Source organism: Candidatus Poriferisocius sp., assembly GCF_965204145.1.
Taxonomy (GTDB): Bacteria; Actinomycetota; Acidimicrobiia; order Acidimicrobiales; family Bin134; genus Poriferisocius.
Window position 1 is genome coordinate 3,079,534 of sequence record NZ_OZ241977.1, and the last position, 115,343, is coordinate 3,194,876.

Consider the following 115,343-nt stretch of genomic DNA (forward strand, 5'->3'; position numbering starts at 1 on the left):
CAGGTATTGGGCGACGGCCAGCCCGTCGGTCATCTGGCTGGCCCCGCCAACGCAGGAGTTCTCGATGCAGTGGAAGAACTGGAAACCCGGTGGCGTCTCCAGCGACGGGAAGTCGGTGTGGGGACCGAGGCCAATGCTCATGTAGGCGGTGGAGGTGGGATCGGGGACCGCCTCGATGTCCCACACCGGGCCGAAGTTGGAGTCGCGCAGGACCCCCACTCGCCGGGCCACTTCCTCCACCTGGTTGGGATCGACAGACAGCGACCTCAGCCGGGTCAGGCCGTAGGCCACCAGGTCGTTGAGCCAAAGCCGGAACGTCTCGGGGTCGGCCAGCACTGTCGGCCCGTGGTAGGTGGCCGGTTCGGGCAGCACAGACGAGTCCCATGGTATGGGGGTCGGGAGGAAGCTCTCGGGGCGGAACTGGCCGTCGACCACGTGGCGGAGCCAGCCGGGGTGATAACGGGAGACCTCCTCGTCGTGGGTCCAGCGCACCGCCAGCGCCCCATCGGATTCGACCCAGGCATCGGCCACCTGCCAGTGGTCCCCCAGATCGCAAGGCTCAAGCAGGCCTTCCCGGGAGGAGAGCTCGAAATCGCGCTGCTCCGCCAGCCACCACCGGTAGCAGCACAACTCGGCGCCGTCGGCCCATTCGGCAATCACGAACTCGCCGTCGAGGCGAACGCGGCTCAGCGGATGCCACTCGTAACGATAGAAGTCAGGCGTGAGCGGTCCCGCCATCGCCATCAGCGTATACCAGCAATATGATTATTGGTATGCCTTCTCGCCAGCTCGATTTTCCCGTTTTCGACGCCGACAACCACATGTACGAGACCACCGAGGCGCTCACCAAGCACCTGCCCGACTCCCACCGAGGGCTCATCGACTACATCGACCACCATGGCCGCACCAAGATCATGGTGAGGGGCAAGATCAGCGAGTACATCCCCAACCCCACCTTCCAGCGAGTGGGGTCGCCCGGCGCCCAAGAGGAGTACTTCAAGCACGGCAACCCGGAGGGCAAGTCGCGCCGGGAGATCATGAAGCCGATCGACGCCCTGCCGGCGTTCTTCGACCCCCAGCCCCGGCTGGAGCTGATGGACGAGCTGGGGCTGGACTACGCCATGATGTACCCCACGTTGGCGTCGCTGGTGGAAGAGCGATTCCGGGACGCCCCCGACGAGTGCCACATCGTGATCCACGCCCTCAACCAGTGGATGTTGGAGCACTGGACGTTCAACTACGAGGAGCGCATCTTCCCCACGCCCATCGTGACGCTGCCCATCGTGGACAAGGCCATCGAGGAGCTGGAGTGGTGCGCGGAGCGGGGCGCCCGGGCGGTGCTGATCCGCCCCGCGGCGCCTCCCGGCTTGCGGGGGCCGCGGTCGTTCGCCCTGCCCGAGTTCGACCCGTTCTGGGAGCGGGTGGTGGAGTTGGACGTGCTGGTGGCCATGCACGCCTCCGACAGCGGCTACACCCGGTTCACCGACGAGTGGGAAGGCGTCCGTGGGGAGATGACGGCGTTTAAGCAGTCGCTGTTCCAGATGGCGATCTCGCATAACCGGCCCATTCAGGATGCGGTGACCTCCTGGGTGGCCCACGGGGCGCTCACCCGGCATCCCGAGCTGAAGGTGGCCATCGTGGAGAACGGCAGCTCTTGGGTGCGGCCCCTGCTGGCCCATCTGGAGAGCGTCTACGAGCGCTTCCCCCACGCCTGGGAAGAGCATCCCGTGGAGGCCATCAAGCGCAATCTGTGGATCCACCCCTTCCACGAGGACGACCCGGTGGGGCTCATCGACTTGGTGGGCGTGGACAACGTGATTTTCGGCTCAGACTATCCCCACGTGGAGGGCATGGCCGACCCGATCTCGTTCGTAGACCAGCTCGAAGGCCTGCCCGACGACCAGACCCGCAAGGTGATGGGCGGCAACATGTCCGCCCTGATGAAGGTGGCCTAGCGCCTAGCTCCCCGCGGGGACGGACACCGGTTCGATGTTGAGGAATCGGGCGAGGTTGTCGCACATGATGGTTTTGATGTCGGCGTCGCTCATGTCTTTGAGCTGGGTGGTGGCGTAGAGGGCGGGGAAGGGAAGTCCCTCGCTGTGGGGGAAGTCGGAGCCGAACACAATGGGCTCGATGCCCACCGCCTCGACCACCCGGGCCACGTTCTCCTCGGGGAAGGGCGCCACGATGAAGTGCTCTCTGAAGATGTCGCTGGGGCGGCGGTCGAGCTTCGGGCCCCACCGGGCCCCCCGGCCCATGAGGAAGGCGTGGTCCATCTTGCGGAGGATGTAGGGCAGCCACACGGTGCCCTGCTCCGACAGGCACACCTTGATGTTGGGGAAGCGGCCGAACAGGTTGTGCAGCACCATGGCGGCCACCGTCTCCATGGCGGGGCGGTCGCCCCAGTAGAGCACCCATTGGAGGGCGTCGAACTCGCCCAGTCCGTCTTCGGGGTCCTCGCTCCAGTCGGCCCCGTTCTTCTGGTAGTCGGTGGCCCCCAGGTGGGTTACCACCCGGGCCTCGGCCTCGTTGATGCGGGCCCAGAACCCGTCGTACACCGGGTCGGCCATGGAGCGCCCGCCCCGCGGGTTGTGGCGGCCGCCGTGGGCGTGGCCGCTGATGATCTGGACGACGGTGGCGCCTTGGTTGAGCACCAACTCCACCTCGGCGGCGGCCTCGTCGGGGTCGGCCAGTGACACATAGGCGGGCAGGAACAGGCGGTTCAGGTAGCCCCAGCCGATCTCCTCGTTGATCCAGCGGTTGTACGCCCGGGTGTTGGCGTAGATGCCGTCGACATCGTCGGCGAACTCGTACTCCAGCGATAGCACCTGGTTGGGGAACATGAGGGCGGCCCCGATGCCCTGTGAGTCCATGAGGGCCAAGCGCAGATCGCGGTTGCCCCACGACTCCTCCTGATCGCGGAAGTAGGCGATCAGTTCGATGCGCTCGTCCATGGAGAGGTCGCGGTAGGGGTTGAGGCGGGACAGCGTCATCCCCGGGGAGTGGATGTTGGACTGGCCGGCCTTCATCTGGTTCTCGTCGCCAGCGGTGGGCACCGCCCGAGCAGCCACCTCAGCGGCGGCATCGTCGTCAGCAGCCACTAGGGCCACCGCCTGGTTGAGACGGGATGGCTGCCCCCCGAACACCCCCACCCAGCGGCCCTCCTCATCGGCCTCAAAGGTGACCGCCTTGTGCCGCCACTTGAGATCGACGTAGTTCACATACAGGTCGCGGGGCTCCACAAAATGGTTGTCGGCATCGTTGATGAGAAACGGCAAGTCAACATGCGGCTGCATCTGGGCCAAAGCCATGCCCGCCATGGTACGGGACGGTTGGAAGACGAGTAAGCGGAAGCTAGAGGCCGATTGTGTCGCGGAGGGCGGGGCGGGGGTTTAGGTGGGCTAGGGCGGCTTCGGAGCGGGCTAGGAAGGCGGCGGCGAAGGCTTGGCGGCCGGGGGATGCGTCTTCGGGGAAGGTGACTACTTGGCAGCTTGCGGGGACGGTGTAGGCGGCGTGGATGCGATGGGCGAGCCAGGCATCATCGAAGGAGATGGGCTGGGCGCCGTGGGCAGTGCGGGCGTCGAGGTAGCGCTGGATGAGGGCCTGGTCGTGGGCCAGGCGGTCTTCGGGGTCCATGGACATGTTGAGGAAGTAGCTCACGTCGCGCATCGGGGCACCCACGTTGATGAGGCCCCAGTCCAAAAAGCCCGGACCGCCGGTCTCGGTCACGAACAGGTTGCCGATGTGGCCGTCGCCTTGGAGCACCGTGGCCGGTCCGCCGATGGGACCTGCGGCCCACGCCTTGTGAAGCTCGGCGGTGTGGTCGATGTAGAGCTCGGCGATCTCGGCGAAGGCGTCGGTGAGCTTGTCGCGGTGGTTGTCGAGCCCGTAGCGCAGCAGCCGGGCGCCGTAGTCGCTCCCCATGGTGGCCTGCGGGACCCAGTCGGCCTCGGCGGCCCGGCGGTCGGGATCCTCGTAGCGGGCGTGCAGTTCGGCGAAGTGGTCCATGGCCTCGGCGGCGTAGGCCACCGGGACCCCACTTCTGTAGTCGGGCAGGGACTTGGTTGAGTTGTCCAGGTCTTCCAGCAGCAGCACGAACGCCCCGGTGTCGGGGTCGAAGGCGGCCACAAAGGGGGTGAGGGTGTGCATGGGCACCCGATGGGCCAGTTGTTGGTAGAACAGCGCTTCGCGGCGGCCCATGCCGGTCTGGTTGATCTGGGCTCGACGGTCGGGGTCGAGTGGGGGGATCTTGGCGAACATGGTGTCGGGCAGGTCGGGGTCGCCCTCGTAGGTGACGGCCAGGCGGGCGTTGGCGTTGGTGCCGGCGTGGATGGCCAGCACCTCCACGCTGGTGACCACCGTACCGGGGTAGCGCTCAGCCAGGTTCTCCGTCAGCCAGTCGGGGGTGATGGCCTCGGGGTGGTCGGGCAGGCTCACCGGGCCTGATCGACCGGCACCCAGCCGCCGGGCTCCAGGCCCAGGTAGCGCTCCAGGTTGCGGTGCATGTTGATGATGCGGCACTCCTCGCCCGACAGCCACACATGGGCGAAGCCGGGCTGGTGGAGGCCCTTTTGCATCGTGCGGATGACGCTGAAGTCTTGGTTGAGCACAAACCCGAAGTCGGCCTGGTCCATGGGCACGGTGACGTGGACCGGCGACGACGCCGGAGCGTCGGCCGATGGCATCCGGCTGAGGTGGATGGTGGCCAGCTCGCCCTCGTCGGGATTGGGACCCGGCCGGGCGGTGAGCACGGTGAAGATGTCGGCGCTGATCAGCACGGTGGTGTTGGGGAAGAGGTTGTATTGGCTGAGGTGGGTTATCTGGGCGGTGTCGTAGCCCGACAGGTCGACGCCCACGGTGGCCTGATGATCTCTGATCTTCTGGGCGATCACGTCTTGGAGGGTCTGGCCGTCGGGCACCTCGGGGACGGGACTGCCGGGCTCGGCGTGCTCGGGCCCCATGCGGCCGCCCTGGGTGACCACGAACGATTCCCACACCGTCTGGTCGTCCACGTCGCGGCCCAGGCGGGGGCTGGGCACGCCGTAGGGCTGGTAGGACACGCCGTGGCGGTCCCAAATGCGCTGGGGGGAGTTGACGTCGTTGATGCTGCCCAGCATCTCCCGGTGCAGGCCCTGCACGTGGTAGGTCTCGGAAAAGCCCTCGTTGACCACCTTCCAGTTGCAGTTCACCGGGGTGGCGGTGGAGTAGGTGCCCCGGAACTCGTCGAGGTTGGCCCAGGCAATGTCGTCGGGGACGCCCTCCAGCCAGTGGGCCAGCGGCTCGGCGTCGAGATCGAGGTTCACGAACACCAGGCGGGCCCAGGTGTCCACCTGCACCGGCACCAGGGGCAGGTCGTCGTTGCTGATGGGGCCGAAACCCCGGCGGGAGGGGATCTCCCGGAGGCGGCCGGTGAGGTCCCAGGCCCAGCGGTGGTAGGGGCAGCGCAGCTCGGTGATGCCGGTGCCCGAGCCCTGGCAGATGGAGTTGCCCCGGTGGCGGCAGACGTTCTGGAAGCCCCGAAGCACCCCGTCTTCGCCCCGAACCAGGATGATCGAAAATTTGCCGAGGCGGTGCTCGAACCAGTCGCCGGGGTTGGCAATGTGGTCGACGGTGCAGGCCACGTGCCACACCTTGGGCCACATGCGCTCGTACTCCAGTTCGGCGAACTCGGCGGAGAGGTAGCGCTGGACGGGAATCTTCACCGGGGCTTCGGCGGCCAGGCCGGAGGCGGTTACTGCGGTGCCTAGGATGTCGGCTTCGTCCGGGGGTGCGATGTCGACCATTCGCTTATGGTGGCATATCTCTGGCTTGTTGCCAGTTTCGTCTTGCCATCCCCCGGCGGGTTGGCGGGTCCTGTCCCGGCCCAGCTCACCGTCCTCGCAGAGCTGCGGGCGGCGGGCGCCCTGAGCCGGGCCCCCCCAACCCGCCTATGTTGGGTCCCACGGCTTTCTTATGTAGTTAGGAGGGCGATTCGGTGATGAAGATGGCTTCGGCGGTGGCGCAGATGGTTTCGCCGGCTCTTAGCTCGCCGGTGGCTATGTGTTTGCGGCCTTCGGTGTGGGAGTAGCGGCAGGTGACCTCGAGGGGGGTGTGGAGGGGGACGCCGGTTTTGTAGCGGATGTTGATGCCGGCGGTGAGACCGGTGGCGCCGGCTCGGGTGGCGGCGGTGCCCAGGGCTTCATCGAGGATGGTGGCCACCACGCCACCGTGGGCGCGGTGGGGCGGGCCGGAGTGGGCTTCGGTGAGGGTGACGGTGGCCCGCATCTCCACGGGTCGGGGGTCGGCGTCGGGGTCGGGCGGGGGTACCGGGTCGAAGATGAGGCGGGGGGCGTGAGGGTTGAGCAGGCCTGATCCGGCCTGGGTGAGGTTGTAGATGGTGCCCTCGTGGTCTTTGGCCACCACGATGTGGGGGTCGCGGTTGTGGGCCCGAAGCCGCTCGGTGATGTCGGCCAGGGCGGCTGCGATCCCAGTCCGGGTGGCGGGGTCGGCGTCATTGGCCGATACCGCGGCAACCAAGTCACGGGTGCGCTCCACCAGTTCGTAGGCCTCGGGGCCGAAGTCGTCGGGGTGGGGCAGGTCGCCGAGCAGCTCGGCCAGCCGGTAGGCCGACGCCGTTTCAGGGTGCTCTTGGTCAGCCATCGCCGGCTACCGGGATATTGAAGCGCTCGATGTAGCGGGCGAAGCGGGCTCGAACCTCGGCTCGAGTGAGGCCCAAATCTTCGAACTCGTAGCGATGCTCGCCGTGCTTGCCGGGCGGGGTGGCGTCCACGTGGGCGGCCATGGCGGCCTCTGCGTCGAGGCTCAGCTCCATGCCGAGCTGCTCGTACACCGACCGGGCGGCAGCCAATTTCTCGGTGCTTACCTGGCGATGGGGCACCTGAGCGGTGCGGTCGGCTGGCAGACGCCCCGAGTCGATCAGGTCGATGAGGTTGTCGAGGCTGCGGGCGTAGAGCTCGAGGTGATAGCGGCCGATGGCGGCGAAATCGACCCGCTCGGAATGGGCCCAGCGCATGGTGGCGATGAGGCTGGTGACCGAGGGCAGGATGGCGGTGGGGTCGCGGTGGGTGATCACGAAGCGGGCATTGTCGAACACTTCCAGGAGAGCAGGCAGCCCTTGGAGGTGGGCGGGCGACTTGAGCACCCACCGGCGGGTGGGCATTTTCCGCTGCAAAATCTGGAGCACCTTGCGGTAGGTGCGGTAGGCGGGGCGCAGATCGGCGGTGTCGTACCAGGTCTGGTAGGTGGGCACGTCGGTGCGGCTGACCATCTCCTCGGAGCGGAACTCGAACGACATGGCCGACAGGCACTCCTTGAACATGCGCCCGGAATACTCGTGGATGGCCAGCATTCCGCTGGCCACCGTCTGGGGCATGACGAGCTCGGCGCCGGCCAGGGCGATGCGAGGATCGGCGGCCCGGATGTCGGGATCGGGGTGGGGCGGGGGCACCGGGCGCAGCAGCTCCCAGCCCTCGGGGGCCCGGTGGGCGGGGTCTTGGGCCAGTACGCCGTGCATCACGGTGGTGCCGGTGCGGGGCGCTCCTATCACGAAAATGGGCTGGTCGAGGGGCTCGTCGAGGGTGCCGGAGTCGGCGGCCAGATAGTCGTTGATCTGAATGCGGACTTCTAGGAGCCGGAGAATCATACGACGAGACATCCACCGGCCCATGACGGTGAGGTCGGCCTCGTGCTCCAGCCCGTGGCAGAACAGGGTGAGGGGTTCGACGAAGGCATCGTCGCCGAGCGCGGCCCGGTCATCGGGGGCTCGGCCTTGGCGCACCAGGGCCTCGGCCATGAGCAAGTGGGGGTCGAACGGGCGGCGAGCCTCGTCCACCACCGGGCCGGCATCGCCTCGGTTCACGGCGGCTACCCAGTCGGGCCGGGGATCAGGAGTCCAGCTCATAGCCGCTGAAGCAGGATGGCATCACCTAGAACAGTACGCTCAGGCGATGCTGGAAGGTCTGGTCGTGATCCTCACCGGAGCCTCGAAGGGGATTGGCCGGGGTATCGCGGATTACTTGGTGGACCAGGGCGTGAAGCTGACGGTGACCAGCCGCAAGCCCGAGCGCATCGAGGCCACCGCCGCTGAGCTGCGGGAGCGGGGCGGCGATGTGCTGGCGGTGGCCGGATCGGTGGGCGACCGAAACCACACCAACGAGGTGGTTGATCGCACGGTGGAACGGTGGGGCACGGTGGACGGCTTGGTGGCCAACGCCCAGTCGTTCCGACCAACGATGCCGCTGCTCGATGTGGACGAATCCGACATGGACCTGCTGCTCAACACCGGCCCCAAAGGCACGCTGTGGTTCATGCAGGCGGTTCACCCCCACATGGCGGCCAAAGGCCGAGGGCGGATCATCACCTTCGGTACCAATGTGGGTATCACCGGCGGGCCAGGTTACGGGCCTTACGGGGCAGCCAAAGAGGCAATTCGCTCGCTCACCCGCACCGCGGCCCGGGAATGGGGCCGCGACGGCATCACCGTGAACTGCGTAAACCCGGCGTCGGTGGCCCATCGGGCCCCGCCCGACGACGACCCCGACCGCCTGGCGTCGTACAAAGCCCTGTTCGACAACCACCCCATGGGCCGCGATGGCGACCCGGTAACCGACATCGCCCCGGTGATCGGGTTCCTGCTATCCGACGCCAGCCAATACGTCACCGGCGAGACCTTCCAGGTGGACGGCGGCGGCCTGATGCGGCCCTGATCGCTACGTCCTGAACCGGTGCCTGAGGTGGGCTTGGCGGGTGGCTAGGTCGGCGGCATGCTCTTGGGGGGTTACGGCGGGGTGGTCGTCGGGGAGGGCGGCGGCCACGTCGGCTAGGGCAACGACCTCGGTGGTGGGGGCCATGGCTTGGTCGCCGGTGGGCCAGAACCAGCGCAGGGTGCACAGGCCGTTGCGACGGTTGGCGTTGTCGAGCCAGTTGGCGGTGCCGGGGTCGGTGCCGCACACCACGTAGCGCACCTTGCCGTCGGAGGAGACCGTGGTCTGGGTCTGGTTGCGACAGGAGATGTGGGCGTAGGTGTCGACCAGCTCGAACGTTCCCATCATGTAGAGCTGGGCGCCCCAGTAGTGAGCCTCGGGCACCTCGGCGGTCACGATCAGGGCCTGGTCGGGCTCTAGATCCCAGAAGCAGAACTCGTAGCGGGCCATGGACAGGCCCTTGGACACCTCCAGGGTGCGGTTGGTGAAGGTGTTGTCGATGCGCTCGGCCCGGTTCATCACCATGTAGGCGTTCCACCGCTCGATGGAGTCGGTCATCTGCATCATGGCCCGGCGCACCCGATTGGCGAAGGTGGGGCCGTCGAGCACGGGAGCGGGCTCGGGGTCGAGGCACTCGATGGTGAAGAAGGCCGGCTCATCGGCGGTCCAGTCGAAGTAGTACTCCCGGATCGACGCCGACAGCACCCCGTCGGGAATGGCCACCGCGCCGGGCTCGTCGCCACCCAGCAGGATCTCGAAGTCGTCGTGGCGGGCGAGGCCCAGGTCGTGGGCGGTGATGGTGGACTTGGTGCCCCAGATGTCGTTGTGCATGAACCCAGCCCGCAGGGCGATGATGAAATCGTCGCAGCCGTGCATGTTGCCGGTGATGCGGTAGCGGCGTCCGGGCTCGATGCGGGCATGGCGGTACACGTTGTCGGCGTTGGGGCCGCCCCACTGGACGGTCAGGTCGTTCTGGCGGTTGAAGAACGGGCGGGTGGGGTCGGCGTGGAAAACCTCCCAGCCCAAGAACCCCTCCACGTTGTCGGCCAGGTGCTCGAGCATCTCCATGTCGCCGCCGTCGGCGGTGGGATAGGGCGAAGCGACCACCTCGCGGCCCATCCGCTTGAGCAGATCGCACCACTCATCCCAGGCCTCGACTGCGGTGCTGATGTCGCTCATGGCGTGAAGCTTTCTAGGAATGGCTCGACGGCGGCCAAGAAGCCGGGGGTGTTCTGGCCGTGGACGTTGTGGCTGCAGTCGGGCACGGTCACCAGTTGGCCGTGGGGCAAGGCGTCGGCGAACCGCTCGGCGGCGTCGGCGGTGAGCACCCAGGAGTCGGCACCCCGCACCAGCAGCACCGGCTGGGTGATGCGCTCGGCGTCTTCCAGGGTGAAGCGGTCGCCGGCCCGGCGGTGCTCGGCGCCGTGGGCCAGCCGGGGGCCGTGGTCCACCTTGGAGATGTAGGTGCCGTCCACCCGCTGGAGCAGGTTGTACTTGACGGTGCGCTCGATGTGCTCCCGACTGCGGTAGGGGTCGTACTTCTGCACTGCGGCCACGAAATCGTCCAAGTCTTGGAACTCCCGGTTCTCGGTGACGAAGGTGCGGATTACCTGGGTGCCCACCTCGGAGATCTCCGGGCCGATGTCCACCAGCACGATGGCCCTGGCCAGATCGGGGTGCACGAGGGTGAGGCGCATGGTGTTCATGCCGCCCATGGAGTGGCCCATCACGATGGGGTCGGTCACCCCGAGCGCCTGGCAGAAGGCGGCGGCGTCGGCGGCCATGGCGCCCGAGGAGTAGTCGGCGTCGCGGGCCCACTCGCTGTCGCCGTGGCCACGCTGATCCAGGGCCAGAACGTGGTAGCGATCGGCCAGGGCCAGGCTGACCAAGTCCCAGGAGTGGCACGACTGGTTGCCGCCGTGGAGCAGCAGCACGGTGGGGGCATCGGGGCTGCCCCACTCGGAGAAGTGGAAGCGGTGGTGGCGGGCCACGATGTTCCGAGACACATAGGAGATGTTTGAGCTGTGGGCGATGCCGAGGTCGGCGGCGCTGGTGCACAGGCTCTCGAACTCGGCGGTCACCGTCATGTCCAGGGGCTCAGCGGTGGAGGCGAACTCGTTGAGGTGCATCAGCCGCGCCCTGCTTTGAGGTCGGCGAAGAAGTACTTGGCCAGCTCGTTGAACACGTCGGCCCGCTCCCACTGGAGGAAGTGGCCGCATTCGGGGATCACCACTGGCCCCACCCGGTTGGCGAAGGCGACTTCGCACCGCTTGGGGAAGTCCTTGGGCACCACCTGGTCGTCGGGGCCGTACAAGATGAGCGTGGGGGCCTGTACTTGGGTGCCCATCATGGGTGGCTCGCTCATGGGCCGGCCGTACTCCAACTGGTACACCGACCAGCCGGCGGCGAGCCGCTCGATATCGGCGAAGGGCTCGGTCATGAAGTCGATGTCTTGCTCCTCGAAGGAGTACTGAGAAGCCCACAGCCGGTGCTCGTAGCAGTCGCGCACGTAGCGGCGGCAGCGCTCGGGGGTGTCGAGGTCGGCCCGGAGCTGGTCGGGGTCGCGGCCCTGGCGGATGCGGTAGTCGCCGGTGGGGCCGTGGGGCAGCGGGTTCAGCGACAGTCCCCGCTCGGTGTACCAGTCCACCTGGTCGACGATGAAGGGGGCCACGGTGTTGAAGAACACCATCCGCTCTGCGAACTCGGGCCAGCGGTTGGCCATGTCGACGATCACCGCCCCGCCCACGTCGCCGCCCAACAGCCCGACCCGCTGGTGGCCGAGCACATCGTGAACCAGAGTGTGGATGTCTCGGGAGTACAGCACCAGGTCGTATTGGTCGTCGGCTGACAGATCGGAATCGCCGTAGCCCCGCAAGTCGGGCACGATCACCTCGTAGCCCGCCTCGGCCAAGGGCTTGATGTTGCGCCACCAGACGCGCTTGGTCTCGGGATAGCCGTGGACCAGCACCAGGGGGTAGCCGCCCTCTCCCTCGCGGATGTAAGCCAGCGACAGGTCGCCGTCGACCGGGGCCCGGTGGATGGCGAAGGCATCTCGGGGCGGGGTTGGCGGTTGCTCGGGGCGAATGGGAGGCACGGCCCGGCAGCCTATTCGCTCCCGCACTTATGCCCTGAGGCGGGCGGGATGTTAGGAAATATCAGCCGAAAGTCGACAGAGAGGCCGACATGGAGTTTGGACTTTTCATCCAGGGATACGTGCCCCAGCACCGCCGGGACGTGGACCCCGACGCCGAGCACACCGCGTTCATGGAAGAGCTCGACTTGGTGATCGCGGCCGACAAGGCCGGGTTCAAGTACGTGTGGCTGCCCGAGCACCACTTCCTCGACGAGTACTCCCACATGTCAGCCAACGACGCCATCGCCGGATACCTGGCCCACGCCACCGAGCGCATCCACATCGGGTCGGGCATCTTCAACCCGCTGCCCCAGGTGAACCACCCGGCCAAGGTGGCCGAGCGGGTGGCAATGCTCGACCACTTGACCGGCGGCCGGTTTGAGTTCGGCACCGGCCGCGGCGCCGGCAGCCACGAGATTCTGGGTTTCCTGCACAAGGAGGGCATCACCGACACCTCCCACACCAAGGAGATCTGGGAAGACGTGATCGGCGAGTTCGCCAAGATGTGGACCCAGGACACCTACGAGGGCTACGAGGGCAAGTTCTGGTCGCTGCCGCCCCGCAAGGTGCTGCCCAAGCCGTGGGGCAAAGGCCACCCGGCCATGTGGTACGCCGCCGGCAACGTGACCAGCTATGCCATGGCCGCCCGCAAGGGCCTCGGCGTGCTCGGCTTCTCAGTGGGCGCCCTCGATGAGCTGGCCCCGGTGCTGGAGGCCTACAAGCGCGACATCGTCAACGCCGAGCCGGTGGGGGCGTTCGTGAACGACAACCTGATGGTGACCACCGGGGCATTCGTGGCCGAAACCGACCAGGGGGCGGTGGACCATGCGCTGCGGTCGTCGATGACCTACCTCCAATCCAACGTGTTCCGCTATCACGACACCTTCCCCCGGCCCGAGTGGGTGCCGCCGTGGCCCCAGACCATCCCCATGCCCACCGCCGAAGAGCTGTGGCAGAACGTGGGCCAGCCGGGCAGCGTGATGGGCGACCCCGACCAGGCTCTCAAGGGTGCCCAGCAGTGGGCCGATGCCGGGGCCGACCAGCTGGTGTTCGGCATGGGCTCCAGTGAACGGGCCGACGATTTGAAGACCATTGAGCTGCTAGGCAAGCACGTGATTCCCAAGATCGACACCGACCCGGTGCACCGCACCACCCGCCTGCGCGAGGCCGCTGCCTAGCGCCACTGAGAAGGAACAACCAAAAGCAACCAGAAAAGAGGCTGACATGGAGTTTGGAGTTTTCATCCAGGGTTACGTGCCCGAGTTTCGCCGGCAGGGCGATCCCCAAGCCGAGCACAAGGCGTTGATGGAGGAATTGGAGCTGGTGATCGCGGCCGACAAGGCCGGGTTCAAGTACGTGTGGCTCACCGAGCACCACTTCCTCGACGAGTACTCCCACTTGTCGGCCAACGATGCGGTGGCCGGCTATCTGGCCCACGCCACCGAGCGGATCCACATCGGCTCGGGCATCTTCAACCCGCTGCCCCAGGTGAACCACCCGGCCAAGGTGGCCGAGCGGGTGGCAATGCTCGACCACCTCTCCGGGGGCCGCTTCGAGTTCGGCACCGGTCGAGGTGCGGGCAGCCACGAAATTCTCGGCTTCCTGCACAAGGAGGGCATCACCGACACCACCGCCACCAAGGAGATCTGGGAGGACGTGATCGGCGAGTTCGCCAAGATGTGGACCCAGGACACCTATGAGGGCTACGAAGGCAAGTTCTGGTCGCTGCCGCCCCGCAAGGTGCTGCCCAAGCCGTGGGGCAAGGGCCACCCGGCCATGTGGTACGCCGCGGGCAACACCACCAGCTACGCCATGGCCGCCCGCAAGGGCCTCGGCGTGCTGGGCTTCTCGGTGGGAGAGCTCGCGGAGTTGGCCCCGGTGTTGGAGGCGTACAAGAACGAGATTGGCAACGCTGAGCCGGTGGGGGCGTTCGTGAACGACAACATCATGGTGACCAGCGGGGCGTTCGTGGCCGAGACCACCGAGGAGGCAGTGGACGCCATCATGCGGTCGTCGATGGCGTACCTCCAGTCCAACGTGTTCCGCTACCACGACACCTTCCCCCGGCCCGAGTGGGTGCCGCCGTGGCCCCAGACCCTTCCCATGCCCACTATCGAGGAGGCACAGGGGATGATCGGCCAACCGGGCGCGGTGATGGGCAACCCCGACCAGGCGCTCAAGGGCGCCCAGGCGTGGGCCGATGCCGGGGCCGACCAACTGGTGTTCGGCCTGGGCTCGGCCGAACGGGCCGACGACCTCAAGATGATCCAGCTCATGGGCGAGCACGTGATCCCCAAGATCGACACCGACCCGGTGCACCGCACCACCCGCCTGCGCGAAGCTGGCTAGGTGGCAGGAGAGCTCAAAGGACATCCCAACGCCGTCATCGATGTAGACGACGGGATCATCACGGTCACCCTCGACCGGCCCGACAAGCTGAACGCCATCAGCCACGACATGACCGCGGCCCTTTGGGAGGCCGTGCTGGCGCTGGGCGACCGCGATGACCTGAAATGCCTGGTAATCACGGCCAAGGGCCGCTACTTCACCGCCGGACAGGACATCTCCAGCCCGGCGGGCAACCGGCCTGGCGACCCCGAGACCATGCATCAGCACCCCGGCTGGAACTTCCGCCGCGACTACCGCAGCCACCATCTGCTCTACGACGAGATGGAGGCGGTGGAAAAGCCGGTGATCATGGCCATCCAAGCGCGGTGTTTGGGGGCCGGGGTGGAGATGGCCGGCTCGGTGGACTTCCGGTTCTGCGCGCCGGAAGCATCGTTTGCCCTGCCCGAGGTGAAGCTGGGCGGCATCGCCGGCAGCGGCGGCACCAGCAGGCTGACCCGGTTGATCGGGCCGAGCTGGGCCAAATGGATGGCCATGGCCACCATGGAGATCGACGCCGAGCAGGCCAAGTCGATCGGGTTGGTGCATGAGGTGTATCCGGCTGAGTCGCTGATGGACGAGGTGTATGCCTTCTGCCGGCACCTGATGTCGCTGCCCACTGAGGCGCTGGGACTGGCCAAGATGGCAGTGGACGTACACGCCGACGTGACCGACCGGAACATCCAACGGCAGTTCGACCGGGTGGCGGTGTACTCCTCGGTGGCAGAGTTCGAGAAGTCAATGGAGCGCTTCGGGCGCGAGCCCGACAAGAAGTAGCTCGTTAGCGAGCTATCACAGCTCCACTAGTTGGACATCGAGTTTCTCCAACAGCGCCTCGTCGCGGGTGGCGCCGGGATTTGCAGTGGTGAGGAGTCGATCACCGAGGAAGATGCTGCTGGCCCCGGCGTGTAGACACAGGGCCTGAAGCTCGTCGGTCATTTCGTTGCGACCGGCTGACAGCCGAACCACTGATTCCGGCATCATCAGCCGTGCCGCCGCGATCGTTCTGACCAGTTCTAGGGGATCGAGTTTCTCGGTGCCGAACAGCGGGGTGCCCGGAACTTGAACCAGCAAATTGATGGGGACGCTCTCGGGATGCGGATCGAGTTGCGCCAGTTGCGCCAGCAGGCCAGCGCGGTCGCGCCTTGACTCCCCCATGCCGACGATTCCGCCGGTACACAGCTTCACACCGGAATCGCGGACGTGGGCCAGCGTGGTCAGGCGGTCTTGGTAGACGCGGGTGGTGATGATCTCGCCGTAGAACTCGGGCGAGGTATCGAGGTTGTGGTTGTAGTAGTCGAGGCCCGCTTCGGCCAGCGTGGTGGCCTGCTCGGCGGTGAGCATGCCCAGAGTCGCACAGGTCTCCAAACCGAGTGCACCCACCTCGCGGACCGCGTGGCTGACCTCCTCTACCTGCTGGTCGTTCGGCTCCCGCCATGCCGCACCCATGCAGAAGCGGGTTGCGCCCGCCAGTCGGGCTTTCTCGGCGGCTGCCACAATTTCGCTGGCGGGCATGAGCCGCTCGGGCTTGAGACCGGTGTTCCACTTGGCCGACTGCGGGCAATAGGCACAGTCCTCGGGACACGCCCCCGTCTTGATGGACAACAGCATGGCGGCCTCCACCTCATGAGGATCATGGCGGGCCCGGTGGATTTCGTGGGCATCGGCCAGGAGATCGTGAAACGGGCGGGCAATCAACGCTTCAGCCTCATCAACGCTCCAGTTGTGTCTGGGTCGGAGAAGAGACTCAATCGTGGTCATTCGCGCACTCCTGATGATTGGGGGAATTCACCGTTCTTGCGGATCTGTGGATCAGATGCCGATCTTGAATAGTCGGCGGGCGTTGGTCTCGGCGAATTTGCGGGCAACGTCCTCGGCCATAGGGGCGGTGGTGTGTTTGAGGGATTCCATGCTGTGGGGGAACAGTGTGGACTCGTGGGGGTAGTCGGACTCCCAGGTGATGTTGTCTTCGCCGATCGCGTCGAGGGCGGCAATGGCGGTGTCGTCGCGCAGCATGCACACCGTCATGTGCTCGGCGAAGGTCTCTCGAGGGGGGCGCTCAGCGGGAAGCTGCACCCGGAAGTTGTCGAACACTTGGCTGGACTGCTCCAGCAGGTAGGGAGCCCAGCCGGCGCCGCCTTCGGAGAAGGCGACCTGAATAGACCGATGGCGGTCCAAAATGCCGGAGAACAGCCAGTCGGAACAGGCAATCATGGAGTTGGCGCCCACGTAGGGCAGAACGAGGCACGGAGGGGCATCGTCGGACGACTTGATGAGTTTGGACGATGAGCCGATGTGCAGGCACACCACCAGGCCTGTCTCGTCCACCGCGGACCACAGCGGCTCCCAATGGTCGGTGAACACCGACGGCAGGCCCAGCGAGGTGGGATTCTCGGAGAAGGCCACCGCCCGGGCGCCCATGGCCGCGGTGCGCCGTACCTCCTCAGCAGCGGCGGCCGGATCCCACAGCGGCACCACAATCAGGGGGATGAGCCGCTGAGGGTCGGTGGCGCACCACTCCTCCAAAATGAAGTCGTTGTAGGCCCGCACGCACAGCGCGGCCAGATCGAAGTCGTGGCTGACCACGAACCGGTGGCCGGCGAATCGGCTGAAGTCGGGGAAGTTGACCTGGGCCCAGATGCCGTCGAGATCCATGTCGTCCAGGCGGGCTGAGGGGTCGTAACAGCCGGGGCGCATCTCGCTGAACCGGGCCACGCCCAGCGGGTCGTCGTCGTATCCCGGCAGGGTGCGGGTGTTGCCCCGCACCGTTTGGACCACCTGGTCTTCGTACAGCCACGCCTCGGTGCCGTTCTCCAACTCCACCACCCGGGGGCCGCGGTCGCGGTAGGCGGCGGGCAGCCGGCTCTGCCACAGGTGGGGCGGCTCGATGACGTGATCGTCAACAGAAATGGGCTTCACGTCGGAAGGGAGCATGGTCGCCTCAGGATAGTGTTCAAGCGTGATCCACCGGATGTGGGCTGCCCTGCTGCTAGTTGCACTCGTGATGGCGGGCTGCGGCGATGGCTCCGAAGAGCCTGAAGTTGCTGAAGTTCCTGTTGTTGAGACCGTGGACCTCGACACGGTCCCCACGGTCATGATCACGCCGACACCGATGGCTGCTTCCCCGACTGCCTCTCCGACTGCGCTCCCCACTGCCACTCCCATTCCCCTCCCGGCGTTGCTGGTGTGGCCCACTACCGCGCCGCCAGAGTGGCCCCAGACTCCTGATGAGGCAGCGAGGGCGTTCGCCCAACGTGTCGCCCGAGGGGATAGGGCGGCCGAGCCGCGCCCCACAGTGCAAGAAGGCACCACCGCCACCGCGGAGCTGCCCAGGCTGGCTGAAGACGGCAGCCCGTTTGGCCTGGCCTCGATCATCCATCTTCAGGAGGTTGAACTGGAAGACGGCACCACGGCCTGGGTAGTTCTCAGTGCTCGTTCACCGGACATCGTGGTCGATTCTCCCGCCGTCGGGGAAACGCTGGCCGGCGGCACGGTCGTGGTGGGAAAGGGCCAGGGCTTCGAGGGCACGATCGTGCTCCAAATCGAAGACCAGGACGGCCTCCTGGGAATGGCCTTTGCCCAAGGAGGGGCGCTGGGCGAAAACCTCCCCTTCGAGGCACCGCTGCCATTCAACCAGCGCCCAGCCTCAGGAGACGTGGCCGTCCTCGTCGCCTACACAACTTCAGCCGTCGACGGCAGCCTCTCCTCCCTCACCATGCTCCCCATGCGACTGGTAGACGCCTCGTAGGCGAGCCTTCATCGCATCCAGTCAGTCCTCAAATGACTCATAAGCCGCGGCGCGTTGTGCCGGAGAGAGCACTCCGGCAAACGGTGTGACCTGACGGAGATCCCGCCCGTGCTCGCTGGGGTCGAGCATTCGGGCAACGATTTGGTCAGTTGTCCCTTCGAGAATCCCCTCCCACTCATCAAGCAGCGTCGACGCGTGGGGGTTGAGTGATCGCATCCGAGAGATGTTGCGGCGAGCGATGCTAATGACCTCGTCTCCCCGTTTCCTCAATTCCTGGGAGATCGCGGTGTGGAGAGCCAGGCTTCTCGCTTGATCTCGCGTAAGCGGTGCCGTCACCAGCGGATAACAGGCGAACCCCACAGAACGAGCCATCCGCTCGACCGTGCGCCATGTCGGACTCTTCGCTCCAGCCTCATAGGCAGCCACTGTGGGCTGGGAGGTTCCAGATGCGTCAGCCAATTGGCGCTGAGTTAAGCCAACCACTGCACGGATTGATTGAACAGGGTTCATGGCATGAGTATATCCGAATAGATATACAAAGAAAGCACAGGTTAGCCCCGCAGAGCCCGAGAGGAGAATCGAACTCCTGACCTATTCATTACGAATGAATTGCTCTGCCGACTGAGCTACTCGGGCGCGGGGGTCAGGCTACCAGTCCTATTGCCGGGGGAGAGAGAGGAAAAGGGCTTGGAGGAGGAGGGGTTCGTTGGGGTTTCTGACTAGGCAGGCGTGGGTTTCGCGGATGCGGTTGATGGCGGCAACTGCGTCTTGGGTGTGGCGCTCATCGGCCATTTGTTGGCGATAGAAGGAGGCCAGGGTGGCCAGGCCGAAGCGCAGCTCGTCGGCTCGCAGGAGGCGCTGCTCCCGGCGGTGGCGGGCATCCATCTCGCGGCGTTGGCGGGCCTGGGTACCCACGTCGGCTTCTATGCGGGCCAAGTCGTCGGATTCGGCTCGCTGGCGAGCGGTCAGCGGTGCTTGAGCTTCATCGATGAGCGCCCGAAGCTCGTCTACCAGCGCCGACACGGTGGTCCCAGTGCCGTCCAAGCGGGCCGGCGCGGCGGTCCACGCCCGCCGACGGGCACCGAGACCGTCGTCGGTGGCCAGCAGCCGAGCCCGGCTCACGTCTCCTGCCGCCGCCACCACGATGTCATCCAGCCCCTCGGGGCTCACCCCCTCGCGCTCAAGAATGCGACGCACATCGTCGTCGGGTACCGGGTCGAACTCCACAGTGACGCAGCGAGAAGCCACGGTGATGTGATCGGGAGGGATCTCTTCGCTCAGCAGCACGATGACCGCGGTGGGGGGCGGCTCCTCGATGGTCTTGAGCAGGCTGGCCACTGCCTCGGGCTCGGCGGTGTGGAACCGGTCGCAGACGATTACTTTGAGGCGGCCTTCAACCGGTCTGCGGGATGCCTCGAAGATGATCTCGTCGGCCTCGGCCACCCTTAGGGTGCGGCCCTCAGGCTCGTGGATGGACACGTCGGGGTGGCGACCCGCTAGAGCCAAGCGGCGACCGCGAGAATCGTCACCGATCAGCGCGGCGGCAAAAGCCAAGGCGGCGGTGCGCTTGCCGGTGCCCCGGGGACCGCAGAACAGGTAGGCGTGGACTGGCTGGACGGACGCCGAGGCCAAGAGTTCGGCTACTCGGGGCTGTCCTTCCAACTCGGCCCAAACATCGTCAACCGCATCGTCGATACCGGGCAGCGAGCCACCCGGCGAATCGGATTGCCGCTCATCCAGGTTCAGCGAATCAGACACCGAGTCGATCCCGAACCGCGGCGTACACCGCCTCAGCTACTTCGTCGACCGGTCGACCTCCGTCGACCACCACCCACTGTTCGGGGTTCTGCTCCGCCAGGATCCGGAACCCGTCGAGCACTCGCTGGTGGAAATCGGCGTCCTCGGCTTCGATCCGGTCGCCGGGCGATGCCTGGCGCGACCGGGCCACCTCCTCGGACACCTCCAACAGCACGTTCAGGTCGCTATGGAGACCTCCCGTGGCGAAGAGCGACAGGGCCAGGACATCGTCCACCCCCAAACCGCGGCCGAAGCCCTGATAGGCCAGCGACGACCCGATGAACCGGTCGGTCACCACATGGGTGCCAGCATCCAGAGCCGGGCGGATCACCTCGGCAACGTGCTGGGCCCGGTCGGCGGCCATCAACAGAGCCTCGGCCCGAGACGACAGCGGCAACTCCGACGGATCCAACACCAGCGAGCGGATCTGAGCGCCCAAATCGGTGGCGCCGGGCTCAAACGTCAACCGGGCCCCCAGCCGTTCAGCCAGCAGCTTGGCCTGGGTGCTCTTGCCGACGGCCTCGCCGCCCTCGAAGGCAATCAACCGGCCGGTCATGTCTTGGCCCCGCGCCTAGAAATCAGGGTCAGGAAACCGGCGGCCACCATGATGAGGGCGGCCAGCCACAGCGTGAGGCGCACGCCGGGGATGATCACGTCGAAGCCGAAGATGTTCACATCTTTGTCGAAGAACTTGTCGGACAGGCCGTTGAGGAACAGGGCCAGCGCGGGGCCGACCAGCAGGGCAAGCAACACCGACGACCGGACCAGGGTGAAGAGCCCGGCAAACACCCGGACTCTCAGCTCCTCGGTGGCGCTCTCCTGTAGCAGGGTTATTCCCAAGACGTAGACCGTTCCGGCGCACACGCCGAGCCCGCCGACAAGCAGTGCTGATCCGATCAGGGTCCACATCGACGTAGCGACGAAGAGGCAGGCCCCGGCCCCGAACACTGCGGCTATGAAGGCCCGCTCTTTGTTCAGGCGGTTCTGACTGGCGGTCAATCCGGCAATTCCCAGAGCCACGCCTATCCCCAAAGCCACCATGAAGGTAAGGAATCCGTCACCGCCATCCACTTGAAGCACATCTTCGGCGAACACCGGACCCAGCGGAATGATCATGCCCCCGCCGATGAGCCCCACAGCCAGGGCGACGTTCACCGTCCGAACGGTGGGGTTCACGAAGATGAAGCTCCAGCCTTCCCGCAAGTCTTGAAAGACCTGTTCAGGCGCCCACACCCGGGCTGAGTCATCAGACTGGGCACCGGTTGTCTGAGGGCCCCGGGGCAGAGCGAGTCGAGAAATAATCGCCGCAGCCACTGCGAAGGTTGCGGCGTCGATGTAGAACGCAATCGACTCCTTGTCTATGCGCAGGAAATCGACCGCGCCGATGTCGTCAATGACTTCAGCTAAGCCGGCAAGGCCGAGGAAGATGCCCGCGGCAATCGGGAACGTGCCATAGGTGGCAACCAGCGAGAGGGAGTTGACTTCGGTCAGCTTTTCCCGGGGCACCAGATTGGGCACCGAGGCCTCTTTGGCCGGAGCCCACAGCAGGGCAAACCCCTCGAGAATCAGCGAAGCCAGCACGAGCTGCCAGACGAAATCCACAAACGGCAGCCAGAGCACAGTGACGGCCCGGCCCAGATCGCACACCACCATCGTCCGCTTGCGATCCCAGCGGTCCACCAGCACTCCGGCAGCCGAGCCGAAGACGACACCGGGCAGGAAGCGGGCGAGCATCACATACGCCACCGAGGCCTCTGGGGTTCCGCCGCCAACGCGGTTGGCGGTGATGAGAATGGCGGACAGGGCCAGCCAGTCGCCGCCCGAAGAGAAGATCTGGGCAATCCACAGTCTGAAGTACTGGGCGCTGCCGAAGATCCGGTCAACCCGGGCAGAAGCCACCGCAGAGGACTCGTCAAAAGCCATGCCGGGCCGCCTCCACCCGCTCAGGCTAGCTACTGGCCTGCGATCCCGACCGAGGCGGCGACTTTTTCTTTGCGGCCCCTGATTTGGCCGCGGTCTTCTTCTTGGCCGTGGACTTGCGACGAGCCGGGGGTTTGCCACCGCCAGCAGCAATCTTGTCGCGCCGTCTCTGGAGCAGCTCCGATGCCCGCTCCACGGTGAGGGTCTCCACCGAGTCGGCTTTGCCCAGCGAGGCGTTCACGTCACCGTCGGTCACGTAGGGGCCATAGCGGCCGTCTTTGACCAGCATCGGCATTTCGGTGGCCGGGTCGAGGCCCAGGTCCCGCAGGGGGGGCTTGGCCGTCTGACCCCGTCGGCGCCGGGGTTGGGCTAACAGCTCCAGGCACTGCTCCAGGGTGATGGTGAACAGCTGATCTTCGGAGTCGAGGCTCCGGTTCTCCTTGCCCTTGGTGACGTAGGGCCCATAGCGCCCGTTTTGAACCACGACCTCGGTGTCGTCGGCCGGATCGATGCCCACCACTCGGGGCAGCGACAGCACTTTGAGGGCGTCGTCGAGCGTGATCGTGTCCGGCTGCATGTCGGCCAGCAGAGATGCCCGCTTGGGCTTCTCCCCGCCGTTCTCGGCTTCCTCTCCGATCTGGACATAGGGGCCGAAACGGCCGGAGCGCACCACCACCGGCAAACCGGTCTCGGGGTCGTCGCCCAGGGTGCGGTCGCCGGAAGGAGCCAGGATGAACGCCAGCGCCCGATCCAGGGTCAACTCGTCGGGGGGCAGGTCGTCGGGAAGGCTGGCCCGGTCATCGCCGCGCTGCACATAGGGCCCATAGCGACCAACCCTGACCACCACCGGCTCCCCGTTCTCGTCCGCGCCGATGGGAATGGAGTTCACCGCCCGGGCGTCGATGTCGCCCAGACGATCGGACACCGCGGTGCGCAGCCCGTACTTGGCAACACCATGGGCAGAGGCGTCGTCGGGCTCTCCCTCGGCCGGGCCGAAGTAGAACCGGCTCAACCAGGGGATGGCCTCCCGGTCGCCGGAGGCAATGCCGTCGAGGTCGTCCTCCATGCGAGCGGTAAAGGCGTAGTCAACCAAGTTGGGGAAGTGCCGCTCCAACAGGGTGACCACCGAGAACGCCGTGAACGACGGAACCAGCGCCGACCCCTTCTTCCACACATAGCCCCGGTCGACGATGGTGTTCATGATGGCGGCATAGGTTGACGGACGGCCGACGCCCAACTCCTCCAGCCTCCGCACCAGCGATGCCTCGGTATAGCGGGCCGGGGGCTGGGTGGTGTGGCCGGAGGGAGACAACTCGTCGATGGACAGCGGGTCGCCGGCGGCCAGCGACGGCATGCGCCGCTCCGCCTCCTCCTGGTCGGCCTCCTCGTCGGTGCCCTCGGTGTACACCCGGCGAAAGCCCTCGTGGGTGATCACCGTTCCCGCCGCGGAGAAGGCGGCGTCTCGCCCGTCGTCGGTTGTCCCGCCGAGGTCGACATGGACGGTCTCGCCCACCCTGTCGGTCATCTGCGAGGCCACCGTTCGCTGCCATATCAGCTCGTAGACCTGGGCCTCCATCTGGGGCACTTCGGCCCTCACCTCATCTGGCGAGCGGAACTGGTCGCCCGAAGGACGGATGGCCTCGTGGGCCTCCTGGGCGTTCTTGACCTTCTTGGCGTATCGGCGGGGCTCATCAGGCAGGTAGGAGGTGCCGAAGCGCTCGGAGACCGCGGCGCGAGCCGCCCGCAAGGCGGCGTCCGACAAGGTGGTGCTGTCGGTGCGCATATAGGTGATGTAGCCCTTCTCATACAGCGACTGGGCCGCTCTCATGGCCATGGCCGCCGACAGGCGCAGCTTGCGTCCGGCCTCCTGCTGGAAGGTGGAGGTCATGAACGGTGCCGCGGGCCGGCGGCGGTAGGGCTTGACCTCTACGGCTCGCACGCTGATCTCAGCGTCGGCCAGCCCCCGGGCCAATCCGTGAGCCGTCGCCTCGTCGAGATGGACGGTGTCGGGACTGCGGAGTTGGCCGTCGCTGGCGAAGTCCTTGCCCACGGCCACCTTGGCCCCGTCCACCGCAGTGAGCGAGGCGCTGAAGGATGAGGGCTCACCGGGGTCGGGGTCGCCCTGAACCCGGAACACCGCATTCAAGCTCCAATAATCGGCCGCGGTGAAGGCCATGCGCTCGCGCTCGCGCTCGACCACGATGCGGGTGGCCACGCTCTGCACTCGGCCGGCCGAGAGGCGGGGCAGCACCTTCTTCCACAGCACGGGGGACACCTCATAGCCGTACAGTCGGTCGAGAAGCCGTCGGGCCTCTTGGGCGTCCACCAACCGGCGGTCCAGATCCCGGGGGGACTCAATGGCCGACCGTATGGCCGACGGGGTGATCTCGTGGAACACCATCCGCTTCACGCTGACGGCGGCCTTCGGGGACAGGACCTCAAGCAGGTGCCAGGCGATGGCCTCTCCCTCGCGGTCTTCGTCGGTGGCGAGGTAGAGCTCGTCGGCCTCTTTGAGCAGCTGCTTCAGCTTGCGGATCTGAGACTTCTTGTCGGAGGGCACCACATACAGCGGCTTGAAGTCGTTGTCGACGTCGATTCCCAGCCGAGACCACGACTCGCCCCGATACGCCTCGGGTACTTCGCTGGCGTTGCTGGGCAAGTCGCGGATGTGCCCGATGGAGGACTCCACCACGTATCCAGTCCCCAAATAGCCCGCGATGGTCTTGGCCTTGGCCGGGGACTCGACGATAACGAGGGCGTTGGGCACGGGGAGAAGGTAGGGGGTGAGAAGGAGTGGTTGTCAAACAGACCCTAAACCCAATCGGGCACAAGTCTGGGGATCAGGTCTTGTCTGCGTACTTCGGGCGGGACTCAGTACGGGACAAAATCCCCAGACCGACAACCGCGGCGATCAGCGATCCCACCAGAATGCCGATCCTGGACTCATCGGCGATGGAATCATCGGTGAAGGCCAAGCGGGAGATGAAGAGCGACACGGTGAAGCCGATGCCGGCCACCATGGCCAGCCCCACCATGTGTCTACCAGCCAGCGACTTGGGAATGGTGACCCACCCCAACCGGTGGGCGATCCATGAGAACAACGAGATGCCCGCGGTCTTGCCCACCACCAGCCCGATTACCACTCCCAGCGTCACCGGCGAGGTAACCGCATCGGAGAGCACTTCTCCAGAAAGCTCAACCCCGGCGGCAGACAGAGCGAAGATGGGGATGATGATGTAGCCGGAGATGGGATGAAGCAGCTCTTCAATCCGCAAGCTGACCGGCTGCGACTCCCGCATGTGGAACCCCACTCGGCGCACGTCGTCGAGGTGGACCTCGTTTTGCATCTGGAGCCAATTCGCCCAGCGGCGAGCCTCATCTTCAGACTGGAGGGGCTTGGCCGGCGTGACCAGGCCGAGGATCACCCCGGCAATGGTGGCGTGGACACCGGATTCATACACGGCCAGCCAGAAGGCCACCCCGATGACGAGGTACACCGGCAGATACCAAACATGGAGTCGGCGAAGAACGAGAATGCCCGCCAGCAGTATGGCGGCGGTGAGCAGCCAATTGCCCGATAGGTCGCTGGTGTAGAAGATGGCGATCACCAGAATCGCGCCGATGTCGTCCACGATGGCCAGGGTCAGCAGGAACACCTTCATCTGTCGAGAAATGCGATTGCCGAGCAGCGAAAGGACGCCGACGGCGAAGGCGATGTCGGTGGCCATGGGGATGCCCCAGCCGTCTTGGCCCGGGCCGCTGGGATTGAAGGCGAAGTAGACGAGGGCAGGCACCACCATGCCGCCGAGTGCGGCCACTGCGGGCAGTGCGGCAAAGCGGGGGTCCCGGAGCTGGCCGGTTACCATCTCCCGTTTGATCTCCAGCCCGATCACGAAGAAGAACACAGCCATGAGTCCGTCTTGGACGATGTGCTCGAGGTTCTCCGCAAAGTGGTAGTCGCCTACCGAGAACGACACGTAGGTGTTCCAGAAGTCGTTGTAGGAGTCCTGCCACGGCGAGTTGACCCAGACGAGGGCGACCACGGTGGCGATGAGCATGAGAACGCCGCCGGCGGCTTCGATGGCCGCGAAATGGAGAATGGGGCGGCCGATGAATCGAGCCAACCGACTCTGGCCACCTAGGAAGGTCAGATCGCTGAGAGGGTTCTTTTCAGCCATCGGAGTTGTTGGAGGTGAGATGGATGGCTAGAGAAACCTCGGTTCCATCGGGGCCGCTTTGAATCTCGACATCGTCGGAGAGCACCCGCATGAGATAGATGCCCAAACCCCGCTCGAAATTCAAGCGGCTGGGATCGTCGGGCTCGGGGAGCACCTGGACCTGTTCGGGATAGAAGCCAAAGCCCCGATCAGTGATATGGAACTCAAGCCGGTCGTCGGTGAGCGTGCAGCGAATGTGAATGGAATCGTCACGACAGGCTCGGGCATGGGCTTCAATGGCGTTGGTGGTGGCCTCGGAGACAGCCACCTTGAAGTCTTCGATGCGCTCCCGACTTAGGGTTGAGTCCATCTCCGCCGCCTCCACCACCAACGATCGAACCAGCGAAAGGTATTCGGGGCGAGCCGGAATCTCGAAGTCGAAGCGGGCCGGATCGGATGTCATGAGCCGGAGTCCTCAATGGCCGCCGAGACCGAGTCGAACACATCCAGGACGCGGTCGAGTCGAGTTAGCTCGATCAGATCGGCGAGCCGGGACCCCGCCATCACCAACCGAATATCTCCTCCGCCGCTCCGCACTCGCTTGGCCCCGCCCATGAGCACACCCAGCCCGGTGGAATCTATGAAGTCCACCCCGGAGAGGTCGATCACCACATTCTGAGCCCCGGCGCCGATCACCGCGAGCAGCCGTCGGCGGAACCGGGGGGCGGTGGCCATGTCGATCTCACCGGTGACCGTCAAGACTTCCCATCGCCCGCGAGAGGTTGCGGTGACACCGAATTCCACAAAGTCTCAGACTACTTGGACGCAGATTCCGTTTCTTGAAAGGCCAACTATTCCACCCGGACGGTCAACGTCTCTTGAATGGTCATTGCGGGAAACAGGCGGCCCACGAAGGGCACCGAGGGTTCGGGCCGATAGCGCACCCTCACCTGGAGAAGGCCGCCGGTCGTGCGGTTCCCCGCGGTGTCTACCGACAATTTCTCTGGGTCCAGCCCGGTGGCGATTGCCGCGGCGGTGGCCGCCTCGGTGGTGGGATCGACCGCCGCGGCTCGGGCTGCTTCGCGGGCCGCGTGGACCACCAAAATGTGATCGCGCACCAACAACCCCACCTGCACTAATACCAACATCACCACCATGATCAGCGGGAGTACCAGCGCGGTCTCCACCGCGGCCTGTCCCCGGTCGCGAGAAGTCGATCCCGCAACCGACCGGAACTGGTTGGTCACGGACTAGCTGACAAGGCCGGTGATGTGGCGGAATACGGCGTCGAGGAGGTTGGAGATGCGGTTGGTCTTGGTGACCCAGGACACGAGGAGCATGGCCACCGCGGCAGCCCCCAGAAGGATGAGGGCATACTCGGCGGTGGCCTGGCCGCGGTCGGATCGCCGGTGGGCCAGCTTTGAATTCAGGGTGATCAGCAATCGGAGCAGGATCATGGGGTGCACCTGTAGGGGATGGACGCGACGGGGGAAGAAGGAGGCCTGGTCATCGGCGCAAGACGGTCAGCGTCTCGGCGAGGACCGGGGCCAGAGTGAGGAGGATGAAGGCGGGCAGAATGCAGGCCACCAAGGGCAGCAGAAGCCGCAGAGGCAGTCGGCGGGCTTGCTCTTCAGCACGGCGACGGCGCAGCAGCCGGCTGTCGGCGGACAGCTGCTCCAGGGCGGGCTCCAACTCGGTGCCATAGCGGTCGCCGTCGACCAACACCCTGACCAATGGACGCACCGGCTCGCCCACAGTTTCGGGGAGCGGATCCAGCGCATCGGCAAGACGCATCCCGGTGTGAGTCCGCTGGACGGCCCCGGCCAGCCCGAGCCCCACGGGACCGTCGAGACGCTCCCCCACGGCGGCCACCGCCAGATGAACGTTGAGCCCCGAGGACACCGCCAAACGAAGCAGGTCGATGGCTTCGGGCAGCTCGTCGATGATCTCCGCCTGTTCCCGGCGATGCAGTTGGGCCCGTCGGCGGTGGGGGGTGATCCACATCAGCAACCCCATGGCCACCCCCAGCACCGGATGGAGGGCCAACGCCATGACCGCGGCCAGGGCGAGCCCGACGGCGGGAGCGGTAATCGGCGAGCGGGCCTGCGGCGGATGGGGAGTGGGAGTCCGGACTTGTCGGGGTCGCCGCTGCCAACCCCAGAGCACCACCACGGCGGTCCACAGCAGCCCCAGAACGATTGCGAGGGTCATCTCACTGGCGGGAATTGACGATTCGGCGCATCCACAGCCCGCCGATCACATCAAGGCCCAGTCCGCAGGCGAGAATCGCCAATCCGAGGCGGGTGGTGAACAAGAAGCCAGCCGAATGGTCGCCCACGCTGGCCGACAAGAGCATGAACCCGAGGGGCAAGGCAGCGATCATCATCGCGGACACCCGGGCCTGTGAGGTGAGCGAGCGCACCTCCAACTCGAGCGCGGCCCGGTCTCGCAAGGTGGCGGCCACGCCGTCGATGGCCCGAGCCCGGGCCCCGCCCGCGGTCGCAGCAAAGGCCATGGCGGCCGCGGCCAGGCCAGCGCCGCTGCCGGGCCGACTGCGGGCCCAACGGTCGAACACATCAGCGCTGCGAATCCCCCGACGAAGCTCCGCGGCCAGCGGCGCCACCTCATGGCACAGCGGCGGCGGCGTGCTGGAGGCGGCCTCCACCGCAGCAGGACCGAGCTGCAATCCAGTGCGAAGCCCCCGGGCAATGGCCTCCAGGAAACCGGGCAGCTGCGCCTCGATCACCCGGTCGCGGCGGTGGCGATTCGCCCTCAGCGCCATCAGCGCGATGGCGATGCCCGCGGCTGCACCCCCGCACGCGCCGACCACACCCGCTTGAACCGCGCCGAAACCGGCACCCAACAGGGCGGCTGCTCCCAATCCCCTCCCGATTTGGGACAAGGTCAGGTTCAAATCAGCCTGGGCAGCCATCGCTTGAATCCGCTTGGCCGCCGCGGCATGAACGGCGCGGGGCGCGCTCATTGATGAAGCCACCGGGGATCGGGGTCGGCAGCGCCGGGCACCCGAGCCTTGATTGCCGGCAGGCTGCGCAACTGGAACTCGTCGGCTATCTGACACAACCGAGGCTGGCTGCCGTCGTGGCGGTGTTCGGAGCGGTCGACCACTGCCAGCGAGGAGATGCGGCGCTGGCCCTGGGGGCGCCGAGCGACATGGACCACCATGTCCACCGCCGCGGTGATCTGCTCCCGCACAGCAACGAGGGGAACGGCCCCGCCATCGAGGAGCACCATCGTCTCCAGACGGCTGACGGCGTCGGCCGGGCTGTTGGCATGGCAAGTGGAGAGCGATCCCTCGTGGCCGGTGTTCATGGCTTGGAGCATGTCCAAGGCCTCTGCTCCTCGGACTTCGCCGACGATGATGCGGTCGGGCCTCATCCGCAGGGCATTGCGCACCAGTTGGCGGATGGTGACCGGGGCCACTCCGTCGGTGTCGACCGGCCGGGCTTCCAGGCGCACGACGTGATCGCTGGCCAGGGCCAACTCGGCGGCGTCCTCCACCGTCACCACCCGCTCGCCCGGCGAGATGGAAGCAGCCAGCGCGTTCAACAGGGTGGTCTTGCCCGCCCCGGCGCCACCCGACACCACCAGATTGCAGCGGGCGGCCACCGCCCACCGCAGGGCGGCCACCACACCGGGAGGGGCGAACTCCTCCAAGGGAACCGGACGGACAGAGAAGCGGCGGATGGTCACGTAGGGCCCGTCCACCGCCACGGGCGGCACAACTGCGTTGAGCCGGGAACCGTCGGGAAGTCGAGCGTCCACCATCGGAGAACTGCGGTCGATGCGACGGCCCAGCGGTGCCACCGTCTGCTCGATAAGCAGCTCGATGGTCTCGGTGTCCAGGATCGTGGAGGTGGCCTTCAAGCGTCCGCGACGCTCGATCCACACTGGCCCGGGACCGTTCACCATGATCTCCGACACCGACGGATCACTCAAGAAGGGCTCAATGGCCTCCTTGCCTCCCCCACCGGGACTCCAGGCCACCGCTCAGAGCTCCTCGGAGAGCCGGCCAAGGGCCTTGATCGCACCCCGGGGCACCCGCGTCCTCAACATCCCGGCATCCACTGCTCGAGCGATTTCGGGGTCGACGGCGACGGTGGCAAGCACCGGCGCACCAATGGCCCGCTCGCAATCGGATCGAGTCAGAGCCCGGCCCGCCTCAGCCACCAGCACTACACCGCTGGGCCGGACTGAGAGCGACACCGTGCGGCGCAAGGCCAGATAGCACGCCCTAGTGACCAGCACCGACCGGTCGGCTTCGGCGGCCAACCGCCAGCGAAGCTCATCGTCCGGACCGCAGTCGGACCCCTCCCCCTGGGTCCTCAGCACTCCCGCGTCCACCACCACGACAGCGCCGGAGCCCAGCCACTCCACCAGCTCGTCGGCCCTCCGTGCGCTCAGCGGGCCTCGGCCCCGGGGTAGCAGCGACAGATTGGGAGTCAGCTCCTCGAGCACCCGCTCCAGCGAGCAAGGGGCCAGATCGCTGCGAAGCCATTCCCCCAATCCCGACGACGTCTCGGCAGCGCCGAACACGGCGGGCAGATCACCGCAGAGGTCGACGAGCAGAACAGGCCGGTCGCGATCTTGGGCAGCATGTAGGCTGACGAGAGCCGCGATCACTGTCGTACCAGAACCCCCCTTGGTTGACCAACAGGTCACCAGCATGGAAACCTCCGCGAGTTGATCGCTTCGGCGAACAGAGGGGAACTCAGAACAATCTATGTTGAAAATGACTGATAATCAACAAAGATTTTCCGTCGGACAGGAAATAGGTCGTTTTCTCCGGCCTTTCGCTGGACTGGCCGTGCCTGCGGGCGCGGTGATCGCCGCACTCGCGGTGGGCGCGATTTTGCTGGGGGTGTTTGGCGCCAACCCGCTCACCGGCTACCGGGAGCTGTTCACCGGGGCGTTCGGCGGGCCGGACGAACTGGCCGCCACCGCCCTCAAGTCCATCCCCCTCATGCTGGTGGGCGTCGGCATCTGCATCGCGTTTCGCACCGGCGTCATCAACATCGGCGGTGAGGGGCAGATCATCATGGGGGCCATCCTGGCCACGCTGGTGGCGCTGGCTCTGCCCGATGTCCCCCGCCCGATTCTGGTTCCCCTGGTCATGATCGCCGGAGGCGTCGGCGGGGGGATCTGGGGGGCGATCCCCGGCGCACTGAAGGCCTACAGCGGGGTCAACGAGATCCTCAGCACCATCATGATGAACATCATCGCCGGGTTCTTCATGAGCTTCTTGCTCGAGGACTGGCTCATCGAGCCTGGCGCTATCAGGATCCAGCAGACCAAGCGCCTGACCCACAATGCCGACCTGCCCATCCTGCCGGGGGGAACCCGCCTGCACCTCGGCATTGTGGTAGCGCTGATCGTGGCCATTCTGGGATATCTGCTGCTGTTCCGCAGCAGCCTGGGCATGCGCCTTCGAGCGGTGGGCCACAACCCCCATGCCTCCCGCTCGGCGGGCATGAAGGTAGAACTCAGCATCACCCAGGCGCTGGCCTTCAGCGGCGCCTGTGCCGGTGTCGCCGGTGCAGTGCTGGTGTTCGGCAGCGAATCGCACCGCCTCATCGGCGAGGGCGGGCCATTGGCTTTCACCCAAAGCGCAGGCTTCAACGGAATCGTGACTGCCTTGTTCGGAGGGCTGCACCCGCTGTTCACCGTGCTGTCGTCGTACCTGTTCGGCGGAATGCTGGCCGGGGGCATCTCCCTGCAACGGGCGGTGCAGGTGCCCCAAGCCCTGGTGATCGCCCTCAACGGCGTGGTGGTGGTGTTCGTGGTAGGCAGCCTCAAACTGCGAGCCCGAGTACAGCGATGGGCTGAAGGCGACATCCAGATGGAGGATCGGGCGTGAGCGATTTCTTCACCGTCGCCATCATCACCGCCACCTTGGCGTCGGGCATCCGGCTGGCCGTGCCCTTCCTGTTGGCCGCCCTCGGAGAGGCGGTGGGCCAGCGTGCTGGGGTGCTGAACCTGGGCGTCGAGGGCGTCATGCTCATCGGCGCATTCGCGGCCTACTACGCCGCCCTGGAGTCCGGCAGCGCCGCCTTTGGACTGTTCATGGGACTGGTGGTGGGGATGGTGATGGGGCTGATCTACGCCTTCATCACCGTGGTTATGCACGCCGAGCAGGGCATCAGCGGTATCGGCATCTACCTGTTCGGCTTGGGCTTCACCGACTTGCTGTTCCAAAAGCAGGTGGGCACCCCAAAGCCCATCAGCGGTTTGCAAACCAAGCCCTTCAACTGGCTGGCCGACGATACCGGGCGGGCGGGCGAACTGCTGTTCAGCCACACCATCTTGACCTATGTGGCTTTCCTGCTGGTGCCCGTGGTCTATTTCCTCATCACTCGGACCACCTTCGGCCTCAACGTGCGGGCCGTGGGGGAAAACCCGCAAGCAGCCGACACCCTGGGGGTGAACGTCAACCTAATCCGGACCGCCGCCATCATCATCGGCAACACGATGGCCGGATTGGCGGGTGCAGCCTTGGCTCTGGAGATCGGGATATTCCAGCAGAACCTCACCGCCGGCCGCGGGTTCATCGCCATCGCTCTGGTGTACTTCGGGGCGTGGCGGCCGGTTGGAGTGATGGCCGGCTCTCTGCTGTTCGGCATCGTGTCTTCCACCGTGCTGCAACTCCAGGTGCAAGACGTGATCTCCGGATCAGTGGCATCCATCGCCAACATGGCACCCGCGGTACTGACCGTGATCGTGCTCGTGGTGGTAAGCCGTCGCATCGGCCAACCAGCCGCCCTCACCCGACCCTTCACCCGGGACAGTTGATCCAAGTCTTGAAATGCCTGCGGCAGCAAGCGGCCACCAGAGACTTAGAAGGAATCGACGTCTTACTTGTGGCCGTCTCTGAGTTCTTTGGCCAGAAACTTGTCGGTCCTGCTGGTGCCGGAGAAGGCCTGACCGGTGGCGCCAGTGACATGCATGGCTCGACGTACTCGCTTGGCACCAGCTTTCGACACCCCCGACCTGCCTTTGGGCATCCGAATCAACAGTCGTAGAAAGCCCCAGAGGCCCTTAAAGAAATTGCTGACCATTCGGCTGTGACCTCCAATGAGATTTCGTTTGGTGCGCTTTATCTCGTTGACTTCCAGGATATCGGGTGAGCATTGAATTCAGTGCCGGACACTTGAGGTGCTGGACAGCAAACTAGGACGCGTACGGTTGGGCTGTGCGGGCGCGTCATTGGGGGGTCTTCTGGGTGTGTATGGGGGCGGTGTTCCTGATCACCCTGGACGCCACCCTGCAACCGCTGGCTCTGGTGAGCATCGGAGAGAGCTTCGACGCCAGCCGTCCGTCCACCGCCTGGGTACTCAGTGCCTACTCCATCTCGTTGGCCACGTTTGTGGTTGCCGCCGGACGCCTCGCCGACAGGACCGGTCGTCGGCGGGTTTTTCTGATCGGCTTGTTCCTGTATGTCCTCGGCTCAGTGGGCGGTTGGCTAGCACCGGAGCTGTGGGTACTGGTGTTGTGCCGGGCGCTGCAAGGGGCGGGGGCGGCCTTCGTGATGCCGGCATCTCTCGGCCTGATTCTGGCGGTGTGGCCTGAAAACGATCAGACCCGAGCCATCACCACGTGGACCGCGGTGGGCGGGATCGCCGGGGCTTTGGCCCCAACGCTGGGCGGTCTGCTCATTGACGTCTGGGGTTGGCGGGCGGCCTATGTGCTGAACGTGGCCATCGGGGTGCCGTCGTTCCTGGCTGCTCGCGCTTTGCTCACTGAGACCGAGCGCAAGGTCGCTTCCCGGTTGCCCGACTTTGTAGGGGCGCTCATGGTTGCGGCCAGCCTCGGTCTGTTGACCCTCAGCCTGGTGCAGGGCCGGACGTGGGGCTGGGACGACAGCCGCATCATCGTGGCCTTCGCCTTGGCTTTCGTGCTGGTGCCGCTGATCCGTCAGCGCATCATGGGGCATCCCGCACCCATCGTTGAGCCTCGACTGCTGAAACTGCGGACTTACCGGCGGGCCTTGTTCATCGCTATCGCCATTCCCAGCTTCTTGTTCCCCTATTTCGTGATGATGGTGCAGTATCTCGAGCAAGTGTGGGACTACCGGCCGCTGCGGGCGGGGCTGGCCCTGCTGCCCTTCCCTGCCGCGGCCACGCTGGCCAGCGTGTTGGCCGGACGGTTGAGCCGCCGCTTCGATGAGCGCACCATCGCGGTTGCCGCCATGGCCACCACCACAATCGCAGTGGTGTGGCTGCGGCTTGTCCCTGGCCCCGATCCCGCCTACTGGACTGCGTTCTTCGTGCCCATCATGTTGGGCGGTATTGGGGGTTGGGGGTTGGGATTGCCCATGATCAACGCCATCGGAGCCCGAGACCTCGACAATGAGACCTACAGCCTGGGCATGGGCGTGCTGTCCACCGCCCGCCAAGTGGGAGCGCTGACCGGCTTAGCCGTCGCCTTCGGGCTTCTTGGCAACGTGTCCGACGACCAGTTGTTCGACCGCTTCCAACAAATCTGGACCGTGTTGGTGGTGCTGTCCATCATGGGCGTACTCGTCGCCCTATCCCTACCCCGCCGCCCCGCTCTGCGACGCTGATCGGAGAGTCGCGGCCCGGCATCGCCGAGTCTGAAAGACTGGGCGTGACTGAGAGGAGACGGTCATGGATTATCCCGCCACATTCGAGTTCAATGCGCCGGAGAGGGTTGCCCGCTGGAGGGTCATCGGCAACATCATCTTGTCGATTCCCCACGGGATCGTGCTCTACGTCTTGGGGGCATTCAGCCTCGTTGTAGACGTCTTCTCTTGGATTGCCATCGTGATCACCGGGAAGCTGCCTGCTGGCTTGGCCGGGGTCAACTGCATGCTGATCCGGTACGGCGCCCGGGTGGGCACCTATTCGGACTTCATGCGGTCGTCCTACCCGCCGTTCGACTTCGACACCTCGGCCCAAGACAACGGCAACGACCCGGAAGTGGTGGTGAACTTCGAACCCGAGATGGACGGCCGCAGCCGTTTGAGCGTGTTCTTCCGCTTCATCCTGCTGATTCCCGTGTTGATCATGGGATTCATCTGGGGAATCCTGTGGATGCTGACAATGATCGTCGGTTTCTTCGCCGTGCTGATCCTCGGCCGCTGGCCGAAGGGTCTGCTCAATTTCATGGTTGGGGTAAACCGCTTCAATGTCCGGGCCAGTGCCTATTGGGCACTGCTCACCGACAAGTTCCCCCCGCTTGGCCTGAGCTGACTCCTTAGTACGCCTCCTTGTGAGGCGGGTACGGTGTCGGCGTGACCCAGTACCAGTTGGTGTCGGCCGACTCCCATGTGAATGAGCCGCCCGACCTGTGGGCCGACCGGGTGCCTGCTCGCTACAAGGACCGGGCCCCTCGCATGGAGAGCTTTGAGCAGGGCGATGCCTGGGTGCTGGAGGGGGCTCATGACCCCATCAACTTCGGCGGCAACTGCTCGGCAGGACTGCCGATTGGCCAGCGTTCGGGGTGGGTGCGCTGGGACGACGTCCGGGCAGGCGGCTACGACCCAGCAGCTCGAATCGGCGAGCAAGACCAGGATGGCGTGGACCTGGAGATCTTGTATCCCACCCCCCGAATCGGCAACCAGCTGGTATGGCACCGAGATGACGTTGACTTTCATATTGCCTGCATACGGGCGTACAACGACTGGCTGGCCGAGTTCTGCTCCTACAACTCCGACCGATTGTGGGGGGTGGCCCTGCTGCCCAACGTCGGAGCGGAAGATGCAGTAGCGGAGTTGCGCCGGGCCGCGGCATTGCCGGGCATAAGGGGAGTGATGCTTGGGCGGTGGCCCAGTGGCGACGAGGTGCTGTCTGAAGATGACGACCCAGTGTTCGCCGCTGCGGCTGAAGCCCGGCTGCCCCTTTCCATCCATGTGGGCTTCGCCACCCACGCCCAGGGCGACGTGGCCAAGATGAAGCTGACCGGCTCCATGCGCTTCTTCGACATGCCGGTGCGCATCACTCAGCTCATCGAGGGCGGCGTGTTCGATCGCCACCCCGACCTCCAGTTCTTGGCCGTGGAGACCGACAGTTCCTGGTTCCCCTATCTGCGAGAACAGATGGACGACCGCTTCCGTCGGGCCAACCCGGCAACTCGGGCGCCCATCCAGCGGTCTCCGGGCGACTACTTCGACACCAACATCGCCTCCACGTTCATCACCGACCATTACGGCATCGTCAACCGCCACCACATCGGCGTTACCCAGATGATGTGGTCCAGCGATTTCCCCCACGGCGGATCGGACTGGCCCGACTCCCGCACCACCATCAGCGAGCACTTTGACGGTGTGCCCGACGATGAGCGCCACGCCATCTTGGCCGGCAACGCCCTCCGCATCTACGGACAGGAAGTACGCCCATGAGGGTTGGCGACATCACCGCCCCCGAGTTCGCCGCCAACGGCAAGCCGCTCGACGGCATCCGCGTGCTGGCCGTCGAGCAGATGCAGTCGCTCCCCTACGCCACCCAGCTCATGGCTCGGATGGGCGCTGAAGTGGTCAAGATCGAGCACCCGGTGAGAGGCGACCTGGGCCGGGGGTCGACACCGGGCATCGCCGATCCCGACGGCCGGCCGGTGGGCGGCACCTACCTGCGCAACAACCTCAACAAACGCTCGGTGGGGATGGACTTGAAGAGCCCCAAGGCCATCGAACTCATCCGCCAAATGATTCCCAGATTCGATGTGCTGGCCGAGAACCTCAAGCCCGGAACGCTGGACAGGAGCGGCTTGGGCTACGGGGACCTGTCCCAGCTGCATCCCGGCCTCATCTACCTGTCGGTATCGGGCTTTGGAAACCTCAGCGAGTCTCCCTATGGCCATTGGCCGGCCTATGCCCCCATCGCCGAGGCCATGGGCGGCCTCTACTCCATCAATCGGGCCGAAGGAGAGAACGTGAAGGTGTCCCCGGTGGGGGCGCTCGGCGATACCGGCTCGGGCCTCTACGCCGTGATCGGGGTGCTCATGGCGCTGCGACAACGGGAGCGCCACGGCCACGGCCAGCACGTGGACATCGCCATGTTCGACGCCATGGTGGCCTTCGGCGACATGGTGCCCAACTATTGGTCACTGGGCGACGATCCCCGGGTTCCCACCGCAATCATCAACGACGGCTTCCCCATCGACTCCGGCGAATTGGTGATCCAAATCGGCCGAGAGCACCAGTTCGAGCGCCTGTGTCATCTCATCGGCCGTCCCGAATGGCTGGAAGACGAGCGGTTCTCCACCCGCGACGGCTGGCGGGAGAATCTGGATGAGATTCGGGCTGCGGTTCGGGCGTGGGCCGGCGACCGCACCACCGTCGAGGCCGCCAACGACCTGGCGGCCGCCGGGCTGGCCGCCGCCCCAGTATTCGAGGCGCCCGACGTGATCGACGATCCCCATGTGGCCGCTCGCCACATGATGGTGGAGATTCCCCGCCCCGACGCCGACACCCCGGTGCTGACCCCCGGCAATCCAGTGAAGATGTCGGCGGTCAGCGAGGGCCCCGACACCCGCCCACCGTGGTTGGGCGAACACACCGACGAGGTGCTCGCTGCCGAGCTTGGCTTGAGCGAGGAAGCGCTTACCGATCTTCGGGCTGACGGCGTCATCGGTTGATGGCCTTGACGCCGCTTCGCTTCGACGGGCGCACCGCGGTGGTCACCGGCGCAGGCCAGGGATTGGGCCGGGCTTACGCCCACTTACTGGCCGACCGAGGCGCACAAGTGGTGGTCAACGACATCGTGGCCGAAGCCGCTGACCGGGTAGTCGCTGAGATCAATGCTTCCGACGGCACTGCCATTGCCGACCACCACAGCGTGACCACCCTTGAGGGCGGCGTTGCTCTGGCCGAACAGGCCCAGAATGCCTTTGGAGCCGTGCACATCGTGGTCAACAACGCCGGTGTGAATCGAGCAGCCGACTTTGTCGATATGACGCCGGAAGCCGGACGGGAATTGTTCGATGAGATGATCGCCATCCATCTGCTCGGCCCCTGCCACGTGCTGTGGCCGCTATGGCCCGCCATGGTGGAGCAGGGCTATGGCCGGGTGGTAAACGTCGCCTCCGGAGCGGTGTGGGGTCTGCGGGGCCAAACAGCCTATGTCGCCGGCAAGGCCGGGGTGATGGGGTTGACCCGAACGCTGGCCCGAGAGGGCCGCTACCACGGGGTGCAGGTCAACTGCGTGCTGCCCTGGGCGGTGACCGACAGAAGCCCCGACCGCTCCGGCGAGGAATTCGGCCCCGTCATCGACGCCCACATGCGTCCCGAAAACGTCGCCCCCGGTGTGATTTGGCTCGCCCACGAAGAGTGTCCGACTACCGGGGAGTTCTTCACTGTTGACGGTGGTCGCATGGCCCGCTTTGCCTGGATCGCCAGCCAAGGCCACACCGACCTCGACCCCACCCCCGAGTCCTATCGCGACCACTGGGATCAGATCATGGACCTAACCCACTTCACCGTCCCCCAATCAACGAACGACCACATGCGCAATGCAGTGATGCCGGCGTACGCCCCGCCTAATCCATCGACAGAGGAACCCCCTCCGTCCCCGTAATCCAGGGCCGCCCCGCCGCGGCGAGCGCCTCCCACTTGGCGGCGGCTCCCTCCGGATCGGTCTGGCCTAACTCCTCAGGCGTTGGCCCGATTCGGTCCACCAGCGGAGCCAGTGCCTCGGTGTCGAAGCCGTAGAACTCCGCCGCGTTCAACCCCAGGATGGCGGCGGTGTCGTCGGCGGGGATATCCCAGAACGCTTGGGCCAGGGATTTGCGGGTGTGCGGCCAGGTGCCCTCGGGGTGGGGAAAGTCGTTGCCCCACATGATGTTGCCCACGCCGATCTCGAAACGCCGGGCCAGCTCCCGCCGCCGGGTGTTCGAGGCGCCGATCGCGCAGTTGCGGTCGAAGTAATCGCTGGGACTCAGGCTCAGGTGACCGTAGGCATCAGCGGCTAGCTTCTGCGCCCCGCCGTGCTCTCGGGAGTAGGTGGCATCCATCGTCCACAGCATGTCGGCAGCCCAGAAGCAGCCGCACTCCGTCACCGCGTAGCGCAACCCGGGATACCGCTCGAACACGCCGGAATACAGCAAGAACCACAGTGGACGGGTGGTCCACCACCGCACTTCGGCCACATACATGCCGATGAACCCGGGACCGGTGCCGTACTCGCCTCGGGGAGCGGCCCCCGAGTGGGTATGAACCGGCATCTCCAAGTCTTGGCAAGCAGCCCACACCGGGTCGTAGCGCCGCTCGTGATAACCGGGGGCTTCGTTCCACATGGAGGCGATGAGGATGCCGCCCCGAAGTCCCGACTCCCGGGCCCGGGCGATCTCTGCCACCGCAGCGTCCACATCGGCGATGATCGGCACCACCGCGATCCCGGCCCGGCGCTCCGGGCTGTCGGCGCACAGCTCGGCCAGCCAGCGGTTGTGGGCCCGAGCCCCGGCCAACAGCAGCTCGGGGTCTTCGGCGAACGACATTCCCAGGCCGGCCCCGAACGGTGCCGAAGCGCCACCGGTAACCGCGTCGGCATCGGGAAAGATCACCTCGCCAGCGACGCCGTCACCGTCTAACTCGGCGTCCCGACGGGCCGCATTCCAACCCCCTCGCAATCCCTCCTCGTTCTCACCGAACCACTCCTCTTCGAAGTCGGTATTCCCCATGATGTTGCCCCGGGTGCGGATCGCCTCCCGCTGGACCATGAACTCATCGAACGCGTCGTGGTACTTGGATTCCAGGTATTGCCGGTACTCCACATTGGGCAACCCCGCATGGCAGTCCGAAGAAATCACCAGATAGTGCTCGCTCATGTCGGCCTCCTTGAGCCTGACACTAGCGAAAGAGGGAAAAACCTGGGTCGGGCAGGCGGGATTTGAACCCACGACCTCTTCGTCCCGAACGAAGCGCGCTACCAAGCTGCGCCACTGCCCGTCCGATCAAATATATCGGTTCAGCCCAAAACTGCGGCAACCGCCCGCTGCACGCTCACCGCATCCAACGGCTTCACCAACCACCCGTCAGACTGCGCCTGCTTCGCCAAGTAAACATCAGCCTCACGATCCAACAGCATCAAGACTCGAGTCTCCGGCGCTCGCCCCATTTCCGCCTCCATGCGCAGATCCAAGCAGGTCGCCATCCCCCCCATGTTGCCGATCTGAAGATCGCATATCACCACATCAGGTTCCTGTTCCCGGACCGCGTCCAGCACCTCCACCCCAGCCCGCACCCTGCTGACCTCGGAGGCATCGCTCCCCAAGGCGGCGTCTACCGCGTTGTACACAGAGTCGCTGTCAGTGGCCAAGAGCACATGGGTCACGGCGCGATGGTATCCAAGTCGCTATCGCCACAACGTGCTGGCGGTGGCTTCGGGGTTGTGCCGCGTTAGCATCAGGGGCGGTCAAGGGGAGGCGTTTTGCTCGAGATCGATGTCGAAAATCTGGACACCCACACGGTGCTTCGTCCCCGCGGCGAGATCGATGCCTATACCGTGGCCCAATTCCGCGAGCGGATTGGCGATCTGGCTCTTGAACCCCGGCTGCTCATCGATTTGGGGTCGGTTCCGTTCATGGACTCAGCTGGCTTGGGGGCTTTGATCGGCGGTATACGACGGATTCGCGATTCTGACGGCGAGGTCGTTGTCGCTTGTGGCGAAGGGGCGCTGGCCCGACTCCTGCACACCACCGGCTTCGACCGAATCGTCCCGGTGGTAGAGACCCCAGAAGAAGCGCTGGCATCGCTGTTGGACACCGACTCCCCCGAGGCGCTGTAAATCAACAGTGCGCACACCGCGATTGAAATTGGCTGCTGTCTGCCTCGTCGGAGGTGGTGTCCTGGCGGCGCTCGGCTCCACGATCAACACTCCGGCGCTCGGCGACACTGTCGATCCCGGCTTGGCCGTGGTGGTTGAGGTCACCGGCTTGCTTGACCCGGTCATGGCCGAGCTCATCGAGGATTCTGTGGCTGATGTTGCCGATGCGGGTGCCACCCTTCTGGTATTCCGAGTCGACAGCAATCGCTCCGTGGTCTCCGATGGGCGCCTCGCGGAGCTGGCTGACGCCATTGCCGCTTCCCCAGTGCCCATCGCGGCTTGGGTCGGTCCCAATGGCGCTTCGCTCGAAGGCAAGGTGGCCCAGCTCTTCGCCGTCGCCGATGAGGTGGGCATCGCCCCTGGCACCAGCGTGGGCGATCTCGGACCTCCGCTGCCGATGCTGGCCGACTACCCCGTCGCCTGGTCCAACCAAGAGCTGATCCGAGACCAGAAGCTCGATTGGAGGCAGCTCTTCTCCGAGGGGGTCATCGCCTGCGATCCCTTCACCATCGATGACCTTGAAGGCCGCTATGCCGAGGCTGGCATCACCTTCGATCCCCAGGCGGTTCGAGTTCCCCCCGAAGAAGAACAGTGCGTGGCCCCGCTCATCGGCGATTTCCTGGTCGACTTGGACCATCTCGGCTTCGCGTCCAATTTGATCGATGTGGACGGCCAGCCTCGGCTGGAGCCGATTACCCAGGTTCAGTTCCGAGGCCTATCGCTCGCCCACCAGCTCTTCCATACCGTGGCCAGTCCGCCGGTTGCCTACCTCCTGTTGACCATCGGCATGGGCCTGATGCTGTTCGAGTTCTTCACCGCGGGCATCGGGGTGGCCGGGGTTGTGGGCGCGGTGCTGTTCATCTTGGCCGGCTACGGACTCTCCGTGCTGCCCCACAACACCTGGGCGCTGGTGTTGTTGGCTGCTTCGATGGTGGCGTTCGGCATAGATGTCCAAACGTCGGTGCCCCGCTTTTGGACCGGTGCTGGAATGGTGATGTTCGCGGCGGGAACATGGTGGCTCTACGACGGGGTGTCCATGTCGTGGATTCCCATGGTGGTGATGACCGGAGCAGTGGCGGTGGCCATGTTCTCGGGGATGCCGTCGATGGTGCGCACCCGCTTCTCCACGCCCACGATTGGTCGGGGCTGGATGATCGGCGAGACGGGTGAAGTCGTCGAAGAGGTCTCTCCTGACGGGGTGGTGCGAATTCGGGATGCCCTGTGGCGGGCGCGGTCCAACCGGGCAACGCCGGTGACTGTTGGGGACCAGGTCAGAGTGGTTGAAATTGACGGTTTATGGTTGGAAGTGGAGCCACTGGAGGGTGCCGCCCGCGACTATCGAGAGCCCCGGCGAAAGGGCTGCGAGCCGTCCTGAAGCCAAGAAAACAGCCAAAAATGATTCACGATTGCTTTGCTCTCATCTTGTGCGCGGCCAACTTCGCCTATAAGGTCCGCCCAAAGGGGGTAGGAAAGAGTGAGCGCTGTCACCAGTGAGAGGGCCTGGCAAATTAAGGCAGCCTGCCGTGGGCCGCACGCGGCGGTCTTCTTCCCGCCACCCTCATTTGAGCGCAAAGAGGAGAAGCTCGAGCGGGAGAGCCGGGCCAAGGCCATTTGCGAAGAGTGCAGTGTGATCGGCGAGTGCCGCGACTATGCCCTGAAGATTCGCGAGCAGCACGGCATCTGGGGCGGTCTCAACGAGTTGGAGCGCCGAGAGATCCTCAGCCGGCGACGGAACTAGCTCTCAAAGACGCGGGCCGGCGATTCGCACATCCCCCCTCCGGCGGGTCGCGCCATGGCCGTCCAGCCACGCCAATAGCGGCAATGCGTACTTGCGCGTGGTTTCCAGGCGCTCGCGTACCTCGGCCACGGTGACCCCGTCGGGCTGCTCGGCCAGCATCTCGGCCAGCACCGATCGGGCCGTCTCCAGTGTCGATGCCGCGAAGAACACACCATCCTGCTCCACAACCAAGCCTCGCTTCACCAACTCCCGCACCTCGCTTCGGTCCACGCCCGCCGCCTCGGGATCGGGCGGGGTAAACGGGGCCGCTTCCAAGGCCGCGGTGTATCGGTGGTTCTCAAAGGGGTCTGATTGCCCGATTGGGCGTACTCGGCCCCCCTCAATCGCCACATCCTCCATGAGACTGAGCACCGCCCGGTCCCTTTCATCCAGCCCGGCGATGTCCAGCCCTAGGGGACCGGCGTCGTTTACCGCGTCTCGAAGCCGGGCCTGAGCATCCTCAAGCACCGTCGGGTTCACCACCCACCGCCCGACATCGGGTTCTCGCCGCTGCCCCGTCAGCAGGGCCAGTCGATCGGCTTCCACCCAGCCCCGCTCGGCCACCACTCGGTCGATTGACAAGTCGGGCCTGGCTTTTGAGGCGGGCAGCACCGGGTCGACGTCGAGGACGGTTCCACCCCCGATGGTCTCGGCCCGGCCGCTCTCTCGCAAGACGAATCGGTCGCCGGGCAGCAGCGGCAGTCGGCGGGGGAGATGGAGTCGAACCAATCCGGCTTCGCCCGGAGACAGCGCCTCAAGGCCGAGGATGCGCATGCGAACCGGCAGCTCGCAGGCCCCCACGTAAACAGCGTGCGCCCCACGGCGGGAAACCTCATGGTCCAGGGTGCTCAGCACAGTCAAGGAGGCGTCGAACCGATTGGTCAGATGCCATTGACCGGCCCGGACGAGCACATCGCCTCGAACCACTTCTTGGTGGCCGACTCCCGACAGATTGATCGCCACCCGGTTGCCCGGCCCGATCTTGGTGCGCTGGCTGTGGTGGGTCTGCAAGGCCCGGACCCGGACCCCGGCACCCCGGGGTCGCAACTCCAACTCGTCATCAACCCGGATTTGCCCTCCGGTCAGCGTTCCGGTCACCACCGTGCCCGCCCCCCGGGCGGCGAATGCCCGGTCAACCCATAGCCTTGGCCGGCGCTGGTCGGCGGCCGTGGGAGTCCGATCCACCAAGTCGTCCAACTCGGCGCGGAGCTCATCAATGCCCAAACCATCCACCACGTCGGTTTCCACCACCGGCGCACCGGCCAAGAATGTGTCCTCGACTCGCTCTTCCACCTCCAAACGAGCCAGTTCCGCGATGTCGGCATCGCACAATCCCACCTTGGTCAGGGCAATCAATCCGTGCGACACCCCCAGCAGTTCCAGGATGCGGAGGTGCTCTTCCGACTGGGGCATCCACCCTTCGTTGGCCGCGATCACAAACAGGCAGGCATCCACTGCGCCCACCCCGGCCAGCATGTTGCGGATGAACCTCTCGTGACCGGGCACGTCGATGATGGACACCGACCGTCCCGAGGGCAACTGCGCTGAGCCGAAACCGAGGTCGATGGTCAGGCCTCGGGCCTTCTCCTCGGCAAACCGGTCGGGGTCAACCCCGGTGAGCGCCTCCACCAGCGTGGACTTCCCGTGGTCCACATGGCCGGCGGTGGAGATGGTGATGCTCACCCAAGGGCTTTCAAGGCGGCGATCACGTGCTGGTCGTCGTCAGGAGCCACCGTCCTCAGGTCGAGCCAGGTACGGTGGTCGCTCACTCGGGCGATGATCGGCGGCGCTCCGGCCCGCAGGGCGGAGGTGTGGTCTCCGTCTAGCACCACACCGCACGAACCGATCTCGGTTCCGGGAAGCGTGCCGCCGCCGGGCACTGATGCCATCTCGGCCACCTCCCCGGCCCCCGACTCGGCCACCACCGCATGAGCCCGGCTTTCCAGTTCTGGCATCGTCAGCGACGCCATTCGCCAGAATTCGATGGCCTGTCCGTCTCGCCGCAGATAGGCCAAGGCCACCTGTTGGAGGGCGTTCAGCACCAGGCTTCCCGGTCGCAGCGCCCGAGCCAGGGGGTGTCGAGCGCATTGCCCCACCAGGTCGGCCCGTCCGGCGATGATCCCCGCCTGGGGGCCGCCGAACAGCTTGTCGCCCGAGAAAACCACGAGCGCCGCCCCGTCGGCCAGGGTTTGGCGCGCCGCAGGCTCGCCAGCCAGCCACGCCGGAGGACCGTGGTTCAGCCACGGACAGGCGGCGTCCAGCAACCCCGATCCGATGTCGGCGACCACCGGGACGTCGAGAGAGGCCATCTCGGCCACGGTCACATGCTCGGTGAACCCCACGATGCGGTAGTTCGACTGGTGGACTTTGAGGGCGAGGGCGGTGTCGTTGGCCGGATTCTCCACTGCCGATGCGAAATCAGCCAGACGGGTGCGGTTGGTAGTGCCAACCTCCACCAACCGTGCTCCGGACTGCTCCATGACCTCCGGCACCCGGAACCCGCCGCCGATCTCTACCAACTCGCCTCGGGACACTGCCGCCCCTCGTCCGGCGGCCAGCGCGGCCAGCGTCAGCAGCACCGCTGACGCCCCGTTGTTCACCACGATGGCGTCGTCGGCGTCGCACAGCCGGGCCAGCAGGGCCGCGGCATGGGCGTGGCGAGATCCTCGTCGGCCCGACGACAGGTCCAATTCCAGGTTGGTGTACGCCGCGTCGGCGGCGATGGCCAGCGGTGCCCGACCGAGGTTGGTGTGCAGCAGAACCCCGGTGGCGTTCACCAGGGGCTGAAGCAGTGACCGGGCCGCGGCATGGGCATGGCGTCGGGCCCGCTCTTCGACGTCTTCAGGATCGCTTTCGGCGATGGCTGCCCGGGCGACGTCTACCAGCAGCGGATGGGGCAGTCCGGTGTCGGTCAACGACCGGGCCAAGGCGTCCACCGAAGGGGGTCTCACGGGCCTCAGCGTATGGCGCTAGCGGTATGCCGTCATCTGTGGCCGGTCAATCGCCGTCAACGAGATCGGTGTCGTGGATGGTTCCCGGTCCGGCTTCTCCGTGACCGAAGTAGGTCACGCGATGGCGGAAGCGGCGGATGACGAGCGGGCGGATCGCCATTCGAGTGGGCGGGAACAACAGCAACAGGCCCACTGCGTCGGTCACGAATCCGGGGGTGAGCATGAGCGCTCCGGCCAGCAGCACCAGGGCACCGTCCACCAACTCCCGGCCAGGCATCAGCCCCTCGGCCAGCTTGCTCCGGACCCGCCAGAGCACCGCCAGCCCCTGAGCCTTCACCATCCACGCTCCCACGACGCTGACCACGATCAGCAGGCCAATGGTCTCCAGCGTCCCGATGCTGCGGGCGGTCTCCACGATCACATACAGCTCCACCAACGGCACCGCGATGAACAGGAGCACCAGCCAGATCAGCACGTCTCGATCCTCCGCCGATTCCTAAGACGAGACGATGTCGAGATTGGCCAGGGCTTGCTCGGCGGCTTCGAAAATCCGAGCAGTGCAGCCGGCCATGTCCACCGGGGGAACCTCTTCCAACAACCGGTCGGCGATGGCCCGGAGCGCAGCGCCTGCCGGCCCGGGGGTTTCTTCCAGCACCACCGGCGCTCCCTCGTCACCGCCCGGGGCCACGGCAACATCGATGGGCACCTGGCCCAGCAAGGGCACGCCCAGCTCGTCGGCCAGCTCCTGTCCGCCCCCTTGGCCGTAGATGTCGTACGACGCCCCATCGGGGGTCACGAACGCGCTCATGTTCTCGATCACTCCGGCGATCCGGAGATAGTTGGAACGCCCCATCGAGGCCACTCGGGTGGCCACCTTCTGGGCGCTGCGGGCCGGAGTGGTGACCACCACCATTTCGGCTTGGGGGAGCATCTTGGCAATGCCCATCTGCACATCGCCGGTGCCCGGCGGCATGTCGATCAGCAGATAGTCCACCGGGCCCCAGCGCACGTCTTCCAAAAAGTGCTGGACGGCCCGGTTCAGAATGAGCCCTCGCCACATCAGCGCGGTCTCCTCCCGGTCGACCAAGAAACCCATCGACACCACTTCGAGGGTGCCGTCGCCCATCTGCTTCTCGTTGGGGGCGATCTTCTTCTCGTCTTCCGCACCGGCGAGACGGCCTTCCACTCCCAGCATTCGGGGCACCGAATAGCCCCAGATGTCGGCATCCATCACTCCGATCCGCATGCCCCGGCGGGCCAGCTCCGCGGCCAGGTTCACCGCTACCGTCGACTTGCCCACCCCGCCCTTGCCCGATGCCACCATCACGACCTTGGTGGTCGGGGGCACGGCAGTGTCAGGGGCATTCTGGGACACGTTGAAGCGGGCTTTCGCCATGGCCGCGGCCTTTTCCTCCTGGGTGAGCTCGCTCCAGTGGATCTTGACCTTTTCCACTCCAGGCATGCCGCCGACCCGGCTGCGGACATCTCGCTGGATCTGGGCCCGCAGCGGGCATCCCGCCGTGGTGAGCGCCACCGTGACCTCGACGAGGCCGTCGGGGTTGACCTCTGCTCCTCGCGCCATTCCCAGTTCAACGATGTCGGTGCCCAACTCGGGGTCGATCACCCCGCGCAGGACATTCATCACATCGTCGACTGTCGGCAGAGTGGTGGCCGATCCGTCGCTCACCCTGGTCATGCTATCGGGTATGTAAGTCTGCCAAGCCTGCGGGTAGACTGAGCGCGGCTTGCAACACCGAATAGGGAGAACTTTGTGATCACTCTCACAGATACAGCAACCAGCAAGGTCGGAGACTTGGTCCGCCAGGAGCAGGCCGACGACGAAGAGCTGGCCCTGCGGGTGGCAGTTCGCCCTGGTGGTTGCTCCGGGTTCAGCTACGAGATGTACTTCGACGCCGACGTCGGCGCTGAAGACCAAGAGGTTCTCTTCGGCGACGTCAAGGTGGTGGTCGACTCCTCCAGCGCAGCTCTGCTGGAAGGCGCGGTTCTCGACTACAAAGACGGCCTGACCGACGCGGGGTTCTCCATCACCAACCCCAACGCCCAGCGCACCTGCGGCTGCGGCCAGAGCTTCAGCTAACCCCCTTCGCCGCGTATGGCGGCCGCATTGGAGTTCACCGTAGACGGCCGCCGAATCCAGGTGCCCGACGACGGCGCCTCGCTTATGGAGGTGCTGCGCGACCGCCTCGGAATTCGCTCGGTGAAAGACGGATGCAGCCCGCAAGGCCAATGCGGCTGCTGCACGGTGTGGGTGGATGGGAAGCCCCGAGTGTCCTGCGTGACTCCTGCTCGCCGGGTGGCCGGCCGGGCGATCACCACGCTGGCCGGCCTGCCTTCCGACACCCGCACCTCCTGGGGGGAGGCGTTCTGCGCGGCCGGTGCCAGCCAGTGCGGCTTTTGCACTCCGGGCATCATCATGCGCCTGGCCGGCCTCGATGCCCGATCTGACGGGGACCGATCCCGTTCGGCGGCGGCCACCGCGTTGGCCGCCCATCTGTGCCGCTGCACGGGGTGGCAGACCATCTTGGAGGCGTGGGAGCACTTCGGCGCTGCCGCCCCTGAACGGGATTGGGACGCCGCGATCCGACGGGCTGAGCTCGAGGGCGGCGTTGCCCAGGCAGTGGGACCAGACGTGGCCTTGGGTGAAGGGGGTTTCGCCGACGACACTGCCCCCGAGGGGGCGTTGGTGGCGCTGTCTGACGGCCGGGGCGGCTGGGCACTGGGGGAGACGGTGGCCGAAGCCCGGACCGCGGCGGGGAAAGTGCAGGGCCGACGCACTCCGACTGAGCTGCCCATGCCGCTGGAATTCCCCGAGGGCGACTGGGCGGTGCGCCTCCGCACCTCTTGGGTGGAGCCCGCCTATCTGGAGACCGACGCTTCGTGGTGCGCACCCGGCGGCGAGCCGGCCAATCCGCTGGCCAACGGCGGCGCATTCGGGGCCAAGCTGGCGTCTCCGCTACCCGAAATCGCCCGCCGATTGGCCGATGAGCACGGCCGTCCGGTGCGGGTGCTGTGGTCTCGTGAGGACACCGTTCGCTACGGCCCCAAGCGCCCTCCGGTGGCCATTGGGATCAACGCCGATGGCCGCGGGGTGGTTCGGGTGGCCCGCACGCCGGGGGTGGTCGATGCCGTCGCCTCGGTGACCCCGGACCTGGTGGTAGACGAAGTGGACATCGCCGGACCTCCGACCTCGGTGGCCGTTCGCGGCGCGGGCTGGGTGGAGGCCGCCGTGGCGCTGAGCGCGTTGGACGACGAGGCCCAGCCGATCGCCTCACCTGCCGGGGGCTCAGCCCGAGCCGAGTGGCGTCAAGGCAGCCTGCGGATTCAGGTACGCGGCGGCGACCCCCTGGATGAGATCGTGCTGCGCTCCTACTGCATCGGTGCGGCGCACATGGCCTATAGCTGGGTTACCTCAGAAGCGCTGACCGTGGATACCGACGGCGAAGTACACGACCTCACCATCCGATCTTTCGGCGTTGTGCCCGCGTCTCGGATGCCACCGGTGGAGGTCGAGATCGAACCGGCCGACGGTCCGCCCATCGCCTGCTCAGACGCGGTGTTCGCCGCAGTGGCGGCGGCCACGTGGCGGGCCGCCGGGCACCCTCCCGACTGGCCCATCGGCCCCATGAATGCCTAGTCCGACTCGCCGTAGAGCAGCCGGTCGGCCACTTCTCGGACGGCCTCGGTGATCTCCTGGTAGTCGGCTTCCAAGTCCCTGCTGCTGGGATAGCCGAGTCGCTTGGCCAACAACAGCTCCTCGTGATCGTCGTCGGGGAACACGTCCGACGAGAGCCCCGAGAGGTGGTAGCGGGCGTTGCGGAAACGCTGGCAGAATCGATAGCCCACATCGAGCGTGGCCCGGTCGCCGATGTCCAGCAGGTTGTGTTCCGACAGCCCGGCCAGCGCGGGCAGCGTGCGGTTGTCCCTGATTGAGGTTCGCCCGAATCCGTGTTGAAGCTGCATGAGCTGCACAATGAATTCGATGTCGCTGAGCCCGCCCGCGCCGAGCTTCACGTCCCGAGCTTTGCTGCCGGATCCCAGTCGCTCGGCTTCGATGCGGCGCTTCATCGCCCGGACCTCTTCAACTTCGGCTTCGCTGAAGTCGGGCTGGTAGCACCATTTGTCGGCCAACTGGAGGAATCGGTTTCCCAGATCGGCGTCTCCAGCCACAAAGCGGCGCTTCAGCAGAGACTGGCGTTCCCATAGCTGACCCCGCTCCTCGTAGTACCGCTGGTATCCCTCAAGCGACCGGGCAAGCTGCCCGTTTTCCCCCTCCGGGCGCAATCGGGCGTCGATCTCCCAGGCTCGGCCCTCGGCGGTCTGGGCCCCGATCTCTTTGAGCAAACCCCGGGCGGTGTGATTGGCCGCCCTGGCGTCATCAGAGCCAGCGCCCCCGTACACGAAGATCACATCCAGATCAGAGGCATAGGAAAGGTCAAGGCCCCCATAGCGCCCCATGCCGATCACGGCAAAGGGGACCTCTGGGACCAGCGAGTCGACGGCGGCGGTCACCGCGGCATCGGCGATGATGGTCAGCTCCTGGGGGATCTCGATGATCGAGGCCAGGCCCAAGATGTCGCGGGCTGCCACCCGAAGCTGTTCGCGCCGCACGAATCGCCGCAGCTCAGCCATCTGGAGGTCGTGATCGCCGGCGGCTGATGTCATCGCCCCGGTGGCCTCGGCCATCAAGGCTTCGACCGTTCGAGGAATGGCCAGCTCTTCGGGGCTCATCAGCGAGCGGGCGAACTCCGGATGGTTGCGTATCCATCCTGCGGCCACCCGACTGGAACCCAGCAGGCGGGCGATGTCGCTGATGGCGATGGGCGAGTCTCGCAGCACCGGGAGGATGGTGCCGATCCGGTAGGAGCCGTCCAGCAGCCACGCCAGGCGGACGAGTCCCAAATCGGGGTCGGGGGTAGTGGCCAGGGCCTCCACCATGATCACCAGAACCTGCTGCATCACGTTGGCCCGGCGGCCCAGGTTCTCGGTCAGGCGCTCGATGGTGGCAGCGGCTCGGTCGGGATCGGCGAAACCCAGCTGCCCGAGGTGGTCGGGCAATAGCTCGCTGACCAGCCCGGTCTCGTGCATCCGGTCGAGGGTTTGGCGGTAGAAGATCCGCTGGTGGATTTCCCGAACCGATGACTGGTGACGAGTGTGGGAGTCTTGGAACGCGTCCAAGCTCTCGAATCCGGATGCTCGGGCTGCCCACTCCCGGTCGGCATCGGCGGTGGGCAGCTCGTGGGTCTGGCGCTCGTCGCGGAGCTGCAATCGGTGCTCCACCGTGCGCAGGTGGATGTAGGCGGTGGTGAAGTGGACGGCGTCGGCCTGGTCGATGTACTCCCCCCAACTCAACTGGCGAAGGGCGGTGAGGGTGTTGGGAGAGCGGATAGTGGGATCAGTACGGCCGTGCACCAACTGCAAGAGCTGCACGGTGAACTCGATGTCTCGCAGGCCGCCGGGCCCTTTCTTGAGCTCTCGGTCGCCCTTCAGCTTGGCCGACTCCTCCACTCGCTTCTTCATGGCCTGAAGCGACGGCACCGTCTTGGCCCCCAAGTTCTCTTCCCACACGCCGGGCCGGATGGCGTCGAAGAAGGCATTGCCCACCTCGGGATCGCCCGCGCACAGGCGGGTCTTGATGTAGGCCTGACGCTCCCAAGCGTGGGCCCGGTGCTCGAAGTAGTGCTGATAGGCGTCAGGGGGCAGGCTGAGCGATCCGGTTTGCCCATCGGGGCGGAGGTCGGTGTCCACTCGGTAGACGGCGCCCTCGGCGGTGTACGTGGTGAGGGCCTGCACCACTTTGCGGGCTCGCTTCACCGCCGCCTCAGTCCCGCCATCGTGGACGAACACGATGTCGACGTCGCTGGCGTAGTTCAACTCATTGCCCCCCAGCTTGCCCATCCCGATGATGGCCAGAGGCGGGCCCTCGTCGGCGATCTCCAGGGCGCGGGCAAAGCAGGCGTCGGCCAACAGCGACAATTCCCGGCCCACGGTGGCCAGGTCGGCCTCGCCCAGCAGGTCGCGCAGGGCAATGCGCAGAAGCTGGCGCCGCTTCCAACGGCGCAGGCCGTCCAGGGCATCGTCGTCGTCAGGGGCGGTCAGCGACATTTTCTCGGTGGCGAAGTCGGCAGGCGGGTCGAGCACTCCCAGCAGGCTGGGGTCGCGTCGCACCGCTTTGCTCATGCTGCGGGAAGCCCCGGCCAGCATGGCCGCCGCCCTGGCCCGCCGCTCGTCGGTGATGCCCAAGTCGTCGATGAGGGAACGGGCGTCCTCCGGCCAAGGGCAAGAGGCGATCAGTTGCTCGATGTCCTGGTTCTCGTGACCGGGGCCTTCAGCTTCCATATGATCCCATGCTATGAGCACTCCTGAAGATCCGTATTCTTCTCAGACATGAGCACTCCGGTTGGTCCGTATTCCCCCATCGTCCGTGCCGGAGATTTCCTCATCTGCTCCGGCCAAATCGGCATCGCCGACGGCTCGCTGGTGCCCGGCGGCCTGATCCCCCAGTTCCGCCAAGCAGTGGCCAACGCCGAAACGGTCCTCGCCACCGAGGGCGCCACGCTCGACAACGTGGTCAAAGCCACCGTCTTCCTGCTTCACATGGACGACTTCGGCACCATGAACCAGGCCTACATCGAATGCTTCGGCGACCACCGCCCCGCCCGCTCCGCCGTAGGCGTCGCCGCCCTCCCCCTCGGCGCCCTCGTAGAAATCGAACTCTGGGCCTACATGGGCTGATTGGCGGTGGCCTGCGGCGATGGCGGTTTATGCGCTGTCGGGCGTGGCGCCCGTTCAGCAGCCGCCGTCTCTGAAGGGGTTGCTGTCGGCGGGGGGGAAGCGATCGGGGTTTAGGGGAAAGCTGATCCAATCCGTGCGGCACAGCCCGCCGAATTCGTCGGCCAGGTTGGCCAGCGCGGGCAGCGACGGGTCCCGGACCCAGGCCGCCCACAACTCGGCACCGTTGGTGATGTTCTCGGTGTACCAGTCCGGCACCTGGCCGGCGAGTCCTTGGAGGACGACTTGCTCGGCCTCACCGCTCGGCTCGCTGCGCGGAGGAAGCTCGGGACATCCGGGCGATTGATAGTAGGTCAACCAGGCGCCGGGGACGATGAGGTGGGTAACCGTGTCGGCCAGGATCTCTGCTCCGCTCCTGTTGCCGCCGTCGTGGCAGCCGGGATAGGTAGTGGCGAAGTAGAGCTGCACCGCACCCCATACCCTGGACGGTGCCAGACCGGTGTGCAGGTCGTAGACGTGAACGAGCTCGTGAACGAGCGTGTCGAGCGAAAATACTTCAAGGTTCATTTCGTCGGCCGTGCAACCGAACGCCTCGGCCGACGTGTAGCAGGGACTTACCACAAAGCCGCCATCCCCCGACTGCGTGGCCCATGTCTGATCGCGGATATGGTCCCAGGCGATCCGCATCCACGGATAGTCCGCTTCGTGCTCCTGGACGACCAACTTCGCCCAAGTCCGCAGCCGCTCGGTTGGGGTAAGCGGCACCTGATCAGCCGGAATCGCGGCGATCGGCTCCACCCGAGTGGGCGACAGCCGGTTCTGCCTGGTGCCGTCGCCCAACTGCCCGGCCTCGTTGCCTCCCCAACACAACGCAGACCCATCGGCGCGCAAGGCGCACGCGTGGGCGCCGACGTGCCAACCCTCAACGTTTGCAAACGATCCACGGCTGACGTCCACGGCCACGGCATCGGAGATGCCCGCAACCCGTTTCGGCCGGTGTCTTGTGCTTGTGGTGCCGTCACCGACCTCACCCGCGCTGTTGCGCCCCCAACAAGAGACGCCCCCGTCGCGATGCAACACGCACGTGTTTGCATCGCCGACTGACACTGCTGCCACGTCGGTCAGATTTCCGACGCGTGCCGCGGCCGAGGGGCGCTGTCTGGACTCCCAACAGTAGACATCCCCACCGACAGACGTTGCACAAGTGCGAAACAAACCTAGCGACACCGAGGTCAATGCGTCAGGGGCGCTGAACCTCTCGGGGCCGGAGTCAGATGATTCGTACGTTCCCCCCCAACATGAGATGTCGCCGTCGCTGTGAATCGCACAGTTGGTACTCGAACCGGCTGCAATCATCACCACGTCTGAAAGGCCGCGAACTCGCAGGGGCGAATACCTTTCCGTTGTGGTGCCGTCGCCCACCTGCCCATACTCGTTGCGTCCCCAGCATGAGACGCCGCCGTCGCTGTGGAGGGCACAGGTGTGCTCAGCCCCGGTGGCCACTGCCACCGCGTCGGTGATGCGCGGGACCTTTACCGGCACGTGGTGGCTGCTCCTGTCGCCCTGCCCAAGCTTTCCGTGGGAGCCACTACCCCAGCAGGAGATTGTCCCATCCTCGTGCAGTATGCAGGCGTGTAAATTGTCCCCTTTGTTGTTGGTCGTGGTGACCGCCACGACGTCCTTGGTCCCCGCGAGGACAACCTGATCCAGCAATCCATTCCGCCCCCAGCACGCCACCCCACCGTCAACCCGGACCGCGCACGTGCGTCCTCGGCCAACCGCGATCAGCGTGTCATCGCCGCGGGGTCCCTCGGGAATCGTGAACGAGTCGGCCTCGGCGGGGGGCGTCTCGGGAATCGTGGGCGTGTCGTCCTCGGCCGTAGTGCAGCCGCCGGGCACCAACTGTGTGTCGCGGTTGAACCGGCAGCGGTACACGTTGAGCAGGGCTTCTTGTGACGCGATAAGCCCATCGCGGACCGCCACTTCCTGTTGGGTGGGTGTGCCCGTGAATGGGGCAGGCTCAGCCGGGGCTCGAGCAGGGCTTCCCGCGGTGCAGCCGCCGGGTACCACTTGGGTGTCGATGTTGAACAGGCAGCGGTACGTGTTCAGGAGCGACTCCTGGTTGAAGATCAATTGGTCGCGAAGCGCAATGTCGCTCACAATGGCGCCATTGCCCGAAGTGCCCTGGGCCCCTGCCGCTTGAACTCCGCACACCGTTGCCAGCATGCACACCGCAAGTCCCACGGCCAATACACGAAAGCGACCAAGAACGTGGCTGAAACAATCGAGTCGGCTCATTGTGAATGAACCCTATAGCTGTTACGTCCAGGCCATTGGGACATGCACTTGGTGAATTAGCTTGCTTCACCAAGTACACTGCTTGCTGTGGCAACTGTGTTGGAGTTTCTTGTGTCTTCGTCGGGTCAAATGTCGCTGCCCGCCCAGGTTCGGCATCGCTGGAATCTCGACAATGGAGGACCCGTCGATGTGCTCGACCTTGGATTCGGAGTGCTCACGGTGCCTCGGGGTGAAGGGCGAAGTCTTCTCGGTGATCTACTCAGCCGCGACGAGCATGCGGCCTTTGTGGAATCTCTAGCTGACGACCCCGACCTGGCCACCACATGACTAAGGCGGTCATCGACGACCATCTGCTTCGTGATCTACTGGCTGGCGATGTGAGCAACGGGCTGGCTCAGGTACTCGTAGATCACGAGCCAGCGACGACGAATCTGTTTCTCCTACGACTATGCCGAAGTGTGGTGTCTGCCACGGGGGGAGCGCTGACCGGTTCGTGGTCGAGTTCAGCACGCCGAGCGCTAGGGGGCCAGCTCGCCACCCTTCCTGAAGACATCGAGGTCGTACCCGTTCGCACACTCGCCTTCCGCATGGCGGAAGTGGCTGATCAACATCGACTATCAAGTCTCGGAGCTGAGGCAGTGGCTGCCGCCGAGTACCTGGCAGGGCCACTCTGCGTTTGGACCGGAGACGATGGGCCAAACATTCGATCCGCTATGGCAGATCTAAACGGCGACTATCGAACCATCTCCCGCTAGGAAAGCCAAACGACGCCGCTGGGCAGGTTGATGGTCCAATCCCAGCATTGGATGATGCCGCTACTGCTCCCAGCGGGAGAGGCCGAAGCGGTAGCCGACGGACCGCACGGTGGTGATGAGGCCGGCGTGCTCTTCGCCGAGTTTGGCCCGCAGGCGGCGAACGTGGACGTCCACAGTGCGGGCGCCGCCGAAGTAGTCGTAGCCCCACACCCGGCTGAGCAGCGTCTCCCGAGTGAAGACCTTGCCCGGGGAGCTGGCCAGGAACTTCAAGAGCTCGTACTCCATATAGGTGAGGTCGAGCGGCCTGCCAGTGATGGTGGCCTGGTAGGTCTCCACGTTCAGCACCAGCGGCCCGTATTCAATCAGCTCCGGGCGCAGTGCGGTGCCTGAGCGCCACACCAGGTGAGCCAGCCGGGCTTCCAGCTCCCGCTGGTGGAACGGAGTGAGGCAGAAGTCGGTGTAGAGGTCGTCGCGCATCTCCAACTCGTCCAAGTGGGTGCCGGAGACCAGCAGCAGCACCGGGATGTCCAGCCCTCGCCGATTCAGCGCCCGGCAGAATCCGAACGCATCCTCGGGATTCTCATCCACCGCCACTACTGCTCCCAGCCATCGCCCTTCCGGCTCTTGGGCATTGCCCACTGCCTTCCAGTTGTATCCCCCCAAATCCAAGGTGCGCACCAGCTCCGGTGGCGGCGGATCGGGAAAAACCAGCAACGGCTCAGTCACTGCGGCTACCAGGTGTTCAGGTACCGCCGGAGTTCGAAAGGCGTGACCTCTCGGCGGTACTCGGCGAACTCGGCCCGCTTGTTGCGCAGGAACCACTCGTGGATGTGCTCGCCGAGCAGGTCGGCCATCAAAGGCGACTCCTCCAGCACGTCCAGGGCCTCCGACAGAGACATGGGCAGCTCTTCGAAGCCCTTGGTCCGGGCCTGTCTCCTGCTCATGGTGTAGAGATCGGCAGCCGCCTCGGAGGGCAGCTCGTATCCCTCCTGCACCCCTTTCAGCCCAGCGGCCAGCACCGCGGAGAACGCCAGGTAGGGGTTGGCCGCCGAGTCCAGCGCTCGGTATTCGATTCGGGTGGACGACTCCTTGCCCGGCTTGACCACCGGCACCCGAACCAGTGCCGAGCGGTTGTTGCGGGCCCACGACACGAAGGTGGGGGCCTCATCGCCGGCTACCAGCCGCTTGTAGCTGTTCACCAGCTGGTTGGTCACCGCAGTGATCTCCCGGGCGTGGCACAGAAGGCCGGCGATGAACGCCTTGGCCGTTTTCGACAGTCCGTAGTCGTCCCCCGCGTCGTGGAACGCGTTGACGTCGTTCTCGAACAGCGACATGTGGGTGTGCATCCCCGACCCCTGCACCCCGTTGAGCGGCTTGGGCATGAACGTGGCGTGCAGGTCCCGGTCCAGGGCCAGCTTGCGCACCACCAGCCTCAGCGTCATCACATTGTCGGCCATGCTCAGCGCCTCGGTGTAGCGCAGATCGATTTCGTGCTGGCTGGGACTGTCCTCGTGAAAGGAGTACTCCACGGGGATGCCCATGGCCTCCAGCATGGTGATGGTGCGCTTGCGCAGCGGACTGGCCACATCAGCGGTGGTCAGGTCGAAGTAGGAGGCGTTGTCCAGCGGCTCCAGCGGCTGTTCGGGATCACCTTGGCGGAAGTAGAAGAACTCCACCTCGGGCGCGGTGTAGAACGTGTAGCCCATGTCGGCCGCCTTGGCCAGGCTGCGGCGCATCACCCAGCGGGGGTCGCCCTCGAAGGGGGTGCCGTCGGGGTTGCGGATGTCGCAGAAGATCCGACCGGAGGGCTCCTCGGGATCGGCCCACGGCAGCAGTTCGAATGTGGACGCGTCGGGCACGGCCAGCACATCGCTCTCCTGCACTCGGGAGAAGCCGTCGATGGCCGATCCGTCGAACTGCAATCCCTCGTCAAAGGCATCGGCCAGCTCCGCCGGGGAGATGGCCACCGACTTGAGCTGGCCCAGCACATCGGTGAACCAGAGCCGGATGAGGCGCACCCCCCGCTCCTCCACGGTGCGAAGCACGTAGTCCTTTTGGGGTTCCATAGGAGACCACCAGAGTGCCCCGCCAGGAGTGGCCTACGCCAGCCCATTGGCAGCGTTCACAGAGCTTTCACAATCGGGAAAATCTTTGGAAACTCGGCTATGGCACGATGCGTCGAGCCCTTGTCGCTTGTGGGAAAGTAAGGGCGCGAAAAAGGAGGAACCCACTGTGTCAACTCCCCAAGAAGTCATTGCGCTGGCTGCATCCGAGGGTGCCGAGTTCGTGGATGTGCGTTTCACCGACGTCCCCGGTGTTCAGCACCACTTCTCAATGCCCATTCGCGAACTGACCGAAGCAGTATTCGAAGAAGGCCTCGGCTTCGACGGCTCGTCGGTAAGCGGATTCCAGACCATTGACGCTTCCGACATGCTCCTCATCCCCGATCCCGACACCGCGATCTTCGACCCGTTCATGAAGCGGAAGACGCTGGTGATGCTGTGCGACGTGAAGGACCCGGTCACCGGCGAGATGTACGGCAAGGACCCGCGTGGCGTGGTGCGCCGCTCCCTGTCCTATTTGGCCAGCACCGGCATTGCCGATGCCGCGTACTTCGGACCGGAAGCCGAGTTCTTCATCTTCGACAGCGTGGCCTTCCAGAATCAGCCCGATGTGGCCGGCTATCAGGTCCGCTCGGCCGAGGGCATCTTCGAGAGCGGCCGCCCGTCGGTGAATGGCGCCCCCAGCCCCGGTCACCGCATCCCCTACAAGGGGGGATATTTCCCGCTGTCGCCGCTGGACACCTTCCAGGATCTCCGTTCGGAGATGGTGGTGGCCCTCGAATCGGTGGGAATCCCCATCGAGGTCCAGCACCACGAGGTGGGCACCGCCGGCCAGGCTGAGATCGACATGGTGTTCGACGAGATGCTGGCCATGGCCGACAAAGTCCAGCTCTACAAGTACGTGGTGAAGAACGTGGCCCGCGAGCACGGCCGCACCGTCACGTTCATGCCCAAGCCGATCTACGGCGACAACGGCTCGGGGATGCACACCCACCAGTCGCTGTGGAAGGACGGCGACACGCTGATGTACGACGAGCGGGGCTATGCCGGCCTGTCCGACATCTCCCGCTGGTACATCGGTGGCCTGCTGGCCCACGCCCCGGCAATCCTGGCCTTCGCCGCCCCCACCACCAACTCCTACAAGCGTTTGGTGCCCGGCTACGAGGCCCCGGTGAACCTGGCCTACTCCCAGCGGAACCGCTCGGCAGCCATCCGCATCCCGCTGATCTCCGACAATCCCAAGGCCAAGCGCCTGGAGTTCCGCTGCCCCGACCCCAGCGCCAATCCCTATTTGGCCTTCGCCGCCATGCTGATGGCCGGTATCGACGGGATCCAGAACCAGATGGACCCAGGCGATCCGCTGGACAAGAACATCTACGACCTGCCGCCCGAAGAGGCTGCCGGCATCGAAACGGTCCCTGGTTCGCTGGCCGAGGCCCTGGGCGCCCTCGAAGCTGATCACGACTTCCTGTTGGCCGGCGATGTGTTCAATACCTCGCTGATCGAGTCCTATCTGGAGGTCAAGCAAGAGGAAGTGGACGCAGTAAATCTGCGTCCCCATCCTCTCGAGTACGAGATGTACTACTCCGTCTGATTCCTCCGGGCACGAGTTGTACTACTCCGTCTGATCCCTTAGGGCTGCGGCCCTCCAACAAGTCGCCACTAGCCTGTTCTCGTGGCCAAGCTGCGAGTGGCCCTGTGCCAGATCAACTCGGTGGTTGGCGACATCGACGCCAACACCAAGCGAATTCTCGCTGCGCTGGCTGCTGCTGAGGAGGCTGGATGCCACGCCGCGGTCTTCCCCGAGCTGGCCGTCACCGGGTATCCCCCCGAAGACTTGGTGCTCAAACGGCGGTTTGTGCAGGACAGCCGCACCGCGATGGAGGAGATCGCCGCCCGATCGGGGTCGTGTGCCGCAATCGTGGGGTTTGTGGACGGCGCCGACGGCTGCCAGAACGCGGCCGGGATTGCAGTCAACGGCCGGCTTGCGGGGGTCTACCACAAGCGGGAGCTGCCCAACTACGGAGTGTTCGACGAGCGCCGCTACTTCCACCCCGGCACAGGCGATCCAATTCTGCACCGCGTGGCCGGAGTCGCCGTGGGCATCTCCATCTGCGAGGACGCGTGGGTGTCGGGCGGCCCGATGAGCCAGATGGCCGCGGCCGGAGCCGAGGTCATCTTCAACCTGAATGCCTCTCCCTATCACGTCGACAAGCTGGATCAGCGCTTGGACGTCCTCCGCCAGCGGGTCTCGGAGACCGGGTGCGCCATCGCCTATGCCAACTTGGTGGGGGGCCAAGACGAGCTGGTCTTCGACGGCGCCTCGCTGGTGCTGGACCGCTACGGTCGCATCATTGCCCAAGCACCCCCGTTCCGGGAGCACCTGCTGATCGCCGAAGTGGAGGTGGCCGACCGGCCCGAGCTGGCGTCCCCGCCAACCATCCCCCAGCAGATCAACCAAGTCGATCCTGGATTGGACGAGCTCGACGAGCAGTACGAGGCCCTCGTTCTGGCCACCCGGGACTACGTGCACAAGAACGGCTTCACCGATGTGGGCGTCGGCGTGTCGGGGGGAATCGATTCCTCGCTGGTGGCGGTCATCGCCACCGACGCCCTCGGTGCCGACCATGTCCACGGCGTGTTGATGCCGTCCCGCTATTCCAGCGACCATTCGCTCGCCGATGCCGAAGCCCTGTGCCGGAATCTGGGCATCGACCACCGGATCATCCCGGTGGAGCCGGGCCATCAGGCCTTCCTCGACATGCTGGCCCCGTCGTTCGACGGCCTCGACGCCGACCTGGCCGAGGAGAACGTGCAGTCCCGCATTCGGGGGACACTGCTCATGGCCTTGTCCAACAAGTTCGGCTGGCTCATCTTGACCACCGGGAACAAGAGCGAGAGCGCGGTGGGCTATTCCACCCTGTACGGCGACACCGCGGGGGCCTACGCCGTGATCAAAGACCTGTGGAAGCTCCAGGTATACGCCTTTGCCCACTACCGCAATCAGCGGGCCGGCCGCGACCTGATACCCGAGAATGTCCTGGTCAAGCCGCCGTCAGCCGAGTTGCGGCCCGACCAGCGAGACGACCAGAGCCTGCCGCCCTACGACGTGCTCGATCCGCTGCTCGAGGCCTATGTGGAGGGCGACCTCACCCCTGCCGACCTGTGCGGCCAGGGCCACGACCCAGAGCTGGTGAGCCGCATCACCGGGCTGGTGGATCGAGCCGAGTACAAGCGCCGCCAGAACCCCCCCGGTGTGCGCATTACTGCAAAGGCATTTGGCCGGGATCGCCGCCTGCCCATCACCAACCGCTATCGAGGTGGGGGCTGATGGCTGCCGGATCCCAAGAAGCACCAGCCCGGTGCTTTGGCCGCTATCGAGGTGGGGGCTGAGGATGGACATCGAGCAGTTGGCCGACGCCTGCGGCGGCCTGGCCTGGATTTCCGAGCGGCTCTTCGAAGTCGAAGGCCGCTTGGCGACCGGTTCAAGCGAAGGAGAGCTGCTGGATGCCCGAACCAGGGTTCTGTTGGCCCGGTCCAGCCGTCGCCATGGACAGCACGCCCAGTGGTGGCGGGCCGCCCTGCCTGATTCGCCGGCTTTGGCCGGGGCTGATCGGGTCCGTCCCCCCACAGACGCGTGGGCGCGCCTGCTGGGCCACATGGAGGACGCGGCGCCGGTCGGCGCCGTTGCCGCACTCTGTGAAGTGGCTCTGCCCCAGTTGACCTTGGTGATCGAGCATTTTGGTCAGGAGTTGTCGCCGGTAAGCGACGGTGCGGTGATCCGCACGGCCCGCATGGTGGCTGCCGATTTGGCTGAAGAGCGATATGACTTGAAGGAAGTGTGGAATTCCCCGGATGTCCCCTCTGATGGTGCCCTCGAGGAGCTTGCCGAGCGCTTTGCTGACAACTACCGCAAAAAAAGATGGCCTCCACTGGTGACGCATTAGCGATGAAGCGGGTATCGTTATTGGCTAAGCATTGTCCGTGTCTCTGCTCGGTCAGCGTCGACCGATTCGACAGTGGCACCGGTGTCCCCACGGATTATCGGGCCCAAGGATTTTCGGGAAGGTGTGACTGTGCCGAAAGAGCGTGTTGAGCGAGACGACGAAGATCTCGTCCGCCTCTATCTGACCGACATCGGCCAATACCCGCTGCTCACCAAAGACGACGAGGTTGAGCTCGCCCAGAAAATCGAGGAGGGCAACGAAGCCCAAGCCCTCCTTGACCAGGACAAAGAATGCGACCCCGGGAGCTCAGATCGGCTTTCGCCTGCCCGTCGGCGGCTGCTGCGCCGCCAGGTCAAAGTCGGGGAGCAGGCCGAGCGCCGCTTCGTCCAGTCCAACCTCCGCCTAGTGGTGTCCATCGCCAAGAAGTACCAGGCATCCGGTCTTCCCCTGCTGGATCTGATCCAGGAGGGCAACCTCGGCCTGATGCACGCGGTGGAGAAGTTCGATTGGCGCAAGGGCTTCAAGTTCTCCACCTACGCCACCTGGTGGATTCGCCAGGCCATCACCCGGGGCATCGCCAACACCGGTCGCACCATTCGCCTCCCGGTTCACGCCGGCGACACTCTGGCCCGCCTTCAGAAGGCCCGGGCCAACCTGGAGAAGAAGCTGGGTCGCCCGGCCACCCTGGCCGAGTTGGCCGTTGAGGTGGACCTCTCTGAGGAGAAGGTCACCGAGGCGCTGCGCTTCGCCGCCGAGCCCTTGTCGCTGAGCGAGCCGCTGCGGGAGGACGGCGACGCCGAACTGGGCGACGTGGTGGAAGACCGCTCCGCCGAGTCCCCCTTCGAAGTGGCCGCCACCGCGCTTTTGCCCGAGGAGATCACCCGGCTGCTCGGCCCCCTCGACGAGCGCGAGCGCGAAATCCTCAAGCTCCGCTTCGGCCTCGACCGCGGCGAGCCCCGCACCCTCGAAGAAGTCGGCGAGCACTTCAACCTCACCCGCGAGCGCATCCGCCAGATCGAGGCAAGAGCAATGTCCAAGCTCCGCCACCCCAGCAGCGACACCGGCGCCCGCGACCTGCTGGCAGTTTGAACCAACTTCTTCCTCAGCAACATCTGTTGATGGTCGGTCGCACGGCCGAACTCGCGGCGGGATATGACCCCGGGCTCCGCGGCCGCCACCACCCAGGCGCGGAGGATTGAGTGAGGCAGCCTCTGGCCGGGATCAGGGTGCTCGATATGGGTACCCGTGTCGCAGCCCCGTTCTGCGCCGGGATCCTGGGCGAGCAGGGCGCGGAGGTGATCAAGATCGAGGATCCCGATCGCGGCGACAGGACCCGCTTGAACGGGCCCTTCACCGTTGATGACGACGGCAACTCCTACTCTCTGTATTGGTCGGTGGAGGGCCGGGGGCGCAAGTCGGTGACCATCAACCTTCGAAGCCCTGAGGGCCAGGATCTGTTTCGGCGTCTGGCTTCGGTGTCCGACGTGGTGTGCGAGAACTTCCGGCCCGGCACGTTGGAGCGCTGGAATATCGACCCCACCCGGCTCAACCCGAGGCTGGTCACGGCCCGTATCAGCCTGTACGGCCAGCAGGGGCCAAAGTCGCTGTACAACGGCTTCGACCACAACGCCGTCGCGTTCGCCGGGCTGACGCACCTCACCGGACACCCCGACGGACCCCCGGCGCGGCCGGGGCTGCCCGTTTCCGACTACCTGACCGGTGTGTTCGCGGCTCAAGCCGTGACGAGCCTGCTCTATGAGCGCGACGCCAAGGGCACAGGAACTGGTGGCGTGGTGGACGCATACCTTTATGGATCGGTGCTGCGGATCATGGAGTGGACGATCGCGGCCTACGACCGCCTGGGCTCGGTGCGCCAGCGCACCGGCAACCGGTCAAACAACGCGGCGCCGCTCGACAACTTCCAAAGCCGCGACGGCCGGTATGTGTGCGTGGTGGCCGTGCGCCAAGCAGTGTTCGAGCACCTCTGTGAGGCGATGGGCCGGCCGGAGTTGCCGGCCGACGAGCGCTTCGCCTCACCAGGGGCGCGACGTAGCAATCGGGAGGTTGTCAACCAGATCGTCGCCGAGTGGGCGTCTGGGCTCGACGCGGCCACCATCGAAGAGCGCTGCCTTCGCCACGGCGTGCCCGTCGGCATCGTCTACGACGTGTCGGACGTGGTGGCCGACAAGCAGGTGCAGGCCCGCGGGGATGTGTGCACCGTTGACGATCCCGTCATCGGCCCGGTTCGCCAACAAGCCCCCTACCCCCGTTTCGATGACGACCCGCTTCCGGTTCCAGCAGGCGCCCCCCGCCTGGGGGAGCACACCGACGAAGTGCTGTCGAGCGTGCTCGGCCTGTCCAGCACCGAGCTGGAAGCGCTCAGAACCGACGGCATCATCTGACCGTCCCAGGTCACAGAGCCAAATTCAGCGGAGGTGGACGGGAATCGAACCCGCCGGACGGGGGTCGCCCGTCCCACCCGCTTTGAAGGCGGGGGAGCCCACCAGGTACTCAGACACCTCCCAGGAGAGGTCAGCCTACTGCCGCTTCTTTTGAGAGGCCCAGGCTTGCTTATCCCGCTACTGCCGCACTCTCCGGCTCGCCCACGCCGCTCATCAACAGTCCCACCTGCTCGACGGTGGCGTCCTCCCGGTTGACCCGGCCCATCACCGAGCCCTCGTACATCACCACCAGCCGGTCGGACAGCGCCATCACCTCGTCCAAGTCCTCGCTGATCAACAAGATGGCCTTGCCCTGGGACCGCTGGGTCAAGAGCTGCTCATGGATGTACTCGGCCGCGCCGATGTCGATTCCCCGGGTGGGCTGAGCAACCAACAGCACCTCGGCCCCGCCGCTGAACTCCCGGGCGATCACCACTTTCTGGATGTTGCCCCCCGACAGTTTGCGAGTGAGGGTGCTGGTGTTGGGGGTGCGGATTGAGTAGTCGCTCACCAGCTGCTTGCTGCGCTCCTCAATGGAGTTGAGGCTCAACAGTCCACCTCGCACATAAGGTGCTCGGTCGTAGTCCACCAAAACCAGATTTTCGGCCACGGTGAACTCGCCAATGCTGCCGTACTTCATCCGCTCTTCGGGCACGTAGGCCAGCCCCATCGACCGAACCCGCTTGGGCGTGGGGGTATCGACCGGCTGGCCTTTGATGGACACTTGGCCCGACTCGATCTCCCGCAGTCCCACAATGGCCTCAGCCAGCTCTCGCTGCCCATTGCCCGAGACGCCCACGATGCCCACGATCTCGCCGGCTCGCACATCGATGTTCACGTCGTGCACGGCCAGTTCGTCGCGGTCACCTCGAACTCGCAGGTTGGTCACCTCCATCATGGCCTCGCCGGGGGCCTGATCGGCCAGGGTGCGGGTGAACTCCACCGGGCGTCCCACCATCATCATGGCCAGCGATTCCCGGTTGGACTCCGCCGGGGTAGTGCGGCCCGACACCCGGCCGTCGCGCAGCACGGTGATCTCGTCGGAGATCTCCATCACCTCATTGAGCTTGTGGGAGATGAACACCAGACCCCGGCCATCGGAGGTCAGCTGCCGGAGGGTGACGAACAAGTCGGTGACTTCCGGTGGGGTCAGCACCGCGGTGGGTTCGTCGAGTACCAGCAGCCTCACGTTTCGGTACAGGGCCTTGAGGATTTCAGCCCGCTGGCGCTCTCCCACCGCCATCTGCCAGATGTAGGCATCCGGGTCGACGTGCAAGCCGTACTCTTCGGAGACTTCTCTGATGCGGCGACGTATGGGCGCCAAGTTGGTCAGCCCCAGGGGCTTGCCCAGCCCCAGGGCAACGTTTTCGGCCACGGTCAGGGTGTCCACCAACATGAAGTGCTGGTGGATCATGCCGATGCCGGTTTGGATCGCAACCGACGGTGAATCGATGTTCACCGGCGAGCCGTCGAAGGCAATCGATCCCTCGTCGGGCTGGTAGAGACCGTAGAGGATCTTGACCAGGGTGCTCTTACCCGCCCCGTTCTCTCCGAGAAGGGTGTGAACCTGACCCGGCAGCACCGTGAAGTCGACGTCTTCGTTGGCCACGACACCGGGAAAGCGCTTGGTGATCCCGCGCATCTCCAGCATCGGCGCCGACGTCGGCGCTGCCGAGTCAGAGTTCATTTTCGGCTATTTGTTCAGGGGTTATTGCCCGGTGGAGATTGATCCGTCGGACAGACCGTCGATGGTCGCCTGGGCCGAATCCCGCACTGCGGCAGGAATGTCCATGGCGTCGTTGAACTGGATCTCCAGTCCACCGCCCTCGAAGGTCATGATGAAGGTCGTGCCACCCAGGGTGCCGGCCTTCACCTGGGCGACCACCTCAGACAGGATGACCTCCCAGCGGTAGACCTGCGAGGCGACCACGATGTCCTCGCCGAGGGCGGTCTGGTTGGCTTGGGTGCCGAACCACAGCACGCCGTTCTCCTGGGCTACGCCGGTGGCGCCCACCACCATCTGGGCCGAACCAGTCAGCACATCCGCGCCTGCGGAAATGTGCGATTGGGCGGCCTCGGCGGCCAGTGCTACGTCGGCGAACGACCCGGTGTAGACGATGTTGACCTCGACGTCGGGATTCTGAGCCGTGGCACCGGCCGCGAACCCGTCGACGTAGAGCTTGGCGTCGCCCACCTCGATGGGCCCGATCACGCCGATCACATTGCTCTCAGTGAGCTGAGCAGCCACTGTCCCGTTGACGTAGCCGCCGAGATCGGAGCGAACCGAGTAGGAGTTCACGTTGGGAATACCGAAGGTGTCAACCGCGGTGCCCCACGCGAACGATACGTCGGGGAAGTCCGGGGCGATCTCCTGGAGGGGGCCGCCGTACTGGGAACCGTGGGCGATAACTAGGTCGTAGCCATCCTCGGCATAGCCCCGGATGGCGGCACCCGCGTCCTCCACGATGAAGGTGCCATCGGTGATGGCAACCTCACTGATGTCCCCGGCTTCGAGCAGGGCGTTCACCGCGTCGACCATGCTCTGGGTGAACGCCAGGTCGTTGCTCGCGCTCGGTGCCACCACCGCGACGCGGAACGGCTCAGAGGGCGCGGGCGCAGCCGCGGGTGTGACCATGAATTCGGTGGCGCTGCGGGCTTCTGCGAGCCAGCCGTCGACGGTGTCGCGGTTGTCGGCGATCCATTCGGCGGCGTGGCTGTTCACGTCGTCGGTGGTGTCCTCGCCGCCGTCGTAGCGCACGTTCTGCAAGGCGACGTCGACCACGCTGATCTGCACCAACTCCAGCAGCCTCGCCGCCGCCGGATTGGAGGTCAAGAAGTCGTTGTTGGCCGTCACCTTGATGTCCGCGGAGTTGCGGAACAGCCAGCACGGATCATTCGTGCACACATCGGTGCCCAGCGAAGCCGGGGCAGCCACCGCGAAGCCCGGGTTGTCGGTCGAGCCGTCGTGCACCTTGTCGGCCTCGTGCGCCAACCACATCACGTTGACACCCGGAATGAGCTGGGTCACATAGCCGCTCGGCGTCCACGTGTAGGCGATGAACGGCGTGCCGTCCTCGACCCGGGCCACCGCCTCGGCGATGATCGCGTCGTAGCCGCCGACCTCCAACTGCTCCAGCCGGTCGGCGTAGCCCGCCAACTCGATCGTCTCGGCCAAAGCCACATGGCAGCCCCAGCCCTCGATGCAGCCCAAGATCTGAAGGACGCCGTCACCAGGGTTCGGATCGGTCGACTCGTACAGCTCGAACAACGCATCGTCGCCCATAATCTGATCCAGCGTGCGGATGCCGTGCTCTTCCACCAGCGACTTGTTGGTCATCAGCCCCTCAAGACCCCCGGCGAGCATCTCCTCGCCCACCACCGACACATGCTGGTTCACCAAAGACCCGTCGGGCATCTCCCCGTTGAGGAACGGATCATGGTTCGGATACCACGAGTTGACCCAGAAGTCGAACGCCCCCTCAGCCATGGCCACATACGCGTTCGCCGGCGAGAGCTCAAGATCAGCAGGCTCGCTCACGTCATAGCCCAACTCCTCCAACAGGTGGTGATAGATCGCCGCCTGCATATAGCCCGTGCTCCAGTCCGCCCGAGCCATCGTCACACTCACACCCTCACCAGGCGTCATATTCATGTCATCCGCGGCCGGGGCGTCATCAGCCGCCGGAGCATCATCAGCCGCCGGGGCGTCATCCGCCGCCGGAGCATCATCCGCCACCGGAGCCGCGCCCGGCTCATCATCATCGTCATTGCCACAAGCCGCAGCAACCAGCCCGAAGACCAGAAGAATGGCTAGCAAAACTCGCCAGAGATTTCGCTCTCTCATTAGTAACCCTCCAAATTGAAGTCAAGCTTGGCCCGCCTCAATGCACGCCAACCCGCCTAGAGGCCACACCCTAAACCAAACCAGGGCCGGAACGCTAGAGACTCCAAAAGAACGTTCGAGGCCCTAGGGCCTGATGTCGAGCGTTCGAGAGGTCAGCCTGCTGACCGAGCCTCTGCCAACCAGGCATCGACGGTGTCGCGGTTGTCGGCGATCCATTCGGCGGCGTGGCGGTTCACGTCGTCGGTGGTGTCCTCGCCGCCGTCGTAGCGCACGTTCTGGATTGCGACGTCGACCACGCTGATCTGCACCAGCTCCAGCAGCCTCGCGGCCGATGGATTGGCTCCAAGGAAGTCGTTGTTGGCCGTCACCTTGATGTCCGCGGAGTTGCGGAACAGCCAGCACGGATCATTCGTGCACACATCGGTGCCCAGCGAAGCCGGGGCAGCCACCGCGAAGCCCGGGTTGTCGGTCGAGCCGTCGTGCACCTTGTCGGCCTCGTGCGCCAACCACATCACGTTGACACCCGGAATGAGCTGGGTCACATAGCCGCTCGGCGTCCACGTGTAGGCGATGAACGGCGTGCCGTCCTCGACCCGGGCCACCGCCTCGGCGATGATCGCGTCGTAGCCGCCGACCTCCAACTGCTCGACTCTGTCGGCGTAGCCCGCCAACTCGATCGTCTCGGCCAAAGCCACATGGCAGCCCCAGCCCTCGATGCAGCCCAGGATCTGAAGGACGCCGTCACCAGGGTTCGGATCGGTCGACTCGTACAGCTCGAACAACGCATCGTCGTTCACGATTTGATCGAACGTGGCAATGCCGTGCTCTTCCACTAGCGACTTGTTGGTCATCAGCCCCTCAAGACCGCCGGCGAGCATCTCCTCGCCCACCACCGACACATGCTGGTTCACTAAAGACCCGTCGGGCATCTCCCCGTTGAGGAACGGATCATGGTTCGGATACCACGAGTTGGCCCAGAAGTCGAACGCCCCCTCAGCCATGGCCACATATGCGTTCGACGGCGAGAGCTCAAGATCAGCAGGCTCGCTCACGTCATAGCCCAACTCTTGGAGTAGGGCCGCATAGATCGCTGCCTGCATATAGCCCGTGCTCCAGTCCGCCCGAGCCATCGCCACACTCACACCCTCACCAGGCGTCATATTCATGTCATCCGCGGCAGCCGCGGGTGTGACCATGAATTCGGTGGCGCTGCGGGCTTCTGCGAGCCAGCCGTCGACGGTGTCGCGGTTGTCGGCGATCCATTCGGCGGCGTGGCTGTTCACGTCGTCGGTGGTGTCCTCGCCGCCGTCGTAGCGCACGTTCTGCAAGGCGACGTCGACCACGCTGATCTGCACCAACTCCAGCAGCCTCGCCGCCGCCGGATTGGAGGTCAAGAAGTCGTTGTTGGCCGTCACCTTGATGTCCGCGGAGTTGCGGAACAGCCAGCACGGATCATTCGTGCACACATCGGTGCCCAGCGAAGCCGGGGCAGCCACCGCGAAGCCCGGGTTGTCGGTCGAGCCGTCGTGCACCTTGTCGGCCTCGTGCGCCAACCACATCACGTTGACACCCGGAATGAGCTGGGTCACATAGCCGCTCGGCGTCCACGTGTAGGCGATGAACGGCGTGCCGTCCTCGACCCGGGCCACCGCCTCGGCGATGATCGCGTCGTAGCCGCCGACCTCCAACTGCTCCAGCCGGTCGGCGTAGCCCGCCAACTCGATCGTCTCGGCCAAAGCCACATGGCAGCCCCAGCCCTCGATGCAGCCCAAGATCTGAAGGACGCCGTCACCAGGGTTCGGATCGGTCGACTCGTACAGCTCGAACAACGCATCGTCGCCCATAATCTGATCCAGCGTGCGGATGCCGTGCTCTTCCACCAGCGACTTGTTGGTCATCAGCCCCTCAAGACCCCCGGCGAGCATCTCCTCGCCCACCACCGACACATGCTGGTTCACCAAAGACCCGTCGGGCATCTCCCCGTTGAGGAACGGATCATGGTTCGGATACCACGAGTTGACCCAGAAGTCGAACGCCCCCTCAGCCATGGCCACATACGCGTTCGCCGGCGAGAGCTCAAGATCAGCAGGCTCGCTCACGTCATAGCCCAACTCCTCCAACAGGTGGTGATAGATCGCCGCCTGCATATAGCCCGTGCTCCAGTCCGCCCGAGCCATCGTCACACTCACACCCTCACCAGGCGTCATATTCATGTCATCCGCGGCCGGGGCGTCATCAGCCGCCGGAGCATCATCAGCCGCCGGGGCGTCATCCGCCGCCGGAGCATCATCCGCCACCGGAGCCGCGCCCGGCTCATCATCATCGTCATTGCCACAAGCCGCAGCAACCAAGGCAAGTACTGCAAACAGCGCTAGCCAAATCTTCCAATGCTTCTTCACAAGCATTCTTCCCTCCATAATTTTTGTCTCCCGCCTACGGAGAAATGCCAGAAGTTGGCAATTAGAACGCTAGCCCAACAGTTCCCAAGGGCACAAGAGGCGGAGCAGGTCAGACAGGAGCGGTCAACGATGCCTCTGGGGCCACTTCGGGCTCGTCGACGGAGACATACACCTGCGACCGGCTGAACTTCGTCAGCACACCGGACGTACTCGCCATGAGGAGGAACCCCGCGACCAGGCAAATGAACGCTCCAGCGCCGCTGGTGACTTGGGGGTCGGCAACTCTGAGCAGCGAGGCGATCCACACCGTGGCCACCACCATTAGTGCGACGCCAACGCAAGCGACGGCCGTACTCCATCGGCGCCGCCTCCGCTCATCACTTCCGAACACCCCCGCCGCGGGCAACGCAAAGCCGAAGCCCACCACGGCAAGCCCTATGGCCAAATAGCCGTATTTGCTGCCGTCTCCGACAAAACCGTCAACCACGACGGTGCCAGTCCGTCGGGCCGCGTTGGAGATGGCACTGATCTCTTGAGCTACCACGTTCGCCATGTCCGGGTCGTCCCGAGCTTGCTGGCGCAGGGCTTCTATCTGCGCCTCCACAGCCGGGTCGGGGATGATGCCCGCTCCACTGCGGCTATCAAATGACCAGCCTGAGAACCCACTGACAACGGCCAGCGCCAAGACCAAGACGGCCACCCCGAGTTTGCCCCGCGACACGCCAGCAGGAAGCGGCGTCAATGCCGAGTAAGGGGCTTGCCTCAGCCAAAACACCGCGCCGATCGCCGCGACCGCTCCTCCTACAACCGCGATCCATGGGCCGATGCCGTCGCTGTAGGCGATGTTGCTTGGCCCCGGCGCGCTCCAGAGATAGGCGACAGCCGCGGTCAGTGATCCGACCGCCATCACAAACACGCCGTTCGACCCGAACAGCCGCATCCCGCCGCCCGGTCGCCTCAGATTGGTGACCACCGCAGCGATAATCAATAGAGCGAAGCCAAATACGGCTATGCCGTAGAACGATCCCCCAGAAGCGCTGAGTCCATTAAAACCGCGTCCAGCCAGCGGGTTGGAAAGCCGGGCAATCTCCTCGCCGATAGCGTCGGCCTCGGCCGCGGCCTCGTCTTCGGCGAGACCTTCCGATCCGGCGGCGGCCAGCACGGCAATGCGCTGGTTCTCCAGTCGCTCGACGGCGGCTGCGTGCTCGGCTGGCGGATTGTCGCTGGCCGCTCGGAACTCAAACTCACCGGGCGACCCCGCCGGGTCAATCTCGACGTACTCCCAGCGGCCCGTATCCACGAGGCGCTGATGGCCGGAAATCTTGCCCGAGTCGTATCCCCATGGCAGGAACACGGCAATGACCGCAATGATCGCCCCCGCGGCTGCGATTGTCAGGCTGCGGCGCTCTTTCATAGACAACGAGGCGGGCTGGCCGCGGGTCTTGGCGACAGTGCCGATCACCGCAGCCTCAGGCAACAGCGCCTCAGGGTTTTGGCGATGGGCCCAGGCTCGACGAACACGCGTGAACAAATTCTCCGGATCGCTGTCCTCGGACTGAGAAATGCGGTCCAGAACCACTGCCACGACATACAGGGCAAGTCCGGATGACGCGCCACCTTCGATGTCGAGGTTTCTGATGGCCCGGAACACGAGCAACCCGAGCCCGCCCGCACCCATAATCGCTGCTATTCCCAGCATGGAGATCGACAACAGCAGCGTCTGATTGAGTCCGGTCATCACCGCCGGGCGGGCCAACGGCAACTGAACGTCGGCGAGTACCCGCCACTCGGGGGCGCCGTAGGCCCGGCTGGCTTCGACAACGTCTTCGGGCACCTGCCGGATGCCGAGGTTGGTCAGCCGTATCAGCGGCGGCAGCGCAAACACCATGGTGACCATCGTGGCTGGCGTGAGGCCGATGCTGAAGAAGAAGACGATCGGCAACATGTAGACGAACGGGTGGACCACCTGCATTGCGTCGAGCACCGGGCGTACTGCGTTCCACACCCCGTCGGACCGGCCACAGAGGATGCCAACAGGGATGCCGATCACCGCGCAGAGCACCACAGCAACAACGATCATGCCCACAGTTAGTGCGGTTTCCTCCCAGTACTCGCCGCCCAGTAGGCCGCAGAGCGCCAAAAGCCCGGCTACGAATCCGCCGACCTTGACGTTGCGGAAGAAAGTCCCGACTGCGAAAAAGAGGAGGCACACGGCGACCCACGGCATGTCGGTGATCTGCCACCAGGGTTGGTGGCCAGGGCCATCCACAAAGTTGCGGAACAGGAACGAGAAGGGCCACCGTACGATGTCAAGCAGCCATTCGAGGTTTAGATCAACCCACCTGACCATCTGCTCGACCCAGTCCCCGAAGGGCACCCTCCACTGATCGAGAACCTTGTTGTCGGCGATGCCGGGGGACTCGGACTGGGCCAGCAGGCTCGGCACGCTCACAGGAATACCTCTCTCTCGAAACCGTCGATGAGGTTCTCGACCCGGCCCATTTCCTCCATGATGTGACGGGGGTCGAGGTTCCCAACCAGTACTCCCGATTCGTCGCACACCGCGATAGACAGGCCGCGGCCAGCGGCGGCGTATACCTCGTTGAGTCGGTCATCGGGGCCGCAGCGCTCGAAGTCGGTGCGCAGCGCAGGGGCCAGATTGGTGGTGCCCATGCTCGCGGCCCGGGCCGCGTCCTCGACCGTGAGCAGGTGAGTGGGCGCACCCGCGGCATCCAGTACGAACGCGCCAATGCGCTCGCCCATAGCACCGAGGGCCTCGGCAATGGTGGCGCTTGCGGCAACGGGTGCAGGCTGTTGCATCACTTCATGCACTTGGATGACACGGCCCTGGTCCACGTCTTGCACGAACTCGGCCACATACCCGGTGGCCGGCTCGGTGAGAATCTCCTCCGGCGTGCCGATCTGCACGACAGCACCGTCCTTCATGATGCACACCCGGTCACCGATTCGCAGCGCTTCGTTGAGATCGTGGGTGATGAACAAGATGGTCTTCTGGAGCTCGCTTTGGATTTCCAGCAACTCATCTTGCATCTGACGACGGATCAACGGGTCAAGAGCGCTGAAGGCCTCGTCCATGAGCAGGATCTCAGGATCCGACGCCAAGGCCCGGGCCAGTCCCACCCGCTGCTGCATCCCGCCCGATAGCTCTGCCGGCTTGTTCTGGGAGTAAGCGTCGAGGCCAACCAACGCCAAGGCCCGCATAGACGCTTCGTTGCGGGAGCCCTTATCAACACCCTGGACTTTGAGGCCATAGCTCACGTTGTCGATGACATTGCGGTGCGGAAACAGCGCGAAATGCTGGAACACCATACCCATGTGGCTCCTGCGGAATGCTTGGAGCTCTGAGCCTTCGAGAGTCTGAACGTCGGTACCCTCGACTGTGACGGTGCCAGCAGTGATGTTGTGGAGTTTGTTGACGGTGCGGATAGCGGTGGACTTGCCCGACCCAGACAGGCCCATTACTACGAAGATCTCGCCCCTGGGCACTGAGAAAGACACGTCGTCGAGGCCCACCACATGCCCGGTCTCGGCCTGTACTTCGTCTTTGCCCATCCCGGAGCTGGCTAGCTCAAAGGCCCTTCCACGGGGTTGGGGGCCGAAGATCTTGTAGACGCCGTCCAGGACGATGATGTCATCGCCCACCTGTGTCATAGGACTCCTCCCGCCAGCCGACGCCCATTTACCGTAGTGGGTTGCGCGAGATGGTGCCGCCAATCGGTTCCGACGGCGAATGCGGGCGTCGACTACCGGCGGCGGCGCAGGCGACGGGCGTGAGCTTCGAGTTGTTTGCGCTGTTTGCGGGACAAGCTGTCCAAACCTTGACTGGACACCTGATCGAGCAGGGCATCGATCTCGGGGCTGACCGACTCGCCCGCCGTCGGGACTGCCCGCAGATGGTCTCGACTCCGGGACCCGCGACGAGACCTCGAGGACCGAGGATCGGTGGCACGCTGACCCGAAGCCGACGCCATGGACAGCTTGGGGATCCACGTCAGGTTGGTGGCGTAGCCGAACGCCCGAATCCCGAGAAGGGCCACCGCCACCGTGCAGGCCAAGATGATCAGGGCAAACCAGTTTCGGGTACCGAGGGCCTGGATGGCGTCGAGACCGACGATGATGACCGCGATCACCCAACCGGGAATGCCGGGCCAGAACCGGGCATGGGCGTACTGCGCGGCAAAAGCCACCAAGACACCGACTTGTGCCATCCGCAGGCCTGCCGCCCATCCGTTGATGCCAGCCACCGCCTCCACCGCAGTCACGATCACCGCGGGAACAAGCGTGAGGGCTATGAGAAAGAATGCGAATCTCCAGCGTCCCAGCAGAGACTCGATCTGGGAGCCCAGCATGTAGAAGATGGCGAACAGGATGATCGTCCAAATGTCGGGCTCGTTGGGAATCGGCCAGGTGACCAGCCGCCAGACGTCTCCTTCCAAAACACTTCCGAGATCGGTTCGGTAATCCTCCGAAACCAGCACCAACTCGCGAAAGAGCGGTCCGAAGCGGCCCTCGATTCCCCAGATGATCATGGAGATCACGCCGAGGCCGACCACAAAGGCGGTGGTGGACACCGGGAATCCCCTGATGCGGAACCAGGGGTCGTCGCTGTAGCCGAAGCGCCGAGACGGGTACATGGCTATTGGTGGCGCATGGCGTGGGCCATCTCGGCGTCGAAGTCGAACGGGGGCAGTTGGCCAGTCTCGATGACCAACGAGGTCAAAGCCTCGGGCGCTTCGAACGGGGGCTCATAGTCGTCGCACACCGGGAAGGGCCGGCCATAGCCCACCGTGAGGAAGGCGCCGTCGGGAGCCCAGTTGGTGGGCAACGGCACCGGCTCGGCCCCCTGACCGATCTCGGCATCGTCGGCAGTGAGCGTCACCGTGAACAGGCCGCCGTCGGTTGGTTCTACCACCACCCCCACGAAGTGCCCTCCGACCGGGACGGGGGCGGTGGTTCGGTATTCCCGACCGTGAACCACAGCCACCCAGCGGAACTCGCCATCGGCCAGGAACAGCGCCCAGCCTGCGATCCAGTCGCCCTGCTCACAGATGACTCCGGCGGCACCCTCGGGCAGGCCATTGGGGAAGGCAGCCACGGCGCGGTAGCCGCCGAACTGGAGCGGCCCGGCCGCTTCGTGCACTTTGTCGCCGGGCACCAGGTCGTAGCGGGATCGCAGTGACATCCAGGGGGCGTACATGTGGGCGATGCGGTTAGTCGCGGTGTCGTCGAGGGGCAGCACGCCGTTGCGGTCGGCCTCGGCGTCCCACAGCTCGATCATCTCGGCCAGCTTCTCGGGGTGGGTGTCGGCCAGGTTGTTCGATTCGGTGGGATCGGCCACGGTGTCGAACAGCTCCCACTCGTCTTCAGCGAAGTCGTGGCTGCCGATGATGGCGTCGCGCTCGGCGGCGGTGAGCTGGTTGACGTGGTTGGTGACTGCCTTCCACCCCTCGTGGTACATGGCCCGGCTACCCCAGCACTCGTAGTACTGGCTGGTGCGGGCGGCGTCGGGATCATCGTCTTCCAGGATTTGCCGCATGCTGACTCCGTCGAACGACATCTGCTCCACTCCGCCGAATTCGGTCGGGGGCTGCACTCCGGCCAGGTCCAAAATCGTGGGCATCACGTCGGTCACATGGGAGTACTGGTGGCGCAGCTCGCCTTGGGCGGTCAGGCCAGCCGGCCACGACAAGATCAGCGGGTCGCGCACGCCGCCCTCGAAGGTGTACCGCTTCCACCGCCTAAAGGGGGTGTTCCCGGCCAGCGCCCACCCCCAGGGGTAGTGCCCGGACGAGCGGAACCCGCCGAGGTCGTCGTAGTGCGACAGCTCCAGATCCAGATCGTCTGCTTCGTCGCTGATGTAGTGGCGGATCTGGTTCCAGCTGCCGTTGGGACCGCCCTCGGCCGATGTCCCGTTGTCGGAAATCAGAGCCACCACGGTGTTGTCGGCCTCGCCGGTTGATTCCAAGTGGTCTAGCAATCGGCCGATGTGGTGGTCGGCATGGCTCAGGAACCCGGCGTACACCTCCATCATGCGGGAATACAGCCGCTGGCGGTCGGGGTCGATGTCGTCCCAGGGCTCAACCCACTCGGGCCGCTCGGACAAATCCACATCGGGCGGGATGACCCCCATCTCCTTCTGGCGGGCCAGCACATCTTCGCGCCACACGTCCCAGCCTCGGTCGAACTTCCCGGCGTAGCGGTCGATCCACTCCGGGGGTGCTTGATGGGGGGCGTGCGGGGTGCCGGTGGCGTACCACATCATGAACGGCCGATTGGGGTCAGCGAGCCGCAGGCCCCGCAGATAGTCGATGGCTTGAGAGGCCAGATCGGCGTCGAGGTGGTACCCCTCCTCGGGGGTAGCCGGGGGCTCAATGTAGGTCTGGTCGCGGATGAGCTGGGGCGTCCACTGATTGGTCTCGCCGTTGAGGAATCCGTAGTAGTGGTCGAAGCCCACCCCGGTGGGCCACGTGTCGTACGGCCCGGCGGCTCGCTGGTCGCGGGGAGTGAGGTGCCACTTGCCCACCGCGAAGGTGGCCCAGCCCTCGGCGCCCAGGTATTGGGCCAGGGTCCCGGCCGAGTCGGGGATCTGGCCGTTGTAGCCAGGGAAGTTGATGGGCATGTCGGTGAGCATCCCCACCCCCACCCGGTGGTGATTCCGCCCGGTGAGCAGGCACGCCCGGGTGGGCGAGCACACCGCGGTGGTGTGGAAGTTGGTGAACCGCAACCCGCGCCCGGCCAAGCGATCCAGGTTGGGGGTGCCGATGTCGGATCCGTAGCACCCCAGCTGGGCGAAGCCGAGATCGTCCAACACGATCACCAGCACATTGGGGGCATCGGGATCGTAGGGCCGCGGCACCGGCGGCGACGTGGACTCGGCCAGGGTGAGCCCGATGCGATGTTCCGTCATGGGGTCAGAAGATAGGCGATGGCAACACGGCTATTGGTGGCGCATGGCGTGGGCTAATTCGGCATCGAAATCGAAGGGGGGCACCTGCCCGGTCTCGATGACCAACGAGGCCAGGGCCTCGGGTGCCACAAACGGCGGCTGGTAGTCGTCGCACACCGGGAAGGGGCGCCCATAGCCCACGGTGAGAAAGGCGCTGTCGGGGGCCCAAGAGGTGGGCAGGGGCAACGGTGCGGCGCCCTGACCGATCTCAGCATCATCGGCAGTGAGCGTGACCGTGAACAGGCCACCATCGGTGGGGGACAATTCCGCTCCCAGAAAGCGAGCCCCGGTCGGGATGGCGGCGGTAGCCCGGTATTCCCGACCGTGTATCACCGCTACCCAGCGGAGTTCGCCATCGGCCAAGAAAAGCGCCCAGCCTGATATCCAGTCGCCCTGCTCGCAGATGATGCCCTCAGCGCTATCAGGCAAGCCGTCGGGGAAGGCGGCCATGGCGCGGTAGCCGCCGAACTGCAACGGCCCGACGGTCTCATGCACCTTGTCGCCCGGGACCAGCTCATAGCGGGACCTCATCGACATCCAGGGGGCATACATGTGGGCGATGCGGTTGACCTGGGTGTCATCGAGGGGCAGCACCCCGTTGCGGTCGGCCTCGGCGTCCCACAACTCGACCAGCTCGGCCAGCCTCTCGGGGTGGGTGTCGGCCAGGTTGTTCGATTCGATGGGATCGGCCACGGTGTCGAACAGCGCCCACTGGTCGTCGGCGAAATCATGACTGCCGATGATGTTGTCCCGGTCGGCCGCGGTGAACTGGCTGACGTGGTTGGTGACCGCCTTCCAACCCTCGTGGTACATGGCCCGGCTGCCCCAGCACTCGTAGTACTGGCTGGTGCGAGCGGCCTCGGAATCATCCGAATCCACGATTCGGCGCATGCTGACGCCGTCGAACGACATCTGCTCCACCCCGCCGAACACCGAAGGAGGCTGCACCCCGGCCAGGTCCAAAATGGTGGGCATCACGTCGGTCACGTGGCTGTACTGATGGCGCAGCTCGCCCTGCGCCGCGATTCCGGCCGGCCAGGACAAGACCAACGGGTCGCGCACGCCGCCCTCGAAGGTGTACCGCTTCCACCGTCGGAAGGGCGTGTTTCCGGCCAGCGCCCATCCCCAGGGGTAGTGCCCTGCGGAGCGGAACCCGCCCAAGTCGTCGTAATGGGCCAGTTCCAACTCCAGATCGTCTGCTTCGTCGCTGATGTAGTGGCGGGGCTGGTTCCAGGTGCCGTTGGGACCGCCCTCTGGCGAAGAGCCGTTATCAGAGATAAAGGCAATAACGGTGTTGTCAGCCTCGCCGGTGGATTCCAAGTAGTCGAGCAATCGGCCGATGTGGTGGTCGGCGTGGCTCACGAACCCCGCGTACACCTCCATCATGCGGGCATACAGCCGTCGCCGATCGGGGTCGATGCCATCCCAGGGCTCGACCCATTCGGGCCGCTCCGACAAAGCGATGTCACCGGCCATGACCCCCATCTCCTTCTGGCGGGCTAGCACTTCTTCTCTCACCACGTCCCAACCCCGGTCGAACTGCCCGGCGTAGCGGTCGATCCACTCCGGGGGCGCATGGTGGGGGGCATGGGGGGTGCCGGTGGCGTACCACATCATAAACGGCCGATTGGGGTCGGCCAGCCGCAGGTTGCGCAGGTAGTCGATGGCCTGATCGGCCAGATCGGCGTCGAGGTGGTACCCCTCCTCGGGGGTGGCCGGCGGCTCGATGTAGGTCTGGTCGCGGACGAGCTGAGGAGTCCACTGGTTGGTCTCCGCGTTGATGAACCCGTAGTAGTGGTCGAAGCCCATACCAGTGGGCCATTTGTCATACGGACCGGCGGCTAGCTGGTCGCGGGGAGTCAGGTGCCACTTCCCCACCATGAAGGTGGCCCAGCCCTCGGCGCCTAGGTACTGGGCCAAGGTCCCGGCCGAGTCGGGGATCCTGCCGGTGTAGCCGGGGAAGTTGATGGGCAAGTCTGGAACCAACCCCATGCCTACCCGATGGTGATTGCGCCCGGTGAGCAGGCAGGCCCGGGTGGGCGAGCAAATCGCAGTGGTGTGGAAGTTGGTGAACCGCAGACCCCGGGCCGCCAAGCGGTCGAGATTTGGGGTGTGTATGTCGGAGCCATAGCACCCCAGCTGGGCGAAGCCGAGGTCGTCCATAACGATAATCAGCACATTGGGGGCACCGGGATCGTAGGGCCGCGGCACCGGCGGTGATGTGGATTCGGCCAGGGTGAGCCCGATGCGTTGATCCGTCATTGGTGGCGCATGGCGTGGGCCATCTCGGCGTCGAAGTCGAACGGGGGCAGAGTGCCGGTCTCGATGACCAGCGAGGCTAAGCCCTCGGGTGCCTCGAACGGCGGCTCATAGTCGTCGCACACCGGGAAGGGGCGGCTATAGCCGACATGGAGGAACGCTCCGTCGGCCGCCCAGTTTGTGGGCAGGGGCACCGGTTTGGGCCCCTGACCGATCTCAATGTCGTCGGCAGTCAGCGTCACCGTGAAGAGGCCGCCGTCGGTGGGGGCTACCACTGCACCCACAAAGCGCGCTCCGGTGGGAACGGGCGCGGTTGCTCGATATTCCAAACCGCTTACCACGGCCACCCAGCGGAGCTCGCCGTCGGCCAAAAACAGCGCCCAGCCTGAGATCCAGTCGCCTTGCTCGCAGATGATGCCTTCAGCGTTCTGAGGCAAGCCGTCGGGGAAGGCGGCCACGGCGCGGTAGCCGCCGAACTGCAATGGCCCGGCCGCTTCGTGCACTTTGTCGCCCGGCACCAGGTCGTAGCGCGGACGCAACGACATCCAAGGGACATACATGTGGGCGATGCGGTTAGTCGCGGTGTCGTCGAGGGGCAGCACGCCGTTGCGATCGGCCTCGGCGTCCCACAACTCGACCAGCTCGGCCAGCTTCTCGGGGTGGGATTCGGCCAGGTTGTGCGACTCGATGGGATCGGCCACGGTGTCGAACAGCTCCCACTCGTCTTCAGCAAAATCGAGGCTGCCGACAATGGCGTCTCGGTCAGCGGAGGTGAGCTGGTTGACGTGGTTGGTGACCGCCTTCCACCCCTCGTGATACATGGCCCGGCTGCCCCAGCACTCGTAGTACTGGCTGGTGCGGGCGGCGTCGGGATCATCGTCCAGCACGATCGGACGCATGCTGACGCCGTCAAACGACATCTGCTCCACTCCGCCGAATTCGGCCGGAGGCTGCACCCCGGCCAGGTCCAAAATCGTGGGCATCACATCGGTCACGTGGGAGTACTGGTGGCGCAATTCACCCTGAGCGGCGATCCCGGCCGGCCAAGTCAAGATCAACGGGTCCCGCACGCCGCCTTCGAAGGTGTATTTCTTCCACCGCCGGAAGGGGGTGTTGCCGGCCAGCGCCCAGCCCCACGGGTAGTGCCCACAGGAGCGGAACCCGCCCAGGTCGTCGTAGTGGGACATCTCCAGCTCTATGTCGTCTTCATCGTCGCTGATGACGTGGCGGAGCTGGTTCCAGGTGCCGTGGGGTCCCCCTTCAGCTGAGCCGCCGTTGTCGGAGATCAACGCCACCACGGTGTTGTGGGCCTCGCCGGTGGACTCCAGGTAGCTGAGCACCCGGCCGATGTGGTGGTCGAAGTGGCTCAAGAACCCCGCGTACACCTCCATCATGCGGGCATACAGCCGCTGGCGATCGGAGTCCACCTCATCCCAGGGCTCTACCCACTCGGGACGCTCCGACAGATCTACATCGGGTGCGATTACCCCCATCTCCTTCTGACGGGCCAGCACTTCTTCGCGCCACACGTCCCAGCCCCGGTCGAACTGCCCGGCGTAGCCATCGATCCACTCCGGGGGCGCGTGGTGGGGGGCATGGGGGGTACCGGTGGCGTACCACATCAAAAACGGCCGATCGGGGTCGGCCAATCGCAACTCCCGCACGTAGTCGATGGCCTGATCGGCCAGATCGGCATCAACGTGGTATCCGTCCTCAGGACCGGCCGGAGGCTCGATATAGGTCTGATCCCGGATGAGCTGGGGCGTCCACTGGTTGGTCTGCCCGTTGAGGAAGCCGTAGTAGTGGTCGAAGCCCACCCCGGTGGGCCAGGTGTGGTAGGGCCCGGCGGCTCGCTGGTCGCGGGGAGTGAGATGCCACTTCCCCACCGCATAAGTAGCCCAGCCCTCGGCGCCCAGGTATTGGGCCAATGTCCCGGCCGAATCGGGGATTTGGCCGTTGTAGCCGGGAAAATTGATGGGCAGGTCGGTGAGCATCCCCACCCCCACCCGGTGGTGATTGCGCCCGGTGAGCAGGCAGGCCCGGGTGGGAGAGCAAATCGCGGTGGTGTGGAAGTTGGTGAACCGCAGTCCCCGAGCCGCCAAGCGGTCGAGGTTGGGAGTGTCGATGTCGGACCCGTAGCACCCCAGCTGGGCGAAGCCGAGATCGTCTAGCACGATCACCAGCACATTGGGGGCATCGGAATCGTAGGGTCGGGCCACCGGCGGTGATGTGGATTCCGCCAGGGTCAGCCCGATGCGGAGTTCCGTCATTGGATCAGAAGGTAGGCGATGGCTACGACGGGATGAGCGCAAACCCCTCATAGCCGGCGGCGGCCACTTGCTCGCACTTCTCGGCATAGTCGGGGAAGCCGGGCAGGGGCATGAACACCCGGGTCTTGCCGGGGATGTTGGCTCCCAGGTACCAAGAGTTGCAGGTGGGGTAGAGCGTGTAGCTGGCCACCAGGTTCACGTGGTCCACCCAGGCCTCGGTGGCCTCCTCGGTGGCTTCGATGTGGCGGTGGCCGTTGGCCCGCATGTAATCGATGCAGTCGCCGATCCAGTCCACATGCTGCTCGATGCACACAATCATGTTGGCCAACACCGAGGGGCTGCCCGGGCCGGTGATCGTGAACATGTTGGGGAAGTCGGGCACCCCCAGACCCAGGTAGGTGCGGGGCCCGGCGTACCACTGCTCGGCCAAAGGAAGCCCGCCCCGGCCTTGGATGTTGATACGGAGCAGCGAGCCGGTCATGGCGTCGTAGCCGGTGGCGAACACGATCACGTCGAGGTCGTAGCGGGTGCCGTCGGTGAGCCGCACGCCGTCGGGGGTGATCTCGTCGATGACGTTCTCGCTGATGTCCACCAGGGTGACGTTGTCGCGGTTGAATGTCTTGAAGTAATCGGTGTCTAGCACCAGCCGCTTGCAGCCGATGTAGGTGGTGGGGATGAGGCGATCGGCCACCTCGGGGTCTTGGACCGTCTCGCGGATCTTCTGCTTGACAAAGTCGGCTGCCACGTGATTGGCCTCCGGCGTGCGAGCGATGTCGGAGTAGGCGCCGAGGAAGGCGAAGCCGCCGATCTCCCAGCGGGCTTCGAACTCCTTGAACGCCTCCTCAACCTCGACGTCGAGCACCGAGCCCTCGTTCCAGTCGAAACGGGCCCCAAGTGCGCCCTGCTGGGTCTTGTTCTGCTCCCGAAGCCGGTGGTAGTCGGCCTTGACCTCTGCTTGCTCCGCCGGGTCGAGGGGATGATTGCGCGCCGGGATGGCGTACTGCGGGGTGCGCTGGAACACGGTGAGGTGGTCGGCGGTCTCCGCGATCACCGGAATGGCCTGGATGCCCGACGAGCCGGTGCCGATGATCCCGACCCGCTTGCCGGCGAAGTCGATGCCCTCTTTGGGGTAGCGGCCGGTGTGGCACACCTCGCCCTGAAACGTGTCGACGCCGGCGATGTCGGGAACGTTTGATGACGAAAGACAACCCACCGCGGTGATGAGGTATTGAGCGGTGACGTGGTCGGTGTCGTCGTCATTGGGAGCGTGGTTGTGGTCGATGTGGTTGACGGCGGGCGCGCTGCTCACCTGCCATTGGCCGGTGTCGTCGTCGAAGGCGGCCTTGGTGACCATGGTGTTGAACTGGATGTCCCTATACAGGTCGTACCGCTCGGCCACGTGCTGGGCATAGCGGAGGATCTCAGGCTGGCCCGGATAGCGCTCGGTCCACTCCCACTCCTGCTCCAGTTCGGGGTCGAAGCTGTAGCAGTACTCCAGGCTCTCCACGTCGCAGCGGGCGCCGGGATAGCGGTTCCAGTACCAGGTGCCGCCCACGTCGTCGCCGCGTTCGTATACCCGGGCCGTCAGCCCAAGCTGGCGGAGCTTGTAGAGCATGTACATGCCGGCGAATCCGGCGCCGATAACCACGGCGTCGTAGTGGACAGGGCTTTGGTCGTTGGTGCTCATGGTGGTTTCAGTTGGGGTCGAGGTATGGAAAAGGGTTCAGGCTGCGGGACGGAGCTTGTAGCGCACCGGCAGTTTCTTGGCCCCGACAACGAGGTTGGATTCGGTGCGAACGATCGGCCCCGCAGGCTCGATCTCGATCACCCGCTCGGCCATTTGGGTTATAAGGGCCTGGGTGCTGGCCCGGGCCAGATGGGCACCGAGGCAGTAGTGCTCGGCCCAGCCGAACCCCAGATGGCGGTTGGGATGGCGACCGATGTCGAAGTCGTTGGGGCGGTCGAACACCGTCTCGTCCCGATTGCCCGAGGCGTAGAACATCACCAGGAAGTCGCCTTTTTTCACCGGCTGACCGGCCACGGTGCCATCACCCATGGCGGTGCGCTTCATGTAGTTGACCGGGGTAGACCACCGAATCACTTCTTCTACCGCTTCTTTGGCCAGTTCCGGGTTCTCCCTCAGCCGCTGAAGCTGGTCGGGATTGGCCAAGAACGCCTCTAGCGCTCCCGACAGTCCATTGCGAGTGGTGTCGTGTCCGGCGGTGAACACGATGAGGTAGTAGCCAAACGTTTCTATTTCGCCCAGAGACTCTCCGGTGGGGAGATGGGCATGGGCCAACATCGTGGCCAGGTCCTCTTGGGGGTTGGTCCGGCGATCTTTGATGATGCGGTCGAACATGGCGTAGAACTCCAGGCCGATTTCCCGGCTGGCCTCATGGCGGCTGTCGGCATCGCGCTGGTAATCGGGGTCGTCGCCGGCCAGAAGCTGCTGAGTCAGTACCAGCAGGCGCTCTTCGTCTTCTGGGTCGATGCCCAAGATGGTGGCTAGCACCCGCAGCGGATGGCGCTGAGCAATGACATCTACGAAATCGCACTCCCCCTCGTCACCCAGGCTGTCGAGCAGGGCCTTGGCGCTGTTGTGGACAATCTCGTCGAGCCGGCTGATGCCCCGAGGGGTGAAGAACCCGCTGGCCACCTTGCGGTAGAGCCGATGATCAGGCGGATCCATGCTGATGATCGTCCGCATCTCGCCGATGACGCTGCCGTACTTCTCCAAATCGGCGACCTGTTGGTCGCTGCGCACCGCGATGCTGTCAGCCTCGTTGCTGAACAGCTCAGGCTGCGTGGAAACCTCGATGATGTCGGCGTGGCGGGTAATGGCCCAGAAGTTCTGGAAGCCGTCGGGTTCGCACCAGTGAACTGGAGAGTTCTGGCGCATCCAGGCCATCACTTCATGGGGATGTCCGTTGGCGCCATAGCGCTTTGGGGAGATGAGGTCTAGGGGGTCGACGTCCACGCCAAAACGTTAGAGGGTCTGCGTTGCTTGATCCACAGCGCAGCGAGAATGTCGTTACCATCCTCCGGCGTGGTGGCGGTCATTGGCTGAGGATTCCGCTGCTTTGGATTATTTCTTCGGTGGTTTCGAAACCGCCGCCGAGGGCGTCGAAATCGACGGAGCCGATGGACAGGGCGGTCAGCGGGGGCAGCACCGGGTTGGGCTCGACGCCTCCGGCCAGCGGGTATTCGTAGGTGTTGCGGGTGAAGTACCGCTGCACCGATGGGGAGAGCAGGTAGGCAATCAGATCCTGGGATGCTTCCCGGTCGGACACATTGGTGGTCATGGTGGCGGCGGTGATGATGAGCAGCGAGCCGATGTCCTCGTCAGAAAGGTCGTAGTTGGCGGCTAGATGCTCCTGTCCGGCCGCTTCGGCGTCAGCCGCCAACCGGTAGTTGTAGTAGTGGTTCACCAGGCCCACGTCGATCTCGCCTCGGGCGGCGGCCTCCACGATGGCCACATTGTTGGGGTAGTAGCGAGCGTCGTTGTCCACCATGTCGCTCAGCCACTGGGTGGCCACATCGTTGCCGTACTGGTCGCGGAACACCGTGAACCAGTCCACAAACGATCCGTTGGTGGCTGGTATGGCCACTCGACCCCTCCACTCCGGATCGGTGAGGTCGAATACCGAGGTCGGCAGCTGGGAGGGGGGCACGATTTCAACGTTGTGAACCAGCACCCGCTTGCGCCCGGAGAATCCGATCCAGGTGCCGTTGGCTCCACGATGGTCTTCGCGCACCAGTTCCAACACGCTGCTGTCCATTGAGGTGAGCAGACCCTTTGATTCCAGGAATCCCACCGGACCTGGCGACCGGGAAATGAAGACATCAGCGTCGGTTCGGTCGCCCTCGGTGTCGATCAGAAGGGCCAAGTCGGTGGACGAGCCCCAGCGAACCCGGACTGATGTGCCGCTTTCACAAGCGAAGGCATCCAGGACCGGCTTGATCAAGTTCTCACTGCGGCCGGAGTACACGGTGACCGACGAGCCATTTTCATCGGCGCACTTGCCGTCGTAGACGGTGGCGGCAACGCCTTCGAGTTTGGTGCCACCGTCGCCACCGCAAGCGGCAGCTAGGAGGGCTACTGCGACCAGCGCGCCAGCCAGCCCATTACGAGAAATCTTGCTCATGGGCGCAGAACTCTAGAGTGACTGTGCCAATTCGTCAAGTTAGCCTAACAATTGTCGTATGGATGACAAAAGCCCATCTAGGCAGCAGGATTCACCGCATTCCACCGCAGCGGCATCTCGACGTAGCCGTCGACCAGGCTGGAGTGCAGGCGGCGCAGGGTCCGGGGGTCTTCCACCCCTAGCTCCAGACCCTCGAAGCGGCCGATGATGGCCTCGAACATCATCTTGGCCTCCAGACGGGCCAGCGACGCCCCCAGACAGAAGTGGGGTCCGCCGGCACCAAAGGCCACGTGCTGGCTGGCGTCGCGGGTCACGTCAAGCGTGTCGGGATTCTCGAAGGCCCGCTCGTCCCGGTTGGCCGAGGAGTACCAGATGACCACCGGATCGCCGGCCTTGATCTCCTGGCCACCCACCACGGTGTCGTGGGTGGGCCGGCGAACGAACTGCATCACCGGGGTGGTGTAGCGCAAAAGCTCCTCCACGGCGTTGGGGATAAGCGACGGGTCGTCTTTGAGGATCTGCATCTGGTCGGGGTTGCGGATGAGCTCCAGCGTGCCGGTGGTGATGAGGTTGCGGGTGGTCTCGGAGCCGGCGTTTTGGAGAAGCATGAAGAACACGTCGATCTGCATCTGGTCGAGCGACTCCCCTTCGATCTCGGCTTCCATAAGCACGCTGATGAGGTCGTCGTGGGGCTCTTTCTTGCGGATCTCGCACATTTGGTCGGCGTAGGCGAACATCTGCGCCCCGGCCTCCATCATCTCGTCGGTGGTGTACTTCTCGTCGAAGCCGAACGTGATCTCGGTCCAGTGGAAGATCTGGTGGCGGTCTTCTTCGGGCACGCCCACCAAGTCGGCGATCACCTGCAAGGGCAGTTCTACCGCGATCTCGCTGACCATCTCACAGCCGGCTTTGTCGGCCACCTGGTCGATCAACCGGGTTACCTGCGACTGGATCCTCTCCTCCAAATCGCGCACCCGGCGGGGCGTGAACCCCCGATTGACCAGCTTGCGCATCTTGGTGTGATCGGGCGGGTCGAGGCTGATGAGCATCTGCGAGTTGGCACCGTCGTCAATCGAGGGCGGCTGGTCTCCGGCCAGAAAGGGGTTGGGCTGGCTCTTGAAGCAATCCGAGTCGCGCGACACCCGCTGCACGTCGGCGTGGCGGGTGACGTTCCAGAAACCGTCCCAGTGCGGGTGCTCGCTCCAGAACACCGGATCGTTGTCGCGCTTGTCACGGAAATAGTCGTGGGGGAATCCATTCTTGAATGTCGAGGGATTCCAAAGCTCTAGCGGTTCCATCTCTGCCTCCTGAGGTCCTTAGTTCGAGGGCTTTCGGCCGACAACGGCTATTGAGACAGTGCTCATCATGACAAATCCCGGCGCTCGAACCTGAGCCAGAGCGGTGTCGCCGTCTTCGGCGCTCACCAGGCCAGCCTCCACCAAACGGGGGATGGCCCGCTCCAGGGCCATGAACCACCACTCCCCGCCAGGCTCGCCGGGCCGCATGGCCCACACGTCGCCGATGATGTCGATGTCGGCCGCTCCCAGATCTCGGAAGCGACCGACCAGCCGGACGCCATAGTCGGAATCGCGCCAGTCGGTGGTGACCCCCGAGGACACGTAGCGGTGGACGGTGGCGTAGGGCTCGGGTAGCGACTGTCCGGCAAAGGACGCAAAAGCGCCGTCCTCCACCATCAGCCAACCGCCGGGCACCAGAGCGCCCCACAGCTTCTCGATTATCTCATCGCGCTCCGGCAGGTGCTGGAGAACGGCCCGGGCGTGGACGAGGTCGAAGGCCGACTCGGGCACCGGGTCGCTGGTCACATCGTGCTGTTCCACCACCACATTGGGCAGCACCGGGCGGTGGAACTGGAGGTCGACATCGGTAGACCACACCGTGCCGTCGGGGCCCACTCGCTTGCCCAGCCAGGCCGACACCGTTCCGCCGCCTGCGCCCAGTTCCCAGCACCTCCACCCCGGACTCAGCCCAATGCTGTCCAGAATGCGGCGAGTTCGGGGATCGCGGGCTTCGGCCAGCATCTCCAGGCGGTTCCGCTCGATCTCCACCTCTTCATCGCGGACCCCATATCGATCATCGGCCATGGAGGCTTCTCCTCTGTTTCTGTCGGCCCCATACCGTATCGTCGCACCGTGGCCGACCACTCAGAGGACAACCCGAAGCAAGCGGCATTCCGAGCAGAGGTGCGGGCGTGGCTGGAAGCCCGGGCCCCGTTGCGGGAGGACGGCGACGGCTGGTCCACTCGCACCACCCATCCCAACGAAGCCGCGGAAAAGGCCCATATGGACCGCTGTCGAGCGTGGCAGCGGGAGCTGTACGACAGCGGGTGGGCGGCCATCGACTGGCCTGTGGACCACGGCGGCCAGGGCGGGGAGCGGTGGCAACGGCAGATCTTCCAGCAAGAGGCCGCTCAATTCGATGTCACCAGCGGCTTTCTCGCCGCCGGCATCGCCCTGGCCGGCCCGGCCATCGGCCACTTCGGCACCGATGAGCAGAAGGCCCGCCACCTGGAGCCCATGCTGCGGGGCGACGCGGTGTGGTGCCAGCTGTTCAGCGAGCCCGGCGCCGGATCCGATCTGGCCAACCTGGCAACGAGGGCCGAACGCGACGGCGACGAGTTCGTGGTGAACGGGCAGAAGGTGTGGAACTCATCGGCCCATCTGTCGGACTGGGGAATCCTGCTGGCCCGCACCGATTCCGACGCCCCCAAGCACAAGGGGATCACGTTCTTCCTGCTGGATATGGCCACCCCCGGCGTGGACCCCCGTCCGATACGCACCATCAACGGGTCGTCCCACTTCAACGAGGTGTTCTTGAGCGACGTGCGGATCCCCGCTGAGCACGTGGTCGGCGAGGTGAACAGCGGATGGGCGGTGGCCCGGCTGGTGCTGGCCAACGAGTCCACCATGATCGGCGGCGGCATGGATCGGGCCGACAGCGCAGCCAACCTGATCGCACTGGCCCAGCGGTGGGGCACGGCCCAAAACCCGGTAGTCCGCCAAGAGCTGGCCCAGGCCTATACCAAGGAGAAGCTGTTGGACTGGATGGGCCGGCGGCTGCAAGAGGACGTGCGCCGAGGCCGTCAGCCCTCCTTCGACGGCTCAGCACTGAAGGTGTACTGGTCGGAGAGCCACCGGGACCGGGGCAACCTCGGCGTGGGGATGCTGGGGGGGTACGGGGTGGCCGGCGACCACGCCGACACCGGGGTGTGGGCCAACGAGGCGCTGAACCGGTTCTGGGGGTCGATCGGCGGGGGCACCGACGAGGTACACCGCAACAACATGGCCGAGCGGGTGCTCGGACTGCCCCCCGAGCCCCGGGTGGACAAGCACGTCCCGTGGCGGGAGCAGGTGGGCGGACCGGGTTCGAAATAGCGCCTTATATTCACCTTTTGTTCATCTCAGTCGCGATCACAATCGCCGACCCCAGCAGTAAGCTGCTTCCAGATGGCTGACCAAGCCAAGTTCGCCGAGCAGGCCATGGTCTACATGGACCAGCTCTATTCAGCAGCCCGGCGGATGACCCGAAACGCAGCCGACGCCGAGGATCTGGTGCAAGAGACCTATCTGCGGGCCTACCGGGGCTTCGGCAACTTCCAGGAGGGCACCAACCTGCGGGCCTGGCTGTTCCGCATTCTCACCAATGCGTTCATCAACTCCTATCGGAGCAAGCAGCGCAAGCCGAGGTCGGTGGACTTGGCCGGGGTCGAGGACCTGTACCTGCACCAGCGGCTGGGCGGCGACACCCAGGCCAGGCTGGGGGCCAGCGCCGAGGACGTGCTGATGGAGACCATCACCGAGTCGGAGATCGTGGACGCCCTGGAGTCGCTGCCCGAGGAGTATCGGATCACCGTGCTGTTGGCCGACGTGGAGGGCTTCGCCTACAAGGAGATCGCCGAGATCCTGGACGTTCCCATGGGAACGGTCATGAGCAGGCTGCATCGGGGAAGAAAAACGCTTCAGAAGCGGTTGTTAGATTTTGGACAGACGAGGGGCTGGGTGGATCCACCCGACCCCGACCGAGCGCCGGCCCCGGCCGGCATCTGATTTTCGGAGGCACCGTGACGAGGAGCGATGAGCAGTGCTTGGGGATTCCCAATCAGTGCGATTTCTCGCGCCAGCTCATCGCCCGGGCCTTGGACGGCCAGCCCACCGTGGAGGACATCGGCCGCGTTCGGGTCGAGCTGGCCAAGTGCCTCCCCTGCGTCCAGGTCCTCGACGTGGAGGTGCGTTTCAAGCTGGCCATGAGCCAAGCCTGTCGGGAGTCGGCCCCCGCCTCCCTGCAAATCCGCATCACCGAGACCCTCCAGCGCGTGGTGCTCGACGACCTGGACGTCCAAGATTTCTGAGCGGGCGCGGCCGGGCTGCCCGGCATGGAGTCTCCCCATGCAGACCACTAGGGTGAGCGCATGGATTTGATCGCCGCCGTTGTGTGGCACTGGTGGATCGCCCTGTTGCTGGTTATCGCCACAGTTCCCTTGGTGATCGCCACCATCGTCGGCTACTTCACCAAGGTGGTCGCCCCCCGCTACAACAGTCGGCATCAGCGGGAAACCAGAGCTCAAAGCACCGACGAATCCGAATAGAAGCGACGGAACTCCCTAGTGGTTGCAGCAGCCGATCCCGTCGACTGGCGGCTGGCTGAGCGGGTAGCCAAAAGGGTCGGCGGCCACGAGCCGTTCCTCGACTCCTACCACTACCGCAGCCTCGCCCCCGAGCTCGCCGAGCTCACCGCCCAGGCCGAGGAGATGGTGGCGGCCGAGACCGGCCTGAAGTCGATGTGCGGCGCGGCCCGGGCCCAGGTGACCACCCGGGCCGGGTGGGTGAACGCCAACGTGGCGTCTTTTCAGCGACTGCTGCGCCCGGTGACCGACAAGATGGCCGAGCGGGTGTCGACCTCGTGGTTCGCCCCGGTGGCCCAGCGGGTGAGCGGCACCGAGATGGGGGCGGTGCTGGGCTGGATGTCCACCCGGGTGCTGGGCCAGTACGACTTGCTCATCATCGAGGACGACCGTCCCGAGGACCAGGACATGGTCTATTACGTGGGCCCCAACGTGATGGCCCTCGAGCACAAGCACGGATTCGACCCCCGCCAGTTCCGGCTGTGGCTGGCCCTGCACGAGACCACCCACCGGGCCCAGTTCACCGGCATCGAGTGGCTGCGGCCCCACTTCCTGGGCCTGGTGCAAGAGGCCCTCGACGCCGCCGAGCCCGACTTGGAGCACTTCAAGCAGGTGGCCAAGCAGGTGATGGAGGCCCGCCGGCGGGGCGAGGACCTGCTAGCCGACGGGGGCCTCCCCGCTCTTTTGGCCACTCCCGAGCAGAAGGTGGCGCTGGATCGCATCGGCGGCATGATGAGCCTGCTGGAGGGCCACGGCGACATCACCATGGACCGGGCCGGCGCCAACCACATCCCCGACGCCACCCGGTTCGCCCGGGTGCTGCGCCACCGCCGCAACTCGGCCAAGGGAGTGTCCAAGCTGGTGCAGCGCATCATCGGCATCGAGGCCAAGCTGAACCAGTACGCCGCCGGCGAGGCGTTTATCGAAACGGTGGAGGCCCGCGGCGGCCCCGAGTTCTTGAACCGGGTGTGGGAGTCGTCGGAGCGGCTGCCCACCATGACCGAGATCCGCAACCCCCAGCAATGGATCGACCGCGTCGGTGGCACCCCCGCCCTCGCCAGCTGAGCGCGTCGGCCACCCCAGGGCAGCCCGCCCGATGATTCCCGAACTGCTGGCCCGCTGCACCTTCCCGTCGGTGGGCACAGCAGTGGACTGCGCCGTGTCGGGCGGGCCGGACTCGCTGGCGCTTTTGGTGCTGGCCGCAGAGAGAGGCTGCCGGGTGACCGCCTGGCACGTGGACCACGGCTTGCGGCCCGGCTCGGCGGAAGAAGCCGACGTGGTGGCCCAAGCGGCCAGCCGCTGGGGGGCATCCTTCGAGGCCCTCACCGCCCACTGCGAACCCGGCCCCAATCTGGAAGCCCGGGCCCGCCAAGCCCGCTACCAAGTGCTGCCCAACGGGGTGCTCACCGGCCACACCGCGGATGACCAGGCCGAGACCGTGCTGTTGAACCTCATGCGGGGAGCAGGACCCGACGGCCTGGCCGGCATCGACCCGGCCCGACGCCCGCTGTTGGCCCTGCGCCGCCACGAGACTCAAGCGCTGTGCGACTCCCTCGGCCTGGCGCCGGTGCAAGACCCGTCCAACCTCGACCCCGCCCACCGCCGCAACCGGATCCGCCACGAGCTGCTGCCGCTCCTGTGTGAGATCGCCGAGCGCGACGTGGTGCCGATCATCGCCCGGGGCGCGGGGCTGATGGGCGGCGTCCGCGACCTGATCGACGAGCTGGCCGCGGCCATCGACCCCACCGACGCCAAGGCGGTGGCCGAGGCCCCCGAGCCCCTGGCCCAGATGGCGCTGCGGCGGTGGATCCAGCGGGAAACCAGCGCCGAGCATCCCCCCGATGCCGCCGCCATCGAGCGGGTCATGGCCGTGGTCCGAAATGAGATTCGATCCACCGAAATTGGCGGAGGCTGGCGCGTCACCCGATCTTCCCAACGGCTCGGCCTCCAAAGATAAGCACCACTAGGTTGGCCCTCGTGTCCACCGAGGCGACCACCGGCAACGGCGATCCCGGCCCGATTCTGATCTCCAACGACGATCTGACAACCTGCATCGCCGACCTCGGTTCCCGCATCACCGACGACTACCAGGGCCGGGCTCCCCTGCTGGTGGGCGTGCTCAAGGGCGCCTTCATGTTCATGGCCGATCTGGCCCGGGCCATCAAACTGCCGGTGGAGTTCGACTTCATGGCGGTGTCGTCCTACGGCAGCTCCACCCGCACCAGCGGCGTGGTGCGGATCGTCAAAGACCTCGACCTCGACCTGGCCGGGCGCGACGTGATCTTGGTGGAAGACATCATCGACAGCGGCCTGACCCTCAACTACCTCCGCAAGAACCTGGCCGCCCGCAACCCCACCAGCCTGGAGGTGTGCGCCCTGCTGGTGCGCAAGGGCCGCCAGTACGAAGACCTCGACCTGCGCTACGTGGGCTTCGAGATCCCGCCCGACTTCGTGGTGGGATACGGCCTCGACGTGGGCGAGCGCTACCGCCAACTCCCCCACATCTGCCAATACCAACCGAATAGCAATTCATAGAATTTGCTGAAATACACCTTGCTTTACTGAACAAGGTGTGGCAGATTGGGCACATCGGAGCGACTCGACGGCTCCCTCCCCAACCTTTCGGGCACAACCCATGCGGATGGCAAGCGAGGATCGTCGGCGTCAGCTTCCCTGGGTGGTGCTCGGGCTGACCGTCACACTCACCGCCGCGATCATCTTCGCCCTCTGGGCATCCTCCCTCAGCAGTCGTACCGCAGTAGCGGTAGCCAGTCGCGACATTCCCACCGGCTCCACGATTGAAGTCGACGACCTGCGGGCCGTCGAAATGGCCAGCGGGCAGGGAGCGGGCTTTGTGCCCATGACTGATTTGGACATCGTGGTGGGCCGTACCGTCCGCGCCGCCATCCCAGAGGGGGCAATTCTCCATCCCGGTCTGCTGTCAACAAGTTCACCGATTGACCAGGGGATGGCTGTAGTTGGTGCTGTGCTCCACCCCGGCGAATACCCGATTGCCAGCCTTGGCCCCGGTCAATCAGTCGAAGTGGTAATCGCAAGTGATAACTCCGATAAGCACGCGGCAATCAAGAGTGGGCAGACGAGTCTGGGCGCATCGCCCGGCGTGCCTGCCCGAGCCCCCAGAGCAACAGTCACCGAAGTGAGCGAAGTGCTGGATTCAGGTCGAGACGCTCTTTTCGTTTCGCTTTTGGCCTCCGCAGATGAAGCTGCGCTCATAAGCAATGCGGCTGCATTCAACGAGCTGCGGTTGATCCTCCTACCCGAAGAGCCCCGCTCGGTAAACAGCCTGCCGATCCGTCAGCAAGCAGCAGCCGGAGCAGGTCGATGAGCATCATCGCAGTGGGCAGCGCAAAAGCCAGTCCTGGAGCGACCACCTTGTCGGTTGGACTCGGATTGTCATGGGAGGCAACTACTGGACGGCGGGCAGTTCTGATCGAGGCAGATGGAGACGGTGGCGTGTTGGCAGCGCGTTTCGGCTTGGCTTCAACACCATCACTGGTGGAGCTCTCAGCAACGGCTCGACATGAGCTGACTATCGATCGGCTGCAATCCAGTTGCCAGCTTCTGGCCGATCAATTGCCTACCCTCGTTGCTCCAGGCTGCGGTGATACGACAAGTTTGGTGCTCGCACCGTTGGCAAAACGACTGGCCACCGGCCTTGGCCAGCTGGACGACATCGATGCCGTGGTGGATGTGGGTCGCGTACGACAACACTCCCCTGCTGTTGAGTTCGTCCAACACTGCGATCTGCTGGTGCTGGTCGCTCGACCCCAGTTTGACCAGCTTGTCCCCCTAGTCCACCAAGCCCGGCGCGTGATTTCTCACGACATTCCAACTTCGCTGGTCTGTGTTGGTGATCGACCCTACCCGCCAACGGAAATGGCCAAGGCTTCCCAACTCAATCTCCTGGGCGTCATGTCTCACGAGCCGAGGGTGGCCCAAGCACTAGAACACGGCCTCCCCGCCAACCAGCGCCACCGCCGGCTGTTGCTGTGGCGAACCCTGGCCGAACTCGTTCATCGAATCCACTTCCGCCTGCTCGCAGGAGCCGATGGTCAGGAGGCGGCATAGTGTCCTGCCCTCTGGTACGTCGCGTGCTTGCCATGGTCACGCAAAAGCTCGAGCAGGCTGAGACGAACCAACTCGGCAATCGGCTTGAGCAGAAGGCCTTGGCCGAACAGTTCCTCCTTGAGGCCTTCGATGTCGTCGCCGCGGAAAGGGTGCGGGCGTTTCTGCCCCCCCTTGCCCATGCCGATGAGGCCCGAATAGCCGATGAAGTCTTGGCCACCCTGTTCGGGCTTGGGCCCTTGGAGCGCTTGTTGGCCGACGAATCCGTTGAGAACGTGAGCGTGAACGGCTGTGACACGGTTTGGGTGCATCACGCCGGCGGAATCAAGCGACGAGCAGAACCCATCGTCGAAACAGACGACGAATTGGTGACGCTCATCCGCAAGGCAGCAGCTCACCTCGGTCGCAACGAACGGCGGTTTGACATTGCCAACCCGTTCTTGGATTTGCAATTGCCCGACGGATCCCGCCTCAACGCGGTAATGGCGGTATCCGAACGCCCCGCTATCTCAATTCGCCGTCATCGTCACGAGCGGGTCACCTTGGAAGATCTCTGCGGTCTCGGCACCATGGATGACTTGCTCCGCGATTTTCTGGAAGCAGCGGTGCGAGCCCGCAAGAGCATCATCGTTTGCGGCGGGACCAACGCGGGAAAGACGACACTCCTCCGAGCTCTTCTGAACGCGTGTGATCCTGATGAGCGGTTGATCACCATTGAAGACCGATTGGAGTTGTGCCTGACCGCCGACCAAGAACAGCACCGCGATGTGATCGAGCTGGAAACCCGGACCGCCAACATCGAGGGAACTGGCGAGATCACTATGCAGCAATTGGTGCGGAATGCGCTCGCCATGGCCCCCGACCGATTGATCGTAGGGGAGGTACGAGGCCCTGAAGTTGTCGACATGCTCGCGGCGCTTTCGACCGGCAACGACGGATCGATGTGTACGATTCACGCCAATTCTTCCCAAGCAGCTTTCAGCAAAATAGCCACCTACGCCTTGCGGTCCGCAGAGCACATCCCGGTAGAGGCAACCAGCCGGATGATCGCAGAGAGCATCAATCTTGTGGTTCACGTGGTCAAAGACCGCGAGGGCCGTCGCCGAGTGGGGTCAGTGCGGGAAGTAACGGGCCATTCGGCTGGGGAAGTGAGCAGTGTCGAGGTGTTTGCAACCCAGCAGGGCACCCAGAAATGACTTCATTGGTGGGTGCGCTGCTGGGCGCCGCTATGGCTAGCGGGGCATTTGCCGCCGTCATAGGCTGGCGGGGCCTTCCGCCTCGTTCGGATATCCGTGGTCCGAGGGGGCTGTCGAGGTTTCAGGGGCCGAGCGCTGTACTTGCGATTCGCCTAGCCACCGCAGTTGCCGGATCCGTGATCGCAACTGGAGCGACCGGATGGCCCGTAGCCGGTGTCATTGCGGGTGTAGCCGGGTTCATCTCCCCGACGGTCTTGAGAGCCAAGGCGAACCGCGACCGGGAAATCGATCGAATGACTGCCCTGGCAACCTGGACAGAAATGGTCCGGGACACCATGAGCGCAGCATCGGGTCTGACTGAGACATTGAAGGCGACAGCAGTCTCAGCACCGACTGCGATCCGCACACCGGTGAGACAGCTCGCTGCCCGTGCTGAGCGAGAACCCTTGCCAAGCGCCCTGGCCAAGTTCGCCGACGAGGTGGATCATGCGGTAGCAGACACTGTTGCAGTGACCCTTGGGCTCGCGGCAGCCAATCAGGTGGGATCGTTGCAAGAATCGCTCGCCGAAATCGCGGAGAACACTCGACAAGAGGTTTCGATGCGATTGAGAATCGAAACCTCCCGAGCTCGCCAATTCACTTCTGCCCGATTCATTGCCGGCATTGTGGCCGTGTTCTCCATTGGAATGGTGGCCCTCAGCAGGTCGTACTTGGAGCCCTTCGACGCTCTGTCGGGACAGCTAGCCCTCGCTGTTATTGGGGGACTCTTCATTGCGTCAGGGATCGCTCTCGTGAAGATGAGCCGATTTGCCACCCCACCACGAATCCTTGATTTGGGCCAAATGCCCGTTGTCTCGAGCGCCGGAAGCGGAGTCCAAACATGATCGGCGGTTTGGCGCTGGGAACCACGATGGGCATCGGACTCGCTGTCGCTTTCTGGGGGTTCTTTCCTCCAAGGGAGCCATTGAAGATCCGACTGAGCGAGCTCGACTTGCCAACAGACGACCATCAAGGGAGGGCCCGCTACAACCGACTTCTGCAAGCCGCAGGAAGGTTGTCCAGACATCTGGGATTACGCGGCCACCGGGCAGATCAAGACCTAAGGGTCGTGGGCCGAAGCCGCGAAGAACTGGCTGTTGCCAAGTTAGGGATGATGCTCTTAGGAGCGGGGTTGCCCGTGGGAGTGTGGCTCATCTCGTGGCTCGGCCGAGTGTGGATCTCCCCCCTATTGGTAGTGGTGGTGTCAATTCTGGCTGGAGGACTGTTCTTTCTCGTACCCGATCTCTCCTTGCGAGAAAAAGCCCGAAACCGACGCCGTGAACTGCGTCACCAGATCAGCGCGTACCTGGATCTGGTGAGCCTCCACCTATCAGGGGGCAAAGGAATGGAGCGGGCATTGGCGGACTCAGCAGCCCAGGGAAAGGCCTGGGGATTTGTTGAATTGCAACGAGCGCTAAGACAAGCCCATCTGGCTAATGAGCCCCCTTGGACTGCCATCGAGAAGCTGGGTCAGGACCTTGGCTCGACAGAACTCGAAGAGCTGGCCGCCTGGCTGTATCTGGCCGGGACTTCCGGATCTCGAGTGCGGTCCTCCTTGCACACGAAGGCCCGGGGCCTACGTGAGCGGGCCCTAAACGAGTCAGAGACTCAGGCCCAACAGGCCACGGAGCGAATGTCCCTACCTGTTGTGCTTATGTTCTCGGGTTTTCTGGGACTGATCGGCTACCCGGCAATAGCTGCCCTTGTCAGCGCATGAGCGGCCCGAGCGAACGTGCTACCGAACCACTTGCCTATCGGCGCAAAAAACCGCCCCATCCAATATTTCACAGGAGATCCGAGTGAAAGCGGGAATCAGATTCCATCTTCTCATGACCACGGCGAGGACTGGGCTCGAACAGCGAATACGCAGGGCGTGGCGGTGCGAACAGGGGGATGTGACATCAACGGTGATCATCATTGCGATCCTTGTCGCTGCCGCGGTCGCGGCTGGTGTCGTCATCACCAACTTCATCTCCGACCAAACCAGCAAGATCAGCTGATCAGCAGCGGTGAGACCGAGGAAGGGATGGAATACGAGCGCGGAGAGGCAACCACCGCGGTCCTGGTTATTCCCATTGCCATGTTCATGATCATCGTCGTTGTCCAAACCGCACTGGTCTTCCACGCCCAGTCCATTGTTGACGCCGCCGCCCAGAGCGGAGCTCACGCTGGCCGAGGCGATTCAGGCTCAGAGACGATCGTCGGATCAGCGGTTCGGTCGGTTATCGGAACAAGCGCAAAAAGTCTGCTATCGGATGTGGACGTCTCCGTTCAAGCGAATCCCTCCCGTCTAACAGTGACCGTGCGAGCCACTGTCAAGTCATTGATACCCGGCTATTCGCCAAAAATCGCTTCTACGGCGGCAGGTCCCCGAGAGGCCTTCATCCCGCAGAACCGACGATGAGGGACAAAACCCAATGGCGTTGGCCGTTCGGTCATGCAGCAGAGCGGGGTAGCGGCGTGGTTGGACTGGCAGTCCTAACCCCTGTGATGGTCATGCTCTTGTTCTTTGTCGTAGCTGCAGGCCGAATTGGGGTAATCGAGAGCAAGTTGACGACTGCCGCCAGTGGTGCCGCTCGCGCCGCCACCCAGCATCAGTCGATCCCAGCAGCCCAAGCGGCAGCTACCACGACAGCCGAGACCTCCTTGCGCCAGTTGGACGTGGGTTGTCACGGCGGGCCGCAGGTGTACTTCCACGAAGTAGATCTGGAGCCCGGAGGCAGGGTAAGGGTGCGCGTTTCGTGTGCAGTGCGGCTGTCGGATCTGACTTTGCTCGCCATCCCCGGCAACTTAGAGATGTCAGCGGACTCCGCGTCAGTGGTAGATCGCTACCGGAGCGAAGGCGCCTCGACGTGATTGAGCGCATCTCATATTGGCGTGCTCGTCAGACCCAGCCATCAACAGGCCAACAGCGAGGTCAGGTCACAGTGGTATTTGTCGCCTTGGCCTCGGTATTGGTCATGCTCGGGGGGCTGGCCCACGACGGAGCCCAGATCTTGAATGCCAAGCGGGAAGCAACCAATTTGGCTTCCGAAGCAGCGAGAGCCGGTGCTCAAGCCATTTCAACCGGGCCCATATATAGGGAAACAGGCAGCGTGATCGTAGATCCAGTAAAAGCTCGAATGGCCGCTTCGGAATTCCTCGGCGAGCAAACCGAGTGGTCGATTTCAGTGACTGGCGACACCGTTTCAACCACCGTTTGGCTCACCCAACACCTTCAAGTTCTCTCAATGCTCGGTATTGACTCGCGTCGGGTTGCCGGTACTGCCACTGCCCGCGCGGTCAGAGGAATAAGCACAGGAGATGACCTATGAATCTGAACAGAGAACATCGCAGGGAAGTCGTTCGCGGCTTGGCCTCAGCTGCCTCGCTCTGCGGGATGCTTGTGGCCGTACCAATCCTGCTGATCGTTGGTGTGGGTTGGCCACTGCCTCAGGGGATCCCATCTGGCTCGGAGGCACTAACTGCCCTCAAGACCGGAGCGATTCCCCCATCCCTGATCTTGATGCCGATCTCGCTCGTGGTGTGGGTTCTTTGGTTGCAGATGGTCGCCGGGGTGGGGATCGAACTTTGGGCTCACTTCCATGGTCGAGTAGCGCCCCGGGTTTCCTTCATTCCCTCGTTCATGCAGCGGTTGTCTGCCCGCCTGATGGGCGCAGTTCTGGTTGTCGCATTCTCTGTGCAGCAACCCGGGACAGCGCTAGCCGACAACACAGACCTCCTTATCCCTACGACATTGGTGATGGACGTCGAGCAGTCGTGGACCCTTGGATCTACTGAGGAGAACACCTCGGCGGAGCGACGCGACAGCCTGGAGATGCTGGCTGGGCAATATCTGGGCGACCCAGACCGGTGGACTGAGGTGTTCGTTCTCAACGAGACGAAAGACAGCATCGAAGACCCTCTCGAGGAACTCGAAGATTTCGAAGATTTCGAAGACCCCGTCGAGGAACTCGAAGAGTTCTCCGTGACAGTGCAGGAAGGAGACACATTGTGGGGACTGGCTGCTCATCATCTCGATGACCCACAGAGATGGGTTGACATCTTCAATTCCAACCAGGACGTCATCCAAGACCCCGACGTGCTCTTGCCTGGATGGGAGCTCCAGGTCCCAACGCTCGACGGCCAACCGACCGTTGCTCAACCTCCCCTCCACGCTGTGGTCGAGTTGGCCGAGTATGCGCCCCCCGAAATCCACCCCTCGCCAGAGCTGGCCCAACATGCATCCTCGGTAGTGCCCTACGCAATCGCCAAACCCACCGTGGTGGCCAGCGTTCCTCTCATCGACACCGAACAGCATTCCGCTCCCAGCCGGCAGACGATGCTCGCGGTAGGGGGTCTCGGAGTGTTCGCCAGCAGCCTCGGTTGGGTGCTCGCTCGACTTCGGAGAACCCAGCGCCGTCGACTGCCGAACGGTCGAATGCCCGTGCCTCCCTCCAAGAGCGCTGTTGAGCTAGATCAGCAATTGAAGGCTGCTTCCGATCCGGACAGCGCGCTTTTCTTGGACGCTTCCTTACGAGTCATGTCTTCTCGAATTGCCGGCACTCCCCCGCCCAACGTCATCGGAGCGACCTTGGGCCCAGACAGTTTGTCGATTCACCTCAGCTCTCCTCATGAGACGCCTCCCGGATTTCAGGCCAGCACGGACGGCATGACTTGGAGCCTTTCGAGGGGCAATGCGCTGGAGAGCCTCTTGGCCGAAGCTGATGGCGTCCCAGCCCCGTTGCCGACTTTGTTCACTGTCGGAATGAAGGACGGCAATGAATGCCTGTTGAACCTTGAGCACATGGTCGCACTGAGCCTGGAAGGAGATTCGGAGGCAATTGTCGATTTGTGTTCAGCAATCGCAACTCAACTAGCCAGCAGCCATCTGGCCGACGACCTCACGGTGATGTGTGTGGGATTCGGTCAGGACCTCACCGTTCTCGAGCGGGTGGAATATGTACCTGATGTGGCTTCTGCTGTCGAGCGAATCGGACATTATCAACGCCAAAGCCAAGCCTTGCTTGGCCGTCATCCTTCTCCTGTTGAAAGCAGAATTGGCACCTGCGCTGATTTTTGGCAGCCAATGGTGACGTTGGTTCCCAATCGCCTGAGCCAAGAAGAGGCATCCCTCCTTCTCAAAGCATGTGGTTCATCAGTCTGTGTCGTGGCCAATGGGCTCGACGGCGCAGCTTGGGTGGGCCAATTCGACGAGGATGGCTTGCTCATACAGCCGATTGGCCTCCGGCTTCAGTCCCACGGCCTCTCCGGTGATGCTGTCGCTGCCTTCGCTCAATTGGCATCAGCGGCCAAAGACACGGAGGGGGTGATGTTGACTGTGCCGCCATCACCCCAAATGCAGCACGACACCTCGGCCGAAGACCCATCGGGCGGGGAAATAGAAGTACGGGTGATGGGAACCGTGGACATAGTGGGAACGGCACGGCCGTTTACCTCGCGACGAGCGTTGGATCTGGTGGCATTCCTGGCCTTCCATCCCGAGGGCGCCGATCGAGACCAGCTGAAGGCTCAAATCTGGCCCCCGGACGATCCCCCCTCCGACTCGACTCTGGCCAACACGGTCAGTCGAGCTCGCAAAGCACTGGGGGTAAACGACAACGGCGAGCCGTACCTGCCAAGAGTGAACTCAAAAGGGGTCTACCGGCTGCGAACAAAGATCGGGACTGACGTAGACAGATTCGAAACACTCATTTCTGCCGCACGCAATGACCCTGGCGAAAGCGGTCGAAAGTACCTTCAATCTGCTCTCGAACTCGCGCGGGGAACCCCGTTCACCGGAGGAGCTGGGGACATGTACCGTTGGGCCGACTTCGGACTGCGCACCCAAATTGAGTGCTTGGTGGATACCGCGGCCCATGAACTCGCCAGAAGATGTATCGATGCAGGCGATTTCCAGGAGGCCGGAAAAGCGGCAATGGCCAGCCTCCGGTTGGTGGGTGTTTGCGAGGAGTGCTACCGCTGGCGGCTGCTGGCCGCAGCAGAGAATCCCACCGAGGTACGCAAGATCATGGCCGAGTTGGTGAACTTGTTGAAGCGGGAGAGCGACCAGCCCGAATCCGATGATCTGCTCAGCGCCGATCTACTGGAGCTGTATGAGCAGCTGATGTCGAATCGGCCTTTGTTCAAGTAGCTGGCGGGGCCTGCTCCTTTGCCTTGCGGATGCGGCGGCGGATCCACCAGATCAGAGCGGCGATCACCGCGATGATGGGCAGGAAGGGCAGCAGCACGCCGACCACGATCAGGATCACGCTGAACACGGCCACCACGCCGCTGGCGCCGTCGGACACCGAGTCGCCGAAGCCGGGCAGGGCGTCGTCGGTGTCCACCTGCACCCACACCACCGACTCACCCCACACCTCGTCAAGGGCGGTGCCGTCGAAGTCGACCGGGGTGGCGGTGACCTCCAGTTCGATGGGCAGGCCCCGGGTCGCCACCCGGCCGGCCAGGCGGCCCTCTTCGATGGGGAGGGTGAGCACGGCGGCCATGAGCTCGTTGGGCTCGATGCGGTTGAAGTTGCCCTGGATGGTTTGGAAGTTGTCCAGGTTGAGGCGCAGGTTGCGGGTGCTCACCTCCACGTCGGTGAGCGCCGAGGTGCCGGTGTTCTCCACTTCCAGGCAGAGGTAGACCTCGGCGTCGGGCTCCACGGTGATGTTCTGCACGCCCAGGCAGGGGTCGTCGGCGTCTTCGGACACCCAGGCGGTGACCAGGATCCCGGTGTCGGGCAGCACGGTGGGCGACTGGAAGACGGTGAGCGTGATGGTGGCCAGATCAACCTGGTCTTGCAGGGTGCGGAGCTGGCCCCGCAGCCGCTCCAGCGTGGTCTCGCGGTCGAGCAGCTCTCGCTCGAGCTCGGCCACGTCTTCGAGATCGGTGGCCTGTTGGAGGAAGTTCCGCAGGCGCTCCACGCTGGCCTCGGCGGTGATGATGCGGCTCCGCAGGTCGACAATGATCTCGGTCACGTCGTCGGAGCTGATGGACTGGTCGACCAGCTTGCCCACGCCGGCCAGCCGTTCGAGGGCGGTGGAGAAGTCGTCGGGCAGCACTTTGAAGGTGATGGCGGTCCACGGCGAGGGCTCGGTGCGGGTGATTTGGGAGAACACGATGCCGCCCAAGCCCTGCACGATGGCCACCGCCTCCTGGCTGGCCGCGGTCACATCGTCGGCCTGCACCCTGATCTCGGCGGTGTAGATGATGTCGCGGCCCAGATCGGCGGGGGTGAGGGCGGTGGGAACGGCGAGGCCGCTGTCGTCTCCAGCCGGTCCTTCAGCCGGTCCCAAGTCAACGGGCATGGGAGCTTCTTCCATTGCTGCTTGGGGTTCCGAACTCTCGAGTCGGTCCGAAGGGGCGTCGGCATCCGCTGCCACATCGAAGCCGGCCGGTTCGGGATACGCGCCACCGTCGTCGTTGCCGGAACTGCATGCGCTGAACAGCACGAGGAACGCGCTGAGCAGGGCCAGAAGCAGGAAGCCCAGGGGGCGGCGTTTTGTCTTGAATTGGGTGTGGTTCGCGTCGTGCATGGGTGTTCTCCCTCTGTCGAGCGTTAATACCTACGACGACCGCCAGCGTGGAATAGTTCCCCGCCAAGGTACACCGAGTTCAACCAGAAGCAGGCCACCGATGAGTACCCTCAGGGAATCAGAGGCGCAGCCGACGACACGGATCTGGTGAAACGGGCCCAAAAGGGCGACCAGGGCGCGTTCGACGCCCTGTTGCGGCAGCACTACAACCAGATCTACGCCATCTGCCGGCGGCTGGCCGGCAACGAGGCCGACGCCCTGGATGCCACCCAGGAGGCGCTCATCACCTTGGTGCGGCGCATCGACCGCTTCGATGGCCGCTCCCGGTTCACCACCTGGATGCATCGGGTGGTGACCAACGCCTGCCTCGACGAACTGCGACGGCGGGGTCGGCGCCCGGTGCCGAGCGCAGTGGAGGAGCAGCCCCTGGTGGCCGTGGAGCGGCCGGTGGCCGACTCGGTGGGCGACCGCCTCGACATCGAGGCCGCCCTGGCCCAGCTTCCCGAGGCGTTCCGGGTGCCGGTGGTGCTGTGCGACCAGATGGGACACAGCTATGAGGAGATCGCCGAACAGATGGACATCGCCCCCGGCACGGTCCGGTCCCGCATTTCCCGGGGACGCCGGCGCCTGGCCGAGTTGCTGAGCGGGAACCCAGACGACCCCGGCCAACGTCACACTGGGGAGAGACCATGAGCGACGAACGCGGTCACATGACCCCACAGGAACTCGACGAGCTGGCCTCCGCCTATCTGGACGGGGAGGTCACGGCGGAAGAGGCCGCCCTGGTGGAGAGCGATCCCAACTTGCAGGCGCGGATGGAGGAACTCCGGATCGTGCGGGAGCTGGTGGCTGCCCCGGTTGATGTGCCCTCCGACGAGGTGCGCGATCAGATGATCGCCCAGGCCTTGGACCACCGGGCTCCGGTGGTGTCGCTGGAGAAGGCCCGCCGCCGGTTGCGGGCTGTTCCTCCCCAAGTTCGGGTGGTGGTGGCCGCTGCCGCAGTGGTGGTGGCCATCGCCGTGGTGGGCGTGACGCTGTTCGACCGAGCCTCCCGCGATGGAGACCGGTTGGCCGACGACATGGCGACATCCGCTGATGCGCCCGAAGCGCCGGCCATGGCAGTGCCCGAATCAGCCCCCGAACCAGAGAGCGACGAGGCATCCAACGAATCGCCCGCGGCCTTTCCGGCGGACGATTCCGCCGAGGCCGGCATCCCGGAGGCACCGGCCGAGGAGATGGCGGAAGAGGAAATGACCATGTCGTTCGACGATGCCCCTATGGACGTCAGCGACGCCGGCGAGGCACCTGCTCAGGACGAGGAGGAGGCTGCGCCGGCAATGGACACCGAACCGGAAGAGCTCACGGTGGTGTCGGGCGAGACTCCCCTGGTGTTCGCCACCGAGGCCGATCTCTTCGTCCACGTTGTGGAGCGAGTGATTGCGCCCGAAGACGACGGTTTCGACCGCCTCGAAGGCACGGCAGCCCCCATCGACCTCATGGGCTGCCCACAGCCACTCGCCGTGGGAGCCGTGCTGCTTTCTCGATTCGCCGCGGTGGTGGAGGGCATCGAGGTCGAGGTGTCGGTGTACGAATCCGAGGATGAAGTGCTCATCTCCCAAACCACTCCGCCTCCTGAGTGCACCTCCGTCAAACCCCTCACCCCCCTCCCCTAGCCCCACCTTGAATATCCGATCTGTCATCGGCCAGCGGTAGTCTGAACTCCTATGGCTGATGCCGCTGAGCCGAAGGAAGAACCAACCACCGCATCAACGCTGGGGCTGTCGGAGGACTGGCCCGAGCAAGCCGCCGATGCCGTCGTCAACGCCGTGGACAAGGTCCGCGGGGTGACCACTGGACCGGTGATCAACGTCACCCGTCTGCTGGCCTACCTCGTTTTCGGCGTGTTTCCCCTGGTCATCGTGCTGGTGCTGGGATTCATCGCCGCGGTGCGCGGGCTGGAAGTGGCTACTGGGCGGGCTTGGGCGGCCCAGGGCATCCTGGGCCTGCTCTTCGTTTCGCTGGGCGCCTACGCCTGGTCGAGGCGACCCTCATGACCGACGCTCCCATGACCAATCCCCCACAGGCCGAGCAGGGCATCCACAACGTGATCATCATCGGTTCGGGGCCGGCCGGGCTGACCGCGGCCATCTACTCGGCTCGAGCCAACCTTGCTCCCTTGGTCATCGAGGGCGAGCCGTCCTCCACCAGCGACCAGCCCGGTGGCCAGCTCATGCTCACCACCGATGTTGAGAACTACCCCGGCTTTCCCGACGGGGTGATGGGCCCGGAGCTGATGATCAAGTTCCGAGAGCAGGCCCAGCGATTCGGCGCGGAGATGCTCACCGACAAAGTCACCCGGGTCGACCTGTCGGGGCCGCCCCACGGCGTTTGGGTGGGCGATCCTGAGGCACCTAAGCCCACCTATCGGGCGTGGGCGGTGATCGTGTCCACCGGGGCCCAGTCGCTCATGCTGGGCCTGGAGGCCGAGGAGCGGCTCATCGGCCACGGCCTGTCCACCTGCGCCACCTGCGATGGGTTCTTCTTCCGAGACCAGCACATCGCCGTGGTGGGCGGCGGCGACTCGGCCATGGAGGAAGCCACCTTTTTGACTCGTTTTGCATCGAAAGTCACGGTGATACATCGACGGGATGAATTGAGAGCCTCCAAGATCATGCAGGACCGGGCGTTTGCCAACGATCGCATCGAGTTTTTGTGGAACAATGTGGTAACTGATATCCAAGGCGAGGAGAAACTCACCGGGGTCGAGGTGCAGAACACCGCCACTGGCGAGACCTCGGTGCTGGACGTAACCGGATTGTTCATCGCCATCGGCCACCGGCCCAACACCGACCTGTTCGAAGGGCAGTTGAAGCGCAAGGAGAACGGGTACCTGGTAACCGAGCCCGATTCCAGCCACACCGAAGTCGAGGGGGTGTTCGCCTGCGGAGACGTGCAGGACGACTTCTATCGCCAGGCCGTGACCGCCGCCGGCTCCGGCTGCATGGCCGCCATCGACGCCGAGCGGTGGCTGGAGTCGGCTGGACACGGTTAAACCGGAAAGCCGCTGATAGGCTGACCGCTCGCCGACCGCTGCAACCGAAGGGATCCCCAAAGATGGCCGAGAGCATCACCACGCTCACCAATGAGACCTTTGATGAGGTGATCGGCAGCGCGGAGCTACCGGTCGTCGTCGATTTTTGGGCTGAGTGGTGCGGCCCTTGCAAGATGATCGCGCCGATCCTCGATGAGATCGCTGTCGAGAAGGCGGGCGTCATCAGCGTGGCCAAGCTCAACGTGGACGACGCCCAAGACGTAGCACTGCGGTACCAGGTGATGAGCATTCCCACGCTTATCGTGTTCAAAGACGGAGAGCCGGCCAAGCGGATCGTGGGCGCCAAGGGCAAGCAGCAGCTGCTCCAAGAGATCGGCGAAGTCGCCTTTTGATTCTCGACTGACGCTCATAGTCTGCGGGGGGCGCAGTAGGAGCGCAAGACTTGTCTGATAACCACCCCCCTATCCTGAAGCGAGGAGACGAGAACGACGACGTCGTCCTCTTGCAGCAGAAGCTGGCAACGGCTGGCTTCGCCCTCGCCCTATCCGCCAACGGGCTCTTCGACGCTTCAACCGCGGCCGCAGTCGCCGACTTCCAGGCGAGCCGGGGTCTCAGCGTGGACGGGATCTGCGGACCGCATACCTGGACCGCTTTGCAGGAGGCCAGCTGGTCGCTCGGCGAACGACATCTCTATTTCAGCCAGCCCCTGCTGCGAGGTGACGACGTGGCCGAGTTGCAGTTGCGACTCGGGTCTATGGGATTCGACGCCGGTCGGGTAGACGGCATTTTCGGACCTGATACCGCCAACGCGGTAGAGGAATTCCAACTCAACAGCGGGCTGGTGTCCGACGCGGTGTGCGGCGAGGCCACCACCGCCGCTCTGATGCGGATGTCGGCCCGGGTGACACCGGCCACGGTGGCTGCGGTTCGAGAGCGCGCCAAGCTCCAGCAAGCCCCTCGCCGGCTTACCGAACAGCACATCATGATTGCGTCGATGAGCACTATGGCCGCAGTGGCCGGTGAGCTGGCCACCGGTTTGCGACGCTCCGGGGCAGCCGTCAGCGAGGTATGCGATTGGCCCGAGGCCGAGCGAGTCGAGGAAGCCAACCGACTGGAAGTAGACATCTACGTGGGGTTGCTCCCCTCTGAAGAGGCGGCGTGCCGAGTGGCGTATTTCGCCACCGAGGGATTCGTCTCCCCCGGCGGTCAGCGCCTGGCCAGCGTTTTGGGCCAGCGGCTGCCGGCGGCATTGGGCATCGACAGCGCCGACGTGAGGGGAATGCGGCTGCCCGTGCTTCGGCACACCCGCATGACTGCAGTCCAATGCCTCGTCGGCCCCCCCGGCCTAGTCCAAGCCCGCCTCTCCCCCCTCGCCCGCTCCATCGAAAGCAGCCTCACCTTCTGGGCGAGAAGACCCGCCTGATCAAGCTTGGAGCATCACCCGGTAGATGCGCTCCAAATCATCCAGGTCGGCGAACTGAATCACCAGTTTTCCCTGACCCTTGCCGAGCGACACATCCACTTTGGTGTCCAGATGGTCGCTCAACAGGCTCTCCAGCTCCAGAACCGCTGCTCCCCTATCCGCGCCACTCGCCTTCTGCCCCGGTTGCTTCGATCTATTGGCCGCCGGTGCAACGCCCCGGGCCGCTTCTTCCACCATTCGAACGGTCAGCCCATCTGAGACCGCCTTCTTGGCCAGCTTGATCATGCGCTTCTCATTGGCCATCCCCAGCAGCGCTCGAGCATGGCCAGCCGACAAGGAGCCAGCAACAACCATCGACTTGACTTCGTCGGGGAGCTGCAAGAGGCGCACCGAGTTGGCCACCGCCGATCGGCTTCGGCCCAGCCGCTTGGCCACAGTTTCCTGGGTAAACCCGAATTCATCGATCAGTTGGTGACATGCGGCCGCTTCTTCAATGGCATTCAGGTCCTCGCGGTGCAAGTTCTCCAAAAGGGCCTGTTCGAGGGTATCGGCGTCCTCCACGGTGCGAACAACCGCGGGAATCCGATCAAGCCCCGCCTGTCGGGCCGCCCGGCACCGGCGCTCGCCAGCGATCAGCTCGTATTTGCCATCGACGCTGGGGCGAACCAACACCGGTTGAAGCACGCCAACCTCGCGAATGGACTCGGTCAACACGTTCAAAGAGGCTTGGTCGAACTTGTCCCGGGGCTGATACGGGTTCATTGAGATGGTGTCGAGGGGAAGCTCTAAATACGCGGACGAGCGCACTCCGTCGGTTGGCGACGCGGAGTCGGAGATGAGAGCGCTGAGTCCCCTACCCAACCCGGGCGAGCGCGCCACTGGCAACCTCCTTGGCTAGTTCGCGGTAAGCCAGCGCTCCCCGTGACCGGGGATGAGTGACCGTGACCGGGGCTCCGTATGACGGGGCCTCCGCCAACCGGATATTCCGGGGGATTATCTGGTGGCAGACTTTGTCGCCGAAATAGCTGCGAATCTCCGAAGCCACCTGCGCAGACAGCTTGGTGCGGCCGTCATACATGACGAGCACGATGAGGGAGATCTCCAGGTCGCTGTTGAGGCTATTGCGGACGAGATCGATATTCCGCATGAGTTGGCCAAGGCCCTCCAACGCGTAGTACTCGCACTGGATTGGGACCATCACTTCGCGGGCCGCGGCCATCGCGTTGACGGTCAGCAGCCCGAGCGATGGGGGACAGTCGACAAAGACATAGTCGAACTCGCTGTACACCGTGGATAGCGCAGCGTCGAGTCTCCGCTCTCGGCTGAAAGCCGGCACCAGCTCTATCTCGGCACCAGCGAGGTCCAGTGTGGACGGCGACACCCAGAGGTTCTTGACCTTGGTTGCAACAATGCTCTCTCGCATCGTGCCGTTTTGCAGCAAGACGTCATAGGTGGAAACGCCGCCGGAAAACGGATCGATGCCCAACCCGGTCGTGGCATTGGCTTGAGGGTCCAAGTCGACCACCAGCACACGGTGGCCGATCTCGGCGAGGCAAGCCGAGAGATTGACGGTCGTTGTGGTCTTTCCGACGCCGCCTTTTTGGTTGGCGACCGCGATTACGCGGCATGGCCCAGATTGCGTTACTTCGTGAAGGGACACTTGGACAATTCTCTCTCACCCTCAACCTTGTATCAAGCACCCCTCGTTCAATGTTTCATGTGAAACATCTAGGGGTACTAACGCCCGGCGGGGCGGCGGGTCCTGTCACCCTCAGTTTGTTCGTGTAGATCGGTGGAATCTCGGGGGGGATTGGGTTAGGCGGTCGGGGGCCATGCCTTGTTTGGCCAGCATGTCTGAGGGCCAGGGAGTGGCGTCGGGGGCGGCGCTGACAATGAGCTGGCCGCCGGTGCGGAGCAGGGGAGCGGCGGCTTCGATGGCGGACGATGGCGGCCCGAAGCTGCGGGCGGTTACGAGATCGGCCCGGCCGCGATACTGCTCGTTGTCACCGAGGTGCTCGACGGTGCTGTGGAGGACCTCGACACGGTCTGACCACCCCAAATGAGCGCAGTGCAACTCTAAGAACGCAGCTCTGGCCAGCGAAGACTCCACCAGCGTCCACTGAGTGTGCGGCCACGCCGCGGCTAGGACAAGGGCGGGCAGGCCACCCCCGCTCCCCACGTCCACAGCAACAGTGGGGACAGACGCGGCAACGGCGGCGAACCCGAGTGAGTGGTCAATATGCCGATCGATCTCCTGGGGGCCGATCCACCCCCGCTCCTGGGCCTGGGCGAACGCTCTCGACAGCCCGGCCCGGTCGGCACTATCCAAGAGCACTGATCATTCGGGGATGATCACAACCCAGCGGCGAGGCTCTTGACCTTCGGACACGGTGTTGACACCCTCAATCTCAGAGACAACGTCGTGAACCACTTTGCGGTCCGCGGCATTCATGGGCTCGAGCGGCCGCTCTGCTCCACCGTCTCGAACTTCCAAGGCGATCTTCTCGCAAAATACCTCGAGAGCCGCCCGGCGCCGTTCGCGGTATCCTCCGATGTCAACTCGGATGCGGCCCTCACAGTTGCCGTCCGACTTGCGCTGCACCAGCATCCGGGACAGGTCCTCCACTGCCCGCAGGGTGTTGCCCTTGGGCCCAATGAGCAGGCCTACGCCTTGGACATTCTCCACCCGCATTTCCACAGTCTCATCGTCGACGCGTTCGGAATACACCTCGGCGTCCAATTCGAATGCATCCAACAGACCGTCAAGAAACTCGACCACCAAAGTGCTCTGTTCTTCCAAGCTCATTGGGTCTTCCATGGGTTTGCTCTCCCTCGTTTTGTCCCCTTCCGGGGCCTTTGATGGACGGTTCTTGCCAGCTCTCCCGTTGTTCTTGCCGGCATTTTGAGATTTCTTCTCCTTCTCGCGTGGAGGTCTCTCCTCGCTTGAAGACTTGGAACTCCGGTTCTGGCCTTGACCGCCTCGGCCACTCCGATTCCTATTCTCCTTCAAATTACCCCGGTCGGGCTTGCGATTTCGGTTCCGGTCTCTGCTGTTGGAAGGGCGACGATTGCGGCTTCGCTTCTCGCGGGGCAGCACCGGACGGACGCGTGCTCTGATTCGGGCCTCCGTCTTCCGAAGCCCCAGGAGAGCGGACTTCGGCTCATCGACGATAGAAAACTCGGCTTCGCTTCGATCGACACCAAGACGGTCGAGAGCCGCCTCTTCGGCTTGCGCAATGGTCTTGCCGGTGACTTCTAGCCACTCCATGGCTACTTTCTCCTCTTCTTCCGCCGGCGCCGGCGATCCGTGGGATGTGACTGATGACCCTTTTGTGTGGTCCGGCTCGTCTGGCGCTGTGCCGGCGTTGCTTTTGACGATTTCGCGCCACCCGCCTTGGCCCCTGGTGCCTTCGTTTCCTTCGCTTTTGCCTCTTTCGCCTTCGTGTCCCTGGCGCCAGGGTCTTTGGCGACTCGAGGTGGCGTTCGCGGCCCAGAAGACGTGCTCGTTGTGCGGCGGCTGTCCGTGCGCCGCTTCGGTGGGGTCCGCGATGTGGGCCGACGGCTGCCATGGTCGACTGCGGGAGTGCGAGACCTGGCTAACGGCCGAGGTTCGGGCTCCGCGGGCGCTGGAAGTTCTTCCTCGTCATCGTCCTCATCGTCCTTCTTGCTTTCGATAAGGGCTTGGCGCTCCTGATGGGGCCGGTAGATTCGGCGGGTGATGACCGCTTGTTGCCCCACTCGCACGATGTTCGAGCTCACGAAGTAGAGATTGAGGCCAGCGGGAAATCCAACCGAGATGATCGGCAAGAACCAGGGCATGAACTTCATGATCATCTGCTGCTGCGGATTGATTGGAGCATCCGGGTCGCGCCGACCGGCAATCTGGCGCTGCTGGATATAGCTGCTCACCCCGATCAGGACGATCAGCAACAAGAACGGCAGTGCGGCAGAGAAGGAATCCCGAAATGCGTCGGTGAGACTGGACGACAGGTCCATCCCCCAGAAGTTCATCTCTGTGGAACTCTCTAAGGCGATCCGCAGTTCGGAGTCGGATGCCAAATACTCCGGGTTGAATGTGCGCTCGGGAAAATCAGGATTCGGTACGTCGGCATCTCCAAACGGCAACCGCCACCCGACGTAGGTTCCCAAATCACTGACACGCCGTGTAAGTCCTCGAATAAGTCGAAATAGAACAAAAAATACTGGAAGCTGAGCAATGATGGGCAGGCAACTCCCCAGTGGATTCACGTTGTTGTTCTGATACAGGCGCATCATCTCTTCGTTCATCCGCTGGCGGTCGCCCTGGTATTTCGTCTGGAGCTTCTTGACCTCGGGCTGAAGGGCCTGCATCCGAAGCATCGAACGGGTGGTGTAGAAGGTGAGCGGGGTCAGAATCAGCATCACCGTGAGCGTGAACAGCATGATGGCGATGCCGTAGCTGTTTCCCAGCGTGTAGTAGACCGCCAGCAGCCAGGCGAGGCCGTCGAACAACCCGTCGAACACCGAGTCAAACACCCGACACCGCCTCAACCTGAGGCTCTTCGGAAACCTCGCACGAACCTGTTGGCCCAAGGGTGGGGTCGGGTGCCAGCCGGCCGTCTGCATCCGGCACCGGATCCCAACCCGACGGTGCCCCCGGGCGGCACCGCAACAGGCGACGCACACTCAGCCAAGCTCCCCTGACCGCGCCATGCACCTCGACTGCCTCCACCGCATAGTACGAGCAGCTCGGCACATACCGGCAGGGGCTGGGGCGATGATCGGTCGCCCGCTGATACCCCGTGATCAAGCTCCTCATAACCCGGGCGGCCAGACTCAGCCCACTGGTGCGATCCACGGCGTTCACAGTCCTGTGCGCTCCAGTTTGGCCACACAGGTCGCCAGCGAAACCCGCAGGTCAGCATAGGAACATTGCCGGGAGCCTCGGCGAGTGCCAACGAGGTACAGGCCAGCTGGCAGACCGCCAGGGGATTCCCGGTCCAGACTCCTCACCGCGGCGCGCAACCGCCGGCGGATCTTGTTGCGAATCACGGCAGAACCCGTTTGTCGCGGCAGGGCAAAGGCAACATGGGCCGCGCGGGCAGAGGAATCAGCCAAGAACCGAACCCAGAGCAATCCATCGTCAACGCGAACACCATCGGCACGCAGCCGAGCGAACGCCGAGCGTCCCCGAAGCCGCTCGATCAGGCCGACAGCCTTTTGCGGCCGCGGCGCCGACGAGCATTGATGACCGCCCGCCCGCTTCTTGTCATCATCCGATGCCGAAATCCGTGACGCCGAGCCCGACGTTGCACATTCGGCTGATAAGTGCGCTTCACAAGTTCCTCCAAGGCCGGGGTGCCATCCTCTCAGGGCCGCCCTACAAGCGCCTCCGTCTCCCGGCGTCCCCTCTACGCTACGACCTCATCCGGCACCGCGACAACCAATTGACCAAGCCGTCATTTTGCACCCCACAACTACCACCTGAACGACAATGGCAACATCCTCAACACAAGCCTCTGACCTGCGAAAACCCCCTCAGTCGCCCGTGCACTGACAAGAAAGAGGTGCTACAGTCCTGAATTCCAGTCGAGGCGGTGCCAACTTGGTTGGGCGAACAATACGGATCGCGAGTTATCCACAACTTATACACATTTGTGGATACCACACGTCAAAATTTTGGAGTTACTACCAAAATGGTGTCAGCAACACTTCTCTGGTCTTCATGCGCCAATAGCATCCGAGCTCAAGTCCCCGACGCCGTCTGGCAGTCTACTTTCAACCCAGCCAAAGCGATCTCTTTGGAAGAAGATGTCTTGGAACTTACAGTCCCAAACACAATAATCAAAGATCGTCTTGAAGGTGAGTATTTTGAGGTTCTTCGGAATGCTCTGGCTAGCTCAAACGCCACGCATATCACACTCAAGATATTGACTGAGCAAAGTGCTAGCGGTGAAGACATCCACGTTTCAGTTTCTTCTCCGCCGGTGGCAATTCCGGAAGTTGACAGTCCTACACCAGTAAATCGAACAAACAACACGCTCCACCCCAATTACGTTTTTGACAAGTTTGTTACCGGCCCTTCCAATCGATTTGCTCTTGCAGCCGCCCTCTCCGTGGCAGAAACCCCTGGTAAATCGTACAATCCGCTGTTCATCCATGGTCATGCAGGCCTCGGGAAGACCCACCTTCTCCAGGCCATAGGCCACTATGTGAAGAGTCATTATGTCGACGACCAACGACACCCAATCAAACGGATCGTCTATGTTTCAACAGAAACCTTCCTAAACCAATTCGTTGATGCCATTCGAACGAATACTCGAAGTGATTTCAAAAAAAACTACCGAGAAGTTGACGTGCTCCTTGTAGACGACATTCAATTCCTTGAAGGAAAAGAGGGTCTACAAGAGGAGTTCTTTCATACGTTTAATTCGCTGCACGAGGTAAACAAACAAATCGTTCTCACCAGCGACCGTCCGCCAGATGCGATCCCAACGCTAGAAGATCGCATGACCAGCCGCTTCAAGATGGGACTTCTCACAGATATTCAACCTCCAGATCTTGAAACTCGGTTAGCTATTCTCCGAAAGAAGGCCGAACAGTCCAACTTTGTTATCAATCACGAAGTACTTACCTTTATCGCCAGCAACATCAAGGACAATATTCGTGAACTCGAGGGGGCCCTTACTCGAGTTACAGCATACGCCAGCTTTAACGACAAATACCTTGATCTGGAGCTGGCGCAATACGTTCTTCGAGACATCACTGCTCGGCGGGAACCCCAGCCGGTGACGGCTGATGTCATCTTGAAGGCAACTGCCGACCTGTTCGCATTCAAGGTCGAGGACATCATCGGACCGCGGCGACAGCGTCCGTTGGTGAAGGCCCGGCAAGTCTCGATGTATGTCTTCCGCGAGCTGACGGAGTTGAGTTACCCCGACATTGCCCGAGTCTTCGGCGGCCGAGACCACACCACTGCCATCCACGCGGTGCAGAAGATCACGAAGCAAATGGCGGAGCAGCCGGAGACCTTCAACCAGATCACCGAGTTGATCCAGAGGATCAAGAATGCCTGAGGCACTTCGTTGGGGAACAGCAGGGGAACTCGTTGGGGAAAGGTTGCCGCACCTTGGGAACAACGCGGGCTCATTCCACAGCAAGCGAACCCGCACCGCGTACAATCCACTTGCTTGGGGAAAGAGCAAAATAGACTAAATGGGGGCTAACCAGGGGAAATGCCAGCTTTCCACATTTCCACCGACCTACTGCTAACAACAGTAATTATTAAATAAATACAGGTATGAAAGCGAGAACCCTGTGAAATTCCGATGCGAGCGAGATGCTCTCCTAGAAGCCTTGACGGTGACCGGCCGAGCAGCAGGGACGCGCGGGGGTTTTCAGCTGGTGCTGTCGGGCGTTCATATGGCGCTGGACGGAGACGAGTTGACCCTCACGGCAACTGACCGCGAGCTGACCATCACCATGCAGCTGACTGTGGCTGGAGCCAGCAACGGAGAAGCGGTGGTCACTGCCCGACTGGTCGGCGATGTCGTTCGGTCGCTTGACGCCGGTGCGGTGAATGTGACCGTTGATGGGGAGGGGATCCATATCGATTCCGCTCGCTCGAAGTTCTCCCTTCAGACCATGGGGACAGAGGATTTCCCAGCCCTCGCCGGGCTTGATGGAGATCCGGTGGTGCTGGAGGCGGACGGTTTGCTCACTGCGCTGCGGCAAGTCGTGAAAGCGGCGTCAGCGGATGAATCGCGTCCTGTGTTGACTGGCGTGCTGTTGTCTGCCGAAGAAGAAGGTCTTCGCCTGGTGACAACGGATTCGTACCGGTTAGCGCTGTGTGATCTTCCTGGTTTAGAAGTACTCGGCTCTGATCAAAGTGTCTTGGTTCCCTCAA

Annotated in this window: 107 protein-coding genes, 3 tRNA genes and 2 pseudogenes (2 of these 112 only partly in view); 49 read left to right on the forward strand and 63 right to left on the reverse strand. The window is 64.5% G+C overall.

The genetic code is table 11. The features are described from left to right. On the reverse strand, positions 1-738 hold the 5' portion of the coding sequence (locus tag ACOGI7_RS14260) for a TauD/TfdA family dioxygenase (protein WP_419849421.1). The gene continues 438 nt to the left of window position 1, outside the view; 738 of the gene's 1,176 nt are visible here — the first part of the coding sequence; it begins with the start codon at positions 736-738; its stop codon lies off the left edge, out of view. 35 nt (positions 739-773) lie between these two features. On the opposite strand from ACOGI7_RS14260, the gene ACOGI7_RS14265 reads away from it, so the two are divergent. Continuing rightward, a complete protein-coding gene (locus ACOGI7_RS14265; protein WP_419849422.1) occupies positions 774-1,955 on the forward strand; it encodes an amidohydrolase family protein in 1,182 nt (393 codons plus the stop codon). A 3-nt stretch (positions 1,956-1,958) separates the two neighbouring features. Here the strand turns inward: ACOGI7_RS14265 and ACOGI7_RS14270 are convergent, their stop codons facing one another. The 5 genes from ACOGI7_RS14270 to ACOGI7_RS14290 all read right to left on the reverse strand — a co-directional run bounded on the left by ACOGI7_RS14270 (position 1,959) and on the right by ACOGI7_RS14290 (position 7,900). Then, on the reverse strand, positions 1,959-3,311 hold the full coding sequence (locus tag ACOGI7_RS14270; RefSeq protein WP_419849423.1) for an amidohydrolase family protein: 1,353 nt from the start codon (positions 3,309-3,311) through the stop codon (positions 1,959-1,961). A 43-nt stretch (positions 3,312-3,354) separates the two neighbouring features. Beyond that, positions 3,355-4,437 (reverse strand): phosphotransferase, encoded by a 1,083-nt coding sequence (locus tag ACOGI7_RS14275; protein ID WP_419849424.1) that lies wholly within the window; start codon positions 4,435-4,437, stop codon positions 3,355-3,357. Further along, complete coding sequence (locus ACOGI7_RS14280) at positions 4,434-5,783, reverse strand: aromatic ring-hydroxylating oxygenase subunit alpha (protein ID WP_419849425.1); 1,350 nt, start codon at positions 5,781-5,783, stop codon at positions 4,434-4,436. The genes ACOGI7_RS14275 and ACOGI7_RS14280 overlap by 4 nt, the downstream gene beginning before the upstream one ends. Before the next feature lie 175 nt (positions 5,784-5,958). Beyond that, positions 5,959-6,639, reverse strand: coding sequence for a PaaI family thioesterase (locus ACOGI7_RS14285; RefSeq protein ID WP_419849426.1), 681 nt, complete (start codon positions 6,637-6,639; stop codon positions 5,959-5,961). Beyond that, positions 6,632-7,900: a sulfotransferase family protein gene (locus ACOGI7_RS14290; protein ID WP_419849427.1), complete on the reverse strand. Its 1,269-nt coding sequence runs from the start codon at positions 7,898-7,900 to the stop codon at positions 6,632-6,634. Before ACOGI7_RS14290 ends, ACOGI7_RS14285 begins: the two co-directional genes overlap by 8 nt. Positions 7,901-7,946: 46 nt before the next feature. Here ACOGI7_RS14290 and ACOGI7_RS14295 point away from each other — a divergent pair, with 46 nt between their 5' ends. Further along, complete coding sequence (locus ACOGI7_RS14295) at positions 7,947-8,705, forward strand: SDR family NAD(P)-dependent oxidoreductase (protein WP_419849428.1); 759 nt, start codon at positions 7,947-7,949, stop codon at positions 8,703-8,705. 3 nt (positions 8,706-8,708) lie between these two features. On the opposite strand, the gene ACOGI7_RS14300 is transcribed toward ACOGI7_RS14295, so the two are convergent. Genes ACOGI7_RS14300 through ACOGI7_RS14310 form a run of 3 tightly spaced genes read right to left on the reverse strand, consistent with a single transcriptional unit; the run spans position 8,709 to position 11,796 of the window. After that, the gene (locus tag ACOGI7_RS14300) at positions 8,709-9,881 is read right to left on the reverse strand and encodes a hypothetical protein (RefSeq protein ID WP_419849429.1); all 1,173 of its coding nucleotides are present in this window, start codon (positions 9,879-9,881) and stop codon (positions 8,709-8,711) included. Beyond that, a complete protein-coding gene (locus tag ACOGI7_RS14305) occupies positions 9,878-10,831 on the reverse strand; it encodes an alpha/beta fold hydrolase (protein WP_419849430.1) in 954 nt (317 codons plus the stop codon). The genes ACOGI7_RS14300 and ACOGI7_RS14305 overlap by 4 nt, the downstream gene beginning before the upstream one ends. Then, complete coding sequence (locus ACOGI7_RS14310; RefSeq protein ID WP_419849431.1) at positions 10,831-11,796, reverse strand: alpha/beta fold hydrolase; 966 nt, start codon at positions 11,794-11,796, stop codon at positions 10,831-10,833. The genes ACOGI7_RS14305 and ACOGI7_RS14310 overlap by 1 nt, the downstream gene beginning before the upstream one ends. 89 nt (positions 11,797-11,885) lie before the next feature. Between ACOGI7_RS14310 and ACOGI7_RS14315 the strand changes: the two genes are divergently transcribed. Genes ACOGI7_RS14315 through ACOGI7_RS14325 form a run of 3 tightly spaced genes read left to right on the forward strand, consistent with a single transcriptional unit; the run spans position 11,886 to position 14,997 of the window. Continuing rightward, complete coding sequence (locus ACOGI7_RS14315; RefSeq protein ID WP_419849432.1) at positions 11,886-13,013, forward strand: LLM class flavin-dependent oxidoreductase; 1,128 nt, start codon at positions 11,886-11,888, stop codon at positions 13,011-13,013. 46 nt (positions 13,014-13,059) lie between these two features. Further along, the gene (locus ACOGI7_RS14320; RefSeq protein WP_419849433.1) at positions 13,060-14,184 is read left to right on the forward strand and encodes an LLM class flavin-dependent oxidoreductase; all 1,125 of its coding nucleotides are present in this window, start codon (positions 13,060-13,062) and stop codon (positions 14,182-14,184) included. After that, a complete protein-coding gene (locus ACOGI7_RS14325) occupies positions 14,185-14,997 on the forward strand; it encodes an enoyl-CoA hydratase/isomerase family protein (RefSeq protein ID WP_419849434.1) in 813 nt (270 codons plus the stop codon). Positions 14,998-15,012: 15 nt separating this feature from the next. Here the strand turns inward: ACOGI7_RS14325 and bioB are convergent, their stop codons facing one another. Beyond that, positions 15,013-15,981: a biotin synthase BioB gene (gene bioB / locus ACOGI7_RS14330; RefSeq protein ID WP_419849435.1), complete on the reverse strand. Its 969-nt coding sequence runs from the start codon at positions 15,979-15,981 to the stop codon at positions 15,013-15,015. Positions 15,982-16,032: 51 nt separating this feature from the next. After that, the gene (locus tag ACOGI7_RS14335; RefSeq protein ID WP_419849436.1) at positions 16,033-17,154 is read right to left on the reverse strand and encodes an amidohydrolase family protein; all 1,122 of its coding nucleotides are present in this window, start codon (positions 17,152-17,154) and stop codon (positions 16,033-16,035) included. Positions 17,155-17,179: 25 nt separating this feature from the next. Here ACOGI7_RS14335 and ACOGI7_RS14340 point away from each other — a divergent pair, with 25 nt between their 5' ends. Next, positions 17,180-17,968, forward strand: coding sequence for a Gmad2 immunoglobulin-like domain-containing protein (locus tag ACOGI7_RS14340; protein WP_419849437.1), 789 nt, complete (start codon positions 17,180-17,182; stop codon positions 17,966-17,968). Positions 17,969-17,989: 21 nt separating this feature from the next. Here ACOGI7_RS14340 and ACOGI7_RS14345 read toward each other — a convergent pair whose 3' ends face one another. From ACOGI7_RS14345 to ACOGI7_RS14420, 16 genes and pseudogenes are all read right to left on the reverse strand, one after another. Further along, complete coding sequence (locus ACOGI7_RS14345; RefSeq protein WP_419851538.1) at positions 17,990-18,184, reverse strand: hypothetical protein; 195 nt, start codon at positions 18,182-18,184, stop codon at positions 17,990-17,992. Between the two features lie 150 nt (positions 18,185-18,334). Continuing rightward, positions 18,335-18,478: pseudogene (locus ACOGI7_RS14350) on the reverse strand (helix-turn-helix transcriptional regulator); the annotation flags it as partial. Between the two features lie 53 nt (positions 18,479-18,531). Beyond that, positions 18,532-18,604, reverse strand: a tRNA-Thr gene (locus ACOGI7_RS14355). A 21-nt stretch (positions 18,605-18,625) separates the two neighbouring features. Continuing rightward, complete coding sequence (locus ACOGI7_RS14360; protein ID WP_419849438.1) at positions 18,626-19,726, reverse strand: hypothetical protein; 1,101 nt, start codon at positions 19,724-19,726, stop codon at positions 18,626-18,628. Further along, a complete protein-coding gene (tmk, locus tag ACOGI7_RS14365) occupies positions 19,719-20,321 on the reverse strand; it encodes a dTMP kinase (protein ID WP_419849439.1) in 603 nt (200 codons plus the stop codon). The genes ACOGI7_RS14360 and tmk overlap by 8 nt, the downstream gene beginning before the upstream one ends. Continuing rightward, on the reverse strand, positions 20,318-21,688 hold the full coding sequence (locus tag ACOGI7_RS14370) for an MFS transporter (RefSeq protein ID WP_419849440.1): 1,371 nt from the start codon (positions 21,686-21,688) through the stop codon (positions 20,318-20,320). Before ACOGI7_RS14370 ends, tmk begins: the two co-directional genes overlap by 4 nt. 25 nt (positions 21,689-21,713) lie before the next feature. Then, the gene (topA, locus tag ACOGI7_RS14375) at positions 21,714-24,452 is read right to left on the reverse strand and encodes a type I DNA topoisomerase (RefSeq protein WP_419849441.1); all 2,739 of its coding nucleotides are present in this window, start codon (positions 24,450-24,452) and stop codon (positions 21,714-21,716) included. A 73-nt stretch (positions 24,453-24,525) separates the two neighbouring features. Continuing rightward, entirely contained in the window at positions 24,526-25,863 is a 1,338-nt protein-coding gene (nhaA, locus tag ACOGI7_RS14380) for a Na+/H+ antiporter NhaA (protein WP_419849442.1), read from the reverse strand. Beyond that, positions 25,856-26,305 carry an ATP-binding protein gene (locus tag ACOGI7_RS14385; protein WP_419849443.1) on the reverse strand — a complete coding sequence of 150 codons (450 nt, stop codon included), beginning with the start codon at positions 26,303-26,305 and terminating at the stop codon, positions 25,856-25,858. Before ACOGI7_RS14385 ends, nhaA begins: the two co-directional genes overlap by 8 nt. Further along, the gene (locus ACOGI7_RS14390) at positions 26,302-26,646 is read right to left on the reverse strand and encodes an STAS domain-containing protein (RefSeq protein ID WP_419849444.1); all 345 of its coding nucleotides are present in this window, start codon (positions 26,644-26,646) and stop codon (positions 26,302-26,304) included. The genes ACOGI7_RS14385 and ACOGI7_RS14390 overlap by 4 nt, the downstream gene beginning before the upstream one ends. Before the next feature lie 47 nt (positions 26,647-26,693). Further along, on the reverse strand, positions 26,694-27,089 hold the full coding sequence (locus ACOGI7_RS14395; RefSeq protein ID WP_419849445.1) for a TadE family type IV pilus minor pilin: 396 nt from the start codon (positions 27,087-27,089) through the stop codon (positions 26,694-26,696). 3 nt (positions 27,090-27,092) lie between these two features. Beyond that, complete coding sequence (locus tag ACOGI7_RS14400) at positions 27,093-27,299, reverse strand: DUF4244 domain-containing protein (protein WP_419849446.1); 207 nt, start codon at positions 27,297-27,299, stop codon at positions 27,093-27,095. 49 nt (positions 27,300-27,348) lie between these two features. Beyond that, entirely contained in the window at positions 27,349-28,053 is a 705-nt protein-coding gene (locus ACOGI7_RS14405; protein WP_419849447.1) for a type II secretion system F family protein, read from the reverse strand. 1 nt (position 28,054) lies between these two features. Then, positions 28,055-28,825 (reverse strand): type II secretion system F family protein, encoded by a 771-nt coding sequence (locus ACOGI7_RS14410; RefSeq protein ID WP_419849448.1) that lies wholly within the window; start codon positions 28,823-28,825, stop codon positions 28,055-28,057. After that, complete coding sequence (locus tag ACOGI7_RS14415; protein WP_419849449.1) at positions 28,822-29,847, reverse strand: CpaF family protein; 1,026 nt, start codon at positions 29,845-29,847, stop codon at positions 28,822-28,824. The genes ACOGI7_RS14410 and ACOGI7_RS14415 overlap by 4 nt, the downstream gene beginning before the upstream one ends. Before the next feature lie 3 nt (positions 29,848-29,850). After that, positions 29,851-30,483, reverse strand: coding sequence for a hypothetical protein (locus ACOGI7_RS14420; protein WP_419849450.1), 633 nt, complete (start codon positions 30,481-30,483; stop codon positions 29,851-29,853). Positions 30,484-30,667: 184 nt separating this feature from the next. Between ACOGI7_RS14420 and ACOGI7_RS14425 the strand changes: the two genes are divergently transcribed. From ACOGI7_RS14425 to ACOGI7_RS14455, 7 genes are all read left to right on the forward strand, one after another. Then, positions 30,668-31,717 (forward strand): ABC transporter permease, encoded by a 1,050-nt coding sequence (locus tag ACOGI7_RS14425; protein WP_419849451.1) that lies wholly within the window; start codon positions 30,668-30,670, stop codon positions 31,715-31,717. Then, on the forward strand, positions 31,714-32,649 hold the full coding sequence (locus ACOGI7_RS14430) for an ABC transporter permease (RefSeq protein WP_419849452.1): 936 nt from the start codon (positions 31,714-31,716) through the stop codon (positions 32,647-32,649). The genes ACOGI7_RS14425 and ACOGI7_RS14430 overlap by 4 nt, the downstream gene beginning before the upstream one ends. Before the next feature lie 400 nt (positions 32,650-33,049). Further along, entirely contained in the window at positions 33,050-34,420 is a 1,371-nt protein-coding gene (locus ACOGI7_RS14435) for an MFS transporter (protein WP_419849453.1), read from the forward strand. Positions 34,421-34,484: 64 nt separating this feature from the next. Beyond that, a complete protein-coding gene (locus tag ACOGI7_RS14440) occupies positions 34,485-35,069 on the forward strand; it encodes a DUF4389 domain-containing protein (RefSeq protein WP_419849454.1) in 585 nt (194 codons plus the stop codon). A 41-nt stretch (positions 35,070-35,110) separates the two neighbouring features. Then, the gene (locus tag ACOGI7_RS14445) at positions 35,111-36,217 is read left to right on the forward strand and encodes an amidohydrolase family protein (RefSeq protein WP_419849455.1); all 1,107 of its coding nucleotides are present in this window, start codon (positions 35,111-35,113) and stop codon (positions 36,215-36,217) included. Beyond that, the gene (locus tag ACOGI7_RS14450; RefSeq protein WP_419849456.1) at positions 36,214-37,452 is read left to right on the forward strand and encodes a CaiB/BaiF CoA transferase family protein; all 1,239 of its coding nucleotides are present in this window, start codon (positions 36,214-36,216) and stop codon (positions 37,450-37,452) included. The genes ACOGI7_RS14445 and ACOGI7_RS14450 overlap by 4 nt, the downstream gene beginning before the upstream one ends. Continuing rightward, positions 37,452-38,390 (forward strand): SDR family NAD(P)-dependent oxidoreductase, encoded by a 939-nt coding sequence (locus ACOGI7_RS14455; protein ID WP_419849457.1) that lies wholly within the window; start codon positions 37,452-37,454, stop codon positions 38,388-38,390. The genes ACOGI7_RS14450 and ACOGI7_RS14455 overlap by 1 nt, the downstream gene beginning before the upstream one ends. Here ACOGI7_RS14455 and ACOGI7_RS14460 read toward each other — a convergent pair. The 3 genes from ACOGI7_RS14460 to ACOGI7_RS14470 form a co-directional block, all read right to left on the reverse strand. Beyond that, positions 38,353-39,639, reverse strand: a complete 1,287-nt coding sequence (locus ACOGI7_RS14460) for an amidohydrolase family protein (protein WP_419849458.1) — start codon at positions 39,637-39,639, stop codon at positions 38,353-38,355. The two genes, ACOGI7_RS14455 and ACOGI7_RS14460, sit on opposite strands and share 38 nt — an antisense overlap. Positions 39,640-39,686: 47 nt before the next feature. Continuing rightward, positions 39,687-39,760, reverse strand: a tRNA-Pro gene (locus tag ACOGI7_RS14465). Positions 39,761-39,779: 19 nt separating this feature from the next. Then, positions 39,780-40,145: a response regulator gene (locus ACOGI7_RS14470; RefSeq protein ID WP_419849459.1), complete on the reverse strand. Its 366-nt coding sequence runs from the start codon at positions 40,143-40,145 to the stop codon at positions 39,780-39,782. Between the two features lie 96 nt (positions 40,146-40,241). On the opposite strand from ACOGI7_RS14470, the gene ACOGI7_RS14475 reads away from it, so the two are divergent. The 3 genes from ACOGI7_RS14475 to ACOGI7_RS14485 all read left to right on the forward strand — a co-directional run bounded on the left by ACOGI7_RS14475 (position 40,242) and on the right by ACOGI7_RS14485 (position 42,375). Further along, a complete protein-coding gene (locus tag ACOGI7_RS14475) occupies positions 40,242-40,598 on the forward strand; it encodes an anti-sigma factor antagonist (protein ID WP_419849460.1) in 357 nt (118 codons plus the stop codon). Positions 40,599-40,626: 28 nt separating this feature from the next. Beyond that, complete coding sequence (locus tag ACOGI7_RS14480; RefSeq protein ID WP_419849461.1) at positions 40,627-42,012, forward strand: NfeD family protein; 1,386 nt, start codon at positions 40,627-40,629, stop codon at positions 42,010-42,012. A gap of 99 nt (positions 42,013-42,111) precedes the next feature. Further along, a complete protein-coding gene (locus tag ACOGI7_RS14485) occupies positions 42,112-42,375 on the forward strand; it encodes a WhiB family transcriptional regulator (protein ID WP_419849462.1) in 264 nt (87 codons plus the stop codon). Positions 42,376-42,378: 3 nt separating this feature from the next. Here ACOGI7_RS14485 and selB read toward each other — a convergent pair whose 3' ends face one another. From selB to ACOGI7_RS14505, 4 genes are read right to left on the reverse strand one after another with little or no spacing between them, the layout of a single operon-like run. Next, positions 42,379-44,097: a selenocysteine-specific translation elongation factor gene (gene selB, locus ACOGI7_RS14490; RefSeq protein WP_419849463.1), complete on the reverse strand. Its 1,719-nt coding sequence runs from the start codon at positions 44,095-44,097 to the stop codon at positions 42,379-42,381. Continuing rightward, positions 44,094-45,365 (reverse strand): L-seryl-tRNA(Sec) selenium transferase, encoded by a 1,272-nt coding sequence (gene selA / locus ACOGI7_RS14495; RefSeq protein ID WP_419849464.1) that lies wholly within the window; start codon positions 45,363-45,365, stop codon positions 44,094-44,096. The genes selB and selA overlap by 4 nt, the downstream gene beginning before the upstream one ends. A 46-nt stretch (positions 45,366-45,411) precedes the next feature. After that, positions 45,412-45,840: an FxsA family protein gene (locus ACOGI7_RS14500; protein ID WP_419849465.1), complete on the reverse strand. Its 429-nt coding sequence runs from the start codon at positions 45,838-45,840 to the stop codon at positions 45,412-45,414. A 21-nt stretch (positions 45,841-45,861) separates the two neighbouring features. Beyond that, entirely contained in the window at positions 45,862-47,052 is a 1,191-nt protein-coding gene (locus tag ACOGI7_RS14505; protein WP_419849466.1) for an Mrp/NBP35 family ATP-binding protein, read from the reverse strand. Between the two features lie 84 nt (positions 47,053-47,136). Here ACOGI7_RS14505 and ACOGI7_RS14510 point away from each other — a divergent pair, with 84 nt between their 5' ends. Both ACOGI7_RS14510 and ACOGI7_RS14515 read left to right on the forward strand, forming a co-directional pair. Next, positions 47,137-47,463, forward strand: a complete 327-nt coding sequence (locus ACOGI7_RS14510) for a HesB/IscA family protein (protein WP_419849467.1) — start codon at positions 47,137-47,139, stop codon at positions 47,461-47,463. Positions 47,464-47,478: 15 nt separating this feature from the next. Then, positions 47,479-49,020 carry a 2Fe-2S iron-sulfur cluster-binding protein gene (locus ACOGI7_RS14515; protein WP_419849468.1) on the forward strand — a complete coding sequence of 514 codons (1,542 nt, stop codon included), beginning with the start codon at positions 47,479-47,481 and terminating at the stop codon, positions 49,018-49,020. Here the strand turns inward: ACOGI7_RS14515 and ACOGI7_RS14520 are convergent. Continuing rightward, entirely contained in the window at positions 49,017-51,722 is a 2,706-nt protein-coding gene (locus ACOGI7_RS14520) for a bifunctional [glutamine synthetase] adenylyltransferase/[glutamine synthetase]-adenylyl-L-tyrosine phosphorylase (protein WP_419849469.1), read from the reverse strand. The two genes, ACOGI7_RS14515 and ACOGI7_RS14520, sit on opposite strands and share 4 nt — an antisense overlap. A 48-nt stretch (positions 51,723-51,770) precedes the next feature. On the opposite strand from ACOGI7_RS14520, the gene ACOGI7_RS14525 reads away from it, so the two are divergent. After that, complete coding sequence (locus ACOGI7_RS14525; protein ID WP_419849470.1) at positions 51,771-52,118, forward strand: RidA family protein; 348 nt, start codon at positions 51,771-51,773, stop codon at positions 52,116-52,118. A 54-nt stretch (positions 52,119-52,172) separates the two neighbouring features. Here ACOGI7_RS14525 and ACOGI7_RS14530 read toward each other — a convergent pair whose 3' ends face one another. After that, a complete protein-coding gene (locus ACOGI7_RS14530; protein WP_419849471.1) occupies positions 52,173-54,359 on the reverse strand; it encodes an RCC1 domain-containing protein in 2,187 nt (728 codons plus the stop codon). Between the two features lie 141 nt (positions 54,360-54,500). On the opposite strand from ACOGI7_RS14530, the gene ACOGI7_RS14535 reads away from it, so the two are divergent. After that, complete coding sequence (locus tag ACOGI7_RS14535; RefSeq protein ID WP_419849472.1) at positions 54,501-54,740, forward strand: AbrB/MazE/SpoVT family DNA-binding domain-containing protein; 240 nt, start codon at positions 54,501-54,503, stop codon at positions 54,738-54,740. A 488-nt stretch (positions 54,741-55,228) separates the two neighbouring features. On the opposite strand, the gene ACOGI7_RS14540 is transcribed toward ACOGI7_RS14535, so the two are convergent. After that, the gene (locus tag ACOGI7_RS14540) at positions 55,229-55,894 is read right to left on the reverse strand and encodes a winged helix-turn-helix domain-containing protein (RefSeq protein ID WP_419849473.1); all 666 of its coding nucleotides are present in this window, start codon (positions 55,892-55,894) and stop codon (positions 55,229-55,231) included. Between the two features lie 5 nt (positions 55,895-55,899). Further along, the gene (gene glnA, locus ACOGI7_RS14545) at positions 55,900-57,234 is read right to left on the reverse strand and encodes a type I glutamate--ammonia ligase (RefSeq protein ID WP_419849474.1); all 1,335 of its coding nucleotides are present in this window, start codon (positions 57,232-57,234) and stop codon (positions 55,900-55,902) included. Between the two features lie 166 nt (positions 57,235-57,400). Between glnA (ACOGI7_RS14545) and glnA (ACOGI7_RS14550) the strand changes: the two genes are divergently transcribed. The 5 genes from glnA (ACOGI7_RS14550) (at position 57,401) to ACOGI7_RS14570 (ending at position 63,580) form a co-directional block, all read left to right on the forward strand. Then, on the forward strand, positions 57,401-58,825 hold the full coding sequence (gene glnA, locus ACOGI7_RS14550) for a type I glutamate--ammonia ligase (RefSeq protein ID WP_419849475.1): 1,425 nt from the start codon (positions 57,401-57,403) through the stop codon (positions 58,823-58,825). An 81-nt stretch (positions 58,826-58,906) separates the two neighbouring features. After that, entirely contained in the window at positions 58,907-60,562 is a 1,656-nt protein-coding gene (locus ACOGI7_RS14555; protein WP_419849476.1) for an NAD+ synthase, read from the forward strand. 64 nt (positions 60,563-60,626) lie between these two features. Then, entirely contained in the window at positions 60,627-61,178 is a 552-nt protein-coding gene (locus ACOGI7_RS14560; protein ID WP_419849477.1) for a hypothetical protein, read from the forward strand. A gap of 129 nt (positions 61,179-61,307) precedes the next feature. Continuing rightward, a complete protein-coding gene (locus tag ACOGI7_RS14565; protein ID WP_419849478.1) occupies positions 61,308-62,267 on the forward strand; it encodes a sigma-70 family RNA polymerase sigma factor in 960 nt (319 codons plus the stop codon). Between the two features lie 110 nt (positions 62,268-62,377). Continuing rightward, on the forward strand, positions 62,378-63,580 hold the full coding sequence (locus ACOGI7_RS14570; RefSeq protein WP_419849479.1) for a CaiB/BaiF CoA transferase family protein: 1,203 nt from the start codon (positions 62,378-62,380) through the stop codon (positions 63,578-63,580). A gap of 27 nt (positions 63,581-63,607) precedes the next feature. Here the strand turns inward: ACOGI7_RS14570 and ACOGI7_RS14575 are convergent. The 15 genes from ACOGI7_RS14575 to ACOGI7_RS14645 all read right to left on the reverse strand — a co-directional run bounded on the left by ACOGI7_RS14575 (position 63,608) and on the right by ACOGI7_RS14645 (position 87,605). After that, positions 63,608-63,701, reverse strand: a tRNA-Sec gene (locus ACOGI7_RS14575). Between the two features lie 48 nt (positions 63,702-63,749). Continuing rightward, positions 63,750-65,306, reverse strand: coding sequence for an ABC transporter ATP-binding protein (locus ACOGI7_RS14580; RefSeq protein ID WP_419849480.1), 1,557 nt, complete (start codon positions 65,304-65,306; stop codon positions 63,750-63,752). A 21-nt stretch (positions 65,307-65,327) separates the two neighbouring features. Next, complete coding sequence (locus ACOGI7_RS14585; RefSeq protein WP_419849481.1) at positions 65,328-67,463, reverse strand: BMP family ABC transporter substrate-binding protein; 2,136 nt, start codon at positions 67,461-67,463, stop codon at positions 65,328-65,330. Between the two features lie 152 nt (positions 67,464-67,615). Beyond that, on the reverse strand, positions 67,616-69,640 hold the full coding sequence (locus ACOGI7_RS14590) for a glycine betaine ABC transporter substrate-binding protein (protein WP_419851518.1): 2,025 nt from the start codon (positions 69,638-69,640) through the stop codon (positions 67,616-67,618). Positions 69,641-69,971: 331 nt separating this feature from the next. Continuing rightward, a complete protein-coding gene (locus ACOGI7_RS14595; protein WP_419849482.1) occupies positions 69,972-72,314 on the reverse strand; it encodes an ABC transporter permease in 2,343 nt (780 codons plus the stop codon). Next, positions 72,311-73,525: a quaternary amine ABC transporter ATP-binding protein gene (locus tag ACOGI7_RS14600; RefSeq protein WP_419849483.1), complete on the reverse strand. Its 1,215-nt coding sequence runs from the start codon at positions 73,523-73,525 to the stop codon at positions 72,311-72,313. The genes ACOGI7_RS14595 and ACOGI7_RS14600 overlap by 4 nt, the downstream gene beginning before the upstream one ends. 101 nt (positions 73,526-73,626) lie before the next feature. Further along, positions 73,627-74,517, reverse strand: coding sequence for a DUF6576 domain-containing protein (locus tag ACOGI7_RS14605; protein WP_419849484.1), 891 nt, complete (start codon positions 74,515-74,517; stop codon positions 73,627-73,629). 2 nt (positions 74,518-74,519) lie between these two features. Further along, complete coding sequence (locus tag ACOGI7_RS14610) at positions 74,520-76,790, reverse strand: arylsulfatase (protein ID WP_419849485.1); 2,271 nt, start codon at positions 76,788-76,790, stop codon at positions 74,520-74,522. Between the two features lie 30 nt (positions 76,791-76,820). Further along, a complete protein-coding gene (locus ACOGI7_RS14615; protein ID WP_419849486.1) occupies positions 76,821-79,091 on the reverse strand; it encodes an arylsulfatase in 2,271 nt (756 codons plus the stop codon). Continuing rightward, entirely contained in the window at positions 79,088-81,358 is a 2,271-nt protein-coding gene (locus ACOGI7_RS14620) for an arylsulfatase (RefSeq protein WP_419849487.1), read from the reverse strand. Before ACOGI7_RS14620 ends, ACOGI7_RS14615 begins: the two co-directional genes overlap by 4 nt. 22 nt (positions 81,359-81,380) lie before the next feature. Beyond that, entirely contained in the window at positions 81,381-83,045 is a 1,665-nt protein-coding gene (locus tag ACOGI7_RS14625) for a flavin-containing monooxygenase (RefSeq protein ID WP_419849488.1), read from the reverse strand. Positions 83,046-83,081: 36 nt separating this feature from the next. Further along, positions 83,082-84,335 (reverse strand): cytochrome P450, encoded by a 1,254-nt coding sequence (locus tag ACOGI7_RS14630; RefSeq protein WP_419849489.1) that lies wholly within the window; start codon positions 84,333-84,335, stop codon positions 83,082-83,084. Between the two features lie 79 nt (positions 84,336-84,414). Next, the gene (locus ACOGI7_RS14635; RefSeq protein ID WP_419849490.1) at positions 84,415-85,503 is read right to left on the reverse strand and encodes an extracellular solute-binding protein; all 1,089 of its coding nucleotides are present in this window, start codon (positions 85,501-85,503) and stop codon (positions 84,415-84,417) included. 77 nt (positions 85,504-85,580) lie between these two features. Continuing rightward, the gene (locus ACOGI7_RS14640) at positions 85,581-86,801 is read right to left on the reverse strand and encodes a cytochrome P450 (RefSeq protein ID WP_419849491.1); all 1,221 of its coding nucleotides are present in this window, start codon (positions 86,799-86,801) and stop codon (positions 85,581-85,583) included. Between the two features lie 18 nt (positions 86,802-86,819). Continuing rightward, positions 86,820-87,605, reverse strand: a complete 786-nt coding sequence (locus ACOGI7_RS14645; RefSeq protein WP_419849492.1) for a class I SAM-dependent methyltransferase — start codon at positions 87,603-87,605, stop codon at positions 86,820-86,822. A 48-nt stretch (positions 87,606-87,653) separates the two neighbouring features. On the opposite strand from ACOGI7_RS14645, the gene ACOGI7_RS14650 reads away from it, so the two are divergent. From ACOGI7_RS14650 to ACOGI7_RS14725, 16 genes are all read left to right on the forward strand, one after another. Next, entirely contained in the window at positions 87,654-88,895 is a 1,242-nt protein-coding gene (locus ACOGI7_RS14650) for an acyl-CoA dehydrogenase family protein (RefSeq protein WP_419849493.1), read from the forward strand. Between the two features lie 72 nt (positions 88,896-88,967). Next, positions 88,968-89,567, forward strand: coding sequence for a sigma-70 family RNA polymerase sigma factor (locus ACOGI7_RS14655; protein WP_419849494.1), 600 nt, complete (start codon positions 88,968-88,970; stop codon positions 89,565-89,567). Between the two features lie 14 nt (positions 89,568-89,581). Next, a complete protein-coding gene (locus ACOGI7_RS14660) occupies positions 89,582-89,869 on the forward strand; it encodes a hypothetical protein (protein WP_419849495.1) in 288 nt (95 codons plus the stop codon). A gap of 60 nt (positions 89,870-89,929) precedes the next feature. After that, positions 89,930-90,106 carry a hypothetical protein gene (locus tag ACOGI7_RS14665; RefSeq protein WP_419849496.1) on the forward strand — a complete coding sequence of 59 codons (177 nt, stop codon included), beginning with the start codon at positions 89,930-89,932 and terminating at the stop codon, positions 90,104-90,106. 18 nt (positions 90,107-90,124) lie between these two features. Beyond that, a complete protein-coding gene (locus ACOGI7_RS14670; protein WP_419849497.1) occupies positions 90,125-91,207 on the forward strand; it encodes a zinc-dependent metalloprotease in 1,083 nt (360 codons plus the stop codon). A gap of 31 nt (positions 91,208-91,238) precedes the next feature. Continuing rightward, positions 91,239-92,099: a tRNA lysidine(34) synthetase TilS gene (gene tilS, locus ACOGI7_RS14675; RefSeq protein WP_419849498.1), complete on the forward strand. Its 861-nt coding sequence runs from the start codon at positions 91,239-91,241 to the stop codon at positions 92,097-92,099. A gap of 20 nt (positions 92,100-92,119) precedes the next feature. Further along, positions 92,120-92,677: a hypoxanthine phosphoribosyltransferase gene (gene hpt, locus ACOGI7_RS14680; protein ID WP_419849499.1), complete on the forward strand. Its 558-nt coding sequence runs from the start codon at positions 92,120-92,122 to the stop codon at positions 92,675-92,677. A gap of 106 nt (positions 92,678-92,783) precedes the next feature. After that, positions 92,784-93,488 (forward strand): SAF domain-containing protein, encoded by a 705-nt coding sequence (locus ACOGI7_RS14685; RefSeq protein WP_419849500.1) that lies wholly within the window; start codon positions 92,784-92,786, stop codon positions 93,486-93,488. Further along, positions 93,485-94,231 (forward strand): hypothetical protein, encoded by a 747-nt coding sequence (locus ACOGI7_RS14690; protein ID WP_419849501.1) that lies wholly within the window; start codon positions 93,485-93,487, stop codon positions 94,229-94,231. Before ACOGI7_RS14685 ends, ACOGI7_RS14690 begins: the two co-directional genes overlap by 4 nt. A gap of 32 nt (positions 94,232-94,263) precedes the next feature. Then, a complete protein-coding gene (locus tag ACOGI7_RS14695) occupies positions 94,264-95,424 on the forward strand; it encodes a CpaF family protein (protein WP_419849502.1) in 1,161 nt (386 codons plus the stop codon). A gap of 1,153 nt (positions 95,425-96,577) precedes the next feature. Next, positions 96,578-97,180, forward strand: a complete 603-nt coding sequence (locus ACOGI7_RS14700) for a type II secretion system F family protein (RefSeq protein WP_419851519.1) — start codon at positions 96,578-96,580, stop codon at positions 97,178-97,180. Between the two features lie 112 nt (positions 97,181-97,292). Then, positions 97,293-97,463: a hypothetical protein gene (locus ACOGI7_RS14705; RefSeq protein WP_419849503.1), complete on the forward strand. Its 171-nt coding sequence runs from the start codon at positions 97,293-97,295 to the stop codon at positions 97,461-97,463. Between the two features lie 26 nt (positions 97,464-97,489). Beyond that, on the forward strand, positions 97,490-97,867 hold the full coding sequence (locus tag ACOGI7_RS14710; RefSeq protein WP_419849504.1) for a TadE family protein: 378 nt from the start codon (positions 97,490-97,492) through the stop codon (positions 97,865-97,867). After that, a complete protein-coding gene (locus tag ACOGI7_RS14715; RefSeq protein ID WP_419849505.1) occupies positions 97,864-98,319 on the forward strand; it encodes a TadE/TadG family type IV pilus assembly protein in 456 nt (151 codons plus the stop codon). The genes ACOGI7_RS14710 and ACOGI7_RS14715 overlap by 4 nt, the downstream gene beginning before the upstream one ends. After that, positions 98,316-98,777: a TadE/TadG family type IV pilus assembly protein gene (locus ACOGI7_RS14720; RefSeq protein ID WP_419849506.1), complete on the forward strand. Its 462-nt coding sequence runs from the start codon at positions 98,316-98,318 to the stop codon at positions 98,775-98,777. Before ACOGI7_RS14715 ends, ACOGI7_RS14720 begins: the two co-directional genes overlap by 4 nt. A 548-nt stretch (positions 98,778-99,325) precedes the next feature. Continuing rightward, entirely contained in the window at positions 99,326-101,596 is a 2,271-nt protein-coding gene (locus ACOGI7_RS14725; RefSeq protein WP_419849507.1) for a LysM peptidoglycan-binding domain-containing protein, read from the forward strand. Here the strand turns inward: ACOGI7_RS14725 and ACOGI7_RS14730 are convergent. After that, positions 101,589-102,983 carry a DUF4349 domain-containing protein gene (locus ACOGI7_RS14730; protein ID WP_419849508.1) on the reverse strand — a complete coding sequence of 465 codons (1,395 nt, stop codon included), beginning with the start codon at positions 102,981-102,983 and terminating at the stop codon, positions 101,589-101,591. The two genes, ACOGI7_RS14725 and ACOGI7_RS14730, sit on opposite strands and share 8 nt — an antisense overlap. A 147-nt stretch (positions 102,984-103,130) precedes the next feature. Between ACOGI7_RS14730 and ACOGI7_RS14735 the strand changes: the two genes are divergently transcribed. The 6 genes from ACOGI7_RS14735 (at position 103,131) to ACOGI7_RS14760 (ending at position 107,458) form a co-directional block, all read left to right on the forward strand. Continuing rightward, positions 103,131-103,676: an RNA polymerase sigma factor gene (locus ACOGI7_RS14735; protein ID WP_419849509.1), complete on the forward strand. Its 546-nt coding sequence runs from the start codon at positions 103,131-103,133 to the stop codon at positions 103,674-103,676. Next, positions 103,673-104,656 (forward strand): hypothetical protein, encoded by a 984-nt coding sequence (locus ACOGI7_RS14740; protein ID WP_419849510.1) that lies wholly within the window; start codon positions 103,673-103,675, stop codon positions 104,654-104,656. The genes ACOGI7_RS14735 and ACOGI7_RS14740 overlap by 4 nt, the downstream gene beginning before the upstream one ends. 51 nt (positions 104,657-104,707) lie before the next feature. Continuing rightward, on the forward strand, positions 104,708-105,037 hold the full coding sequence (locus ACOGI7_RS14745) for a hypothetical protein (RefSeq protein WP_419849511.1): 330 nt from the start codon (positions 104,708-104,710) through the stop codon (positions 105,035-105,037). Next, positions 105,034-106,035, forward strand: coding sequence for a thioredoxin-disulfide reductase (trxB, locus tag ACOGI7_RS14750; RefSeq protein WP_419849512.1), 1,002 nt, complete (start codon positions 105,034-105,036; stop codon positions 106,033-106,035). The genes ACOGI7_RS14745 and trxB overlap by 4 nt, the downstream gene beginning before the upstream one ends. Before the next feature lie 62 nt (positions 106,036-106,097). Next, entirely contained in the window at positions 106,098-106,427 is a 330-nt protein-coding gene (gene trxA / locus ACOGI7_RS14755; protein WP_419849513.1) for a thioredoxin, read from the forward strand. 50 nt (positions 106,428-106,477) lie between these two features. Continuing rightward, complete coding sequence (locus tag ACOGI7_RS14760; RefSeq protein WP_419849514.1) at positions 106,478-107,458, forward strand: peptidoglycan-binding protein; 981 nt, start codon at positions 106,478-106,480, stop codon at positions 107,456-107,458. Here the strand turns inward: ACOGI7_RS14760 and ACOGI7_RS14765 are convergent, their stop codons facing one another. The 9 genes and pseudogenes from ACOGI7_RS14765 to rpmH form a co-directional block, all read right to left on the reverse strand. Further along, on the reverse strand, positions 107,459-108,265 hold the full coding sequence (locus tag ACOGI7_RS14765) for a ParB/RepB/Spo0J family partition protein (protein ID WP_419849515.1): 807 nt from the start codon (positions 108,263-108,265) through the stop codon (positions 107,459-107,461). A gap of 46 nt (positions 108,266-108,311) precedes the next feature. Further along, entirely contained in the window at positions 108,312-109,118 is an 807-nt protein-coding gene (locus tag ACOGI7_RS14770; RefSeq protein ID WP_419849516.1) for a ParA family protein, read from the reverse strand. A gap of 111 nt (positions 109,119-109,229) precedes the next feature. Beyond that, positions 109,230-109,793 carry a 16S rRNA (guanine(527)-N(7))-methyltransferase RsmG gene (locus ACOGI7_RS14775; protein WP_419849517.1) on the reverse strand — a complete coding sequence of 188 codons (564 nt, stop codon included), beginning with the start codon at positions 109,791-109,793 and terminating at the stop codon, positions 109,230-109,232. A gap of 3 nt (positions 109,794-109,796) precedes the next feature. Next, complete coding sequence (locus ACOGI7_RS14780; RefSeq protein WP_419851520.1) at positions 109,797-110,264, reverse strand: protein jag; 468 nt, start codon at positions 110,262-110,264, stop codon at positions 109,797-109,799. Between the two features lie 309 nt (positions 110,265-110,573). After that, a pseudogene (locus ACOGI7_RS14785) lies at positions 110,574-110,726 on the reverse strand (Jag N-terminal domain-containing protein); the annotation flags it as partial. A 2-nt stretch (positions 110,727-110,728) separates the two neighbouring features. Then, positions 110,729-111,973 (reverse strand): membrane protein insertase YidC, encoded by a 1,245-nt coding sequence (yidC, locus tag ACOGI7_RS14790; RefSeq protein WP_419849518.1) that lies wholly within the window; start codon positions 111,971-111,973, stop codon positions 110,729-110,731. Further along, positions 111,966-112,256, reverse strand: a complete 291-nt coding sequence (gene yidD, locus ACOGI7_RS14795; protein WP_419851521.1) for a membrane protein insertion efficiency factor YidD — start codon at positions 112,254-112,256, stop codon at positions 111,966-111,968. The genes yidC and yidD overlap by 8 nt, the downstream gene beginning before the upstream one ends. Before the next feature lie 44 nt (positions 112,257-112,300). Next, positions 112,301-112,645, reverse strand: a complete 345-nt coding sequence (locus ACOGI7_RS14800; protein WP_419851522.1) for a ribonuclease P protein component — start codon at positions 112,643-112,645, stop codon at positions 112,301-112,303. Then, complete coding sequence (rpmH, locus tag ACOGI7_RS14805) at positions 112,642-112,776, reverse strand: 50S ribosomal protein L34 (protein ID WP_419851523.1); 135 nt, start codon at positions 112,774-112,776, stop codon at positions 112,642-112,644. The genes ACOGI7_RS14800 and rpmH overlap by 4 nt, the downstream gene beginning before the upstream one ends. Before the next feature lie 357 nt (positions 112,777-113,133). Here rpmH and dnaA point away from each other — a divergent pair, with 357 nt between their 5' ends. Together dnaA and dnaN are read left to right on the forward strand one after the other, a co-directional pair. Further along, complete coding sequence (gene dnaA, locus ACOGI7_RS14810; RefSeq protein WP_419851524.1) at positions 113,134-114,513, forward strand: chromosomal replication initiator protein DnaA; 1,380 nt, start codon at positions 113,134-113,136, stop codon at positions 114,511-114,513. A 241-nt stretch (positions 114,514-114,754) separates the two neighbouring features. After that, a protein-coding gene (gene dnaN, locus ACOGI7_RS14815) for a DNA polymerase III subunit beta (RefSeq protein WP_419849519.1) crosses the window boundary here: on the forward strand, positions 114,755-115,343 show its 5' portion. Its footprint extends 506 nt past the window's final position; only the first 589 of its 1,095 coding nucleotides appear in the window; the start codon lies at positions 114,755-114,757; its stop codon lies off the right edge, out of view.

What these genes read in the sequence shown, in the direction of transcription:
- ACOGI7_RS14265 (WP_419849422.1), top strand. Translation starts at nt 774, where the DNA reads ATGCCTTCTCGCCAGCTCGATTTTCCCGTTTTCGACGCCGACAACCAC.
- ACOGI7_RS14270 (WP_419849423.1), bottom strand. Translation starts at nt 3,311, where the DNA reads ATGGCTTTGGCCCAGATGCAGCCGCATGTTGACTTGCCGTTTCTCATC.
- ACOGI7_RS14280 (WP_419849425.1), bottom strand. Translation starts at nt 5,783, where the DNA reads ATGGTCGACATCGCACCCCCGGACGAAGCCGACATCCTAGGCACCGCA.
- ACOGI7_RS14285 (WP_419849426.1), bottom strand. Translation starts at nt 6,639, where the DNA reads ATGGCTGACCAAGAGCACCCTGAAACGGCGTCGGCCTACCGGCTGGCC.
- ACOGI7_RS14290 (WP_419849427.1), bottom strand. Translation starts at nt 7,900, where the DNA reads ATGAGCTGGACTCCTGATCCCCGGCCCGACTGGGTAGCCGCCGTGAAC.
- ACOGI7_RS14295 (WP_419849428.1), top strand. Translation starts at nt 7,947, where the DNA reads ATGCTGGAAGGTCTGGTCGTGATCCTCACCGGAGCCTCGAAGGGGATT.
- ACOGI7_RS14300 (WP_419849429.1), bottom strand. Translation starts at nt 9,881, where the DNA reads ATGAGCGACATCAGCACCGCAGTCGAGGCCTGGGATGAGTGGTGCGAT.
- ACOGI7_RS14305 (WP_419849430.1), bottom strand. Translation starts at nt 10,831, where the DNA reads ATGCACCTCAACGAGTTCGCCTCCACCGCTGAGCCCCTGGACATGACG.
- ACOGI7_RS14315 (WP_419849432.1), top strand. Translation starts at nt 11,886, where the DNA reads ATGGAGTTTGGACTTTTCATCCAGGGATACGTGCCCCAGCACCGCCGG.
- ACOGI7_RS14320 (WP_419849433.1), top strand. Translation starts at nt 13,060, where the DNA reads ATGGAGTTTGGAGTTTTCATCCAGGGTTACGTGCCCGAGTTTCGCCGG.
- bioB (WP_419849435.1), bottom strand. Translation starts at nt 15,981, where the DNA reads ATGACCACGATTGAGTCTCTTCTCCGACCCAGACACAACTGGAGCGTT.
- ACOGI7_RS14335 (WP_419849436.1), bottom strand. Translation starts at nt 17,154, where the DNA reads ATGCTCCCTTCCGACGTGAAGCCCATTTCTGTTGACGATCACGTCATC.
- ACOGI7_RS14345 (WP_419851538.1), bottom strand. Translation starts at nt 18,184, where the DNA reads ATGCGATCACTCAACCCCCACGCGTCGACGCTGCTTGATGAGTGGGAG.
- tmk (WP_419849439.1), bottom strand. Translation starts at nt 20,321, where the DNA reads ATGACCGGCCGGTTGATTGCCTTCGAGGGCGGCGAGGCCGTCGGCAAG.
- ACOGI7_RS14370 (WP_419849440.1), bottom strand. Translation starts at nt 21,688, where the DNA reads ATGGCTTTTGACGAGTCCTCTGCGGTGGCTTCTGCCCGGGTTGACCGG.
- nhaA (WP_419849442.1), bottom strand. Translation starts at nt 25,863, where the DNA reads ATGGCTGAAAAGAACCCTCTCAGCGATCTGACCTTCCTAGGTGGCCAG.
- ACOGI7_RS14385 (WP_419849443.1), bottom strand. Translation starts at nt 26,305, where the DNA reads ATGACATCCGATCCGGCCCGCTTCGACTTCGAGATTCCGGCTCGCCCC.
- ACOGI7_RS14400 (WP_419849446.1), bottom strand. Translation starts at nt 27,299, where the DNA reads ATGATCCTGCTCCGATTGCTGATCACCCTGAATTCAAAGCTGGCCCAC.
- ACOGI7_RS14405 (WP_419849447.1), bottom strand. Translation starts at nt 28,053, where the DNA reads ATGACCCTCGCAATCGTTCTGGGGCTGCTGTGGACCGCCGTGGTGGTG.
- ACOGI7_RS14410 (WP_419849448.1), bottom strand. Translation starts at nt 28,825, where the DNA reads ATGAGCGCGCCCCGCGCCGTTCATGCCGCGGCGGCCAAGCGGATTCAA.
- ACOGI7_RS14440 (WP_419849454.1), top strand. Translation starts at nt 34,485, where the DNA reads ATGGATTATCCCGCCACATTCGAGTTCAATGCGCCGGAGAGGGTTGCC.
- ACOGI7_RS14450 (WP_419849456.1), top strand. Translation starts at nt 36,214, where the DNA reads ATGAGGGTTGGCGACATCACCGCCCCCGAGTTCGCCGCCAACGGCAAG.
- ACOGI7_RS14455 (WP_419849457.1), top strand. Translation starts at nt 37,452, where the DNA reads ATGGCCTTGACGCCGCTTCGCTTCGACGGGCGCACCGCGGTGGTCACC.
- ACOGI7_RS14460 (WP_419849458.1), bottom strand. Translation starts at nt 39,639, where the DNA reads ATGAGCGAGCACTATCTGGTGATTTCTTCGGACTGCCATGCGGGGTTG.
- ACOGI7_RS14515 (WP_419849468.1), top strand. Translation starts at nt 47,479, where the DNA reads ATGGCGGCCGCATTGGAGTTCACCGTAGACGGCCGCCGAATCCAGGTG.
- ACOGI7_RS14520 (WP_419849469.1), bottom strand. Translation starts at nt 51,722, where the DNA reads ATGGAAGCTGAAGGCCCCGGTCACGAGAACCAGGACATCGAGCAACTG.
- ACOGI7_RS14525 (WP_419849470.1), top strand. Translation starts at nt 51,771, where the DNA reads ATGAGCACTCCGGTTGGTCCGTATTCCCCCATCGTCCGTGCCGGAGAT.
- glnA (WP_419849474.1), bottom strand. Translation starts at nt 57,234, where the DNA reads ATGGAACCCCAAAAGGACTACGTGCTTCGCACCGTGGAGGAGCGGGGG.
- ACOGI7_RS14560 (WP_419849477.1), top strand. Translation starts at nt 60,627, where the DNA reads ATGGACATCGAGCAGTTGGCCGACGCCTGCGGCGGCCTGGCCTGGATT.
- ACOGI7_RS14580 (WP_419849480.1), bottom strand. Translation starts at nt 65,306, where the DNA reads ATGAACTCTGACTCGGCAGCGCCGACGTCGGCGCCGATGCTGGAGATG.
- ACOGI7_RS14585 (WP_419849481.1), bottom strand. Translation starts at nt 67,463, where the DNA reads ATGAGAGAGCGAAATCTCTGGCGAGTTTTGCTAGCCATTCTTCTGGTC.
- ACOGI7_RS14590 (WP_419851518.1), bottom strand. Translation starts at nt 69,640, where the DNA reads ATGGCTCGGGCGGACTGGAGCACGGGCTATATGCAGGCGGCGATCTAT.
- ACOGI7_RS14605 (WP_419849484.1), bottom strand. Translation starts at nt 74,517, where the DNA reads ATGTACCCGTCTCGGCGCTTCGGCTACAGCGACGACCCCTGGTTCCGC.
- ACOGI7_RS14610 (WP_419849485.1), bottom strand. Translation starts at nt 76,790, where the DNA reads ATGACGGAACATCGCATCGGGCTCACCCTGGCCGAGTCCACGTCGCCG.
- ACOGI7_RS14615 (WP_419849486.1), bottom strand. Translation starts at nt 79,091, where the DNA reads ATGACGGATCAACGCATCGGGCTCACCCTGGCCGAATCCACATCACCG.
- ACOGI7_RS14620 (WP_419849487.1), bottom strand. Translation starts at nt 81,358, where the DNA reads ATGACGGAACTCCGCATCGGGCTGACCCTGGCGGAATCCACATCACCG.
- ACOGI7_RS14625 (WP_419849488.1), bottom strand. Translation starts at nt 83,045, where the DNA reads ATGAGCACCAACGACCAAAGCCCTGTCCACTACGACGCCGTGGTTATC.
- ACOGI7_RS14635 (WP_419849490.1), bottom strand. Translation starts at nt 85,503, where the DNA reads ATGAGCAAGATTTCTCGTAATGGGCTGGCTGGCGCGCTGGTCGCAGTA.
- ACOGI7_RS14640 (WP_419849491.1), bottom strand. Translation starts at nt 86,801, where the DNA reads ATGGAACCGCTAGAGCTTTGGAATCCCTCGACATTCAAGAATGGATTC.
- ACOGI7_RS14645 (WP_419849492.1), bottom strand. Translation starts at nt 87,605, where the DNA reads ATGGCCGATGATCGATATGGGGTCCGCGATGAAGAGGTGGAGATCGAG.
- ACOGI7_RS14655 (WP_419849494.1), top strand. Translation starts at nt 88,968, where the DNA reads ATGGCTGACCAAGCCAAGTTCGCCGAGCAGGCCATGGTCTACATGGAC.
- ACOGI7_RS14665 (WP_419849496.1), top strand. Translation starts at nt 89,930, where the DNA reads ATGGATTTGATCGCCGCCGTTGTGTGGCACTGGTGGATCGCCCTGTTG.
- tilS (WP_419849498.1), top strand. Translation starts at nt 91,239, where the DNA reads ATGATTCCCGAACTGCTGGCCCGCTGCACCTTCCCGTCGGTGGGCACA.
- ACOGI7_RS14685 (WP_419849500.1), top strand. Translation starts at nt 92,784, where the DNA reads ATGGCAAGCGAGGATCGTCGGCGTCAGCTTCCCTGGGTGGTGCTCGGG.
- ACOGI7_RS14690 (WP_419849501.1), top strand. Translation starts at nt 93,485, where the DNA reads ATGAGCATCATCGCAGTGGGCAGCGCAAAAGCCAGTCCTGGAGCGACC.
- ACOGI7_RS14695 (WP_419849502.1), top strand. Translation starts at nt 94,264, where the DNA reads ATGGTCACGCAAAAGCTCGAGCAGGCTGAGACGAACCAACTCGGCAAT.
- ACOGI7_RS14700 (WP_419851519.1), top strand. Translation starts at nt 96,578, where the DNA reads ATGCTCTTAGGAGCGGGGTTGCCCGTGGGAGTGTGGCTCATCTCGTGG.
- ACOGI7_RS14705 (WP_419849503.1), top strand. Translation starts at nt 97,293, where the DNA reads ATGACCACGGCGAGGACTGGGCTCGAACAGCGAATACGCAGGGCGTGG.
- ACOGI7_RS14710 (WP_419849504.1), top strand. Translation starts at nt 97,490, where the DNA reads ATGGAATACGAGCGCGGAGAGGCAACCACCGCGGTCCTGGTTATTCCC.
- ACOGI7_RS14715 (WP_419849505.1), top strand. Translation starts at nt 97,864, where the DNA reads ATGAGGGACAAAACCCAATGGCGTTGGCCGTTCGGTCATGCAGCAGAG.
- ACOGI7_RS14730 (WP_419849508.1), bottom strand. Translation starts at nt 102,983, where the DNA reads ATGCACGACGCGAACCACACCCAATTCAAGACAAAACGCCGCCCCCTG.
- ACOGI7_RS14740 (WP_419849510.1), top strand. Translation starts at nt 103,673, where the DNA reads ATGAGCGACGAACGCGGTCACATGACCCCACAGGAACTCGACGAGCTG.
- ACOGI7_RS14745 (WP_419849511.1), top strand. Translation starts at nt 104,708, where the DNA reads ATGGCTGATGCCGCTGAGCCGAAGGAAGAACCAACCACCGCATCAACG.
- trxB (WP_419849512.1), top strand. Translation starts at nt 105,034, where the DNA reads ATGACCGACGCTCCCATGACCAATCCCCCACAGGCCGAGCAGGGCATC.
- trxA (WP_419849513.1), top strand. Translation starts at nt 106,098, where the DNA reads ATGGCCGAGAGCATCACCACGCTCACCAATGAGACCTTTGATGAGGTG.
- ACOGI7_RS14780 (WP_419851520.1), bottom strand. Translation starts at nt 110,264, where the DNA reads ATGAGCTTGGAAGAACAGAGCACTTTGGTGGTCGAGTTTCTTGACGGT.
- yidD (WP_419851521.1), bottom strand. Translation starts at nt 112,256, where the DNA reads ATGAGGAGCTTGATCACGGGGTATCAGCGGGCGACCGATCATCGCCCC.
- dnaA (WP_419851524.1), top strand. Translation starts at nt 113,134, where the DNA reads ATGGTGTCAGCAACACTTCTCTGGTCTTCATGCGCCAATAGCATCCGA.